The 115,343-nt window shown below is 49.9% G+C and carries 116 protein-coding genes, 1 pseudogene and 1 other annotated feature (2 of these 118 cut by a window edge); of the genes and pseudogenes, 16 read left to right on the top strand and 101 right to left on the bottom strand.

Features of this window, described 5'->3' with window-relative positions; all coding sequences use genetic code 11:
* From plsY to prsW, 14 genes are all read right to left on the bottom strand, one after another.
* On the bottom strand, positions 1-600 hold the 5' portion of the coding sequence (gene plsY / locus EIZ37_RS04130) for a glycerol-3-phosphate 1-O-acyltransferase PlsY (RefSeq protein WP_134683284.1). Its footprint begins 9 nt before the window's first position; 600 of the gene's 609 nt are visible here — the first part of the coding sequence; its start codon is at positions 598-600; its stop codon lies off the left edge, out of view.
* Between the two features lie 16 nt (positions 601-616).
* Entirely contained in the window at positions 617-1,930 is a 1,314-nt protein-coding gene (der, locus tag EIZ37_RS04125; protein ID WP_134683322.1) for a ribosome biogenesis GTPase Der, read from the bottom strand.
* Between the two features lie 54 nt (positions 1,931-1,984).
* Entirely contained in the window at positions 1,985-2,167 is a 183-nt protein-coding gene (locus EIZ37_RS04120) for a capping complex subunit for YIEGIA (protein WP_134683283.1), read from the bottom strand.
* 1 nt (position 2,168) lies between these two features.
* On the bottom strand, positions 2,169-3,077 hold the full coding sequence (locus EIZ37_RS04115) for a YIEGIA family protein (protein ID WP_134683282.1): 909 nt from the start codon (positions 3,075-3,077) through the stop codon (positions 2,169-2,171).
* Between the two features lie 6 nt (positions 3,078-3,083).
* Entirely contained in the window at positions 3,084-3,734 is a 651-nt protein-coding gene (locus EIZ37_RS04110) for a YphA family membrane protein (protein ID WP_134683281.1), read from the bottom strand.
* Positions 3,735-3,789: 55 nt separating this feature from the next.
* Positions 3,790-4,830 (bottom strand): type 2 isopentenyl-diphosphate Delta-isomerase, encoded by a 1,041-nt coding sequence (gene fni / locus EIZ37_RS04105; protein ID WP_134683280.1) that lies wholly within the window; start codon positions 4,828-4,830, stop codon positions 3,790-3,792.
* A 68-nt stretch (positions 4,831-4,898) separates the two neighbouring features.
* A complete protein-coding gene (rpsA, locus tag EIZ37_RS04100) occupies positions 4,899-6,077 on the bottom strand; it encodes a 30S ribosomal protein S1 (protein WP_134683279.1) in 1,179 nt (392 codons plus the stop codon).
* 183 nt (positions 6,078-6,260) lie between these two features.
* Positions 6,261-6,854: a lysophospholipid acyltransferase family protein gene (locus EIZ37_RS04095; RefSeq protein ID WP_134683278.1), complete on the bottom strand. Its 594-nt coding sequence runs from the start codon at positions 6,852-6,854 to the stop codon at positions 6,261-6,263.
* Positions 6,851-7,522, bottom strand: a complete 672-nt coding sequence (cmk, locus tag EIZ37_RS04090; RefSeq protein WP_134683277.1) for a (d)CMP kinase — start codon at positions 7,520-7,522, stop codon at positions 6,851-6,853. Before cmk ends, EIZ37_RS04095 begins: the two co-directional genes overlap by 4 nt.
* 157 nt (positions 7,523-7,679) lie before the next feature.
* Positions 7,680-7,868, bottom strand: a complete 189-nt coding sequence (locus EIZ37_RS04085; protein WP_134683276.1) for a hypothetical protein — start codon at positions 7,866-7,868, stop codon at positions 7,680-7,682.
* Between the two features lie 28 nt (positions 7,869-7,896).
* Positions 7,897-8,583, bottom strand: coding sequence for a flagellar brake protein (locus EIZ37_RS04080; protein ID WP_235827880.1), 687 nt, complete (start codon positions 8,581-8,583; stop codon positions 7,897-7,899).
* 112 nt (positions 8,584-8,695) lie between these two features.
* Positions 8,696-10,039: a germination protein YpeB gene (ypeB, locus tag EIZ37_RS04075; RefSeq protein WP_134683275.1), complete on the bottom strand. Its 1,344-nt coding sequence runs from the start codon at positions 10,037-10,039 to the stop codon at positions 8,696-8,698.
* Positions 10,040-10,080: 41 nt separating this feature from the next.
* Positions 10,081-10,719, bottom strand: coding sequence for a cell wall hydrolase (locus EIZ37_RS04070; RefSeq protein ID WP_407921113.1), 639 nt, complete (start codon positions 10,717-10,719; stop codon positions 10,081-10,083).
* 204 nt (positions 10,720-10,923) lie between these two features.
* Positions 10,924-11,598 carry a glutamic-type intramembrane protease PrsW gene (gene prsW / locus EIZ37_RS04065; protein WP_134683273.1) on the bottom strand — a complete coding sequence of 225 codons (675 nt, stop codon included), beginning with the start codon at positions 11,596-11,598 and terminating at the stop codon, positions 10,924-10,926.
* Between the two features lie 85 nt (positions 11,599-11,683).
* Here prsW and EIZ37_RS04060 point away from each other — a divergent pair, with 85 nt between their 5' ends.
* Entirely contained in the window at positions 11,684-12,664 is a 981-nt protein-coding gene (locus EIZ37_RS04060) for an asparaginase (RefSeq protein ID WP_134683272.1), read from the top strand.
* Between the two features lie 44 nt (positions 12,665-12,708).
* Here EIZ37_RS04060 and EIZ37_RS04055 read toward each other — a convergent pair whose 3' ends face one another.
* Positions 12,709-13,941 (bottom strand): Glu/Leu/Phe/Val family dehydrogenase, encoded by a 1,233-nt coding sequence (locus tag EIZ37_RS04055; RefSeq protein WP_205683777.1) that lies wholly within the window; start codon positions 13,939-13,941, stop codon positions 12,709-12,711.
* Positions 13,942-14,058: 117 nt separating this feature from the next.
* Positions 14,059-15,603, bottom strand: a complete 1,545-nt coding sequence (locus EIZ37_RS04050) for a DnaB-like helicase C-terminal domain-containing protein (protein ID WP_134683270.1) — start codon at positions 15,601-15,603, stop codon at positions 14,059-14,061.
* Positions 15,604-15,684: 81 nt separating this feature from the next.
* Here EIZ37_RS04050 and EIZ37_RS04045 point away from each other — a divergent pair, with 81 nt between their 5' ends.
* On the top strand, positions 15,685-16,425 hold the full coding sequence (locus EIZ37_RS04045) for a PIG-L deacetylase family protein (RefSeq protein WP_134683269.1): 741 nt from the start codon (positions 15,685-15,687) through the stop codon (positions 16,423-16,425).
* Between the two features lie 150 nt (positions 16,426-16,575).
* Here EIZ37_RS04045 and EIZ37_RS04040 read toward each other — a convergent pair whose 3' ends face one another.
* Positions 16,576-17,172: a genetic competence negative regulator gene (locus tag EIZ37_RS04040; RefSeq protein ID WP_134683268.1), complete on the bottom strand. Its 597-nt coding sequence runs from the start codon at positions 17,170-17,172 to the stop codon at positions 16,576-16,578.
* A gap of 397 nt (positions 17,173-17,569) precedes the next feature.
* On the opposite strand from EIZ37_RS04040, the gene EIZ37_RS04035 reads away from it, so the two are divergent.
* Complete coding sequence (locus EIZ37_RS04035; protein WP_134683267.1) at positions 17,570-18,451, top strand: polysaccharide deacetylase family protein; 882 nt, start codon at positions 17,570-17,572, stop codon at positions 18,449-18,451.
* A gap of 7 nt (positions 18,452-18,458) precedes the next feature.
* Here EIZ37_RS04035 and EIZ37_RS04030 read toward each other — a convergent pair whose 3' ends face one another.
* The 6 genes from EIZ37_RS04030 to EIZ37_RS04005 all read right to left on the bottom strand — a co-directional run bounded on the left by EIZ37_RS04030 (position 18,459) and on the right by EIZ37_RS04005 (position 23,933).
* A complete protein-coding gene (locus EIZ37_RS04030; RefSeq protein ID WP_134683266.1) occupies positions 18,459-18,890 on the bottom strand; it encodes a hypothetical protein in 432 nt (143 codons plus the stop codon).
* Positions 18,891-18,979: 89 nt separating this feature from the next.
* Positions 18,980-19,927, bottom strand: a complete 948-nt coding sequence (locus EIZ37_RS04025) for an NAD(P)/FAD-dependent oxidoreductase (RefSeq protein WP_328591341.1) — start codon at positions 19,925-19,927, stop codon at positions 18,980-18,982.
* Between the two features lie 53 nt (positions 19,928-19,980).
* Complete coding sequence (locus EIZ37_RS04020; RefSeq protein WP_134683265.1) at positions 19,981-20,688, bottom strand: LysM peptidoglycan-binding domain-containing protein; 708 nt, start codon at positions 20,686-20,688, stop codon at positions 19,981-19,983.
* A gap of 2 nt (positions 20,689-20,690) precedes the next feature.
* Positions 20,691-21,266 carry a CPBP family intramembrane glutamic endopeptidase gene (locus EIZ37_RS04015; protein WP_134683264.1) on the bottom strand — a complete coding sequence of 192 codons (576 nt, stop codon included), beginning with the start codon at positions 21,264-21,266 and terminating at the stop codon, positions 20,691-20,693.
* Positions 21,259-22,833, bottom strand: coding sequence for a RecQ family ATP-dependent DNA helicase (locus tag EIZ37_RS04010; protein WP_134683263.1), 1,575 nt, complete (start codon positions 22,831-22,833; stop codon positions 21,259-21,261). The genes EIZ37_RS04015 and EIZ37_RS04010 overlap by 8 nt, the downstream gene beginning before the upstream one ends.
* On the bottom strand, positions 22,830-23,933 hold the full coding sequence (locus EIZ37_RS04005) for a helix-turn-helix domain-containing protein (protein ID WP_134683262.1): 1,104 nt from the start codon (positions 23,931-23,933) through the stop codon (positions 22,830-22,832). The genes EIZ37_RS04010 and EIZ37_RS04005 overlap by 4 nt, the downstream gene beginning before the upstream one ends.
* Positions 23,934-24,085: 152 nt before the next feature.
* Between EIZ37_RS04005 and EIZ37_RS04000 the strand changes: the two genes are divergently transcribed.
* Together EIZ37_RS04000 and EIZ37_RS03995 are read left to right on the top strand one after the other, a co-directional pair.
* Positions 24,086-25,012 (top strand): hypothetical protein, encoded by a 927-nt coding sequence (locus EIZ37_RS04000; protein ID WP_134683261.1) that lies wholly within the window; start codon positions 24,086-24,088, stop codon positions 25,010-25,012.
* A 101-nt stretch (positions 25,013-25,113) separates the two neighbouring features.
* Positions 25,114-25,323: a ferredoxin gene (locus EIZ37_RS03995; protein WP_134683260.1), complete on the top strand. Its 210-nt coding sequence runs from the start codon at positions 25,114-25,116 to the stop codon at positions 25,321-25,323.
* A gap of 26 nt (positions 25,324-25,349) precedes the next feature.
* Here the strand turns inward: EIZ37_RS03995 and EIZ37_RS03990 are convergent, their stop codons facing one another.
* Positions 25,350-25,940: a DNA-3-methyladenine glycosylase I gene (locus EIZ37_RS03990; RefSeq protein WP_134683319.1), complete on the bottom strand. Its 591-nt coding sequence runs from the start codon at positions 25,938-25,940 to the stop codon at positions 25,350-25,352.
* Positions 25,941-26,154: 214 nt separating this feature from the next.
* Positions 26,155-26,395: a binding site (T-box leader), on the top strand.
* Between the two features lie 65 nt (positions 26,396-26,460).
* Here EIZ37_RS03990 and EIZ37_RS03985 point away from each other — a divergent pair.
* The 4 genes from EIZ37_RS03985 to EIZ37_RS03970 all read left to right on the top strand — a co-directional run bounded on the left by EIZ37_RS03985 (position 26,461) and on the right by EIZ37_RS03970 (position 30,868).
* Positions 26,461-27,615 (top strand): pyridoxal-phosphate-dependent aminotransferase family protein, encoded by a 1,155-nt coding sequence (locus EIZ37_RS03985; RefSeq protein ID WP_134683259.1) that lies wholly within the window; start codon positions 26,461-26,463, stop codon positions 27,613-27,615.
* Positions 27,608-29,191 (top strand): phosphoglycerate dehydrogenase, encoded by a 1,584-nt coding sequence (serA, locus tag EIZ37_RS03980; protein WP_134683258.1) that lies wholly within the window; start codon positions 27,608-27,610, stop codon positions 29,189-29,191. Before EIZ37_RS03985 ends, serA begins: the two co-directional genes overlap by 8 nt.
* 105 nt (positions 29,192-29,296) lie before the next feature.
* Positions 29,297-30,577 carry an ArsB/NhaD family transporter gene (locus EIZ37_RS03975; protein WP_134683257.1) on the top strand — a complete coding sequence of 427 codons (1,281 nt, stop codon included), beginning with the start codon at positions 29,297-29,299 and terminating at the stop codon, positions 30,575-30,577.
* A 15-nt stretch (positions 30,578-30,592) separates the two neighbouring features.
* Positions 30,593-30,868, top strand: a complete 276-nt coding sequence (locus tag EIZ37_RS03970) for a hypothetical protein (RefSeq protein ID WP_134683256.1) — start codon at positions 30,593-30,595, stop codon at positions 30,866-30,868.
* A gap of 47 nt (positions 30,869-30,915) precedes the next feature.
* Here EIZ37_RS03970 and EIZ37_RS03965 read toward each other — a convergent pair whose 3' ends face one another.
* From EIZ37_RS03965 to ald, 39 genes are all read right to left on the bottom strand, one after another.
* Positions 30,916-32,052, bottom strand: a complete 1,137-nt coding sequence (locus EIZ37_RS03965; RefSeq protein WP_134683255.1) for an HAD family hydrolase — start codon at positions 32,050-32,052, stop codon at positions 30,916-30,918.
* Positions 32,053-32,074: 22 nt separating this feature from the next.
* Positions 32,075-33,814 (bottom strand): ATP-binding protein, encoded by a 1,740-nt coding sequence (locus EIZ37_RS03960; RefSeq protein ID WP_407921112.1) that lies wholly within the window; start codon positions 33,812-33,814, stop codon positions 32,075-32,077.
* 37 nt (positions 33,815-33,851) lie between these two features.
* A complete protein-coding gene (locus EIZ37_RS03955; protein ID WP_134683253.1) occupies positions 33,852-34,568 on the bottom strand; it encodes a response regulator transcription factor in 717 nt (238 codons plus the stop codon).
* A gap of 134 nt (positions 34,569-34,702) precedes the next feature.
* Complete coding sequence (ccsA, locus tag EIZ37_RS03950; protein WP_134683252.1) at positions 34,703-35,929, bottom strand: cytochrome c biogenesis protein CcsA; 1,227 nt, start codon at positions 35,927-35,929, stop codon at positions 34,703-34,705.
* Positions 35,930-35,944: 15 nt separating this feature from the next.
* Entirely contained in the window at positions 35,945-37,576 is a 1,632-nt protein-coding gene (gene resB / locus EIZ37_RS03945) for a cytochrome c biogenesis protein ResB (RefSeq protein ID WP_134683251.1), read from the bottom strand.
* Between the two features lie 13 nt (positions 37,577-37,589).
* Positions 37,590-38,114: a thiol-disulfide oxidoreductase ResA gene (gene resA, locus EIZ37_RS03940; protein ID WP_134683250.1), complete on the bottom strand. Its 525-nt coding sequence runs from the start codon at positions 38,112-38,114 to the stop codon at positions 37,590-37,592.
* A 105-nt stretch (positions 38,115-38,219) separates the two neighbouring features.
* On the bottom strand, positions 38,220-38,945 hold the full coding sequence (locus EIZ37_RS03935; protein ID WP_134683249.1) for a pseudouridine synthase: 726 nt from the start codon (positions 38,943-38,945) through the stop codon (positions 38,220-38,222).
* Positions 38,946-39,030: 85 nt separating this feature from the next.
* Positions 39,031-39,564 (bottom strand): spore maturation protein, encoded by a 534-nt coding sequence (locus tag EIZ37_RS03930; RefSeq protein ID WP_134683248.1) that lies wholly within the window; start codon positions 39,562-39,564, stop codon positions 39,031-39,033.
* An 11-nt stretch (positions 39,565-39,575) separates the two neighbouring features.
* On the bottom strand, positions 39,576-40,166 hold the full coding sequence (locus tag EIZ37_RS03925) for a nucleoside recognition domain-containing protein (RefSeq protein WP_134683247.1): 591 nt from the start codon (positions 40,164-40,166) through the stop codon (positions 39,576-39,578).
* Positions 40,159-41,340 carry a D-alanyl-D-alanine carboxypeptidase family protein gene (locus tag EIZ37_RS03920; RefSeq protein WP_134683246.1) on the bottom strand — a complete coding sequence of 394 codons (1,182 nt, stop codon included), beginning with the start codon at positions 41,338-41,340 and terminating at the stop codon, positions 40,159-40,161. The genes EIZ37_RS03925 and EIZ37_RS03920 overlap by 8 nt, the downstream gene beginning before the upstream one ends.
* Before the next feature lie 87 nt (positions 41,341-41,427).
* A complete protein-coding gene (scpB, locus tag EIZ37_RS03915; protein WP_134683245.1) occupies positions 41,428-42,012 on the bottom strand; it encodes an SMC-Scp complex subunit ScpB in 585 nt (194 codons plus the stop codon).
* Positions 42,013-42,768 carry a segregation/condensation protein A gene (locus EIZ37_RS03910; RefSeq protein WP_134683244.1) on the bottom strand — a complete coding sequence of 252 codons (756 nt, stop codon included), beginning with the start codon at positions 42,766-42,768 and terminating at the stop codon, positions 42,013-42,015.
* 61 nt (positions 42,769-42,829) lie between these two features.
* Positions 42,830-43,495: a site-2 protease family protein gene (locus EIZ37_RS03905; RefSeq protein ID WP_134683243.1), complete on the bottom strand. Its 666-nt coding sequence runs from the start codon at positions 43,493-43,495 to the stop codon at positions 42,830-42,832.
* 150 nt (positions 43,496-43,645) lie between these two features.
* Positions 43,646-44,077, bottom strand: coding sequence for a peptidylprolyl isomerase (locus tag EIZ37_RS03900; RefSeq protein ID WP_134683242.1), 432 nt, complete (start codon positions 44,075-44,077; stop codon positions 43,646-43,648).
* 57 nt (positions 44,078-44,134) lie between these two features.
* Positions 44,135-46,414: a GGDEF domain-containing protein gene (locus EIZ37_RS03895; RefSeq protein WP_134683241.1), complete on the bottom strand. Its 2,280-nt coding sequence runs from the start codon at positions 46,412-46,414 to the stop codon at positions 44,135-44,137.
* 248 nt (positions 46,415-46,662) lie between these two features.
* Positions 46,663-47,985: a diaminopimelate decarboxylase gene (gene lysA, locus EIZ37_RS03890; RefSeq protein ID WP_134683240.1), complete on the bottom strand. Its 1,323-nt coding sequence runs from the start codon at positions 47,983-47,985 to the stop codon at positions 46,663-46,665.
* Positions 47,986-48,138: 153 nt separating this feature from the next.
* Positions 48,139-49,623: a spore germination protein gene (locus EIZ37_RS03885; RefSeq protein WP_328591340.1), complete on the bottom strand. Its 1,485-nt coding sequence runs from the start codon at positions 49,621-49,623 to the stop codon at positions 48,139-48,141.
* Complete coding sequence (locus EIZ37_RS03880) at positions 49,562-50,191, bottom strand: stage V sporulation protein AE (protein ID WP_134683239.1); 630 nt, start codon at positions 50,189-50,191, stop codon at positions 49,562-49,564. Before EIZ37_RS03880 ends, EIZ37_RS03885 begins: the two co-directional genes overlap by 62 nt.
* A gap of 24 nt (positions 50,192-50,215) precedes the next feature.
* Positions 50,216-50,566 carry a stage V sporulation protein AE gene (spoVAE, locus tag EIZ37_RS03875; RefSeq protein WP_134683238.1) on the bottom strand — a complete coding sequence of 117 codons (351 nt, stop codon included), beginning with the start codon at positions 50,564-50,566 and terminating at the stop codon, positions 50,216-50,218.
* Positions 50,567-50,568: 2 nt separating this feature from the next.
* Positions 50,569-51,600 carry a stage V sporulation protein AD gene (gene spoVAD / locus EIZ37_RS03870; RefSeq protein ID WP_134683237.1) on the bottom strand — a complete coding sequence of 344 codons (1,032 nt, stop codon included), beginning with the start codon at positions 51,598-51,600 and terminating at the stop codon, positions 50,569-50,571.
* 17 nt (positions 51,601-51,617) lie between these two features.
* Positions 51,618-52,094, bottom strand: coding sequence for a stage V sporulation protein AC (gene spoVAC, locus EIZ37_RS03865; RefSeq protein ID WP_134683236.1), 477 nt, complete (start codon positions 52,092-52,094; stop codon positions 51,618-51,620).
* 83 nt (positions 52,095-52,177) lie between these two features.
* Positions 52,178-52,588 (bottom strand): stage V sporulation protein AB, encoded by a 411-nt coding sequence (locus EIZ37_RS03860; protein ID WP_134683235.1) that lies wholly within the window; start codon positions 52,586-52,588, stop codon positions 52,178-52,180.
* Between the two features lie 8 nt (positions 52,589-52,596).
* The gene (locus tag EIZ37_RS03855; protein WP_134683234.1) at positions 52,597-53,208 is read right to left on the bottom strand and encodes a stage V sporulation protein AA; all 612 of its coding nucleotides are present in this window, start codon (positions 53,206-53,208) and stop codon (positions 52,597-52,599) included.
* Between the two features lie 85 nt (positions 53,209-53,293).
* A complete protein-coding gene (sigF, locus tag EIZ37_RS03850; protein WP_134683233.1) occupies positions 53,294-54,049 on the bottom strand; it encodes an RNA polymerase sporulation sigma factor SigF in 756 nt (251 codons plus the stop codon).
* Positions 54,050-54,060: 11 nt separating this feature from the next.
* Complete coding sequence (spoIIAB, locus tag EIZ37_RS03845; RefSeq protein WP_134683232.1) at positions 54,061-54,507, bottom strand: anti-sigma F factor; 447 nt, start codon at positions 54,505-54,507, stop codon at positions 54,061-54,063.
* 1 nt (position 54,508) lies between these two features.
* A complete protein-coding gene (gene spoIIAA / locus EIZ37_RS03840; protein ID WP_134683231.1) occupies positions 54,509-54,859 on the bottom strand; it encodes an anti-sigma F factor antagonist in 351 nt (116 codons plus the stop codon).
* A 144-nt stretch (positions 54,860-55,003) separates the two neighbouring features.
* Positions 55,004-56,176, bottom strand: coding sequence for a D-alanyl-D-alanine carboxypeptidase family protein (locus EIZ37_RS03835; RefSeq protein WP_134683230.1), 1,173 nt, complete (start codon positions 56,174-56,176; stop codon positions 55,004-55,006).
* Positions 56,177-56,283: 107 nt separating this feature from the next.
* Positions 56,284-58,377 carry a methyl-accepting chemotaxis protein gene (locus tag EIZ37_RS03830; RefSeq protein WP_134683229.1) on the bottom strand — a complete coding sequence of 698 codons (2,094 nt, stop codon included), beginning with the start codon at positions 58,375-58,377 and terminating at the stop codon, positions 56,284-56,286.
* Positions 58,378-58,661: 284 nt separating this feature from the next.
* Positions 58,662-59,621 carry an ABC transporter ATP-binding protein gene (locus tag EIZ37_RS03825; RefSeq protein ID WP_134683228.1) on the bottom strand — a complete coding sequence of 320 codons (960 nt, stop codon included), beginning with the start codon at positions 59,619-59,621 and terminating at the stop codon, positions 58,662-58,664.
* A gap of 13 nt (positions 59,622-59,634) precedes the next feature.
* The gene (locus tag EIZ37_RS03820; RefSeq protein WP_134683227.1) at positions 59,635-60,630 is read right to left on the bottom strand and encodes an ABC transporter ATP-binding protein; all 996 of its coding nucleotides are present in this window, start codon (positions 60,628-60,630) and stop codon (positions 59,635-59,637) included.
* 18 nt (positions 60,631-60,648) lie between these two features.
* The gene (locus tag EIZ37_RS03815) at positions 60,649-61,575 is read right to left on the bottom strand and encodes an ABC transporter permease (RefSeq protein ID WP_134683226.1); all 927 of its coding nucleotides are present in this window, start codon (positions 61,573-61,575) and stop codon (positions 60,649-60,651) included.
* 6 nt (positions 61,576-61,581) lie between these two features.
* Complete coding sequence (locus EIZ37_RS03810; RefSeq protein ID WP_134683225.1) at positions 61,582-62,514, bottom strand: ABC transporter permease; 933 nt, start codon at positions 62,512-62,514, stop codon at positions 61,582-61,584.
* A gap of 278 nt (positions 62,515-62,792) precedes the next feature.
* Entirely contained in the window at positions 62,793-64,436 is a 1,644-nt protein-coding gene (locus EIZ37_RS03805; RefSeq protein WP_134683224.1) for a peptide ABC transporter substrate-binding protein, read from the bottom strand.
* A gap of 92 nt (positions 64,437-64,528) precedes the next feature.
* Positions 64,529-64,999, bottom strand: coding sequence for an Lrp/AsnC family transcriptional regulator (locus EIZ37_RS03800; protein ID WP_134683223.1), 471 nt, complete (start codon positions 64,997-64,999; stop codon positions 64,529-64,531).
* Between the two features lie 501 nt (positions 65,000-65,500).
* Positions 65,501-66,310 carry a purine-nucleoside phosphorylase gene (locus tag EIZ37_RS03795; RefSeq protein ID WP_134683317.1) on the bottom strand — a complete coding sequence of 270 codons (810 nt, stop codon included), beginning with the start codon at positions 66,308-66,310 and terminating at the stop codon, positions 65,501-65,503.
* Between the two features lie 23 nt (positions 66,311-66,333).
* Positions 66,334-67,509: a phosphopentomutase gene (gene deoB / locus EIZ37_RS03790; RefSeq protein WP_134683222.1), complete on the bottom strand. Its 1,176-nt coding sequence runs from the start codon at positions 67,507-67,509 to the stop codon at positions 66,334-66,336.
* A 45-nt stretch (positions 67,510-67,554) separates the two neighbouring features.
* Positions 67,555-68,442 (bottom strand): site-specific tyrosine recombinase XerD, encoded by an 888-nt coding sequence (gene xerD / locus EIZ37_RS03785; RefSeq protein ID WP_134683221.1) that lies wholly within the window; start codon positions 68,440-68,442, stop codon positions 67,555-67,557.
* A gap of 100 nt (positions 68,443-68,542) precedes the next feature.
* A complete protein-coding gene (locus tag EIZ37_RS03780) occupies positions 68,543-68,782 on the bottom strand; it encodes a DUF4227 family protein (RefSeq protein ID WP_134683220.1) in 240 nt (79 codons plus the stop codon).
* 67 nt (positions 68,783-68,849) lie between these two features.
* Positions 68,850-69,974 carry an alanine dehydrogenase gene (gene ald / locus EIZ37_RS03775; protein WP_134683219.1) on the bottom strand — a complete coding sequence of 375 codons (1,125 nt, stop codon included), beginning with the start codon at positions 69,972-69,974 and terminating at the stop codon, positions 68,850-68,852.
* A gap of 259 nt (positions 69,975-70,233) precedes the next feature.
* Between ald and EIZ37_RS03770 the strand changes: the two genes are divergently transcribed.
* The gene (locus EIZ37_RS03770) at positions 70,234-70,479 is read left to right on the top strand and encodes an aspartyl-phosphate phosphatase Spo0E family protein (protein ID WP_134683218.1); all 246 of its coding nucleotides are present in this window, start codon (positions 70,234-70,236) and stop codon (positions 70,477-70,479) included.
* Between the two features lie 152 nt (positions 70,480-70,631).
* On the opposite strand, the gene fur is transcribed toward EIZ37_RS03770, so the two are convergent.
* The 6 genes from fur to EIZ37_RS03740 form a co-directional block, all read right to left on the bottom strand.
* Positions 70,632-71,093 carry a ferric iron uptake transcriptional regulator gene (gene fur / locus EIZ37_RS03765; protein ID WP_134683217.1) on the bottom strand — a complete coding sequence of 154 codons (462 nt, stop codon included), beginning with the start codon at positions 71,091-71,093 and terminating at the stop codon, positions 70,632-70,634.
* A gap of 118 nt (positions 71,094-71,211) precedes the next feature.
* Complete coding sequence (spoIIM, locus tag EIZ37_RS03760; protein ID WP_134683216.1) at positions 71,212-71,838, bottom strand: stage II sporulation protein M; 627 nt, start codon at positions 71,836-71,838, stop codon at positions 71,212-71,214.
* Between the two features lie 80 nt (positions 71,839-71,918).
* The gene (locus EIZ37_RS03755; RefSeq protein WP_134683215.1) at positions 71,919-72,401 is read right to left on the bottom strand and encodes a dihydrofolate reductase; all 483 of its coding nucleotides are present in this window, start codon (positions 72,399-72,401) and stop codon (positions 71,919-71,921) included.
* Positions 72,398-73,183, bottom strand: coding sequence for a thymidylate synthase (locus EIZ37_RS03750; protein ID WP_134683214.1), 786 nt, complete (start codon positions 73,181-73,183; stop codon positions 72,398-72,400). The genes EIZ37_RS03755 and EIZ37_RS03750 overlap by 4 nt, the downstream gene beginning before the upstream one ends.
* A 42-nt stretch (positions 73,184-73,225) precedes the next feature.
* On the bottom strand, positions 73,226-74,368 hold the full coding sequence (locus EIZ37_RS03745) for an endonuclease Q family protein (protein ID WP_134683316.1): 1,143 nt from the start codon (positions 74,366-74,368) through the stop codon (positions 73,226-73,228).
* 25 nt (positions 74,369-74,393) lie between these two features.
* Positions 74,394-74,951, bottom strand: coding sequence for an NUDIX domain-containing protein (locus tag EIZ37_RS03740; RefSeq protein WP_134683213.1), 558 nt, complete (start codon positions 74,949-74,951; stop codon positions 74,394-74,396).
* A gap of 102 nt (positions 74,952-75,053) precedes the next feature.
* Between EIZ37_RS03740 and mciZ the strand changes: the two are divergent.
* A pseudogene (gene mciZ, locus EIZ37_RS26685) lies at positions 75,054-75,113 on the top strand (Z-ring formation inhibitor MciZ); the annotation flags it as partial.
* Position 75,114: 1 nt separating this feature from the next.
* Here mciZ and EIZ37_RS03730 read toward each other — a convergent pair.
* The 12 genes from EIZ37_RS03730 to EIZ37_RS03675 form a co-directional block, all read right to left on the bottom strand.
* On the bottom strand, positions 75,115-76,305 hold the full coding sequence (locus EIZ37_RS03730) for a DUF3866 family protein (protein ID WP_134683211.1): 1,191 nt from the start codon (positions 76,303-76,305) through the stop codon (positions 75,115-75,117).
* 116 nt (positions 76,306-76,421) lie between these two features.
* Entirely contained in the window at positions 76,422-77,537 is a 1,116-nt protein-coding gene (locus tag EIZ37_RS03725) for a M20/M25/M40 family metallo-hydrolase (RefSeq protein ID WP_134683210.1), read from the bottom strand.
* 158 nt (positions 77,538-77,695) lie between these two features.
* Entirely contained in the window at positions 77,696-79,252 is a 1,557-nt protein-coding gene (locus EIZ37_RS03720) for an acyl-CoA carboxylase subunit beta (RefSeq protein ID WP_134683209.1), read from the bottom strand.
* The gene (gene mce / locus EIZ37_RS03715; RefSeq protein WP_134683208.1) at positions 79,249-80,091 is read right to left on the bottom strand and encodes a methylmalonyl-CoA epimerase; all 843 of its coding nucleotides are present in this window, start codon (positions 80,089-80,091) and stop codon (positions 79,249-79,251) included. The genes EIZ37_RS03720 and mce overlap by 4 nt, the downstream gene beginning before the upstream one ends.
* A gap of 80 nt (positions 80,092-80,171) precedes the next feature.
* Positions 80,172-81,824: an acyl-CoA mutase large subunit family protein gene (locus EIZ37_RS03710; protein WP_134683207.1), complete on the bottom strand. Its 1,653-nt coding sequence runs from the start codon at positions 81,822-81,824 to the stop codon at positions 80,172-80,174.
* 278 nt (positions 81,825-82,102) lie between these two features.
* Positions 82,103-84,274, bottom strand: coding sequence for a copper amine oxidase N-terminal domain-containing protein (locus tag EIZ37_RS03705; protein ID WP_134683206.1), 2,172 nt, complete (start codon positions 84,272-84,274; stop codon positions 82,103-82,105).
* 246 nt (positions 84,275-84,520) lie between these two features.
* Positions 84,521-85,855, bottom strand: a complete 1,335-nt coding sequence (locus EIZ37_RS03700) for a dihydrolipoamide acetyltransferase family protein (RefSeq protein ID WP_134683205.1) — start codon at positions 85,853-85,855, stop codon at positions 84,521-84,523.
* 87 nt (positions 85,856-85,942) lie between these two features.
* Complete coding sequence (locus tag EIZ37_RS03695; RefSeq protein ID WP_134683204.1) at positions 85,943-86,926, bottom strand: alpha-ketoacid dehydrogenase subunit beta; 984 nt, start codon at positions 86,924-86,926, stop codon at positions 85,943-85,945.
* 14 nt (positions 86,927-86,940) lie between these two features.
* A complete protein-coding gene (locus EIZ37_RS03690; RefSeq protein WP_134683203.1) occupies positions 86,941-87,933 on the bottom strand; it encodes a thiamine pyrophosphate-dependent dehydrogenase E1 component subunit alpha in 993 nt (330 codons plus the stop codon).
* A 23-nt stretch (positions 87,934-87,956) separates the two neighbouring features.
* Positions 87,957-89,378 (bottom strand): dihydrolipoyl dehydrogenase, encoded by a 1,422-nt coding sequence (gene lpdA / locus EIZ37_RS03685; RefSeq protein WP_134683202.1) that lies wholly within the window; start codon positions 89,376-89,378, stop codon positions 87,957-87,959.
* 160 nt (positions 89,379-89,538) lie between these two features.
* Complete coding sequence (gene bcd / locus EIZ37_RS03680) at positions 89,539-90,630, bottom strand: branched-chain amino acid dehydrogenase (protein WP_134683201.1); 1,092 nt, start codon at positions 90,628-90,630, stop codon at positions 89,539-89,541.
* Positions 90,631-90,866: 236 nt separating this feature from the next.
* Entirely contained in the window at positions 90,867-92,921 is a 2,055-nt protein-coding gene (locus tag EIZ37_RS03675; protein ID WP_134683200.1) for a sigma-54 interaction domain-containing protein, read from the bottom strand.
* Between the two features lie 126 nt (positions 92,922-93,047).
* Between EIZ37_RS03675 and EIZ37_RS03670 the strand changes: the two genes are divergently transcribed.
* The gene (locus tag EIZ37_RS03670; RefSeq protein ID WP_134683199.1) at positions 93,048-93,326 is read left to right on the top strand and encodes a DUF2627 domain-containing protein; all 279 of its coding nucleotides are present in this window, start codon (positions 93,048-93,050) and stop codon (positions 93,324-93,326) included.
* Between the two features lie 48 nt (positions 93,327-93,374).
* Here the strand turns inward: EIZ37_RS03670 and EIZ37_RS03665 are convergent, their stop codons facing one another.
* The 7 genes from EIZ37_RS03665 to EIZ37_RS03635 form a co-directional block, all read right to left on the bottom strand.
* Positions 93,375-94,238: a UDP-N-acetylmuramyl pentapeptide phosphotransferase gene (locus EIZ37_RS03665; RefSeq protein WP_134683198.1), complete on the bottom strand. Its 864-nt coding sequence runs from the start codon at positions 94,236-94,238 to the stop codon at positions 93,375-93,377.
* A complete protein-coding gene (locus EIZ37_RS03660; RefSeq protein ID WP_134683197.1) occupies positions 94,229-94,918 on the bottom strand; it encodes a glycosyltransferase family 2 protein in 690 nt (229 codons plus the stop codon). Before EIZ37_RS03660 ends, EIZ37_RS03665 begins: the two co-directional genes overlap by 10 nt.
* Entirely contained in the window at positions 94,905-95,462 is a 558-nt protein-coding gene (locus tag EIZ37_RS03655; RefSeq protein ID WP_134683196.1) for a copper transporter, read from the bottom strand. The genes EIZ37_RS03660 and EIZ37_RS03655 overlap by 14 nt, the downstream gene beginning before the upstream one ends.
* A 9-nt stretch (positions 95,463-95,471) precedes the next feature.
* The gene (steA, locus tag EIZ37_RS03650; RefSeq protein WP_407921109.1) at positions 95,472-96,629 is read right to left on the bottom strand and encodes a putative cytokinetic ring protein SteA; all 1,158 of its coding nucleotides are present in this window, start codon (positions 96,627-96,629) and stop codon (positions 95,472-95,474) included.
* Positions 96,630-96,749: 120 nt separating this feature from the next.
* Entirely contained in the window at positions 96,750-96,920 is a 171-nt protein-coding gene (locus EIZ37_RS03645) for a DUF2759 family protein (RefSeq protein WP_134683194.1), read from the bottom strand.
* Positions 96,921-97,092: 172 nt separating this feature from the next.
* Positions 97,093-97,869, bottom strand: a complete 777-nt coding sequence (locus EIZ37_RS03640; RefSeq protein ID WP_134683193.1) for a class I SAM-dependent methyltransferase — start codon at positions 97,867-97,869, stop codon at positions 97,093-97,095.
* Between the two features lie 2 nt (positions 97,870-97,871).
* Positions 97,872-98,243: a VOC family protein gene (locus tag EIZ37_RS03635; RefSeq protein ID WP_134683192.1), complete on the bottom strand. Its 372-nt coding sequence runs from the start codon at positions 98,241-98,243 to the stop codon at positions 97,872-97,874.
* A 113-nt stretch (positions 98,244-98,356) separates the two neighbouring features.
* On the opposite strand from EIZ37_RS03635, the gene EIZ37_RS03630 reads away from it, so the two are divergent.
* Complete coding sequence (locus EIZ37_RS03630; protein ID WP_134683191.1) at positions 98,357-99,241, top strand: LysR family transcriptional regulator; 885 nt, start codon at positions 98,357-98,359, stop codon at positions 99,239-99,241.
* Here the strand turns inward: EIZ37_RS03630 and EIZ37_RS03625 are convergent.
* Both EIZ37_RS03625 and EIZ37_RS03620 read right to left on the bottom strand, forming a co-directional pair.
* Positions 99,207-100,061, bottom strand: a complete 855-nt coding sequence (locus EIZ37_RS03625; RefSeq protein WP_134683190.1) for a metallophosphoesterase — start codon at positions 100,059-100,061, stop codon at positions 99,207-99,209. The genes EIZ37_RS03630 and EIZ37_RS03625 overlap by 35 nt on opposite strands.
* Positions 100,048-100,614 carry a beta-class carbonic anhydrase gene (locus EIZ37_RS03620; protein ID WP_134683189.1) on the bottom strand — a complete coding sequence of 189 codons (567 nt, stop codon included), beginning with the start codon at positions 100,612-100,614 and terminating at the stop codon, positions 100,048-100,050. Before EIZ37_RS03620 ends, EIZ37_RS03625 begins: the two co-directional genes overlap by 14 nt.
* Before the next feature lie 125 nt (positions 100,615-100,739).
* Between EIZ37_RS03620 and EIZ37_RS03615 the strand changes: the two genes are divergently transcribed.
* Positions 100,740-101,507, top strand: coding sequence for a class I SAM-dependent methyltransferase (locus EIZ37_RS03615; protein WP_134683188.1), 768 nt, complete (start codon positions 100,740-100,742; stop codon positions 101,505-101,507).
* Between the two features lie 449 nt (positions 101,508-101,956).
* Entirely contained in the window at positions 101,957-102,685 is a 729-nt protein-coding gene (locus EIZ37_RS03610; RefSeq protein ID WP_205683774.1) for a CBO0543 family protein, read from the top strand.
* A 96-nt stretch (positions 102,686-102,781) separates the two neighbouring features.
* Here EIZ37_RS03610 and spo0A read toward each other — a convergent pair whose 3' ends face one another.
* A complete protein-coding gene (gene spo0A / locus EIZ37_RS03605) occupies positions 102,782-103,570 on the bottom strand; it encodes a sporulation transcription factor Spo0A (RefSeq protein ID WP_134683187.1) in 789 nt (262 codons plus the stop codon).
* Positions 103,571-103,834: 264 nt separating this feature from the next.
* On the bottom strand, positions 103,835-105,169 hold the full coding sequence (gene spoIVB, locus EIZ37_RS03600; RefSeq protein ID WP_134683186.1) for a SpoIVB peptidase: 1,335 nt from the start codon (positions 105,167-105,169) through the stop codon (positions 103,835-103,837).
* 226 nt (positions 105,170-105,395) lie between these two features.
* Between spoIVB and ybaK the strand changes: the two genes are divergently transcribed.
* Complete coding sequence (gene ybaK / locus EIZ37_RS03595) at positions 105,396-105,875, top strand: Cys-tRNA(Pro) deacylase (protein ID WP_134683185.1); 480 nt, start codon at positions 105,396-105,398, stop codon at positions 105,873-105,875.
* Positions 105,876-105,909: 34 nt separating this feature from the next.
* Here the strand turns inward: ybaK and recN are convergent, their stop codons facing one another.
* The 9 genes from recN to folD all read right to left on the bottom strand — a co-directional run.
* The gene (gene recN / locus EIZ37_RS03590; protein WP_134683184.1) at positions 105,910-107,640 is read right to left on the bottom strand and encodes a DNA repair protein RecN; all 1,731 of its coding nucleotides are present in this window, start codon (positions 107,638-107,640) and stop codon (positions 105,910-105,912) included.
* Between the two features lie 15 nt (positions 107,641-107,655).
* Positions 107,656-108,105: a transcriptional regulator AhrC/ArgR gene (gene ahrC / locus EIZ37_RS03585; RefSeq protein ID WP_134683183.1), complete on the bottom strand. Its 450-nt coding sequence runs from the start codon at positions 108,103-108,105 to the stop codon at positions 107,656-107,658.
* A 5-nt stretch (positions 108,106-108,110) separates the two neighbouring features.
* A complete protein-coding gene (locus EIZ37_RS03580) occupies positions 108,111-108,968 on the bottom strand; it encodes an NAD(+)/NADH kinase (RefSeq protein ID WP_134683182.1) in 858 nt (285 codons plus the stop codon).
* A 179-nt stretch (positions 108,969-109,147) separates the two neighbouring features.
* Entirely contained in the window at positions 109,148-109,963 is an 816-nt protein-coding gene (locus tag EIZ37_RS03575) for a TlyA family RNA methyltransferase (protein ID WP_134683181.1), read from the bottom strand.
* A gap of 4 nt (positions 109,964-109,967) precedes the next feature.
* The gene (gene dxs, locus EIZ37_RS03570; RefSeq protein ID WP_134683180.1) at positions 109,968-111,848 is read right to left on the bottom strand and encodes a 1-deoxy-D-xylulose-5-phosphate synthase; all 1,881 of its coding nucleotides are present in this window, start codon (positions 111,846-111,848) and stop codon (positions 109,968-109,970) included.
* Between the two features lie 161 nt (positions 111,849-112,009).
* Positions 112,010-112,906: a polyprenyl synthetase family protein gene (locus tag EIZ37_RS03565; protein WP_134683315.1), complete on the bottom strand. Its 897-nt coding sequence runs from the start codon at positions 112,904-112,906 to the stop codon at positions 112,010-112,012.
* Entirely contained in the window at positions 112,906-113,160 is a 255-nt protein-coding gene (gene xseB / locus EIZ37_RS03560; RefSeq protein WP_134683179.1) for an exodeoxyribonuclease VII small subunit, read from the bottom strand. The genes EIZ37_RS03565 and xseB overlap by 1 nt, the downstream gene beginning before the upstream one ends.
* Positions 113,117-114,508: an exodeoxyribonuclease VII large subunit gene (gene xseA, locus EIZ37_RS03555; protein WP_134683178.1), complete on the bottom strand. Its 1,392-nt coding sequence runs from the start codon at positions 114,506-114,508 to the stop codon at positions 113,117-113,119. Before xseA ends, xseB begins: the two co-directional genes overlap by 44 nt.
* Positions 114,509-114,519: 11 nt before the next feature.
* Positions 114,520-115,343 carry the 3' portion of a bifunctional methylenetetrahydrofolate dehydrogenase/methenyltetrahydrofolate cyclohydrolase FolD gene (gene folD / locus EIZ37_RS03550; protein ID WP_235827878.1) on the bottom strand. It continues 31 nt past the right edge of the window, so 824 of the gene's 855 nt are visible here — the last part of the coding sequence; its start codon lies beyond the right edge, outside the window — the gene reads right to left on this strand; its stop codon occupies positions 114,520-114,522.

Below are 115,343 nucleotides of genomic sequence, written 5' to 3'. Positions count from 1 at the left end.
ATCTTTTGGTGTCTTTTCCCCGATTTTACGCTCTTTGCCTGCCAATAAATTGCGGATATTCGAATAATGTCTGACGAAACCAAATACCGTGATAATCAGAACGACAAGGCAAAGGGGAAGGTTATGCGTTAAAAAGTATAGGAGAATCGGAAATGCCGTTACAAACACGAGTGAGCCCAAAGAGACATAACGGGTAATCGCAATGACAGCAACGCAAAGAAGCACGCTGATGATAAACGCAAGCGGGGAAATCAGGAGAGCTACCCCAATTGTCGTCGCAATGCCCTTGCCTCCACGAAATTGAAAAAAGATGGGCCAATTGTGCCCGATGATCGCGAAAATTCCTGCAAGTGCACCGATGACAGTATTGCTGTCGGATATCCACCAAGCAAAAGCTACCGCCGCCATCCCTTTGATCGCATCCAAGAGCAATACAAGGATGGCCGGCCCTGTCCCTAACACACGCAAGGTATTGGTAGCCCCGGCATTTCCGCTCCCGTGGGAACGAATGTCGATACCGGCTACTTTTTTGCTGATCAGATAACTAAAGCTAATCGAGCCTAACAAATAGCTGACCACCGCGGATAAAACGAACTCCATCGCTCTTTTTCTCTCCCTAAGTTTTTTGTCGTGTCAGGATACGGATGGGCGTTCCCTCGAAAACAAAAGCTTCCCGAATTTTATTCTCTATGTATCGCTCATAGGAAAAATGCATAATCTCCGGATCATTCACGAACAAGATGAACGTAGGAGGCTTCACTGCCGCTTGTGTTGCATAGCTGATCCGCAAACGTTTTCCCTTGTCGGTTGGCGGAGGCGTCATGATTTGCGCTTCGTTGATCAATTCGTTCAAGGTAGAAGTCGAGACGCGCATCGTGTGGGCATCGGCTACCTCGTTCACTTTTGGCAAAATGGTGTGGATGCGCTGCTTCGTCTTGGCTGATACGAACAAGATCGGAGCATAGGAGAGATATTTGAACCCATCGCGGATCTCTTCGATGAATCGGTTCATCGTCTTGTCATCCTTCTCCACCGCATCCCACTTGTTCACAACGATAATGATGGCCCGCCCGGCTTCATGGGCATAACCGGCAATTTTTTTGTCCTGCTCGATAATGCCTTCTTCTCCATTCAGCACTACCAGCACAACATCCGAATCCTCGATGGCTTTCATCGCGCGCATGACGCTGTACTTCTCCGTGGACTCATACACTTTGCCGCGCTTGCGCATCCCTGCCGTATCAACGAGGACATACTTTTGTCCTTCGCGGGTAAAAGGGGTATCAATCGCATCGCGGGTAGTACCGGCCACATCGCTGACGATCACACGCTCTTCTCCCAGCAACGCGTTGGTCAAAGAAGATTTCCCTACATTCGGACGTCCGATAATGGACACGCGGATGACATCATCCTCTTCCTCTTCTTCTTCCTTTTTCGGGAAATGCGATATCACCGCATCCAGCATATCCCCCAATCCCAAACCGTGCGATCCGGAAATCGGGAATGGTTCGCCTAAGCCAAGCTGGTAGAAGTCATAGACTTCCATCCGCATCTCGGGATTGTCCAGCTTATTGATGGCGAGCACAATCGGTTTTCCCGTGCGATTAAGCATCCGTGCCAGCTCCAGGTCAGCATCGGTCGCACCGGTACGGCCATCCGCGATCATCACGATCACGTCCGCTTCATCAATCGCGAGCTCTGCCTGGACGCGCATCTGCGTCAAGATCTCATCCGTCTCGCCAAATTCAATTCCGCCGGTATCAATTACATGGAAGTAGTGGTTTAACCACTCGCCTTTTCCATACAAACGGTCACGTGTAACTCCCGGCATGTCTTCTACAATTGCAATACGTTCACCGACAAGCCGATTAAAGATCGTGGACTTTCCTACATTCGGGCGTCCAACAATCGCGACAACAGGTAATCCCATGGTTTTCAACACTCTCTCTCGTCTAGCATTTTTCGTTAGTAATCATACCATACTCTATGAATGGCGAACAACGATCAGCGTATTCGCGTTTAATTCGTGTACCATTGCATCTAAAATTTTTTCCAACGTAAAGGCAGTCTCTTGCAATTCCTTGGGGGACTGTACGACGAAAATGGGGGCTCCTCCAGCAACGGCTTCCTTCTGGGTTGTTACGACGGCGACAATTTTGGTGCTCATTTTAGCTTCCTCCCTTTGCATTGACCGGCGCTTCCTTTGGCATGCGTATCGCACTCTCCAATATCGGCACATTTTCAATGACGACCCGTGCTTTTTCCGCATCTCGCACGAGCGGCAGAAGGAAGACTCCCAGTCTCCCCGTCTTCAAATCCCTTTTCACCATCGGAGTCAATGAGGGTTCCCCTTCATCGGTATAAACCCCTAGAATAGTGGCAGCGTCGTGAAGAATCGCTTGGCGCTGTCCCGGGTGAGAGATCGTGACATTCGCGTTGAGGTTTTTCGGACGCAAGATAAAACCCATGCCACGTTCTCGAATCGTCTGCTGCCCATCCTGCAAGCCGACGTTCATGATGTAAATATCGCCTACATACAGATCCTTGCCTTCCACTCGCAGTTCGGCAGGCACCACCTCAACGATATGCGACAATGACTTGCCGGATTTTAAAAAACGGGCCAATACCAAGGATAGCAGCCCGACCAGCACACCTCCCCACCACGCAAACAGGACGGTGGCGAACGTGGTCACGAGAGCGCTCAGGATCACCAGATAATTGCGCCCTTCGAACACCATCGCGATCCCTTCGATATACGTCTGTCCCCGAGGCACCAGCTCATGCTGATCAATTTCCGACAGTGTCTTTCGCTCCATGTTCCGAACATCACGGAACTGCTGAGCGGCCAGCGATAAAAACGTAATCGCGGTGTAGTCCTCTTTCAGCAGGGAAGGCACCGCTACAGCACCAAGAGCCGACGCGATTACACCGAGCGATACGTGAATGATTTTCCCGTGCGGATGAGTCGGATATTGCCGATAATCCGTCTGCAGCAGATAGAGTCTGGTCAGGATGCCAAAACCGAAGCCGATGATCAAGGGAATGACAAATTCATTCGCCAGCAATTTCGTAATCAGGATGCATCACCTTCTCACATAGGTCTTCGCCTTCCATTTCTCTACGAGATGGACCCGCAAGAGACTGAAGCCTTTTGTCATCACGCTCCACGCAAAAGCCACCAGGATCCAGAGCGAAAGCACACTCCAGAGCAAATCCTGCGCATACTCCCCTCCGACGATGCCGTTCTCCCATTGCGCTTCATTGCTGATCACATACAATCCATCCGCGAGCGGCAGGGATAGAAGCAAAATCACCAGCTGCTGCTGCCATTCTCTTACCAGCAGAAAGGTGGTGCATACCAAGACGAGCGGCAATAAAATATGCTCATCCATGATCAGTAAAACAGGATCCCAGAAAAAGAGCTTTCGCGCAGCAAACTGGAGAAAGACCGAAAACAGCACGGAAAGCACACAATAATGCTTCCCCTCGGCAGGGAGCACAGACCAGACCCAAGCAGCCGCCATTATCGGCAAAAGCGTCCCACTTACATTGATAGACACAGGCAAAAAGTAAAGCTGCCAATTCGCATAGGCACAGACCAAGCTGAGCATCAAACCGGCAAGAGCGACGGCTCGGCTTACTCGTATCCGTTGCAGCGCTCGATCAAACAGTCCCATCCAAAGCAAACAGAGCAGACACCATTGCGTAATGAGCGAAATGACCCCGTCGTTCATGTTCCTCTCCTCAGCCTCGAGAATCTCTCCAAAAGTATGCCCAAAGCTGAGAGTTTCATAACGCGCCCTGTCTGATCCCGCGTTGGACGGCCCATGACCATAATTCACTGCTCAGTGTGTACGGTCGTGCCCTGAGTTGCGATAATTGCTCACAGCCTAGTGCGGTAAGCGTCATGCGGATCTGATGGTGAAGATGGTCGACCGCCTCCAGACATTGCTCCATCGCTTTCGTCTGGACCAGCTCGAGAAAGGTACCTGCCATGCCGGCTGCAGAAGCTCCCAATGCGATGGCCTTGCATACATCAAGACCGTGCCGAATACCCCCGCTGGCAACAAAGTCTACATCCGGCCGTTTCCAGGCACCGGCTTCCAAAAGGCTCTGCACTGTGGACAATCCCCACGTTTCAAACATGTGCAGCGGGTCATCTCGCCGCTTATTTTCGATTTCCGCAAAATTGGTGCCGCCATGCCCCCCAACGTCGATGATGCGTACACCGACGTCGACGAGACGCTGGTAGGTTTCCCGTGACATCCCAAACCCGACCTCTTTGACGATGATCGGAACCCCCGCTTCCTTGACCATCCGCTCCACATTCTGCAGGTATCCGGTAAAATCACGATCCCCCTCCGGCATGATCAATTCTTGCATGACATTGAGATGGATTTGCAGCCCATTGGCTTCGATCATAGCAACTGCCCTTTTTGCCTGCTCGACACTGGCCTCCGCGCCTAAATTCGCAAAGATAATTCCTGCTGGATTCTCCCTGCGCACGATGGAATAGGTTGCTTCCACCTCCTTGTCCCTCATCGCTGCCATTTGCGAGCCAACCGCCATCGCCAGTCCCTTTTCTTTTGCGACGATCGCCAGCTTCTGGTTAATCTCCTGTGTTTCAACAGAGCCGCCTGTCATTGCGTTGATCATAATCGGTGACGAAAGCTCCCAACACGCTAACCGGGTAGCAAGCGAGGAGTTACCATAATATATATTCGGTAAACTATTTGGCAAGAAAATCATCTCATCAAAATGACTCGATTTCTCTCTTTTTGTCGCTAGCGCGTGTTGGACATGCTCCCATTTCCTTGATGATCTGCTCATCGTATCACCCACCCTTTTTACGCAAAAAGGGGATACGCCCATGTGCGCATCCCCTCATTTCGCCATTCTTATTTGAACTTGTCTTTCAGGTCTCCAAACAAATCTCCCAACGTTACTCCCAAGGGTTGATTGTTTTCTTGCTGGAAGCTTTGCTGTTCGCGGCGATTTGCACGCTCCACTTCGACGGTGCGATCTTCCTCAAGCGCACGAATGCTCAGGCTGATGCGCTGCTCGGAAGGGATCACGTCGAGAATCTTCACTTGCACCTCTTGCCCTTCTTTGACGACTTCAGAAGGAGCATTCACATGGCGGTTGGCCATTTGCGAGATATGGACCAAGCCTTCGATGCCAGGAGCCAATTCAACGAAAGCCCCAAAGGAAACCAAACGCTTCACAGTTCCTGTGACCACGTCGCCCTTTTTGAATTGCTGGCCAGCGACATCCCATGGACCTGGCTGGGTTTCCTTCATGCTCAAGCTGATGCGCTCGTTATCCTTGTCGACTTTCAAGATTTTCACCTTGACCTTGTCGCCTTCTTTCACTACATCCGACGGTTTATCGACACGTGTCCATGCCAACTCGGACACATGAACCAATCCATCCACACCGCCGATATCGACGAACACGCCAAAGTCTGTCAGGCGCTGCACGGTACCATCCAACACTTGGCCAGGCTGGAGATTCTCGAGGACGCCTTGCTTTTGTTGTTGTGCCTCTTGCTCCAACACCGCTTTGTGGGAGAGGATCACTTTGTTTTTCTCTTTGTCCATTTCTACTACTTTCAGCGTCAGGGTATTGCCTACATAAGAGGAGAAATCCTCAACAAAATGACGCTCGACCATGGATGCCGGCACAAAACCGCGCAGTCCCACGTCTACCACGAGGCCGCCTTTGACGACCTCTTTCACAGGAGCCTCAATGATCTCTCCCGACTCCATTTTTTGCGAAAGCTCATCCCATGCTTTTTCCACAACCAAAGCTTTTTTGGAGACGACCAGCTCTTCTTTGTCATCATTTATTTTCGTCACTTTTACTTCGAATTCGTCTCCTACTGAAACGACATCAGACACTTTTTCAACATGAAGGCCTGACAGCTCACTGATGGGGATTAGGCCGTCATATTTGTAGCCCACATCTACCAAAGCCTGCTTTTCTTCCACTTTGGTCACTTTTGCTTTGACAACATCCCCAACAGAGAGAGTTTTCACATCTGTAAGGCTCGTTGCGTTGCTCGTTTCTTCCATCATGAACAAAACCTCCTTGAATACCACCCAACTCCTGCGCTACGGGATATGAAGCGGCGATAAAAGTATATATTGCAACCACTGCCGGTGAGCAAGTGATTAGCTGATGACGTCAGTGTTACAGGTAAAATTAGTATTCTTCCACATCTGGTTTTCCATACTTTGCACTGCGTTTTTTATGTCTATCTATAATTTATATGGACGAATGAGTTCTTTAATGCTTTGCATGATGAGTTCTGTTGTTTCTTTCATGAGTTCCGAATCCGCTTTTACTGCTCGCTGCGCAGACAGATCTATCGGTTTCCCATAAATAATCGTGATTGGCCGAAATGGTTTGTAAGGACCCACAATACCTACGGGAATCACGCTCGCATCCGATTTAAGAGCAAACATGGAAGCCCCTGATAACCCCTCACCTACTTCGCCGGTCGTACTTCTTGTGCCTTCCGGAAAAATGCCGAAGATCTTGCCTTCCTCCAGCAGCTTTAACGTATTGCGGATCGCGCTTCGATCACCTGCACCACGCTTTACCGGAAATGCCCCGAATTGGGTGATCAAGTAACCAATAACCGGGATTCGGAACAGCTCTTCCTTGGCCATAAAGTGGACTTGACGTTCGATCCCGCTGCCAACCAGCGGCGGATCGAGCAAGCTGATATGATTGGAACAAAGAATCACTGCCCCTTCCGTCGGGATATTCTCCGCTCCGATCACACGCCAGCGATAGATCGTTGAAAATAACAATCGAAAACAACCGCGAAAAAATCGATACAGCTTCACTTTGCTTTTTCACCCATTCGCTTGCAGATTTCCAAGATTTGCTCGACAACCTCATCTATCGTTTTTCCTGATGTGTCTACAAGCACGGCATCCTCAGCCTGCTTGAGCGGCGCTACTTCACGTTCGCTGTCTCGTTTATCCCGCTCGGCAATTTCGGCTTCCAGCTCCTCCAGTGAAGTTTCATGCCCTTTTGCCTGCAGCTCAGCTAAGCGCCTTTCCGCACGCTCCCTGATTGAAGCCGTCAGAAAAATTTTCACTTCGGCATTCGGCAATACGTGTGTACCGATATCGCGTCCATCCATCACGACGTTTCCTTCTTTTGCCAGTTCCCGCTGCAAAGCGAGCATCTGCATGCGCACTTCACCATGGCTGGCGACGATCGAAGCATACTGGCTGACTTCCGGCGTGCGAATTTCGGAGGTTATGTCAATCTCGTTCCAAAACACAAGTTGTTCCTGTTGATTGCGAGCCAAACGGATACGGTTTTTTTCCAATAATCGGGAAACCGCTTGTTCATCCGTTACTTCGATTCCTTCACGCTGCACTGCCCATGCCAAAGCCCGGTACATGGCTCCGGTGTCGATATAAACGTATTGAAGTCGAGCAGCAACGATCTTGGCTACTGTACTTTTTCCTGCTCCTGCTGGTCCGTCAATTGCAATATTCATCCTTGTACCCACCTGCTGCCAAATTTGTCGAATTTTCACAACGATCACACCCAAAAAGAAAGAAAGCTTCGATCGAAGCCTTCTCGACGAAGCTGTTGCTGACCTTTAGGCCCATTGCTTGGTATATCATACCATATTTCCGGCGAGTGAGCAAACCTCATGGCTGCGGGGAAATGCCCTCCAGCCGTTCCGTTTCCACCAAAACATTCCGCACGGGAGCGATGTCTTTGACAAGCTCACCTGCCAAAAGCAATGCAGCACTGAGGGAAAGCAGCAAGATAATGCCCCTCTCAATCCTTCGTGAAAAACGTTTGAAGCGTTCGTTGTAGTCGTTGGTTCTGTTCATACGACAGCACCCCTATTAACCGCTTTGTTTATTCACCCATGCCTTTTTTGCGAAGCTCCAGCTGGCGTTCATAACAGGCTCTGATCACTTTTGCCTGGTCCGCCTGCGATATTGTTACGAATTTCAGGGAGACCCATTGATGCTCTCCTTTTTCCTCAGGCAGCTTGCAGCGTGTCACTTCCGCTTCCGCATACGAATGGGAAATCACCCCGGCCTTATGAGGGAGCGCCATCCATACTTCCAGCTTATCCCCTACCTTTAACCGATAATGATCCGGACAGGTAAAAGCCATCCCCCCGCCACTGAGGTCGGTTGTCCGAGCAAGAAAATGGTAGTTGCGGACATTATCCATCGTTTTCACAGCGATCTCGACATGAGTTTCCACCCGCAAATAATTGCGGCGCTGCATCCGTGTCAAAGCTTCTTTCTCCGGAAGCCTCATCAGAAGCAAGCGGACGTTTTCTTTTTGCTCTCCTTCGACTTCCGTCTGAAACTGATAGGTAGAGCCATCCTCTGCAAAATAGGAAACCTCGATGTGGGTGCCAATGGGAAACTGCGACATCTTGCCGGTTTCTTCCTGAATCGGCATTTCGATGGCTACCTGTTCGCCCTGAATATCTGCCACGCGTGATTTGTAGGTTGGTTTGCTTATATTTTCATCCATGCTGACTTTTTTAATGCGTAACAATTGGCCAATTCGTGGTAGCACACTCACAAGAGCTCCTCCTCCATACACTGCTAGCCCATATTATACACGCTGATGGAGAAGTACGGCAAATAGGGAAAGCTTCGCCAGGGCTTTCCCTCTCCGATCAAACTCGCTTGTCTCACGAACTCAATTTCACGATTTCCTCTTCGTCCCCTGTTTTGGCATTGATATAGACGCGATATACCTCATCCTGCAGGTGTCCGGTAAATTCGTAGCAAAGAACCTCCTTGCCGTCCTTTTTCCCTTCGATGATCGCGAGGCGGGAATTGCTCACCCGTACATTCGGATTGACCATCGTACGCGCCTGCTGCTGACTGATTTTCGGCTTTTCCATTCTGCGCGGTTTATGGTTGAACAGGTACTCCACGGCATGGAAGCCGGTAACATCCCCTGTATCCAGCGCGACTTTCAGCGTAATCGCATCGGGATAAATGCGGACCCCATTTTTCTCGGGAACAAACACAAATACTCCCAGTCCGTCGTACGTATCGCTTTCAGCGGCCACCATATCGGCGTAGCCATGCGCCTGAAGGAATTTTGCCCCGCTCACTGCGGCCTCATCCAGCGTCAGATTCTCTTCCTTGATATCGCGTTCATTTAACAGCCAGCTCACTTTTCCGCCACGTTTGGTCACTTCCAGGTTAACCGGACTGACCAATGGCCCTCCTGTCAAGCGTATGCTGTAGGCTTGGTATTCGTTCGATCGACCATTTTCCTCGACATCTGCTTTCACAGCATTCCGGTTAAGCCCGACGAACTGCAGCGCCGTAGCCACGGCCTCTTCCTTGCTCACTGATCTTCCGCTGATGCCCTTGATCCGTTGTTGTTTCTTGTGATCAAGGCTCTGTACAGTGACGCCCCAATCGACCTCGGGAAACTCCTGCACCCGTTTTTCAACCGTGCGGAAGCCATCGATGATCGTGTTGTCCGACTTTTTGTCATCAGACGCGAGGGCCGTCTCTACGTCCATCCAGCGCAGCTTTTTGTCCAGCACGTCTGTTTGCACATGATCCAGCTGCTTCATGATTTCCGTCGAATTTTTGTACAAGCTTTGCAGCGTCTTGTACTCTTGCTGCGAAAGGGGCTCTGCATTCAAGTCTCGAACGGCAACCGCATAAGAGAAATCAGCTACTTTTGCTAAAAATTCTTCGGTATTGTTAAACGGCATTAGAGTGAGCGGCAGTTGGCCCACATCGGACTGAGCGGCATACGCCAGTCTCCAAACATTCGTCAAGCAAGGCGTAATTTGCTTGCGGCTGTTGATAACGAGTGACTTGCCCAGCTCATCATGCAATTTATCAATGTGGTAATTCAAATCATGAAACGCTCGCTGATATTGATTTTCCGCCTTGATCAGAATCGAGTTTTTTTCAGTATTCTCCTGGTACCCCCACATTCCCGCTCCGGCAAGTGCCAATACCGCTACCGGGAAAAGGACGCGTGAGACAGCTCCATACACCACAATGTTTCCTCCCTTCTAGAGTCGCCAGTCCACCATCTTGCTTACCGGCAAAAGATATGTTTGCCGATGCGTTTCACCTGCGGCCTGCTCCATATCCACTTGGAGGTGGCCGTCGCCGGATTGAAATAATATGTACATCCTCCCGTTGGATCCCAGCCCTTCAAGGCATCCTGCACGGCTTTTCTCGCCCGCTCGTTGGGTTGCAGCCAGATTTGTCCATCCGCCACAGCCGTAAATGCCCGCGGTTCAAAAATCACACCAGCAGGAGTCTCAGGGAAATTTGGGCTTTTCGTCCGATTCAGGATGACTGCCGCAATGGCCACTTGACCGATATAAGGTTCGCCCCTGGCCTCGCCGTACACCGCATTGGCCATCAGCTTCAGATCATTCGCGGACAGCTGGGAAGGATGGAAGGTTTTCGTTTTCTTCGCTTTCTTTGCGGGAGCTGCCCAATCCTGAGTACTGACCGCTACCGCATCCTGCCCTTTCCACTCCTGGCTCGATAAGACATACACCACCCCGACTGTCGTCAGTGCCACCATGACCAGCAGGATATAAAACAAGCTCCCGCGCGTCCTCTGCATGCCATTTGCCTCCTTCGCCTTCACATGTTGCTCTTTCTTAAAGTAGTGTGAGTGGGAGCTTGGGGCTTTATGCAAAAAAAAGAAGAACTGGCAAATACCAGTTCTTTCCGCTTAGGAATGCCCTTCTTCAAGAATATCAAAGTGCCGATCATTGTCACACAGACACTGTTTGAAACCAGTATCCACTACTCCCTCTGGACCTCTTCGCCCCCGAAGAGTAAATCGCTCACCACATACATTGCAACGAATGGTCACTTTTGCTCGTTCGTTCTTTGCCACGATTCGTCTCCTCCTCAAGAGCTAGTGTGGACGATTTCGACTGGTTTTAGAACCGAACTGATGCGCACGTTCAATATTTTTTAACCCGAACCACCACAGGAGCAGCATGAACGGCAGAATCATCCAGAACCAATGCTCCGTACTTAAAAAGATCAGATTGTAAACGGCATGTAAACTGACCGGTACGAGCAAGGAAAGCAACAAACGGCGGTTTTTCAAACCTGTCTCCTCCGTGAATTTCCCCTTGCCCAAATAATAGCCCATCCATATCCCGAACAATGCATGACCGGACACCGGCAGCAATGCCCGCCAAAACGCAATATTCATCCCGTTAATCCATAGGTAAAAAAAGTTTTCAAGTGTAGCAAAACCTAGTGAAATCGCTACAGCGTACACAATCCCGTCGTAAGGTTCATCAAATTCCACATGTTTGTAGGCGGTCTGGTAGACGACCAGCCACTTGAAGAGCTCTTCAACCAGCGCAGAGGAAACAACCGATTGAAACCAGACTGCAGTCCAGTTCCATTCCGTCTGCATAATATATTGAAGCATCATGATCGGAAACACGAGCAAAATCCCAAATAAAAAAGATCGGATGACCATCGAAATGGGCTCCGGCTGTAAATTGTCACGCAGATAAAAATAGCACAATAGTGCAATACCGGGAGCAATCGCTGCACCCACCAAGGCAATCATTATGTATTGCTCCTTTACATGGACTACCATTCATCGTACCATGAAAGATAGTTTATTGAAAACCCGCAACAGGAGAGGGTATGTCATGAAAAACGTGTTAGTGATCAATACCGGGGGAACCATCGCCATGTCCGTGGATGAACAGGAAGGCGTAAAACCGGTTGATGACCAAGCAGTCCATAAGATTTTGCCATATGTCCAACAGTACGCGGACGTTACCATGATGAATTATGTGAACTTGCCGAGTCCGCACATTACACCACCCATCATGAATCAATTGCGTTTGAAGATAAATGAAGAGTGGTCCAAAAAACCATACGACGGCATCGTAGTCACTCATGGCACCGATACGCTGGAAGAGACCGCATTTTTCCTTGACCTCACTCTGCCAATCACGGTTCCGATCGTGGTCACAGGCGCTATGCGCAGCAGTAATGAATTGGGAGCAGATGGCCCCGTTAATTTGATTTCGTCTGTACGCACCGCCATCGACCCTTCCAGTCATAACAAGGGCGTGCTGGTCGTATTCAATGACGAAATCCATGCAGCCCGCCACGTCACCAAGACGCATACCAGCAATGTCGCAACTTTTCAATCGCCGCAATACGGGCCGATCGGTACCATTACGAAAAAACATGTGGTCTATCACCATGCCCCGCTCGAGCGTGAATATTACCCCGTGGTTCACGCGAACGCCAATGTGCCCTTGTTAAAAGCGGTGGCCGGGATGGAGCCCGCGTGGATACAGTTCCTGTTGGAGCAGCCGATCGATGGACTGGTCATCGAAGCCTTCGGTCTGGGGAATCTGCCTCCTGCCATTCTCCCCACCTTGCAGAAGCTGTTGGATAAATCCGTTCCGATCGTGCTCGTCTCCCGCTGCTTCAATGGCCAGGTGCAGGATGTGTATGACTATGAAGGCGGCGGCAAAAAATTAAAGCAAATGGGAATGATTTTCTCCAATGGTCTGAATGGCCAAAAGGCACGATTGAAGCTCATGGTCGCCCTTGAACAAACGAAAGATTTTACGGTGCTGCAGCAATACTTCGAAGGTGATATCCTCGGATAAAAAGAAAAAGACCCGATTCCATTTCGGGTCTTTTTTTGTTATGTTTACACCCATCCACGGAAACGGGATGCTTCCGCCATTTTGCGGGCGCCCACCATGTAAGCGGCAAGGCGCATGTCCACACGACGAGTTTGGGACAGCGAGTAGACGTTGTCGAAGGATTTCACCATGACCTTCTCCAGCTTTTCTTCCACTTCTTCCTCGGTCCAGTAATACCCTTGGTTGTTCTGTACCCATTCGAAGTAAGAAACCGTTACCCCGCCAGCGCTTGCCAATACGTCTGGTACCAGCAAAATGCCGCGTTCGGTAAGAATTTTGGTAGCTTCCAGCGTCGTTGGTCCATTCGCTGCTTCCACGACGATCGAGGCTTTGATATTGTGCGCATTCGCAGCTGTGATCTGATTCTCGATCGCTGCTGGAACCAAGATATCGCATTCCAATTCAAGAAGCTCTTTATTGGAGATTGTGTTTGTAAACAATTTGGTAACCGTTCCGAAAGAATCACGGCGATCCAACAGATAATCAATATCCAGACCTTCTGGATCATACAATGCGCCGTAAGCGTCGGAAATCCCTACCACTTTGGCTCCGGCATCATGCATGAATTTGGACAGGTAGCTGCCCGCATTTCCGAAGCCTTGTACAACTACGCGAGCGCCTTCGAGTTGAATGCCGCGGCGTTTCAGTGCTTCACGGATGCAGATGGTTACCCCTTTGGCTGTCGCAGTCTCACGGCCGTGGGATCCACCCAATGCGATTGGTTTTCCTGTAATAAAGCCAGGAGAGTCAAATTCGCGGATACGGCTGTATTCATCCATCATCCACGCCATAATTTGCGAGTTCGTAAATACGTCCGGAGCCGGAATATCTTTGGTCGGACCTACGATTTGGCTGATCGCGCGTACATATCCGCGGCTCAACCGTTCCAATTCACGGAAAGACATTTCACGCGGATCGCAAATGATACCACCTTTACCGCCTCCGTATGGAAGGTCAACGATACCCGCTTTCAAGCTCATCCAGATTGAGAGCGCTTTAACTTCATCCTCAGTCACATCTGGATGGAACCGGATTCCGCCTTTTGTAGGACCTACAGAATCGTTGTGCTGCGCACGGTATCCCGTGAACACTTTTACTTCTCCATTATCCATGCGAACTGGGATGCGAACTTGCAGGACGCGCAGTGGCTCCTTCAACAGTTCATACATCGATTCCGGGTAACCAAGCTTTTCCAAAGCTTCTCTGATCACCGTTTGAGTAGATAAAAGCAGATTCATACTTTCTGTTTGCTTATCCGACCCTTGGGTGCTGCCGGCTACCGCTTCGTGTTTACCCATTATTTACCACCTCAAAATTGTTGTCGGTAAATCCATCGTTAAGTATACACGCTTGTATCAGGGATGAGAAGCTAAAAATTGCGCTTTTTCCTTTTCAAATAAGAGTCGCACTGTCCCAAGCGTGCCATTTCGGTTTTTTATCAAGGAAAGCGTGATGTCTGCCGTCTGTCGATCCGGGGAGCTTTTCAGCGGCATCGCCTCATATTGCAGGATTGTGTCTACCGCTCCTTCTACCACTGGTTGGAGCTCAGTCTCTCCCTGCTTCTGAATAGAGGCAGAGGTTATAATGGCTGTGTCCCATTGTCTTGACCAATGATGCAAAAAGTATGCGGCAAGCGCTTGGTTATTGTGGATAAGATTGCCGTTTCCATCCCGCATGGTGATCCGGAAGAAATCATCAATGAAAATGACCGGAACCGAACCGATTGATTGGATAATGCGGTTAATCGTCTCTTCAATCTCTTGCAAGGTCACGTCAAATGTTCCCTCAATCGTCCACATTTGCTTGGCAATCTCCGCATATTGCTGCGCGGCCGCATTAATCCGTTCTACTTCGATTTTGCCTGCCAGCACATCACGTGGAGGCACTTTCAGGATCCTTGCCATACTACGGCACCAAAGTTTATAGGCTGTCATTTCCCACGATACATAGACAACAGGCGTGCCGTTCTCCGCGATCTGATCGGCCATTTGCCGCAGAAACATCGATTTTCCGCTGGACACCCCACCCGTGATCAAATATAGTCCTGTCGTTAACCCACCTACCAACTTGTTATCAAGATCGGCAAAACCGGTTTTAATGCCGGATACCAATCCTTTCTGCCGTTTTGCATATTCCTCCGTAAAAACGGTCACATTGCGTGCGTCAGGAAAAACAGGCATTTTTAGATTTTCCGAAACTGCCTCATTTAATAAGTTCATATACAGATCCAGTGGTTCTTGAACGCGAGTGAACAGATCGTTAACATCATGCAGCCCTTCAGGCAACTGAACGACAAAGATCTCGGTAGCGATACCTTCCAGCATTGCTGCGATCTTGACGCTCTCTCTACGGCCGGCATCATCATTCGAATAGCTGATAAACACCCGTTTCCCACTCAACGCTTGCGCATGCTGCTCCCGAAATACCGAGAACTCAGGAAGAGCAACTGCCGGCAATTTTGCCTGGGATAAGGAGAGTACATCAAACACGTTGCGGGTCACAATAATATCATCGGCAAGGTCGATGATCGGATGATTGAAAAAGACATCAGACTGCCCAATCAAGCTGCGATATTTGGGCTGCCGGTTATCAATCGCTCTGCCAACGAGATCTACGACTTTTTCTTCCGCATCCATAATCGGAAAGACGATGCAATTCTGAAAATATCCGCCGAGCATCCCTTTTTCCGCTTGAAAGCCTATTTTCACATTTTCAAAACCTAAGCGAAACAGTTGGACCGTATTCGCTTCGATGCCCCTTCCCTTCAAATACTCGAGGGCTTCCGGGTTCATCTGATTTGCAAAGTATTCAGCCATTTCGTTCAAGTCTTCCCAAGAAAATCGTTTGGTTACTTTTTGCCGATCTTCCATCATTTCACCCCCCAGTTCTGTCACAGTCATTCCGCTCCCTTCTCAACTTGACGTTTTCTTCCAAACGCGTTATGATCGCGATGATTTCAGACCAGTCACAAGGAGGCCACTATGAGTCTGAAAAAAATCCTATTTGTCTTCGCACATCCTGATGACGAAAGCTTTACGGCAGGTGCTACGATCGCCAAATATGCAGCGGCTGGAGATACGGAGATTTCCCTCTTGTGTGCAACTCGCGGGCAAGCTGGAAAATGTGGTGAACCGCCCATATGCAGCCGTGAAGAATTGCCCGGGGTCCGCGAGCAAGAGCTGCGAGAGGCAGCCGCGATATTAGGAATCCACAACGTCGACGTGCTCGATTATGAGGATAAACACTTGGCGGATGTCCCGCTGCCCGAGCTCGCAGGTAGAATCGAAGCGGCAATCCGGCAATATCAGCCACAGGTCGTCGTAACTTTTGCGCCTCATGGCATTTCGGGTCATCCCGATCACCACGCCATTTCTGTTGCAACCGATCACGCTGTCACCCACATGAAGCCAGATAATCCGGTATGGAAGCTGTACCATGTGACGTTGCCATCAAATGCACCATTTGTGAATCGAAATGTGCATACAGATCCGCCGGAAAGCATTACAACCGAGATCAATGAGCCCGCATACGTTCCTGTTGTTGCAAAAGCACTGCTTGCCCATCGTACGCAGAACATGTCTGTCGGTCGCGTATTCTCTGGCATCTTCGAGGGCGATTACAGCCATGTCCGACAAGTGAATTATTTTATACTGGTATGGCATCGCATCTTCGACTACCACCTGTCCGAAAAGGAAACGGATTTATTTGCTGGTATTCGTTGATACTTCCCTATACCCGCAAACCCGTACAACTGAAACTAAGAAACCTTGCTTCACCAAACATTTCGTTGCAGCATCATAAATTGGCAAGTTTATCCTTTCCGATTTTCCAAGCAAAAGCGCCCGGCTATGTAGGAGACCAGGCGCTTGTTTTTATGCAAAGTGCTTGCATATCTCTTTTACGGCATCATCCGCGAATACCACTTTCCCGTATTCCTCCAAGACATGAATCGTCGTTGGTGTCGCTTCCCCGTATTCGGAGAGGATCGCAATCATTTTCTGATATCGTTCAGGCTCCAGATCAACCTCTTCCAGAACCAAGTAATATTTCCCTTGATAAAAGTAAGCGGATCCTCCATACGTCAAAAATGGATTTACCCGATGAGCTGCTTCCACCATATGTTCAAAGTCTCGGAAGGAATAGATAACCATATCGGTTTCTTCCAAAGTGACTTCTAATTCGTAGACATCTTCTTCGAATTCTTCTTCGCGTTCTGTCGATGAGCCGGTTTTCCCGCGTGTAACGATTACGACCATTCCTTGTGCTGGCAAGGCGAACACTTCAACGGCCACAGGACCTGACACTTCAAATCCTAATTCATGATAGGCCTGTTCCATCATGTCGTTGAACAGTTCATGTACTTTAGGAATGTCACGCCACATGTCTTCTTTTTCAATTCCTCGCTCCGAAAGATCGTCAAACGTTAAGAAAATCCGTATCTTATCCGTACCAAGGCGTTCAACACGCATGACTGTCCCTCCTCGCCATCCGTCGTATTACAGGTTATGAATTACAGCCTGTAAGGGTTCTCCGCAAATTCTCACAACTGTCCCTGGTGAATAGTCCTATTTTGAGCTGCATTCATAAAACCAGTGTAAGTCTATCTGATTCCATCATTTTATCATATCCGTGGACAAGATCATAGCACGAGACCCGCTGGATGTAAATGGACGTAAGCACTTTCGACAAAGCATGGTGAAATCTACCCGTTCTCATGGAATTATGTCAGATCCTGCGCTTTCCCGGGAAAGCAATCGTCTGGAAAGATCGCGCATGCATGAATGATCCGATGTTAACGGATAACCTTTATGTAGGAGTTTCTCCTGATTAAACGTATACTCGTATGTAAGGAGAGGTGAACAAAAGATGAAAAAACGGTACCTTGCCCTTTCTGCATGCCTCTTGCTTGGTGCTTGTACTTCGCTTCCAGTCCATACACAGCAGTCCGCCAAGCCGCCAATCGATAACACTTCCCCGCAAAAGCATGCTGCGGACATGAAGCCTTCCCTCAAGCAGCATCCGCCTGTCCGACCACTGAAGGCGACGGACGTTCCCGAAAACCCTGCATCTGCTGCAGCATCCCTTTCCTCCAGCCGCTATGTGATCAATACTACCAATTATCTCATTGCCAACGAAGAGCATCCGGAAGAAAAAGTACTGCTGCTCACCTTTGATGATGGGCCAACCGGAGAAGCGACGCTTTCGCTATTGGACACATTGGATCGCCATCACGCCAAATCGATCTGGTTTGTCAATGGTCGTCAGCTTGCGACCAAAAACAAGGATGGCCACGTGGAAATCATTCCTGAAAAGGCGAAACTGCTGCAGGAAATACATAAACGCGGCCATCTCATCGGCAACCATGCGTGGTCGCATGAAAACCTGCGCAAGCTTTCACCGGAAAGACAACAGGAAGAAGTCCTGAGCACCAATCAGGTCATTGAACAGATCATCGGGGAAAAGCCGAGATTTTTCCGCCCTCCTTTTGGTGCCTACACCGATACCATTCTGCAATTGTGCCAGGCGGAAGGCATGAGTTCCATCAATTGGTCGGTTGGTTCGCTTGACTGGGAAGCCAGTGTCTACCGCAAAGAAAATGGCATCGCCAAGCAAGTATTGTCAACCGTACACAAGGGTGGAAACATCCTGTTTCATGATCGGGTCTGGACTGCCCGGGAACTGGATCATATTTTGACCGAGCTCTCGGCAGAAGGTTATCAATACGTCTTGCCTACCGAAGCAAAATGAGCTTCGGTTATTTTTTTCGATGCTGATATTTGCGTAGTTCTTCTTGCAGGAGAAACGCGCGGATCATCGTTCGGATTTTGAAGAGAACCACGATACTTATTAGTACGATCATCGGCAGCGTAAGTTTCATGATATGTACAACCAAAAGGAAGAGGGATAAGCCAAAGAAAACGAAATGCATACTCTTTTCCCAGGTTGGCAGCCCTTGACGAAAAAAGCTTGCGCGCCCGTGTGTAACCATCAAAAAGTACAGGATTCCGCAAGATAAAAGAAAATAAAGAATCGAAAAAACGACGTGGAAAGGCTTGAACATCATGACGGCAATCAAGTCGGAAATCTCGTGTTTGAAAATCAGTTGACTCGGGAACTTTTTCAATGCAAGTTCACCCGTCAGCCATGCCACATACCCCAGGAAAAGATTTCGCACAAACACATACATGGCGTTTTGCCTCCTGCACGTTGCTACCAAAATCAGCAAAAAAAGAACGCCACTCCTTTTTTCATTTCGGAACGACGCTGCTACCATGTTTATGCATGTGTATGGGGATTGATGTAGGATTTCTTGCCTGCAAGCTCGAACAGACGTTTATGGATCCAGATGGCTGCTTGAGCCCCATCTCCCATCGCAATGGTGGACATTTGCGAATGGGCTGCTACGTCTCCCACAGCCCAGATATTTGGATAGCTCGTTTCCTTCGTCCGCCCATCCACCACGATATGTCCATTGGACAGCATATGGAGCGGAAAAGATCGCAGCAGACCTGTGTTCACCACAGCTCCCCGAAAAGCCACAAAGCCTTTTTCTACAGGAAGCTTATCCCCATTCTCCAGGTGAACGGCTTGAAGCCGCCCCTTTTCCTGTTCGATGCGGATCACTTTTTCCGCAATGAACTTTATGTTCTCCTCTTGCAGATGATTGCTCACTTCTGGGTCGATTTCTTCATTCGTATGATTGATCACCAAAAGATCATCGGTAAAATATTTGAGAATTCGTGCAAGATGGGCCGCTTGCGGACCGGAGCCTATGACAACTGTTTTTTGGGAAAGCACTTCGTAACCGTCGCAGTCCGGGCATATGTATACGCTCTCCCCCAGACAATCACCCAAACCGGGAATATACGGTATGGCATCTGTAATCCCTGTTGCCAGGAGCAATGTCCGTCCTGTATAAGCGGTCGTACCTTTTTGGGTCTTGATGCGAAAAATCCCATCGTCATCCTGGTGAATCTCTATTGCACGATCCGGTAGAAATTCGACACCCACTTGTTTCGCTTGCCTTGTCCCCATCATTCGCAGGTATTGGCCGCTGACACCTTCCGGAAACCCAAGGATATTGCGATAATTTTTTGCAAGCGTCGATCTGCCTTTACCGTCGTCCACGACGAGTACCTGCCGTCTGCTTCGTCCAAGCTGGATCGCCGCCTGCAGTCCGGCGATTCCTCCTCCGACGATCACGGTATCATAGATCACGGGCACCCCTCACCCTCTTCCGTTTTTATCAGGATGCCCGAATCACGAATCCCTCATGATTACTTTTTTGGCAGCGGAATCGATAAAACCGTACCAGTCAGCAACTGACCGTCCTTCGCGATCCCGTTATACTTGGCGATCGTATCCACTCCACGTGAATTTCCGTAATACTGCCGGGAAAGCTTGAACAGGGTGTCGCCTTGCTTAACGACATGACGAACCACTTGAACTTGCGTGTTTGCCGCCGGTTGCGCCGCTTGACTGGAAGCCGGCTGCGATGGCTGTGGCGACGCCGCTTTTGTTTCTGACGCCGGTTGCTCCGGCTTCTTCTCAGTAGGTTGGGCAGCCGTTTGCGGGGTTGGTTGGGTGCTTTCGGGGTTTGCCTTCGTCGTTGCTTGGCCTGTGGCCGGTTGATTTGCCCCCACTGGCGACGCGTTTGTTTCCGGCCCCTTCGTTTCAGTCGCAGTGCTTGGTTGCGATCCTACACTCTCTTTCGCAACCACCGGCTTCACCTGTACCGTTGTGGTTGCGGAAATTTCTTTCTCGATGAAATTCGCTTCAGGCACATTTCGGCTCTTGACCATTTCCAACACAAACAGACCGATAAACAGCGCCCCAAAGACCACAAGGCCCAGCTTCACCAAAGAATTGTAAGAGATTCTTTTCTGCTTCGAATGACGGAGCTTTCGCGAAAGCATCGGGCTTTGTCCTTGAAGTTCTTCGGAAACATGGTGTTCCGTTTTTCGTTCTGTGCGAGATGACCGCATCGTTATTCGCTCCTTTCAGATTGACCCTCTCTTCGTATATAGAGAGCCAGAAAAAAATCTAACAGGCTATGGGCGATAATCGGCGCCAGCAACCCCTGACTATATTGAAATAACCACCCGAGAAGCAGGCTTGTGCCAAATACGCTGCCCAAGAGGATCGGTTTCCGCAAATACCGGACATGTATCGCTGCAAACAGCAGGCTCGTCCACCCATTCCCCAGAAGCGGCTGAATGGCGCCGCGAAAAAGCCACTCCTCGCTTAATCCTACGTACACGCAGACCAAAAAAGTCGAAGGGATGGACATGCCTGTAAACAATTTTCGACTCAACTCCCCATCATCCTGCCAATGGGGTGGGAGAAAATGCTCTAAGCCAATGCTAAGAAGCGCGATCATGACGGCAATTCCGATGGCAGCGAGAGCCGCGATGCCATTGAACACTAGGAAATAGTCTCCCGTACCTTTCCAGCCTACCTGCCAAAGCGTTCCGATGATTCCCAATAAGAGCAAAAAGGATTGTGTAACCAAAAGATTCAGCCGTAACGAACGCGCATCCATTTGGGAGAGACGATCACTCAATCGTTATCGCCTCCTTTTCTTTTCTTACAGGCAACAAACGGCGCAACGCCCCATGCAAATCCCAATGATCTGGTTTCTTTTGTATCTGCGTAAAAGGTTGTTGCTCGTAAAAGGAACGGTCCAACCCGCAGCATGAGCAGCATTGTGCGGTGTACTCCGTAGCGCGCTGCCCTTCAAAATAAAAAGAGAGCGCTTGTCGCAAGCAGTCTTTTTCATGAAGCCAAGATTTCATTTGCATGAGCTTATTTTTCCGCGTGCGCTTCAGCTCTTCCAGCGTGCGGCTGATCTGCATGGCTGCCCCTGAAACATCAACTTTTTCGAGCCTGTAACGATACTGATCCTTCGTTTTCGTAAGCTGCGAGACGAGTCCATGTTGTTCCGCATAGAAGAAAAGCATGTCCAGACTTTCATCTGGCAACCCTGCCATCGCTGCAAGCTCCAATGCGGAAATGTGCCCGGAACTGGTGGCAAGCAATTGCACAAAACGGAAAACTTCCTCGTATACCGGGTACTCGTTGGCCAGCATGTATTGATGGATAGCCGCATCCTCGGGGTTCAGGTATAGACCGGCATAGCCCGGCTTGCCATCTCGTCCGATTCTGCCGACCTCCTGCGCGTATTCTTCCAGTGATCCCGGGAAGTGATAATGCAGGACATAGCGGATGTCCGGCTTGTCAATCCCCATGCCGAATGCATTCGTCGCAAAAATGACATCCAGCTCTCCCGATAAAAACTGTTCTTGTATCAGCACTCTCTCCATCGCGGACATTCCGGCATGGTAGGCTTGCGCCCGAAGCACACCTTCTTCCATGCAGGCAAATGCCAGCTGGTCCACCGTTTGCCGTGTGCGTCCATACACAATTCCCGGCCCTTGCAGCGATTTTACCGCTTCAAGCACGTGCTCCCGCTTTTGCGCCTCACTAGACACCTCAATCAAATCGAACGCAATATTGGGGCGGTTCACCGATTGTGCGATCACATCTGCCTCATCGATGTGAAATAGACGGCAAATTTCCGTTCGCACATGCTGGGTGGCGGTAGCGGTGACCGCCAGCACAGGGGGATTCCCCAGCTGCTGGACAGCGTCAGGCAAACGCAAGTAATCCACCCGGAAATCATGGCCCCATTGGGAAATACAGTGCGCCTCATCGATGGCCAGCAATGACACACCGCGTCGTTTTAAACGCTGCAAGATAGTTGCTTGCTGCAATTTTTCGGGCGAAATGTAGATCAGCCGATAGCGGCCTTGATCAATCTCGGTGAGCAGCTTTCTCGTTTCTGTCGGATCCAAGGCACTGTTGATATAGGCCGCTGAAATGGTTCGTCGCTGGCGGATGCGTTGGACCTGATCGACCATCAAGGAAATCAGTGGGGAAACAACGACGGTTACACCGGGTAACAGCAAAGCCGGAAGCTGATACGTGATCGACTTCCCCCCGCCGGTAGCCAATATGCCCAATACATTTTTCCCCTGCATGATCTTTTGCACGATTTCCTTTTGTCCCCCGCGAAATCCAGAATAGCCAAAATGGCTGGAAAGCATTTGCTCCAACTTATCCATGCTCATCGTCTTGCCTCCCCGATCGCCAAAGCTAATCTGATTTGCAGATAAGAGTACCGATCGTCCAAGGCCTCTCTAATCAGCCGAAGTCTGCGTGTATGAAGTCTTGCACTTGTTTCCAGAATCTGCCGTCTCGCTTCATCGGTAAGGTATGGGGATGCATCCCACGCTGGCTCATGGAATGCGATATCTACGAGATGATCTTCCACCGTATTTCGGGTAATCCCGCGGATTTGCGCAATTTTTTCAATCGGAATCTGCTTTTGCAGCAAACGATACGTTTCCTGCGCGCTGCTGCTCATCTGCGATCCTCCGCTTTGCTCTTCAGGCAAAAGGGCGGCAAGCAACGGATAAAGGTCAGGCGTTTCTTTCACCTGAATCATCACGCTTGCGACCCCGAATCTCCATTTGACCCGAATCAGAGATGGAGGCAGTTTTTCTTGATAAGCCAATTGCTGCATCGTCAAAGCAGTTTGATGGGCACCCGAAAACTGCTTGACCAAAAGCGGTTGAATATCGCTCGGAAGGACTTCCAAAGCCTTGTAAAGCTCCGCAAACACTCCATCCATCCAACGCTTGCGATGAGTGGGGTCATGCAGCTGCGACTTGACGAACGATTGAATTTGACGGTCTTGCACGACCGGGTAAAAGGAAGGGTTTCCCTCTAAAAGGCAGGATAGGGTTTGCACCATCAGATGCAGTCGCAGCCAAAACGTTTGTAGATGTCCATTCACCCACGGATGCTGATGAAACAGTCCCAACCATTGATCGACCCCATAGGTTGTCCAGCCCTGGCTAACCCATTTTTCTCCCTCATCCGTGAGAACAAAGGTTGTTTTATTTCGATCCAAATCCTTTTCGCGGATATAGCCTTGTCCAATCAGCTGCTGCAGAATCTCTTCCCATTGCTCTCTCAAAAGATGAGGAAACAACCGATAATACGGGTAGAGGCGAAAAAGGTGAACATCCTGTAAGGTCTGGTTGGCCCGCCGACCGCGCAATATGTGATAAAAGGCCTGCAGTGTTCGTTCATTGGCTAACGATTTCATACCGTTTAAGGCGATCATTTGTACAAAAAGGTTTTCCTGTTCACTCAGTCTTTCCATAGCCACTCCTTTTTTGTTCACGACAAGAAAACTTTACGCTATACTTTTTTAATGAATCGGAAAGTCTTACTTTACGGTTCACATGATTGCAAACAAGGCTTTGCCAAGTTTTTCTCATTCATTTCGATTCTATGATAATTTTGGAGGCTCACATGGCAACACGACTAAAAAAATCGGAATTTATCGTAACTTACAGTATCATCATATCACTTGCCTGCTTCATTGGCGGATTTTTTTTAGGGGCAGGCTATATGAAAAACAGTTATGAACAAGCAAAAATTGCTGCCGCCGAAGCAGAAAAAGAAGCCGCAAAAAAGGAACAATTGCTAAAAGAACAGAAACTATACAAAGAGCAAGATTTCGTTCAATTTTACTATAGCGTATTGGTCCCCGTGAACACACTGAAAGAAAAGCATTTCCAAGCAATCGTCGAGATGCAAAGCATGAATCCGGATGACCGTGATGATCAGTTCGAGGAGCTGGAAAAACTAGCAAAACAAAGCCTCCAGGAGATTCAAAACGCCAATGCACCCGCTTCTTCTCCGCTGCTTGGACAAGCCAAGTCATCCTATGAACAGAGTTTGCGGGCTTATTTGGATGGTATTGAAGCATTGCGATCCGCTCAGAATAGTAATGTACTCACCCTTGATCAGGTGCATGGTTCGCAGCAAATGCAGCCGTTTGTCAGCAGCTGGTTACACGCGCAAACGGTCCTGTACAAAGCCATCGCGACATGGGAATCCGCTTATGTGACGAAGCGTGCCCTTCCTTCTGCACAACCGGAACAAGTCAATCTTGAGACGTGGAAGGCATATGCATTTCATTACCGGAACTATCTGGCTGCAGAATATTTGACGAAAAAGAATCTCTTTACCGATTTCGCCCCGCAGGATCTGACGACAAGAATTGATGCCCTGCTGCAGTCCGAACAGGCGAAAACGCTTGGCATCAAAGATATTCCAACAGCCGTTGAAGTGCTTCAAGCTACGGATGCAGTACATGAGGGCGATTTCCACAAGCTTCACTCCAAACTCTATGAGGGTGTAAAAATGCCAGAAATGCCGCTCTTCGAAGAATAGTTCATTTTTAGATGTGATTCATTCTTGAAATCTGTGCGCACAAGGAATAAAATGAGAGTGAACACTGGACGTACCGTCTGACGTGGGAGGTGAAACCAAAAATGACTACTTGGGTAGATAAAGATACCTGTATCGCGTGCGGGGCTTGTGGTGCAACTGCTCCTGACGTGTTCGATTATGATGATGAGGGTTTGGCATTCAACAAAATCGATGACAACACGAATACAGCTGAAATCCCTGATATTCTTTTCGATGATGTTCGTGATGCAGCTGATGGTTGCCCTACTGATTCCATCAAAGTTGAAGAGTAATAGAATGCAAAAACCTCTCATGAGATTCATGAGGGGTTTTTGATTGTCTGTGTTTCGCTAAGCTCTCGATAGCGGAAGCAATCCGTCGTATGATCCATGACCATGCCCGTAGCTTGCATAAATGCATAGCAGATCGTGCTGCCAACAAACTTGAACCCGCGTTTTTTCAAGTCTTTGCTCATCGCATCGGAAACCTCCGTGCTCGCTGGTACTTCCCGCATGCTCTCCCAGTGGTTGATGATCGGCTTTCCCTGGACAAATGACCAAATATAGCGATGAAAGGAGCCAAACTCTTTTTGCACCGCCAGAAACGCTTTGGCATTTGCGATGGCAGCCTGTATTTTCAAGCGATTCCTCACAATCCCTTCATTGGCTAGAAGCTCCTCTACCTTCTCCTGTGTGTACATAGCCACTTTCTCAGGATCAAATTGATCAAAAGCCAACCGGTATGCCTCTCTTTTTTTCAAAATCGTAAACCAGCTGAGACCCGCTTGCGCCCCTTCCAGAATCAAATATTCAAACAACGTATGATCATCATAGACTGGTACGCCCCACTCGTGGTCGTGGTAATCGATATACAAAGGATCCTGTGTCGTCCAGCCGCAGCGTTGCTTCATGTTCATCCCTTATCTCCTTCTTTTTCCGTCTTGACTAAAAGGCTATCATTTGAAAGAATAGCCTGCAAGAAAAACAATCCCGAGATGAAAGCGTTTCATTTCACGAACATTACCAATCGATTCCGAAAAAATGTTCATGTTTTTTCTTTTTGATACTTGACGGTGTTTCTGTGCCGTGATAAAGTGATATTCAAATCTGATTCACCAGAATAGTAAAACAACTTGGATGAAGAGATGCTGTACAGTTGGAAACCCTCAGAGAGCCGATGGTTGCTGCGAATCGGTGGTTCCCTTGCAGATGAGCACTTCGGAGTTGGCCGGCCAAACGACGCATGTCCAGTAGGCTCGCCCGGTTGATCCGTTACCTCTCAGGTCTTGTACCTGGAAAGGTTCTCTTTTGCGAAAAAGAGAACAAATGAGGGTGGTACCACGAAAGAATGCCTCTCGTCCCTCACTACGGTCTCGTAGTGAGCGGATGGGAGGCTTTTTTATTTTTAACAAATAGGAGGCTAGAGAAACCATGTTTGCAGACAATTTGATTCTCCGGATTCCCGGACCGACACCGATTCCCCCACGTGTACAGCAAGCCATGAACAGACCGATGATTGGACACCGCAGCGGGCAATTTTCCGAATTGTTTATGCGCACGGCGGAACGTTTAAAGCCGGCCTTTGGCACAAGCCAGGATGTGTATATCGTGGCAGGCAGCGGTACCAGCGCCTTGGAAATGGGCGTAGTCAACACCTTGCAGGCTGGCGATGAAGCTGCCGTGCTGGTGAGCGGCGCATTTGGCGAACGCTTTGCGAAAATCTGCGAGCGTTACGGAATTACCGCCCATCGCCTGCAGGTAGAATGGGGCGATGCCGTCACCCCTGAGCTCTTGACTCCATTTTTGCAGGAGCATCCCAATGTGAAAGCTGTGTTTGCGACCCACTGTGAAACTTCCACCGGGATCTTGAATCCGATCAAAGAGCTGGCCCGAGTGGTACGTGAGCAAACAGACGCCCTCTTCATCGTCGATGCCGTCAGCTGCCTTGGCGCCGTACCTGTGGAAATGGATGCTTGGGGCATCGACATCCTGGTGACTGGTTCGCAAAAAGCATTCATGCTGCCAACAGGCTTGGCCTTTATCGCTGCCAGCGAGCGTGCCTGGAAGGTCATTGACGAGCAAACCCCTCAAGCCTTCTATCTGGATTTAAAAGCGTATCGCAAAAGCTTTGCCGACCAAACCACTCCGTATACGCCTGCCGTCTCCCTGGTGTTTGGTCTGGAAGAGGTATGCGCCATGATCGAAGAGGAAGGGCTGCCAGCGATCTTCAAGCGTCACGAGCTGATGCGCGACATGACGCGCGCTGCGATGAGAGCCCTGCAGCTGCCGCTGATGGCTGCAGATGAGTATGCCTCCCCTACCGTTACGTCGATTCATCCGGGCAATGCCTTTGATCCGGAAGCACTGCGCAAAACGCTGCGCAACAAACATAATGTCGTCATTGCGGGCGGGCAAGCCCATCTGAAGGGCAAAATTTTCCGCATCGGGCACATGGGCTATTGCGAGCCGCTCGATGTCATTCAAGTCATTTCCGCCGTGGAAATGTCGCTTCGCCAGATCGGTGTGGAAGTTCCATTGGGAGAAGGAGTAAAAGCTGCTCAGGAGGTGCTGATCAAGCATGTATAAAGTACTCATTACAGATCCGCTCAGTGAATTCGGTATCCAGAAGTTGTTGGAGGCACCCGACGTCGAGGTCGTACAGAAGCCAGGCCTCTCCCCCAGTGACCTGCTCGCTGAAATCGGTGACTATGATGCGCTCCTCGTGCGCAGCCAGACACAGGTAACCGCAGAAGTGCTGGCAGCAGGGACGAAGCTGAAGGCTGTAGGGCGCGCTGGTGTTGGTGTGGATAACATCGATACCAACGCTGCTACCCAGTCCGGTGTAGTCGTCATCAATGCACCGGACGGCAATACCATCTCGACAGCCGAGCACTCCTTTGCCATGCTGATGGCGGTCGCTCGCAACATTCCACAAGCTTACCGAAAGCTGGCTGATGGTACCTGGGACCGCAAAAGCTTCCAAGGTGTGGAATTGAATGGCAAAGTGCTCGGTGTGATTGGCTTCGGTCGGATCGGTACAGAAGTGGCGAAACGTGCAAAAGCTTTCCACATGAAAGTGCTCGCCTACGATCCATTTCTGACCGAAGAACGCGCAGTCAAAGAAGGCGTCCAATCTGCTACGGTTGACGAGATCGTGAAGCAGGCTGACTTTATCACGGTGCACACTCCTTTAACAAAAGAAACCCGCCACCTCATCAGCTCCAGAGAGTTTGCCATGATGAAGGATGGCGTACGGCTCATCAACTGCGCACGCGGCGGTATCATCGATGAAAAAGCCCTGTATGAAGCGATCCTCACCGGCAAGGTCGCGGGTGCTGCGCTCGACGTGTTTGAAGTGGAGCCGCCAGTCGATAACCCGTTGATCGGGCTTCCGCAAGTCGTCGTCACTCCTCACCTAGGCGCCTCCACCATTGAGGCACAGGAAAATGTGGCGGTTGACGTGTCGGAAGAAATCTTGAAGGTGCTTCGTGGGGAAGCGTTTAAAAATGCCGTGAACCTGCCCGCTGTTCCTGCGCATGTGATGAAGAAGCTCCAGCCTTACTATACTTTAGGGGAACGCCTCGGCAATTTCCTGGCTCAAATTTCGGTCGGATCGGTTCAAGAGATTACCATTACGTACAGCGGAGAATTGACTGAAGTAGATACCGCTCCATTGACCCGTACGATTTTAAAAGGTGTTCTCTCCTACCGCTTGGGGGAAGGCGTCAACTATGTGAACGCTCCCCTTTTGGCCAAGGCACGCGATATTGCCGTGGTTGAGCAAAAATCTTCACTGAACAAAGGGTTTATGAATCTGCTGACCCTGACCATCAAAACGAGCCTGGAGATGAAAAACGTTTCCGGTACGCTGTTGAATGGCTACGGTCCACGCATCGTGAAAATTGACGGCTATGCGATCGACGTATCGCCTGAAGGCTACCTCCTTTATGTGCATCACAACGACCGTCCAGGGGTCATCGGTCATGTCGGAACGATTCTTGGCTCCAATGACGTGAACATTGCGACGATGCAAGTAGGTCGCCGTGATGTCGGCGGTGACGCGATCATGATGCTGACGGTGGATAAACCATTGGCGCCAGATCTACTCGATCAACTGGGAGAATTGTCAGAAATCAAGAGTGTCACCCAGGTCGAATTATAGAAGGACGATGTCGAAAAAAGGCCCGGATCTTTATGTCCGAGCCTTTTCTTTCCTTTTAACTAGGCTATAATAGAACGAGAATCCAAACTATGAGAGGAGATTACTATGACTAATCAGGCGTTACTCGCTATTGGCATCTTTCTCGTTACATACGCGCTGATTATTAGCGAAAAAGTGAACCGAACCATTGTAGCGATGTTAGGCGGCATTCTGATGGTGCTGTTTGGTGTCATCACACAGGAGCAAGGTATTGATCATATTGACTTCAATACGCTGGGTCTCTTGATCGGTATGATGATCATCGTCACCATTACGGCCCAAACCGGCGTTTTCAAATTTATGGCGATACTTGCTGCGAAGAAGGCGCATGGAAATCCGTTAAAGGTATTGATTTTCCTCAGCTTGATCACTGCCGGTGCGTCTGCGCTACTAGATAACGTGACAACCGTCTTATTGATGGTCCCTGTCACCTTCAGCATCGCCAGACAGCTGCAGGTCAATCCGATCCCTTACTTGTTGAGCGAAGTGATTGCTTCCAATGTCGGGGGTACCGCGACACTCATTGGTGACCCACCCAATATCATGATTGGCAGCCGTGTCCCAGAGCTTGATTTTATGGCATTTCTGTCCAATCTTGCACCGATCGCCTTTATTGTTCTCATCGCAACCATTTTCTGTCTGGTCGTTATTTATCGTCGCGATCTGAAATCGTCTCCCGCCTTACAGGCAAAAATCATGGCGTTGAATGAAAAGGATGAAATCACAGATACCAGGCTGCTCAAAAAATCGCTGACCATTCTGGCCCTCACGATATTGGGTTTTGTCCTACATGGCTGGCTGCATGTGGAATCCGCTACCATCGCACTGACCGGCGCCTTTCTGCTGCTATTGATTACTGGCGAAGCATATTTGGAAGAAGCCATTAGCAAAGTAGAATGGAACACGATCTTTTTCTTCGTCGGTCTGTTTGTTCTTGTATCTGGCTTGGTACATACCGGCGTCATTGCGCTCCTCGCGGAAAAAGCGATGGCATTGACAGGGGGAGACAGCCAAACCACTGCCTTTTTGATCCTTTGGATGAGCGCAATTGCGTCTGCCTTCATTGACAATATTCCGTTTGTCGCAACCATGATTCCCATGATTCAAGAAATGGGCAATCTCGGCATTCACAATCTGGAGCCTCTCTGGTGGAGCTTGTCCCTGGGAGCTTGCCTTGGCGGGAACGGTACAATCATCGGTGCCAGCGCAAACGTGATTGTCGCGGGCATGGCGGCAAAAGAAGGCCATCATATCAGTTTCCTGTATTTCATGAAGGTTGCTTTTCCGCTGATGATCATGTCGATCATTCTTTCGCACCTATATATTTATTTGCGATATTTTATGTAAATAGGGGGAATGCAAATGGTTACCTACACGTATGATCAGCAGCTTGTGGAAATTACGGAAGTCAAGGGAGAGGCCGACATCACCTTTCGTGTGACAATCAAATCTGACGAGATGCGTACCCGCTTGAAAGCGCTACGGGCCCATCTGGATCACGACAAGGATTTTACGGATGCATTGTTTTACACGCATCTTGACGGAACGTACGAGGTCATTGTGAGAAACGATTTCTATTTACCCTTTTTACTGCAAGCCTTTCGCTTACGCTGCATTGAATCTTTAAGCTGGAAGTGAAAAAAGCTCGACTGTCGGACAAGTTTCCCACAGTCGAGCTTCTTTTTTTACGGAAGGATGGTTACAATCTCACTTACATCATTCAGGATATAATCCGCTTTTTCACTCTCAAATTTTGCTCGTGCTTCCTGCCCGCTCAAGCCAGTCAAGGTAGCGGCAAAGCGGCAGCCAATGGCTTTTGCAGCCAGAAAATCAGCCAAGGAGTCCCCTACGATCAACACTTCGTCCCCGTTCTGGATCGGCAATGGGTAGGCCAGCGTATCCGCATCCGATGTGGAGAGGCCCAGCAATCCTTTTACATAGCAGAAAGGATGAGGCTTGGCCAATGGGGCTTGGTTTGGAAAGAGCGTCTCTGCATCCAGCACGTGAGAAGCGGTTACGACCCGATCGGCTTCAAACAGATCCAACAGCTTCATTTCCGCTAATGGCACATGGGTTTCAATCGTCGGTCTGCCCGTTCCGATTCCCAGGATGTACCCTTTTGCTTTTAATTGAAGCAAGATCTCGCGAATTTTTTCCGGAGCTACGATCGGAATTTCATCGGTGAGGAAGCCTTTTTTCCCTGGTTGAACCGTTTCACGTCCGATGGAAGCAGCGACACGCTCGTCACCCAAATACCATTCCTGGAACGTTTCCTGACACAGCTGCCACAGATCGCTTGTGCGCGAGAAAAGCGCTGTCTCTATGCCAACATGTTCTTTCACCAGATCATTCAAATACAGCAGCAGTTCCGATTTTTGGTGGGATGATTTCGCAAAGTCCGGAGTAAATGCTGGATAATCGATAACAAATTCGGCAGCATAGGTTTTGGCCAATTGCCCCAGACGCTCTACGGCTGACCGGTCGATTTGCTTCGAAAGGATTTCCTGAATCTCATCCTGCGCATGTGGATAAAGAGCATCACACAGACGGATCAGTTGGTAGGAGAATGTCAAAAACACCATATCCCAGTTCGAGTTGATCCCCCGGGATTTAATGAAATTCAACACGTCATCGTCAGCGAATACGGTCTTTCGCACACGTCGAATCGTAGTCTCTTCTGGCGATGGCGTAAACGTATCACCAGGCAAACCAAGATAACGATCGCTGTGCAGCATTTCCCATACCGTCAAAGCAGATGCATCAAAATAACGTTCTTCACTCAAAAACACACCGTCAACGTCAAACAAGATTGTTTTGATCATTCTCTCCCGCCCCTTTTCTTCTCTATCTTGGATTCGGCAAGCTGATCGTAAAGGTTGTCCCTTCTCCCAGCTTGCTCTGTACATTGATCCTGCCGCCATGTGCCTCTACAATGTTACGGGCGATTGCCAGTCCCAGACCGGTACCGGCCCTGCCCCGGGTGCGTGCCTTGTCGGCTTTGTAAAAACGCTCAAACACGAAAGGCAGGTCTTCTTGCGGGATTCCGCTGCCCGTATCACTGACCTGGATGATCAGCGGTTCTTCCCCGGACACACGCAGGGTGACACTCCCCCCTTTTGGCGTATGCCGCATCGCATTGTCTATCAAATTGGTCAGTACCTGTTCCATGCGGTCTGGATCCAGATGCAAGGTTTCCAATGTACTTTCCATGGACAATTGCAAGCTGATTTCACGTTCCCGTGCCAAATTGCTGAACTTGCGTTGAATCCGTTCCAGATAAGATCTGACCGTGACGGTTTCCAGATGCAGCTCCAGGTGCCCGGCTTCCATGCGGGCAAGATTCAGCAGCTCGTTCACCAATTTGGTCATGCGCACGGATTCATCATAAATGATTTTCGCCAGTTCCTTATGCTCCTCTGGAGATGCGGCGATGTCATCGACAATCGCTTCACTGTAGCCTTGCAGCATCGATAAGGGGGTGCGCAGCTCGTGAGAGACATTCGCTACGAAATCATTGCGCAGCTTATCCAGCTTCCGCTCCCTTGTCATATCACGCAATACAGCCACTGCTCCGCGAATGACATCGCCATCGTACAGCGGCACCATGAGTACCGACCAGATCCGTCCTTGCAAGGCGATATCCTCATCATAGACTTCCTGCCCGCTTTCCAGCACGCGTCGGTAAATGGAGAAGATCGGTGCCGATTCATCCTTTTGCTCGTAAGACCAGTCACGCAAGAAATGCTCAGCTGGAGGGTTGGTCACGACAATTTCCCCATCGGCATCGATCATGATGACGCCGTCGACCATGCTTCGCAAAACGCTCGCCAGCTGCTCCTTTTCCTTGGACAATGCATCGACCAAAGAATTCAGCTTGCCAGCCATCGTATTCAGCGTTTCGGCCAGATCACCGATCTCATCCGTCGAGCGAAACGGAATTTCCGCATGGAAGTTTCCCTCTGCAATCCGCTGGGCGCTCTGAATCATGACCCGCAGCGGATGCGTGATGCGGGAGGAAAGGAAAAACGCAAACACCGTAGTCGAAATGAAACCAATGACACCAACGACAAATACAAGTTTGCGTATTTCACCGACCGTGCTTTCAAAATCCTCAACGGGTTGGTACATGATGACCGCCCCGCGTTTTCCTGCTTCCAGCTCAAGCGGTACAGCCACGGCCAGGATCTGCAGCCTGCCGTTCCGGTCGCTTTGATCCCCGGGGAATATGATCCGTTCCGCACTTGGATGCTCCCCACTCAATGCGCGCTGCAGCGCCAGTTCCTTTTTTTCGATCAACTGATCAAAAGGGATATAAGGAAGGGAAGCGGTAGGCTTATACTCCCCGATGGGCTGAATCTTTTCATCAACCGCTATGATGATCGTCCGATTCGCTTCCCCCATGTTTTTGGCAATCTCAAGCACTTCGTCTTGGCTGGTATGCGGCTTGCTCAGACTCTCGGATAAGTTCTCGGCAACCATCTGCAAATCCTTTGCTTGTTCGCGAAAAAAATACGTATCAAACGATTGCACCAGCAGCAGGCTGAATAATGTCAATACCAAAGCAAAAAGCGCGATAATGGTCATCCATAGCTTGCCAACTACACTGCGAAAAATGTCCACGTTACTTCGGCACCTCTAATTTATAGCCGACTCCCCATACCGTCGCGATCATTTGCGCGGCATCCGGCGAGACGCGATTCAGCTTTTCACGCAAACGTTTGATATGGGTATCCACTGTGCGCAGATCACCGAAAAAGTCATAATGCCAGACATCCTTCAGCAGTTCTTCCCGAGTAAACACTTTGTCTGGTGACAAGGCCAAGTAATGCAGCAATTCGTATTCTTTCGGGGTCAAATTCACTTCTTGACCGCTTGCCAGCACCTTGTGCGCATCGTGATCAATGGTCAAATTGGCAAACACCAGCACGGAATGGCTGGGTGCCACCTCCGTTTTTAAATAAGCCGTAGCGGATGAGCGGCGTAAAATCGCTTTTACTCGGAAGACGACTTCACGCGGACTGAATGGCTTCACGACATAATCGTCCGCTCCTGCTTCAAATCCATTGACCCGATTGGTTTCTTCGCCTTTTGCGGTCAGCATGATGATCGGGGTTGCTTTTTGCTCGCGAATGCGCTGGCAGACTTCAATGCCATCCATGCCAGGCAGCATCAGATCAAGCAAAATGATGCTGTAATCTTCCCTCAAAGCCAGCTCCAGCGCCTGCTCCCCATCCTCAGCCTCATCGATCTCGAAATTTTCCCGCTCCAGATACATTTTCAACAGTCTTCTGATACGTTCCTCATCATCCACAACCAAAATGCGTGCCATTTGTTCCATAGCTAGACACCTCTTTTACGATCATTGTACAAATAAGAGCTGTTACACAAAAAGCTGGTTACAACAACCAGCTTTTCTGTTAGTAAATCAAGAAGAATGCATTCTCCACGTTGTTCTATGCCGTTAGCAACCCTTTACACGCCAGCATAGGAGTGAAGTCCCGCGATCACCAGATTGACGACCACGAGTGTAATCAAGATGATGACAAAACCGATAACCGACATCCAGGCTGACTTGGTCCCAATCCAGCCGCGTGACAGGCGCAAATGCAAGTAGGCACTGTAAAAGAGCCAGACGATGAGCGCCCATGTTTCTTTCGGATCCCAGCCCCAGAAGCGGCCCCATGCCTCTTCTGCCCAAATCATGGCAAAAATCAAGGCTCCCAAGGTAAAGATGGGATATCCGATCGCCACAGCCCGATAGCTGATCTCATCCAGCAGCTCTGGATCAATCCCCGATACGGACGGCTGCAGGGCTGCAGCGATCCGCTTCCGCAGGATCAGACGCAGGATTCCGTAAAGGACCAGACCGGAAAGTACCGACCAAATCATCGTATTCAATTTGCGCGCAGCATCTTTCCCTTCCATCCAGGCAGGCGCTTCGCCGATCGGCGTCAGTGGACCTTCCTTGATGATCGTGGACCCGTTTGGCGCTACGATAGCCGGAAGCGTATACTCCACCTGCACATTTTTCATTTGTCCAGCGCCATCCATTTGCTGCTGCTGCATCTCAAATACCGTATTTTGATCCAACCGGGCATAGGTCGAATCCATGAGGATAAAACCGATCAGCATCAGTACCACCGCAATGACTGTTTCCAGCCAGCGCGTGCTTTTCGTCGCACGCTCCTGGGAAACCGTACGGATCAAATACATGAGTCCCGAGGCAAACCCAACGGAGAGCACGCCTTCACCCAGCGCAGCTGTCGTCACGTGTATGTGCAGCCAATAGCTTTGCAGCGCAGGGATCAACGGGGTTACTTCTTTCGGGAATACATAGGCATATGCCAGCATAATGATCCCCAACGGAATGACGAAAGCACCCAATGCCGTGATCCGGTAGATCCGGTACAAGATCAGATAGGCCAAAATAATGCAGAAATCGAAGAAGGCCATGAATTCAAACATGTTGCTGGTCGGACTATGGCCGGAAGCGATCCAGCGGCATACGATGTATCCAGCCTGGGCTAAAAACCCCAGCACAGCAATGGTGTAGGCAATCCCGCCAAAGCGGCGCTCATGCTCTTTCGGATCTCGTCCCGACCACCGTTTTCCTGTAACTGCGACCACAAAGAAAATCGTGGAGATAACATAAAGGATAAAGGCTGCATTGAGCAACCAGTTACTGACCGTGATTAACAAAAGTTTCCCTCCTAGCTAGGACTTGCCTTTTTCCTGGATGAGTATCGGGATTTCCAAAGCTTTGATCACGTGTTCCATTTCACGGCGGATTCCAAACCAGTTTTTGTTGGTATGGCCAGCCATCAGAATGCGCTGATCTTCGCGATGGACCCAGATGCGTCGATGCTGCCAGTAGGAGCCCATCACTACCCCAACCATGAAGATAAACGCCCCGAAGTAAATGAACGGCACCGCCTTGTCCTTACGCACCATCAGACCGGTAATGTCAATCAAATCCGGCATCTTGATATCCAATGCATATCGAGGGTTTTCGGTATCGGAGATAAAGCCGCCCTGCAGGTATACAAGCTTTTCCTTGGTTCCGTTATCCGCGGAGATTTCGAGTGCAAACATCGGGTTTTGCGGCTGATTGCTTTTCGTAGCAGGTTTTCCGTCAGTCCCCATGATGAAATCCGGGAAATACTCGATCACCCGCACTTTCACATTTCCGATCTGCTGCTCGGTTTGGGGTGAATACAGATCCAGCTTCAGATTCCCCAATGCTTTGTTCCCCGCTTTGCTGTCAATCAGGACAAAATTCAAAGCTCCGAGCTCCATTTCCCTTACCCCTGATTGATACAGGGCAAGATCCTCGTAAACCATCGGGTGGTTCACAACGATCGGCCCTTTTTGAATTTCTACCAGATCCGGTTCTGCACCAGGTAGATCCGCATTTTTATTCAAGTACAAAATGGCGTCCGTCCGATACGTTTTCGGGATAACCTTCCCTTGCAGATCTAGGTTCTGGGCCATTTCATTTTCATCCCAATAAACGGTCTGATAGTTTTCATTTTTCACGTAGTACGGCGTTTCCGGTACGGCGACAGTTTGTCCCTCACGCACCCAGACGAATTGATCCAGATGGAATCCGGGAATATTACGCGCCAGCACACCTAACAGAAAGAGAATGAGTCCGATATGGTTGATATAAGGGCCCCATCTGCTGAAGCGAGCCTTCTCTGCCATTAGGGAGTCGCCCTCGCGATAAATGCGATAGCCTTTTTTGCCCAGCTGCTCTGCCGCTTTTGTCATGAACGCTTCAGTGTCAACAGCTGCTTCCGAGCTGGTCTCCCCGAAAAGTCTTTGCCCTGTTAAAAACGACCTGTGCTGATTCACACGCGGTTTGCTTAACGCTTTATACAGCGGAATGATCCGGTCCAGACTGCAGATGACCAGCGAGGTGCCGATCATCACGAGCAGAAGCACGAACCACCAGGAGGAATACAAATTATGGAATCCTAGCAAGTAGTAGACTTCACCAAGCTTTCCATATGTATCCGCATAGAAATTGGCCACGTCTGCTTCTGTCGGGACGGGCACCGGTATGTAGATTTGTTGCGGAAATATCGTCCCCACCGCGGCAGCGATGAGTGTGATGACAATCAAGTAGATTGCTACTTTTACGGAGGAGAAAAAATTCCAGATCCGGTCGATGATCGTCCGCGAGTAGGTCTGCGAGCGTCGGGCCATCCCCTCATAACGCATGTCAGGAAATGCTTGCTGCTGCGCGTCATGCGTGTCCCGAAAATCGACCGGCTTTCCACAGGACTCGCAAAGCATTGTCCCGATTGGATTGGTATGTCCACATTCACATTTACGTGTATCCATGCTGTTTCCTCACTTATTCCAGGATGTTCGCCACCTTTTGTGAAATGATCGCGTCGTTCATCTGTCCGATGAAAATTTCTTCAATCTCTCCATCCCGATCAATGAAAAAGGTGGTGGGAATCGGGCCAATTCGATACATCTTCGTAATTTGCAGATCCCGGTCAAGGAGAATCGGAAACGACACGTTGTATTGCTTCACAAACGATTGGATCGCAACCGGCGTTTCTCCAATGTTCACCCCAACCACGACCAGCCCTTTATCCTTTAGGGCATCATACTGTTTTTGCAAAGCGGGCATTTCTGCCTTGCAAGGTTCGCACCAGGTTCCCCAAAAGTTGAGGACTACGGCTTTCCCCTTCAAATCTGACAGCTTCATGGCCGGACCGTCCAATTGCGGCAAGCTGAAGTTTGGGGCATCGTTCCCTGCTTTTACGACATTGGGATCTTTTACAATGCTTGAGTATAAAGCGAATACGAGGGCGAGTAACAACACACCCAGGATCGCGATACGGACGTAGGTTCGATTGCTTTTGTTCATCTGTCGGGTCACCCTATTTCCTGTAGTTCTACCTTTTTATTATAGCGTTCCGCAAATGGCAGCAAAGGCAGATTTATGAACGAATTTTGAACGATGTGCGAACAATCACAGCGTTTTTTGTACAACCTCGCGTTTTAACCGTTCTACTTCTTCCTTGGTCAAATGGCGATATTCTCCCCTTTTAACCCCGGCCAAAGTCAAAAATCCCAGCCTGATCCGCTCCAGTGTCAAGACCGGGTGACCGATCGCTTCACACATCCGGCGCACTTGCCGGTTTCGCCCTTCATGGATGGTGATCTCCAGGAGGGTCCGCTGTGCTTCCTGCTCAATCACTCTTGCTTCCCCGGGAGAGGTCATGCCGTCTTCCAGACGTATGCCCGTCGCCAGCTTTTTCACCGCCTCTTTGGAAGGGGTGCCTTTTACCCATGCCCGGTACACTTTGTCGATCTCAAAGGACGGATGGGCGATCCGGTTGGCCAATTCGCCGTCATTGGTCAATAGCAGTAGTCCCGATGTATCATAATCCAGTCTTCCTACTGGATACACGCGCTCTGGGATATCCGTCAACAAGTCAGTCACGACTCGACGCCCTTGTGGATCATGCAAGCTTGTAATCACACCTGTAGGTTTATGCAGCATTAGATAAATCAGCTTTTCCAAATGGATCGGCTTGTCATCCACCAAAATGGCATCGTTTTGCGGATCCACCTTTGTTCCTAATTCTGTCGTTACCGTTCCGTTCACTTTTACCCTGCCTTGTGTGATTAATTCTTCACACTTGCGACGAGAGGCAACACCTGCTTGCGCCAAGATTTTTTGCAGTCTTTCCATCTATGGTTCACCTCTTCCCCATCATACCCATTTCTATCAGTGTGGACAACAAAAAGGAAAAAACTTCCCCTATCCGGAGAAGTTCTCAGAGAAAGATCATATAGACGACAATGATCGAGGCAATTACGCCAGCCAAATCTGACCACAGTCCTACCTTCAGCGCATAGGCGCCATTGCGGATTCCTACCGCCCCAAAGTAGACGGTCAGTACATACAACGTCGTGTCTGTACTTCCCTGCATCGTCGCCGCCAGCTTGCCCAGAAGCGAGTCGGGGCCATACTGCGCAATGATATCCGTGGCGATCGCCAATGACCCAGTGCCCGATAGGGGGCGCAGCAAGGCAAGCGGAACGATTTCGGCCGGGATATGCAGCCACTCGATGAACGGCTCCAAGACTTTCAGGAGCAAATCGAGAGCCCCAGAGATGCGAAACATGGTAATGGCGACCATCATCGCGATCAAATGGGGCAAAATTTTGATGACGGTGACCAGACCTCCGCGTGCCCCTTCCACAAAGCTTTCATATACGGGCACACGCTTGTGCAAGCCATAGACAAGAATAAATGCGATCAGGAACGGAATCGCCCACAGGGAAAGCAGCGAGACCCATTGAACCATACTCTCTCCTCCTATCGCGAGCGACGTTTCGTTCGATGTCGGTACCAGCGATCCAGCAAGATTGCGAAAATTGTCGCTGCAAAAGAGGCAAGCAGGGTGGAGCCCACGATCTCAACCGGGTTGGCTGAACCATATTGCATCCGAATCGCAATCATGGTGGTCGGAATCAGAGTGATGCTGGCGGTATTGATCGCGAGTAAGGTACACATGGCTGGGGAGGCAGTCTGTTTATCCGGATTCAGCTTTTGCAGCTCCTCCATTGCTTTCAATCCCATTGGAGTAGCAGCATTCCCGAGTCCCAGCAGATTGGCACTCATGTTGGACAAAATGTACCCAAGCGCTGGATGTCCATCGGGGATATCCGGGAACAACCGGCGGACGATCGGTGCCAATGCTTTTGCGAACAGCTCCATCAATCCGGCCTTCTCTGCGATCCGCATCATGCCCATCCAGAAAGCAATGACACTCAAGAGGCCGAATGCAACGGTGACACCGGTTTTCGCCCCTTCAAAGGCTGCCTGGTTGATCACTTCAATCCTGCCATTCCATGCTGCTACGATGATGCTGATCAGGATGAGTCCAAGCCAGATGACGTTAAGCATCGAGGAGGCCTCCCGCCGCTATCCGCCATAGCTTGCTCCAAAATGACTCCTTCGCATGGAAGCCAAGCTGCGATTTCAGCGTAGGCACTGCTTCTTTTACCGTCAACGGAATCTGTCCAATCGGCTGATTCCCCAGATAGATTTGCAAAAACCCAACATGCTTGCCGACCATTTGCTTGCCCAGCCGAGGCTGCAGCAGATTGACTCTGGACGTGACTTGTGTAGTCTCGGATCTCGTCAGTGGATAGACAAAATCATTTTCGGTGATCAATTGGAGCTGATCTTCACTTGCGAAAACAGGAGCATCCGGATCGATCGCTTCCCCCTTCCCCACCAACTTAGTCGGTTTGAACGTCTGGAACCCCCAGTCCATCATTTTCATGGAGTCGTTCCAATCGTCGGGTGCATTTAGCGTTATGGCGGCTAGTTGGCGTCCATCCCGGGTCGCAGATGAAGCCAGGCATCGTTTGGCGAGTTTGGTGTAACCCGTCTTTACACCATCAGCCCCCTCGTAAAGATGCAGCAGCTTGTTTTTGTTCTGCAGACGTCTGTCCCAGCTTTCTCCCTCCCAGGAGATGCTCTTCACCTTGGTCGAGACGATTTGCCGAAAGGTAGGGTTTTTCAAGGCATACGCCGATAGCTTCACCATATCATTGGCAGTGGAATAATGCATATTGCTGTCGTCAAGTCCGTGTGGGTTCATAAAATTGGTATGCGTCATTCCGATCAGGGCTGCCTTTTCGTTCATCTTGTAGGCAAAGCCTTGAACCGAACCGCCGATATGGATGGCGATGGCCGTGGCGGCATCATTTCCGGAACGAAGCATGAGACCATACAGCAGCTCCTCCAGCGTCAAGCGCTCCCCCTTTCTCAGGTAAATGGAGGAGCCTTCCACCCCTACCGCTTCGTCTGGAATCTGGATGACGTCTTTCAAATTTCCTTCTTCTATCGCGACAATCGCCGTCATGGTCTTGGTCAGACTGGCAATCCGCATTTTTTTGTCGCCATTTTTCTGATACAAAATGCGCCCGGAAGCGACATCGATCAGGGCAGCAGCTTCAGCGGAAATGCCTAGCGCTCCCTCGGCTGCTTTTGTCTCTCCCAAGGGCAACAAAAAGGCTTGCAACAGAAGAAAAACGACGAGTACGCCGGATAATCGCTTCAGGTACTTCATAACGTCCTCCCCATCGTTTGGTAAACTTCCCGATTGGTACAAGTATATGGGGACGAGTGTTTAGATAGTACCGGAACAAATCCGTGACTAGTCGTTTTCTTTGTCTATTCGGCTGGAGAAAAGCGCGGTCGCTTCCTTGCGCGCCTCTTCGACATTCAAATTGACGGGAGGCTCAGGCAAATCGTCGAGGGAACGCAAACCGAAATGCTCCAAAAAATCTTTGGTGGTGGCATACAAGATCGGCCGGCCAATCCCTTCCGCCCTTCCCGCTTCTCGAATCAACTGCTTGGACAGAAGCGTCTGCAGCGCTTTTTCACATTTCACCCCGCGAATTTCCTCGATATCCGATCGGGTCAATGGTTGCTTGTACGCGATTATGGCGAGGGTCTCCAGGGCGGCCTGCGACAATGTCGACTGACTCGGCGAGGTGGCGAGTTTCTCGAAGTAAGGCACATGCTCCGGCAAGGTCGTCAATTGGTACGCCTTCGCTACCTCCACGATTTGAATCCCTCTTCCATTGCGGCGAAAATCGGCTTTCATATCCTCCAAGAGATCGATCACCGAATCCTCGGAAAGCTCGACGATTTCGGCAATTTGCTTGGCGTCAATTCCTTCATCGCCAGAGATGAAAAGAAGGCCTTCGATGATTCCCTTGATTTTATCGAAATCCACTCATGATCTCTCCTTAGATGATGTATCGCAAATCAGAATGTCTTGAAACAGCTGGTTTTGAATGCAGGTAATATGCTTCGCTTTCATCAGCTCGAGCAACGCCAAAAAAGTGGTGACAATCTCAGTCCTCGTCACACTTCCCGAGAACAGCTGATAAAAACGGATCATCCCGCCCCCGACCTGCAGCAGCTGGCGGATCTCTTTCATCCGGTCTTTGATGGAAATCTCCTCACGCGAAATCTTGGCCACGGGCTCCTTGTCCACCACGCGCTTGATCATTTTTTCCAGCGCGCCAAGGAGATCGTAGAGCGTCACGTTTTTCACCGGATTCTCTTCTTCCCGCACGTATGGGGTCAAATCCTCCGCCGGTCGCGTGAACACGTGGCTGCGCCCAATCTCCCGCTCCCGCAGCTCCTCTGCCAGCAGCTTGTACCGTTTATATTCCAGCAATCGCTGCACCAACTCCTCGCGCGGATCGACTTCCTCCACATCCATGTCGAAGAGAGGCTGGAAGACTTGCTCTTCCTTTTTGGGAAGCAGCATTTTGCTTTTGATCGACAAAAGGGTCGCCGCCATCACCACAAATTCACTGGCGATGTCCAGCTGCATTTCCTGCGCGCTTCTCAAAATCGACATATACTGCTCTGTGATTTCTGCGACGGGGATGTCATAGATGTCTACTTCCGCTTTATCAATCAAGTGCAAAAGCAGATCCAGCGGACCCTCGAAAGAATCTAGTTTGATACTGTATGCCAATACAATCCCGCCCTTATGCTTGTAACACGTTCTTGGTTGATACTACCCTGGTGTTTTCCGATTAAAACATGGATACGATTTGTCTAGCGGCTGATTCGATCCCGTCGATCATCAACCCCAGGGGAATCCCTAGGATCGTTGAACTTACCCCCGGCAAGAAAATCATCAGAAGCAGCACCCAAGGACCATACACATCCAGTTTGTGGAAAAACGGATCCCAGCGCCGCGGCGCCAAAAAGCGCAAAATGTTGGAACCGTCCAAAGGATGAATGGGCAGCAAATTGAAGACAAACAGACCACAGTTGATCACTAATGAAAACATCAGTGTATAACCAATCGCGTCAAAAACCTTTTCATTTACACCGACCAGTAAACCGTAGCGATTGACTACCTGAATGATGATCGCAAACAGTAAAGCCAAAACCACGTTCACCAGCGGACCAGCTGCAGCAACCATCACCATGCCAAGCCGCTTGTTCCCGCGAAAATTGAACGGATTCACCGGCACAGGCCGTGCCCAGCCAAACGGCCCGAACAAAATGAGAATCATCCCAAACGGATCAATATGCGGAATCGGATTTATCGTCAGACGGCCTTCTCTCTCAGCAGTGGGATCCCCCAGCTTCCAAGCTGCATAGGCATGTGCCCATTCGTGGAGGGAAAACGCAATGACAAACGCAATCAAGCGAAATGGGACTGTCTCCCATTCGAAATGAAAAAGATTCATGTCTTCCTCCTGATTTGGCAAAATCTCTCCATTAGGATACCAAGAGAGTGGGTGGGATACAAGCAGGATTCCAGAAACAACCTGCATGATTCTAAGAAGAAAGACACCAGCTTGTCATCACTGGTGCCTACCCGATCATTCGTTAATGGATTACTCTTCCCACACTTTTACTTCTTTCATCTTGTCGCCTTGCTTGATTGCGTCGACATGCTCCATGCCCTCGGTTACTTTACCGAATACTGTATGTACGCCGTCCAAATGAGGGAAGGAATCGTAGCAAATAAAGAATTGGCTGCCACCGGTGTCTTTCCCCGCATGCGCCATAGAAAGTGCTCCACGAACGTGTTTGTTTGGATTGCCGGAAGTTTCGCACTTGATGGTGTAGCCAGGACCGCCTGTACCTGTACCATGTGGGCATCCGCCTTGCGCCACGAAACCAGGAATCACACGGTGGAATGTCAAGTCATTATAGAAATTTTCATTTGCCAGCTTTTCAAAGTTTGCAACCGTATTTGGCGCTTCATCAAAGAAATCAATTTTGATCTCTTTGCCATTTTCAAGCGTAATCAGACCTTTTTTCATTCGTCTTGCCTCCATCCATCTGTTTGGTAACCCATTCATTGTAACATGGAGGACAGGTCACGTCCAATGACTGACTGTCGATGATGTCGTGACAGGAATATCGCAGACAAATACGGTACCCTCTTGTTCTTTTGCCAGCTTCTTGATTTTCGCAGCCTGTATGGATATTTCTTCAACCGAAGTAAAGCGAGTCGGAAAAGCATACACACCAGCCATGGACATCGATAAAACGGGTGTTTGCTGCTTCTCCTCTTCCCCTTTTTGGTTCAAATCTGCAAAGCATGCTGTAAATGACTCCGTAATGTATGAAATCATGGCGCTCGCATGAGTCATGGTGGTAATAATGATAAAATCATCGCCACCAATATGGCCGACAAAATCAGCGGTATCACCGGCAAGCTGGACACTCGCTTTGAGCAGTGCGGCCGTCCGTTCGATAATTTGATCGCCTGCCTCGAAACCGTAGCGATCATTGAACCACTTGAATCGGTCTAAGTCGCAGTACACAATCAAAAACTCTTCTTCCCGCTGCAAGCGCTGCAATATCTCTCGTTCGATCATCAGATTTCCCGGCAAACCCGTCAACGGATTGGCAAAAGTGGCCAATTCCAGCTTGATGCTTGCCATCTTGTCCAAAAGACTTTGGACGGAAAGGATCCCTGAATACTCCCCATTCTCGTCAACCACAATTAGCACATCGTACAGATGGAAGGCATCGCGAGCCATGGCGCGTTTGGCGACATCATCAATCAGATCGTCCTTTTGGATAATGAGCGGACTATGGTTCATGATTTGCGCAATCGGCCGCTCATAATACAATGCGATCCCATATTGCCCGCCAAGAATCTGGTATAGCTGAAAGCGCATGATCAAGCCAACCGGTTTCGCTCCCCTCAATACAACGATGCTTTCAATCCGACGATTCTGCTCAAACATTTGATGTACCGCTTTGACTTTGGTATGTTCCTCGACATATACCGTCTTGGTGACGATTTCGGAGACATCGCGGGAATAAACGATTTGATCCCGCGCATGATTCTTCCGCTTTGCGTCCATCATGCGAATATGGTTCATGGCTTGGCCGGAGATGTTGGTCATCCCTTTTGCAGGCTTCCCCAAATAATAGCCTTGGCCATACCCGACCCCCAGCTCAATCAAGGTTTGCAGCTCACGCTCGGTCTCAATCCCCTCTGCGATGATTTTGCATTTGACCTTTTCAGCAAACTGCACAAACGTCTCCAGCAGCGCTTGCTTGATGGAATCCGTATTGATATTTCGGATCAAAGACATATCCAGCTTGATGAAATCCGGATATATTTCCGTAATCGACTCTAAGCTCGAATATCCCGCTCCTGCATCGTCTACCGCGATCAAGTACCCTTTTTTCCGATACTCCTCGATGTTTTTCCGAAACACGGCGTAGTTGGTGATCGCATGCCGTTCCGTGATCTCCAGCACGATGTTATGCGGATTCAATTGCATGTCATCGAGCTGCTTGGTGACGTGGCCCCGCAATAAAAACGGGTCGTCAATTGCACGCGGGTCCAGATTCATGAACATCTTTTCGGATGGCTTCAGATACCGCAAATGTTCCAACGCCCGTTTGCGGCAGATATGTTCGAGCTGAAACACGGTATCTGTCTCCTCGGCAAATGAAAACAAGGACAGTGGAGAATGGAAGGGAGTCTGTTCCGGCCCCCGTGCCAATGCCTCCCAGCCAAGGGGCACCCCATCGCGCAAAGAAACGATGGGCATAAAATGCATCGTGATCTCTTCTCCATGCAGCAGTCTGTAGTATTGCGTGATCTGGCCATACTTTTCCGAGGTAAGACCATATTTGGCCATATGGCCCGCATGTTTCACCGAAGTATACATTTCCTTGACAATGTCGTGTCCCGGCATTTCCGCAAACCCGATATGCACCCGCAAATCCTCATGATTCACAAAGCTCGCTTGCTCATTCAATGCAAATTCAACCCGGTCCTGAATGCTGATCGATAACATCCGGCACTCCTCTTCGTTCACCCCGCGAGGAAATGCCACATAAATGGAGAAATCATCCCCCCATAATCGTTGAATTCCCAGTACCTTCCCTTTAATTTCCAACAATTTGAGCGCTTCATTGAAAAGTGTCCGTTCAAAAATGCGCAATACGCGCTTCGCAGCGTGATCGCCGTATCGGGTTTCGATTTCGGTCAGTTTCACAATATCGATATAAAACATAATGACGCTTGCCCCTCTGGACTTTTCCTGAGCAATTGTCTTTTTCAGCTTGTATCGTTTTTCGGAAGAGTAAATCCGCTCCCGCCGGAACCAATTCATCAGGGATGGCACCATGTTGTTACGTTCCTCCTTCACCATTCACCCACATTATGGCAATGAAACGTGAAGCCAGTGTAAAGGCAAAGTGAAGGAATCAATAAGAAAAACTTCAATGGAAGTGCTCTCGAAGAAGTTGTCAAGTTCTTCTTTAGCGGAAGTTATTCATGCTCTATCATGTTGAATGGTCGTGATGTTTATACTTACTGATTCAATAAAAAAAGACAGCACTTCATCGAATGTGAAGAGCTGTCTTGGCTTTTACTTTAACGATGGACGTGCTGCCGATTCAATGGGCGGTCGTGACGAATAATATCGTTCAGGCTTTCCCGCTCCACGACAACATCCGCCTCGCCGTCTTTGACAAACACCACCGCTGGTTTGGCAATACGGTTATAATTGTTTGCCATCGCGTAGCCGTATGCTCCTGTGCAAGGCACAGCCAAAATATCGCCAGCGGTTCCTTTTGGCAGCTTGACATCCCAGATCAGCATGTCGCCCGATTCGCAGCATTTGCCGGCAATTGAGACGAGATCATCCGCCTCTTCTTTCATCCGGTTCGCAATGAATGCTTCATAGCGAGCTTCATACAAAGCTGGTCGAAGGTTGTCCGTCATCCCTCCGTCAACCGCTACATATTTGCGGACACCAGGGATTTCCTTGATCGACCCAATCCGGTAGAGCGTCGTTCCCGCATCGCCGACAATGCTGCGTCCCGGCTCAATCCAGATTTCGGGCAATGGCAATGATGCTTTGTCGAGTTCTTCTCGCACGGCTTTGGTAATCGCCTTTACATATTCCTCAGGAGAAAGCGGAGTATCTCCTTCCACATAGCGGATGCCAAAACCGCCGCCGACATTCAGCACCTCGCTGATAAAGCCGAAAGATTCCCGTGCCTGCTTCAAGAGATCAACGAGACGAGCGATGGCAATCAAAAAACCGTCTGTTTCGAAGATCTGGGAACCGATATGACTGTGTACACCAAGCAGTTTCAGGCTCGCACTGCGATACGCCGTTTCCATCGCCTGCAAAGCTTGCCCGCTCAGGACATCAAACCCGAATTTCGAATCCTGCTGCCCGGTAGAGATGTATTCATGCGTATGCGCTTCTACACCCGGTGTCACGCGAAGCAACACTTGCACAATCTTGTTGCTTGCTTCAGCCAACTCTTCCAGCATGGCAAGCTCATAGAAATTGTCTACGACGAAGCAGCCAATATTGGCATCCAGGGCCATTTGAATTTCTTCCAATGATTTATTGTTGCCGTGAAAATGGATGCGGTCGGCTGGAAAGCCCGCCTGTAAAGCTGTATATAATTCACCGCCTGAAACAACGTCAAGAGAAAGGCCTTCTTCCTCCGCCAGCTTGCACATCGCCAGCGTGGAAAACGCTTTGCTCGCATAAGCGACCTGAAACTTGAAGCCTGACTCTTCGAACGCTTTCACAAAGGCGCGGCATTTGTTACGGATAAAAGCTTCATCATACACATACAGCGGCGTCCCAAATTGCTGCGCCAGCTCGGTCGTGTCACAACCGCCAATCTCCAAATGACCACGTTCATTGATCCGACTCGTTCCATGCATATACATTTCTGCTTCCCCCATCTCTCCACGATATGAAAAAACAACTGACATCAAACACGTCAGTTGCTGTTCATACTAGGTTCAACCGATGTGTAATTTTATGAATAACTATACCACATCCGTTTATTTCTTGACAATGGTTGGTCTTCCCTCTCAGACTTACTGCCGCGTAGGATTTTGCCCACGGACAATGCTTGGCCGCTTCCCTTTAAGGGGGACGGGCATACGGATCAATGTATCTTTAAACGCCTGATAGTTAAATGGAATCAGCGGCCAGAGATATGGTGTATTCAACGAGCGGGTCAAAGCCAGCACAATGAGGACAAAGGAAACACCCGCCATGAACCCCGTCAATGAGAATATTCCGGTCATGAACACAAGAAAGATCCTGGTGATGCGGTTTGCGAGACCAAGCTCGTAGCTGGGCGTAGCAAAATTGCCAATCGCCGCTACCGCGATGTACAGGATGACCTCTGGTGAAAACAGGCCTACTTTTATTGCGACCTCCCCGATCAGAATCGCCGCGATCAATCCCATCGCCGTCGCCAGTGGCGAAGGCGTGTGGATCGCTGCCATGCGCATCAGATCAAGACCCAGTTCAGCCAATAAAAACTGGGCAAGGAGGGGGATGCTGCCTTGCTCTTTTACGCCAATGAAGTCAAGCTCTTTCGGCACATATTCCGGATGCATGACCATGAGAATCCAAAGTGGCAGCAGAAAAATAGAGGCCAGGATGCCCAAAAAACGAACCCAGCGCAGATACGCTCCTACAACCGGTGTTTGCCGGTACTCTTCGGCGTGCTGTACATGGTGGAAATAGGTCGTTGGCGTAATCATCACGCTTGGCGAAGTGTCGACAAAGACCAGGACATGACCTTCCAGCAGGTGAATGGCCGCAACATCCGGTCTTTCTGTATAACGAACCATCGGAAAAGGATTCCACGTCTTTCCAATGATAAATTCCTCGACTGTCTTTTCCGCCATCGGAATCCCATCTACATTTATTTTTTGCAACCGATCCTTCAATTCTTCGATCAGTTTTGAATTCGCGATATCCTTGATATATGCGATCGCTACATCCGTTTTGGAGCGTTGACCGATCTGGATCACTTCAAACCGCAGACGTTCGTCGCGAATACGCCGTCTGGTCAACGCGGTATTGATCACCAAAGTCTCGGTGAAACCGTCGTGCGCACCACGGACCACCCGCTCTGTATCCGGCTCCTCGGGCTGCCGCCCCGGAAACTTTTTGGCATCCATAATAATGCCTCGGGTCTCCCCGTCAATGATGATTCCTACCTGACCCACCAATAGCTTATCAATAAATTCATCTCTCGTTTTGACCGTTGCCAACTGGAAAAAGGGGATGTACTTATGATACAGCTCTTCAAACACGTCCGTATGCCATTCCTTGTCCTTCAGGTCATTCAAGTCACGCATGACCATGGTGACGATCGCGCTGTCAGCAAATCCATTTATGTAGTAAATCAGCAGTTTCTTTTCTGCGACGGTGAATTCATGCACAGCCACATCAAACGTTTCCCCCACACCGAGCATGCGGTCCAGTTCTGCCTTGTTTTCTTCAATGTGCTTGTGAAGGGGCTTTTTCTCCGTTTTCTTCTCTTCGGGCGGTGCTTGCATCATGCAATTCACTCCTTTCGAGTATCCATTTCACTGCCTTCAAGGTAATCGGACATCCGTATCGCAAGTGGTCTTTTCCGTGCATTTTGCCGATGTCACCAATTCCAATGACCAAGGGGATGTTAACCCTCCCCAGGATGTCAACGGTATCCCCGTAAATTTGATTTTCCAGAGCTTTGTCCCGATACCCATCCTTGTCAACGGCATCATCCACGATATTTCCTTCGTTATCAATGGAATATCTGACTTTTGTTCCCTTGACCCATCTGGTATTGGATGCGACCGCGATCGCCCCGAGCACTTGAATGTCCGGATGCTTGACGACATACTCGATGGCTTGTTCTCCTCTTCCGCTCCCGTAGTCGCCATTGTCATCAAACATGACCAGCACGGGGTCGCTTGCCGCCATTTTGATGAGCTGTACCATCTGCTGACCTGTGAGCGGCGTAGGATTGCCCGCCGACAGTGAAATGCAGCGACCCCCTACTTCTTTTGCCACTTTTTCAACGGCTCGCTGCGCAATGGGATCGCCATCCGTAATCAGGATCACTTTTCTTCTACGACCCTCCATTGAACTCCCCCTCTCTGTGTGAGATTAGCCTTTTGGCCGGAAAACGAGGGATGCCAGAAAACCGAAAACGATGGCAGCCGAAATGCCGGCGCTTGTCACTTCAAAAATGCCCGTAATGACTCCAATAACGCCTTGGGTTTCCGCTTCCGATATCGCACCATGGTAGAGCGAATGGCCGAAGCTTGTGATCGGCACCGTTGCGCCAGCACCTGCAAAGTCTATAAATTTGTCGTAGAGCCCAAAGAAGTCAAGGGCCACACCAGCAACAACCAAGGTGCTCATCACGTGTGCAGGAGTGAGCTTGCCCACATCCAACAGCAATTGCCCCACTACGCATATAAGGCCTCCTACGATAAACGCAATCACGTATTCCAAAGCTATTGCCCTCCTTCAAAAACCACTGCATGGGCGACACATGGTATCGAATTGCCCTGTTGATAACTGACCGGACTCAAAAGGGCTCCTGTCGCACAGACCAGCACCTTTTTCAGCTTGCCCTTTTGCAGCTGATCCATGATGTAGCTGTAGGTAACTGTCGCACTGCTGGCACATCCGCTGGCCCCAGCAAACACATTCTGACTGGGGTCGTAGATCATCAATCCGCAATCATTGTACACCTTGTCCATGTCATAGCCGCGTGAAAGCATCATCTCTTTGGCGATCGCGTAGCCGACTGTCGCCAAGTCTCCCGTGACGATCAAGTCATAATCCTGCGGTTTGCGATCCAAATCCTCAAAATGCTTGGTTATCGTATCAACCGCTGCCGGGGCCATGGCTGAACCAAGATCAAACGGATCCTTGATCCCCATATCGATGACCTTGCCAATCGTGGCATGGGTAAGTCGAGGGCCATCGCCTCCCTTCCCTACGATAGCTGCCCCAGCCCCTGTCACGGTCCACTGTGCGGAAGGGGGCTTTTGTCCGCCATATTCGGTCGGATACCGATATTGCCGTTCGGCCGTCGCGTTGTGACTGCTGCAAGCAGCGATGGCATACTGGACATAGCCTGCATTGACCAGGGCAGCCGCATTCGCCAGCGTAAGCATCGACGTCGAGCATGCGCCGTACATGCCCATCGTCGGAATGGACAATAACTCCGCTGTAAAGGTTGCGGTGATATTTTGATTGAGCAGATCCCCAGCCAAAATGACGTCTATCTCTTGTTCACTTAACGACGCCTTTTGCAAAGCAATGCGGATGGCATCCTCCATCAGCTGTCGTTCTGCCAGCTCCCAAGTCTCCTTGCCCGCGTATAAATCATCGTAGATTTTATCAAACAGTGCTCCCAATGGCCCCTCTCCTTCCTTGGGGCCAACAGCTGTGGCTGAAGCCTGGATGCGCACATCTTCCGTGAATTGCCATGTTTGACGACTAATCCTCGTAGTAGGAGCAATTGCGGTCGTACTCATGTGTCATCCTCCTTCCTCTATACCAAACCGAATATACTCTTGATCAATCCTGCGATAAATGCGGCCACTACCCCGAAAACGATGACCGAACCTGCCAGCTTGAACATATTCCCGCCCACCCCGAGGACATAGCCTTCACTGCGATGCTCAATCGCAGCAGAGGCGATCGAGTTGGCAAAGCCCGTCACCGGCACGGCGGAACCAGCTCCAGCATACTGGCCGATATTGTCGTAGATCCCCAAACCCGTCAACAGGACAGAGATGAAGATGAGTGTGGCCACAGTCGGATTTCCTGCTGTTTTCTCCGTAAAATCGAAAAAAGTGATATAGATATTTTGGATGATTTGCCCTAACAAACAGATCGTCCCGCCCACCCAAAACGCACGAAAAGCATTCTGCAAAACGTTGCGTTTCGGTTGGAACTTGGATGCTTGCTTCTTATATAGCTCTTTGCTCATCGGCATGGAGGTGCCGCTCTTCGCTTTTGCAGCCATTGACTCACTTCCTTTTCCCGATTCTTTTCTCAACCCTATTTTTCCATGAAGGGAAACGCAGTATGACTAGCGATATTTCCCAATTACAGATGCAAGAGCCATTGCAGCATCGAACCAATCGTCTTCCCCATCACCATCGCCATCAAAAATAGCAGGATCTGCTGCTCGACCTGCAGGCGTTTCGCCAAGATCGGGAAAACATTCAACACTTCTGTCAATCCTGCTGCCAAGGTCCCGACAAAGATACCTGCAAGAATGCCAGAGATCGAAGTAAACAGTACAGGCAAATGGATGGTCATGCCGTAAAAATCGGTGAGGGTGTACAGCATCACGCCACTGATTAAGGCCCACTCATAGGCATGGACATAGCGATGGGAATGAGTCAATTGCGTCAGTCTGGGAATGATGTCAAGCACGCTGATGAAGGCAACAAAGCCACTCCCTACGGCAACTCCTCCCCCCAGTCCGATGATCAGGAGAATTGCATGGAGCATGATAGTTCTCACTTGCTTCGTTCATTCTCCTTGTTTTCGTGATGGATATAGTATTGATCGAGGCTTTGCTGGTACGTAAACAACTCGACTTCCAAGGGACTGGGTTCCTCATGGATCCGTTTGCGAAAAATGTGGTTAAAAAAAAGCACCATGCCAAGACCGATGCCGATGGAATATGGAATTTGCAGCCAGAGCGGATGCTCTACATGCTCACCCGTCAGCAAAAAATAAATGCGCTGGTGAACCTGCTGCATGCTGACATCGGTGTGAAAGTTCATGATCGCCATGCCAGAGCCCGCAAAAAGAATGAGCCAAACTGCAATGACGAGTAGCGGATTCGGCTTTTTCCGCAGGTTGCGCACTTCCACAATGATTTGAGGGGCTCCTTGTACTTCCAAGGGGACATCGGGAAGCCTGGACCGAAGTGCTTGAATGACTTGCATGATGTCGATAATGATCAGTTCGCCATCCTCTGGCTTCACCTGATAGATTGGCAGGGAGCGCAGCTTTTCCTCACGAGTGCCATCCCAATACAGCTGGCACACATCCCCCAGCGTAATGACATCCCGGGGTTTCAAGGTTAACCGTTTTCGCAGCAGAATATATAATGGGCTTTCCACGATTCACTCCTCCCTGCAGCAGATGGTATTGATTAGTATGTACGGCTGAAACCTCGCGAATGCAGAAAAAAACGACCGAACCGAGCTATTGCTCGATTTGGTCGCGTATGGTCTGCAAGATCCTTTTTTCCAGGCGGGAAACCTGCACCTGAGATATGCCCAAGCGCTCGGCTACCTCCGATTGCGTCTGATCCTTGTAATAGCGCAAATAGACAATCAATCGCTCGCGATCGGTTAATTTGCCGATCGCATCCTTCAAGGCAATTTGATCGAACCATTTATTGACGCTCTCATCTGCGATTTGATCAATCAGTGTGATCGGGTCACCATCATTCTCAAAGACCGTTTCGTGAATGGACGACGGTGCGCGGCTTGCCTCTTGGGCAAACACGACCTCTTCCGGTGTTAGCCCCAAAGCTTCCGCTACCTCCCCGACTGTTGGAGAGCGCCCGAATGTCTTATACAATTCGTCCTTTGTCCTGCGAACCTTGTTGGCGGTTTCTTTTAATGATCGGCTCACCTTGACCGTGCCATCATCACGCAGAAAGCGCTGGATCTCTCCAATGATCATCGGCACTGCGTAGGTCGAAAATTTCACATCATAGACCAGATCAAACTTATCCACCGCTTTTAATAGACCGATGCAGCCGATTTGAAACAAGTCGTCTGCTTCGTAGCCACGATTAATAAAACGTTGGACGACCGACCAAACCAGGCGAATGTTGCTATTCACAAGAAGCTCGCGAGCTTCCGTATCACCGCTTTGGCTTCTTGCTATCAGTTCCTTGACTTGCTCATTGGTTAGGAATGGCTGACTCGCATTTTTGATATCGGCTCCCATTGGCACTACCCCTAATTCTGCATCGCTGCTGATCGTAACAGACGTTTCGTTAAACGGATTTTCGTACCCTTACCCAAGCTCGTGGCCACTTCAATCGAGTCCATAAAGTTTTCCATGATGGTAAAGCCCATACCCGAACGTTCCAGCTCGGGTTTGGTCGTGTAGAGCGGCTGCATGGCCTGCTCCACATCCTCAATGCCTTTGCCTTCATCTTCAATGACCAATTCGATTAGATCCTCTTCCAATGCGACGCGTATGCGGACAATCCCCTCTGGATTTTCGTCATAGCCATGAATGATGGAATTTGTGACAGCCTCCGAGACCACGGTCTTGATCTCTTCCATTTCTTCCATGGTAATATCCATTTGCGAGATAAAGGAGGCAACCGCCACCCTGGCAAATGCTTCATTTTGACTAAGGGCAGCGAACTCGATCCCCATATGATTGCGTTTTGTCATCTTAGGCCACCCCCAAGACGAGCAATGCTTCCGCTTCATTCTCTCGGAATTTGATTACTTTAAACAGACCTGACATTTCGAAAATACGGTAGATCGTGGGATTAATCGAGCAAACATACATATCCCCTTCGCGAGCGGATATCTGTTTATAGCGACCCAGGATAACGCCAATGCCTGAGCTGTCCATGAAGGTTAGATCAGCAAGACTCAGGACGATATGGCGAACATGAGGCTCCTTTAATACGTTGTCTACCTTTGTGCGCAATTCTTCAGCCGTGTGATGATCCAATTCACCTTGCAGACGTACGACCAATACATCCTGTTTGGTCTCCATCATGATTGAGAGACTCATAGCTGACACACTCCTTCTTCCCGTAATACCCTCTCTTTTCTACCCTCTCAAAACCAATTCCTGCCAGTCGACAAAAGAACAAAAAAATCGAGCAGCCTTTTCTTATTCGAGGCAACTCGATTCTTTTCGCGTTTTTCTGGTTGCTTACTGATAACTAATCAGAATGTTCCTCGAGGTTCGCTTCAGAATCTCCCACACGCCTGCTTGTTCAATCGTCTTTTCGGGCATAAGGTTAATGCGGGCAACCTCTTTGCCTTCTTTTGTACGGATAAAAATATGTCCGATGACCTGATCCTTGGTCACGGGCGCCTTCAAATCAGGGTTCACCACTACTTCCTTCACGTACATATCGGGTGATTCCCCTTTTTTGGTTAACAGGGTTACCGCCTGAGAAGTGAGTACCTTCACCGTCGTTTCTTTGCCCTTGTCCACCTTGACCGTTTGAATGGAATCGCCCTTCTTGTATACCGGGAAAACTTGAAAATGATTAAAGGCATAGTTGAACATCGCAGAGACTTCACTATTGCGCGTCTTTGGATCAGGCTCACCCAACACCACTGCAAGCACGCGCATGTTATTACGCTTGGCTGTGGCCGTCAAACAAAACTTTGCTTCCGTGGTGTAACCCGTTTTAAGACCGTCGACCCCTTCGTAAAAACGGACCAAGCGGTTGGTATTGACTAACCAGAATGGGTTTCCGCTGTCCTTACGCAGATAGTCTTGATACGTGCCTGTATATTTGGTTATTAAATCATGCTTTAACAGTTCACGAGACATGATCGCGATATCCATCGCGCTTGAATAATGATCCGGAGCTGGCAGTCCGTTGGCATTGACGAAATGCGTATTTTTCATGCCCAGCTGCTTCGCCCGCTCATTCATTTTGGCGACAAATGCTTCTTCCGTCCCTCCGATATGTTCGGCCATCGCTACGGAGGCGTCATTGCCCGAGGCGATCGCGATCCCCTTCATCATATCGTCAACGGTCATTTCTTCACCTGGCTGCAGGAAAATCTGAGAGCCGCCCATGGACGCCGCCCGTTCGCTGGCTTTTACTTTGTCCGTAAGCTTTAGCTCGCCACGCTCGATCGCTTCCATCACCAACAGCATCGTCATGACTTTGGTGATGCTCGCAGGCGGGAGTTTTTCATTACTGTTCTTCTCATAGAGGACAGTCCCCGTATCGGCTTCCAGCAAAATCGCTGATGTCGCATGCGGCGCAATATTTACTTGCTGTTCGGCTGCAGCTGCAAACGACGAGGAAAAGAAGACAAGACAGATAGTTACAGGTAATACACTACGCAGCAAACGCTTCATGACTTTCCCTTCCCTCCATTTCATGTTTTTATTCTCGCCACCCGCAAAGGAAAATATTCACAGAAAATAGAAAAACCCTTTCCCGGAAAGGGGAAAGGGCAAAGAACTTAAATATGGAATCGTGTTACGCTGTCAGCAAGCTCTTCGGAAAGTCGTTTCAATTGCTCCACATGCTCCGTCATTTGGGCAATGGAAGCAAGCTGAACCTCCACGCTTTCCACGACACCGCCAATGGTTATGTTGATTTCGTCCGACATGCCGGAGAGACGTTCCATCGCGGAGGATACCACCTGGTTGCCAGCAGCCATCTCTTCGGAGGTAGCGGTCATTGCTTCGCTTTGCTCCGCTGCCGACTGAATATCCGAGACGATATGGCCAAAGGCTTCTCCTACCGCTTCCACAGAAGTCAGTCCATGTGTCACCTTGGAAACGATACCGTCCATATGATTGCTCATTTCCATCGCTTCGTCATTAATCGAGTGTGCAATGCCTGCAATCTTTTCGGAGAATGTGCTGCTTTCCTCCGCCAGTTTGCGTACTTCGCTCGCAACAACAGAGAAACCTCTGCCTGCTTCTCCGGCACGTGCTGCCTCAATCGCGGCATTGAGCGCCAATAGATTGGTCTGGGATGCGATGGAACGAATCATCTCGACAATGCTCGTAATTTCTTTCGCACGGTCACGCAAGCTGTGCATCCGCTGTGCCGTCCGCTGTACATCATCTGTTGCTCCACGCACACTGGCGATAACCTGTTCTACCATGCCCAAACCGCCCTGCGCACGATCAAAGGTTCTAGATGTAGCCAACGATGTCGACTCAGCCGCGATTGCCACCTGCTCGACTCCTTGCGAAATCTCGCTGACAGTCGTAGTCGTCGCTTGGACTTCACTGGCTTGAATGCCAATTTTCTCCGATATCGTGAACACATTTTCAGAGATGACATTGACAGCTTCCTTGCTGCCATTGGAGATCTTGTTTAATTCCTCAGCTGCGGTATTCAAATGGGTAGCTTGTCCCTGCACCAAGGATATCAGGTTGCGCAATTCACCCACCATTTGGTTGAGGGTACGCCCAACTAATGCAATTTCATCATTTCCCTTGACTTGTACTTCTACTTGCAAATCACCGCTTCCAACCCGTTCCATGTCTTTCGCAATGGAATACAGAGAAGTCCGAATTTTTTTGGCAAACCACCAGATCGCAAATGCCGCTATAGCCGCAATCGGAAGGCTGATCAAAACCATGACCAATCCCATGCCGTTTACTTCCCCGTATATCTCCGACACGCTTGTAGTCAGTACGATGTACCACCCAAGAGACGGGATAGGCGCAAATGCTGCAAAGGAATCTTTGCCGTTGTCTTCGTACATGACACTATTGCTTTCATCCTTCGCCATCAAAGACAGCATTTCTTCATAATCAGCATTTTCAGACAGCGACACTTGGTTGTTGTTCTTGATGTCTCTGTGGGCAACGACCAAGCTGTCTTTTTTAACTACAAACGCATACCCTTCCTGCATGAACGGGATGGTTTCCGTCCTTTTCACCAAGTAATCTGTCGAGAAGCCTACAACCAAAATTCGGCTGGTGTCATCATTTTTCGTTCCGATCGGTGCAGCAATATACAGGACGCTTTTCTCTGCGCCACGTACGATTTCTTCATCGGAGAAGACAGGCTTTTTCTCTTCCTTAGCCTTTTTGAAATACCCTTTTTCATTAAAATTGAGGGAATTTTTCCCGGTCATCGAGTAAAGCTCGTCCCCTGTAGAACCATCGACCAGATAGACTTTCATGATTTCACGGTGGGACTGCTTCAGCAAGCGGAACTGTTCCATGATCAGCGTATCAATATCTGCGGCCATAACACGTTTCGAGGCGCTGGTTTTGACGGAATCCATGATTCCCTGCAGCCATTCTTCCGTGCTGGCACTATGCTGTTCAGCCAGCATTTTGGCTTGCGTAGACGTAATCTTGATAAGCGTATCTTTCGAATAAGAAAGGGCAATTGTCTGAAGGGAAATAACAACAATAAGGACTAGAATCACACCAAAGCCAATCATCTTTTGCGCAATTGACCCCTGGAAGAAGTTCAACGACTGCCATGGTATTCTTCCTTTCGGTACGGGGACACGTTTGGCTGCTTTCCTCCATTGAGAAAGCTTACTCCCTAAATTCGGTATTCTTAGCGGCAATTTCTTCATGATCACTCCTCCTTCTTTACCCCACCCCAAAATATGGAATTTGGTCCATCCAAAAAAACTACCAGCTTCACAACAGCTGGGTAGGCTTATCGCCCTTATAAGCTCATGGACCTATCTCTTTACACCTATGTAAATCTTCTTAATAATCATACACTATGTATTGGTAACTTAAAAGTATTGACAATCGCTAGGTATAACGTCCTGTTTCATATAAAAACCACCTTGGTTACACCGCGCTTGCAGTGTCCAAGGTGGTCCTGATTATATCAAACTTATTTCAATTGTTAATTATAGAGATGGCATGCCGCAAAATGACCTGGCTCTACTTCTTTCCATACTGGTTCCATGGTCGCGCATTCAGGCATCGCTTTCGGACAACGGGTACGGAAATGACAGCCGCTTGGCGGGTTCATCGGGCTTGGTACGTCACCCTCCAAGACAATCCGCTCACGGTTGCGCTCAATTTCGGGATCCGGAATCGGAATCGCCGACAAGAGTGCTTGGGTATACGGATGAAGCGGTTTTTCATACAGCGCATCACTTCCCGCCAGCTCCACCATTTTCCCCAGGTACATAACGCCTACACGGTCGGAAATATATTTCACCATGGACAGGTCATGGGCAATGAACATGTAGGTGAGGCCCATCTTTTCTTGCAGCTGCTCCAACAGGTTTACAACCTGCGCTTGTACGGAAACGTCGAGCGCCGAGATCGGCTCGTCACACACGATGAATTTCGGCTCTACGGCCAGCGCGCGGGCAATCCCGATACGTTGACGCTGTCCGCCGGAAAATTCATGCGGGAATCGGTTCATATGCTCTGGGTTCAAGCTTACCAGCGAGAGCAATTCTTGAATGCGCTCTTTGCGTTTTTCCCCGCTAGCAAGACCATGGATGTCCAATGCTTCCCCGATAATATCCCCAACGGTCATACGTGGGTTCAACGAAGCGTATGGATCCTGGAAAATCATTTGCATGCTTCTACGCAAAGCTTTGAGCTCTTGGTTATTCATCTTGTTGACGGTTTTTCCTTCGAAAACAACATCTCCGCCAGTTGGTTCATACAAACGCAGAATCGTACGTCCCATCGTCGATTTTCCGCAGCCGGACTCCCCTACGATCCCGAGTGTTTCTCCGCGCTTAATGTCAAAACTGACATCATTTACAGCTTTCAGCGTGTTATCGCCAATGTTAAAGAATTTCTTCAGATTGCGTACTTCTAGCAATGTATCTTTGTGATCCACAAGTTTCTCCCCCTTACGATCCCACGCGTTCTTGTGCGAGCGGATGTTGCAGCCAACAAGCAGAGCGTTGAGTAGAGCTTACGTCGGTTAATTCAGGATCGTACTGCTGGCATACGCGCATTGCCGAATCACAACGTGCCGTGAAACCGCAGCCTACAGGTGGTTTCAACAAATCCGGCGGCGTACCAAAGATCGGTGTTAGCGGCTCGTCACGGTTCAGATCCAGACGAGGAACAGAACGGAGCAGACCCTTTGTATATGGATGCTGCGGATTATAGAAAATATCATCAACCGTACCGGTTTCGATTACTTTCCCTGCATACATTACGATGACGCGATCGCACATTTCCGCTACAACGCCAAGGTCATGCGTAATCAGGATAATGGATGTACCCGTTTTCTTTTGCAAATCCTTCATCAGATCGAGAATTTGCGCTTGAATGGTCACGTCCAATGCGGTTGTCGGCTCATCGGCAATCAGCAGTTTTGGCGAGCAAGCGAGAGAGATCGCGATCATCGCACGCTGTCTCATACCACCAGAGAATTCATGCGGATACTGAGTCACGCGGCGCTCCGGTTGCGGAATACCTACCATTGTCAACAGCTCAATGGCACGCTCGCGAGCAGCAGCCTTGCTCATGCCTTGGTGCTTGATCAAACCTTCCATGATCTGATTCCCGATTGTCATGGTTGGGTTCAAGGAAGTCATTGGATCCTGGAAGATCATCCCGATATCTTTCCCGCGGATCGCTTCCATTTCCTTGTTAGACTTTTTGATCAGGTCTTCCCCGTTAAAGAGAATTTGCCCTTTTTTAAATTCACCTGGAGGCGTTGGAATCAGCTTCATCAAGGATTGGGCGGTTACGGATTTCCCACAGCCGGATTCCCCTACGATCGCTACTGCCTCACCACGGTTTACGTGAAAGTTTACACCACGAACTGCTTTCACTTCCCCTGCATAGGTATGGAAGGAAACATGCAGGTCTTTGACTTCTAAGATACGTTCCATCGTGCGTTCCCCCTCTTCCTATTTGCGCAGACGTGGGTCTACCGCGTCGCGGATACCATCGCCAAGCAGGTTAAATGCGAGCATCGTAATACTGATAAAGATAGCCGGGAACATCAAGCGCCACGGATAATATTTCATCGCTGGCAAACCTTCGTTCGACATCGTCCCCCATGACGCAATCGGAGCAGCTACCCCCAGACCGATAAAGGAAAGGAAGGACTCAGCAAAGATGGCAGATGGGATTGTCAAAGACAACGTAACAATAATCGGTCCCAATGTATTTGGAATCAAGTGTTTGAAAATCAAACGTTTGCTGTCAGCACCAAGAGAACGAGCTGCCAATACAAACTCCTGTGATTTTAATTGCAGAATCTGACCGCGGACAATCCGAGCCATCCCGATCCAGCCGGTTATCGTCAAGGCTATGATGATCGTACCTACACCTGGCGGCATAACCACCATCAACAGAATAACAACGAGCAGGTATGGAACCGCAAACAAAATGTCAGCAATACGCATCATGACTTCATCAACTTTACCACCATAGAAACCAGCGATGCCACCCCAAATGATGCCAATGATCAAGTCGACAATCGCGGCGGCAATCCCTACTTCAAGAGAGATGCGCGCTCCGTACCAGACGCGGACAAACATGTCACGACCTAGGTCATCTGTACCAAACCAGTGCTCAGCAGAAGGTTTTTTGTTCTTTCCTGCCAAATCTGTCGTAAAATAGTCGTTGGAGCTAAGTATTGGAATGAAGATCGCGCAAAGCAAAAGCACAATGATAAAGATCAGAGAGGCCATCGCCACTTTGTTCATTTTCAGACGGCGCCATGCATCCGCCCAGAAGGAAAGGCTCGGACGCTTGATTTCTTCTGCCTGACGCAGGTCAACGGAAATCGGCTCAAACAATTCTTTGGTCAGCTGAATATTATTTTGCATTGTTGATTACTCCTTTCCTGCGTCCGACAGTTTAATCCGTGGATCTACGATGGTATATGCGATATCTACAAGCAAGACCATGACAATCAGGATAATCGAATAGAAGACGGTCGTACCCATGATGACGGTATAGTCACGGTTTGTAATGGAAAGGACGAATTCGCGTCCAAGACCAGGAACACCAAAGATTCGCTCAATTACAAATGTACCGGTCAAAATACCAGCAGTCAGCGGTCCCAGATAAGTGATTACCGGCAGCAGCGCATTACGAACCGCATGTTTCACGGTAATGACAATGGTGTTCAACCCTTTTGCTTTTGCTGTCTTAATGTAATCTTGTGCCAATACCTCGATCATGTTCGAACGAGTCAATCGTGCGATAAATGCCATCGGCAAAGCGGAAAGAGCAAAAGATGGAAGTACTGTATGTTCAAACGTTTCCCATTTCGCAATTGGAAACAGGCCCCACTTGATTGCAAAGAAATATTGATAGAAAGCTGCCAGAATAAAGGATGGAACGGAAAGTCCCAGCACCGCGATGACCATGGCTGAATAGTCTTGCCATTTATTATGTCGGAGAGCGGCGATGACCCCTAATGTAATTCCACCTGTGATCGCAATCGCGATTGCCTGCAAACCCAAGTGAGCGGATACAGGGAAACCACGGTTAATTACATCGTTAACAGTTGAAGACTTCTCGGAGAAAGAAGGTCCTAAATCCCAAGTAATAACACGTTTTAAATAGTCCACATATTGTTCGCCAATTGGCTTGTCAATGCCATAGTACGCTTCCAGAGACTTCTTGATTTCATCTGGTACATTCTTCTCACTCGTGAATGGCCCACCAGGAATGGAGTGCATCAGGAAAAAAGTCACGGTAATAATTAAAAACAGCGAGATGATCATGAACAGAATACGCTTACCAAGATATCGGATCAACGCTCATACCTCCTTGTAGATTTGAAAGTTTCCACTTCCCATTTTCACACTGTGACTACCGCTTATCCAATCATCAGTGCAAAAATCGATTGTGTAAGCACTCGCGGCGGTCATTCAGATCTCTCTCTATGTTTCTCTCTCTGTGCGTCTTCAATAAACCAATTGGTTATTTGAATCGCTTAATTCTTTGCAAAAGTTAAGGTATATGGATGCCCATATACCCTAACCTTGCAGAGCATGTCTTTTGGGTTTTTATGATGCTGTGAAAGAGTAGTCGATTACTCTACGTAAGCCCATTTGTAATCTACGTGGCCCAGACCGTCAACTTTCACGCCTTTTACTTCATCTTTCTTCACCCAAGAGTTGGTGTAGAAATAGATTGGAGCGATTGGCATGTCTTCCATGAGGATCGCTTCTGCATCAGCCAAGATTTTTTTGCGTTTCTCTGGATCTTTTTCAAGTGCGGATTGGTTCAGGAGCTCTTTGAATTTCGGATTCTCCCAGTTTGTATCGTTGTTTCCGCCCTCTTTGTCTTTATACAGCTCCAGGAAGTTGATTGGATCGTTGAAGTCACCCAGCCAGCCCATACGTCCGATTTGGAAGTTACCTTCATGCAAGTCTTCCAAGTATACTTTCCACTCTTTGTTCTCGAGCTTCACTTCTATGCCGAGGTTCTTTTTCCATTGGTCTTGGATCGCTTCTGCAATCTTCTTGTGACCTTCGGATGTGTTGTAGGAAAGAGTGATTGGAGGCAGCTTGGTCAGACCTTCTTCCTTCATACCTTCTTCGAGCAGTTTTTTCGCAGTTTCCAGATCGTTATCTTTGAAGTAGCCACCGGATTTCAATTCCATGGACGGTGGCACTGCACCTGTCGCAGGAAGCTGACCTGTTTGCAGAATGTTGTCGATCAAGGATTGACGGTCGATCGAGTAAGTAAAGGCTTTACGGATTTTTACGTTGTTGAATGGTGCTTTTTCAACGTTAAATTTGTACCAATACGTACCCGCGATCGGTTGAGTTGTCATTTTACCGGAATCTTTCAATGCAGGGATCGCGTCTGTAGGCAATGCGCTCAGTGGTGCACCTGCCCAGTCGATTTCACCGTTTTCATACATGGAAAGCTCGGTATTCTCGTCTTCAACCATCGAGAATTCGATTTTTTCCAATTTCACAACATCTTTATCCCAGTAGTTTTCGTTCTTCACAAGAACCAGTTTGTTCTTGTGCTCCCAGCTTTCCATTTTGAACGGACCGTTACCTACGTGGGTTTTCGCTTCCGCAGCCCATTTCGGATCAGCAGTCACTACTTTTTGGTTCACTGGATAGTACGTGTAGAAAGATGTCAGCTCCAGGAAGAATGGAGTCGGATTTTCCAGCGTTACCTGGAGAGTTTTGTCGTCGAGTGCCTTCACACCAACATCGTCCAATTTCGCTTCGCCTTTATTCGCTTTTTCAGCATTTTTAATGTAGTACAATTGATAAGCGTAGTTGGCTGCAGTTTTTGGATCAAGAACGCGCTTCCAAGCAAATTCGAAGTCTTTCGCGGTTACCGGATCACCATTACTCCATTTCGCATCGCGAAGTTTGAAGGTATAAGTCATCAAATCATCAGATACTTCAACAGATTCCGCAGCGGAGTTCGCTGGATGTCCGGATTCATCAGTACGAGTCAAACCATCGAAAGTCGCACGAACAATTGCTCCGGAAGTGGTATCCTCAGCCAGGCCCGGGTCTGCAGTAGGTGGCTCGGAGTGCAGGTTCAGTTTAAGAACTTGCGGTTTCGCCTCTGCTGCTGGAGTTGCAGCTGGTTGTTCTCCACCTGCAGCTGGTTTTTCGGCTGCTTGTTGGCCGCCGCCGCAACCAGCAAGTGCTGTGCCGAGTACTACGAGAGAGCTCATCAAAACGAATACATTCTTTTTCAACGTAATAACCCCCAATAATGATGTTTGTTTTTTCTGAAAAAAGCGATCATGAAGCGAAGATGACGACTCGAATGCGGAGGCATCAACCCCTTTCAGGATATAGCAACTTCGTCATCGCGAACGAATGAGAAGGAGTCTTTATACTGCTTTAATTCCAGAGAAACATCAGCAGCGACGATCCCTTCAATTTGTGAGAGTCGTTCGTTGACGAAGGTGATTAACTCATCATTGTCATAAAACCAAGCCCGGATGATTAAATCGTGCTTTCCACTGAATGCGCCGATAAAACGGACTTCATCCAGCTTGCACAGCTGCTCAGCCACTTGCTTTTGCATACCCAGCTTCGTTGTCAAGCCAATGATCGCTTGTACATGCACGCCAAGTTTCTCCGGATTGGTCTGAATCACGAACTCGAAGACCCCATCTTGCAGTAAACGAGCGATCCGGGAGCGGATCGTCCCCTCGCTCACCCCGAGTTGGTGTGCAATCTCGGTGTAGGGGGTTCGGCCGTCTGATTGAAGAATTTGCAGGATGTGCCTGTCTATTTGATCGATTTTCTTCAAACCCACCACCCCAAATATTCGGTGCGCATACAAGCTGCCACATGTGAGAGAATGTGTACGATTTTTTCGCTTTGATTATAGCTTTTTTACGAAAATCGCAAAAAAGTTTAACATTTGTCTGACACATTAAACATAAACGGAAATGATAGTGGTGTCAACGAAATTTGATTAGTAGAAAAATAAAAAATTATAAAGCTGATCCGAACAATAAATATTATTTTACCAATTTTGTTCGGTAATAAATTCCGGTGATTTCCACTTGCTTTTCCCCTGCCTACCCAACATTCATATTCTCCACGTTCACCATTCGTTCACATTCTCTTTTTATCGATTTGCGTACTTGTCATTTTCCCCCAGCAGGCAATTGGAAACCGAACAATCTTCTCATGACGCCTGCACACACCGTGTACATTTATAAGACCCGAGTCCTTCGGATATAAAGAACCGGAGCGTTTCTCAACGCCCCGATCACCCATATACCCTATATTCACTTCCGAAAATTTACAGCTTAGCTACGATTCCATGTACCAATGAAAGGAATGTAGATTTGACTTTTTCTGTCGTCTCCATGACTTCATCGTGGGATAACGGCTGCTCCAATATGCCAGCAGCCATATTGCTTATGCAGGATATCCCCAGCACCTGCATATTCATGTGCCGCGCGACAATGACCTCAGGAACTGTCGACATTCCTACGGCATCCCCGCCGAGCACACGAAGCATGCGGATCTCGGCTGGCGTCTCATAGCTCGGCCCCAAAAGTCCTGCATAGACACCTTCTTGTAGTGTGATCCCTTGCTCTTGGGCCACACTTTTGGCCAGATCCCGAAGCGCTTTGGAATATGCTTCGGACATATCCGGAAAACGCGGCCCCAGCTTATCGTCATTCGGACCGATCAATGGATTGCGGAACGTAAGATTCAAGTGGTCTTTGATCAGCATCAGATCGCCAGCACGGTAGGATTCATTGATCCCGCCTGCCGCATTGGTTACTACCATAGTCTCGACACCGATCATTTTCATGACGCGGATCGGGAACGTCACTGCATCCAGGCCATGTCCCTCGTAATAGTGGAAACGACCTTGCATCGCGACAACCTGCTTGCCTTCCAGCTTCCCAATGACCAATTGCCCCTTGTGGCCAACGACAGTGGATTGCGTGAAGCCAGGAATTTCGCTGTAAGGAATGACGACTGGCTGTTCGATTTCGTCCGCCAATACGCCCAACCCCGAACCCAGCACGAGTCCGATCGTCGGTTTTTCAGTCAGCTTTGCCTCTATATATGCTTTTGCCTCTGCTAAAAGCTTCATATCCATTTGTTATTCCTCTTCCCTTACAATTTTTCTAAAAAGCTTTTGCCAATCGCAGGCAATTCCACGCCAAAGTTCTCCGCAATGGTCGCCCCGATGTCTGCAAATGTATCGCGAATGCCAAGCGGTTGCCCTGCTTCCATGCCTTTATGGAGAACCAGCAGCGGTACATATTCACGTGTATGATCGGTTCCGTGATGAGTCGGATCGTTACCATGATCCGCCGTGATGATCAGCAGATCCTGATCTCGCAGCCCTGCCACAATCTCTGGTATGCGTGCGTCAAACTCCATCAACGCTTTTCCATAGCCCTCCGGATCGCGTCTATGGCCGTACTTGGCATCGAAGTCAACCAGGTTAACGAAGCTTAGACCCGTAAAGTCCTCGCCCATCGTTTTGATCAGTTGATCGACGCCATCCATATTGTCTTTGGTGCGAATCGAGCGAGTAACGCCCTCATCCGCATAAATATCCGAGATTTTCCCTAAGGCAATCGATGCGAACCCCGCATCCTGCAAGCGATTCATGACGGTTGGCGCGAATGGTTTTACCGAATAGTCGTGACGATTTGACGTACGTGCGAATGAGCCCGGTTTCCCCACAAATGGCCGAGCTATGACTCTCGTTACGGCGTACTCATCACGCAGCGTCAATTCACGAGCCACTTCACAAATGCGATACAGCTCTTCAAGCGGCACAACTTCTTCATGCGCTGCCACCTGGAAGACACTATCGGCAGATGTGTACACGATGACGGAGCCCGTGCGCATGTGCTCTTCGCCCAGCTCATCCAGAATTTCTGTGCCCGATGCTACTTTGTTCCCCAGCACTTTGCGGCCGATGCGCTGTTCAAATTCTTCGATTAGTGCTGCCGGGAATCCATTCGGATATGTATTAAACGGCGTAGCCACCTGCAGGCCCATGATTTCCCAATGTCCTGTGGTGGTGTCTTTTCCGATGGATACTTCTTTCATTTTCGCCCAATGCGCTTTCGGTTGGTCTACAGCCGGAACATGCGCGATTGGTGCGATATTGCCCAAGCCAAAGGAAGCCAGCTGCGGCAAAGCAAACCCGGATACGCGCTCTGCGATATGGCCCAGCGTATGTGCGCCTTTGTCACCGAAATCAGCTGCATCCGGCAATTCACCGATTCCTACGCTGTCCATGACAATCAAAAATACTCGTTGAAAACGTGGCATAACTACTCCTCCAAGTTGCGTTCATCAGGTTTTAAAAGGGGAAGCCTACGCTCTCGGGTGCGTCTTGGCATACACATCTTTGATCCGCGTACGAGTCACATGCGTATAAATCTGCGTCGTGGAAATGTCTGCATGACCCAGCATCTCCTGAACCGAGCGCAGATCTGCTCCATTTTCCAAGAGGTGAGTGGCAAACGAATGTCGTAACGTATGCGGCGTGATTTCCGTACGAATATTCACTTGCTCGGCGTAGCGCTTGATGATCTTCCAAAAACCTTGACGAGTGATTTGTTTCCCCAAATGATTGAGGAAAAGTGCGGTTTCATGGCTTTGCTTCAATAGCTTTGGTCGACCTGCTTCTATATATTGGCGCACGATCTGATTGGCCATCGATCCAAGCGGAATGATCCGTTCCTTGGATCCTTTCCCTAAACATTTGACAAATCCCATCTCGAGATTGACATCCCCGATGGACAGGGACACAAGCTCGGATACACGGATGCCCGTTGCATACAGCAATTCCAGCATGGCTTTATCCCGGATGCCTGCCGGATTATGTAAGGCTGGCCCTTCCAACAGCCGTTCCACTTCTTCAATCGACAATACTTTTGGCAATCGTTTTTCGATTTTCGGAGTTTCCAGGTGAATCGATGGATCTTTGTCCAAATGCTTGTCCCTTACCAGAAACTGATAAAAGGCGCGGATGGAAGCCATATTGCGGGACAAGGTTGCAGTTGCCCGACCTTTTTCCTGAAGCGAAAGCAAATACCCGATGATGTGAGTACGGGACGAATCATGAATCTCGTTGACTCCATGGTTGCGCAAATACGTCGTATACGCCACCATGTCCCTCTGGTAGGACTCCAGCGTATTTGCCGCCAATCCTTTTTCTACCGCGAGAAAGTGGATGAATTGATCGATCAGCATATCCATGAAGCGTTTCTCCTTCAGTGTTATTCGAAGTTCATGTTTCCTCTACCCTTTTCCACACTGAACACGAAAATCCTCTTTTTTCACGATTGAAAAAAGAGGGCTATTCTCCTACCAGGTAAAAGAGCTGCAGTCTTTCTACATAACCGGTAAGGTCCTGTGGAACAGGTGCGCTGATCACTTTTATCACTTTCACCGCATTTCCGTTTGGTTCACGATAAGGATTGGCCGGGAGAAGATGATCGGTCAAAAACATGATGACGCCATATGAGATCAATGCACAGGTCAAAAATAGTACAAGAAAACGAATCGCTTCCATCATGCGCCGGTACGGAAAGCCCATGAATCCTCGCCCCTCCCCGATCCTTTTCTTACATTATATGTCTCGTCCGCACCTTCATTCACTCGTGTTACACCTGACCCAATACTTCGGACAATGGCTTGTAGGGCAAAGAAAGCGAACGGGCAACCGCCTCATAGGTGACATGTCCAGCTACTACATTCACCCCTTTGGCAAGGGCTTTGTTCTCTTCAATTGCTTTGCGGAAGCCTTTGTTCGCCAATTGAAGGCCAAAAGGAATCGTTACGTTGGACAAGGCAATGGTGGATGTACGCGGAACCGCACCGGGCATATTCGCCACCGCATAATGCACAACGCCATGCTTGACATAGGTAGGATCGCTATGTGTCGTAATTCGGTCAATCGTCTCAATCGAACCGCCTTGGTCAATTGCCACGTCCACGATGACGGAGCCTGGCGCCATCTGCTTCACCATCTCTTCTGTCACCAGTCTAGGGGCACGCGCTCCCGGGATCAAGACCGCACCAATCAGCAAATCGGCATCTTTGACAGCATGAGCGATATTGTAGCTGTTGGACATCAACGTATGTAGCCGACCATGGAATTGATCATCCAACTCCCGCAGGCGATTGGCATTGATATCGATGATCGTCACATCTGCCCCCATCCCAAGCGCCATCTTCGCCGCGTTTGTCCCGACAATCCCTCCTCCGATGATCACCACATTCCCCGGCAGCACGCCAGGAACGCCACCGAGCAGGATGCCTTTTCCGCCATGTGGTTTTTCCAGGAATTGCGCCCCGATTTGCACAGACATCCGCCCTGCCACTTCGCTCATCGGCATGAGCAGGGGCAGCGAGCGGTCTTCATTTTGGATGGTCTCATAGGCAATGCCGGTGACCCGCTTTTCCAGCAACTGCTCCGTCAGCTCTTTTTCGGGTGCCAGATGGAGATACGTAAAAAGGATCAGACCCTCCCGAAAATACGGATACTCCGCAGGCAACGGCTCTTTGACTTTACAGATCATCTCCGCCTTTGCCCATACGTCTTTTGCTTCAGATACGATTTCTGCACCTGCTGCTGCGTAGTCTTCGTCCATAAACCCGCTCCCGGCTCCTGCCTGGGTCTCTACATAGACGGTATTGCCAGCTTGCACATAGGCCGCAGCTCCAGCCGGTGTTAAACCGACCCGATTTTCATTATTTTTTATTTCTTTGGGTACACCAATAATCAACCTGCCGCACCTCCAGAACATTGATATCATTAACCTGCCCTGTTTTACTAAGCTTACTCATTTTCCCATTGATTCCAGTTTCTTTGGCGAATGACGTCGAACTTTGTAAAACGTTTCGAGGCTTTCAATATATTAAAATTCCTGATACGGCTTTTATACTGTTCATGATTCAGACCATGCCTATCAGCAAGGGGGTCTCGCTTCCGTTATCGAAAGCAGCTTCTCTACCGAAAATTAAAAGAGTTTGGTGTTGGCGCATATGACAAATCTTAAAAAAGAAGATCGTATCCCGAACAATAAAATAGAGAAAGTGTGCATACATCATATGGATGAAATCGTATTGAGACAGACCATTGAAAATCTGCGGAGTATCCTGTACCAAAGCGTCAGTAACAATAGCTTTACGAATCCGTCCGTCATCGCGATCAGCCAGGAGCTCGACGAGTATATCGTCCGTTTCCAACAGTTGACCAGTCCGGCAAAAGCAAAGGAAACCATCCAATAAGTCGAGTCCACTCGAACACCCGGCTTCGCCATCGAACTGGCGGGGCCTTTGTAGCGTTTATGTGGATAAGAGTTTTTGTTCAACAAAAAAAGCACGTTGACCGCAAATGGCCAAGGTGCTTATTTAGTATGCTTCGCTTTACTCGCATTTCTTTAGCGGAAATCTTCCAGCTTTACGTGATCGATACAACGATGACAGATCCCGTAAAAGGTCAAGCGGTGATCCAGGATCGAGAAATTGTACACGTTCTTCACTTTTTCCTCGGCGGATACCAGTAAATCCTCGAAGATTTCATCCACTGTACCACAATTCAAGCACACCAGATGGTGGTGATGATATTCGGAATTATCATCACGCAGATCATACCGTGCTACTCCATCACCGAAGTTCATTTTGTGAATAATCTTCAGCTCGCTTAACAAGTCAAGCGTGCGATATACAGTAGCAAGACCGATTTCCGGGGCTTTATCTTTAACGAGCAGGTACACATCCTCTGCGCTCAGATGATCCTCTTCGTTTTCCAACAGCACGCGTACCGTTGCCTCTCGCTGTGGTGTCAATTTATAGTTTTGCGAATGCAATTGCTGTTTAATTTTTTCTAATTTTTCTTCCATCGCTGCCCCTCCCCGCTCGCTTAACTGGCGAGATCCAGAAAGCATGAAAACCTGTTCCTATTATAGTAGAGGGCAATCGATTTAGTCAAATACATCCGTTCTAAAGTGATAATAATTCTTAATTAATCACATATTGCATCAAAGTCGGCGAAACGTATGCCTCGAACAGGGATGCAACGGTTAAAACGATAAGCATGACTACCATGATTGCCGTATAGCTCCAAAAATGAGGTAAGATGACATCGTGCTTATTTAACAGCCGGCTGCGGATCAACCGCAGGGAGAATGAAATCCCGCCAACGCCCACGATCAACAAAGCCGGGACAATCAACATATTCTGCGGCAATACGCCGGAAAGGGCAAAAGTAACACCTTGCCACTGCATTTGATCCACCAAAAAGCCGACCGTAAACCCGACTACCACCCCTTTCAGAAAGAGCAGCAGCAGGATCAGCGGCAAGCCGATGATGGACAAGCCCAACATCCAGATGATCCCTACCGTTTTTAAGTGAAAAGCAAATGTTTGCGTAAAATGGGCCGCTGGATCAGCAACCCCATGCTCATCTACATTCGCAAAAAAATAACGGAGAAACCCCATTAGTTCTTGTTTTTGGGTAAGTCCCAGCGAGTTTACAATGACTGCTCCGAAGATTACACCCATCGCAAACAAAATCACCGCAAATAAATAAAGGGATTGGTGCTCGCGCATATAAGCTTGGAATGTTTGTCCCATTCTGCTGCGCATGGTGGCTTCCTCCTCCCGCTCCCACGAATTTCTACCATGGTATGCGGGCCAAGCCAGCTATATGACACCGTGCCTGGTTCCTACACTCTTTCCCAGACCGTGAAACGGTGTTCGTACGGATTCCGCTCGTCCTGAATTCCCTGTTCGCTTTGAATAAGTTTCCATTGGTCTTCCTCATAGGACGGAAAATACGCGTCACCCTCAAAGCTCTCGTCGATAAACGTGATGTACATGCGATCCGCTACGGGAAGAAATTGCTTGTACACTTCTGCCCCGCCGATAACGAAAGCTTCCTCCTCTTTCCCGACAGTCTCTAGCACCTCTGATACAGAGGTACAGATCGTACAGCCCTCCAGCTTAAGCGTATGATCCCTGGTGATCACCAAATTCTTGCGGTTCGGCAGCGGCTTTCCGATCGATTCATACGTCTTGCGCCCCATGATGACGGTATGACCCGAGGTGATACGCTTGAAGTACTGCAAATCCGCGGGAAGATGCCAGGGAAGCTCGTTGTTTTTTCCGATCAGTCGATTACGATCCATGGCAAAAATCAACGAAATCATACGGCCACTTCCATTTCCAGCTTCGGATGATGCTGATAATCGAGCAGCTTGATATCATCCACCGTGAAATCGTAGAAGTTGGTGATTTCCGGATTGAGCCAAAGCTTCGGCGCTGCGTACGGTTCGCGCTTCATCTGCTCCCGCAAGGCCGCTTCGTGATTTTCGTAGATATGGGCATTATTCAAAAAATGGATAAACATCCCCGGCTTTAACCCGGTTACCTGCGCGATCATATGGACAAGCACCGCGTACTGAGTGAAATTGAACGGTACGCCCAAGCCAAGATCGGCACTGCGCTGCACCAATGTACAGTTCAAGTATCCATCACTGACATCCCACATTGTCATGAATGCGCAGGGCTGCAGGGCCATATCCTCGAGATCGTTCATATCCCACAGACTCATGATATGCCTTCTGCCTTGCGGGTCTTTCTGCAAGCCTTCAATCAGCTTATCGATCTGGCGATGCTTGCGGATCTGATAGCCGTACGCTTTGCCTATCGTACCATCCTCTCTCGCCCATTCATCCCAGACGGTTACGCCCATTTCCCGCAACTTGCCCACGTCATTGCTTTGCAGCTGGTAAATCCAGAGCAGCTCTTTGACCGCCGTTTTGAAAAACACTTGCTTCGTGGTTAAAATGGGAAATTCGTTGCGCAGATCAAACGTAAATGATCGGCCGAACAGCTTTTTCGTAGGGATTCCTGTACGATTTTGATCCGAGTACCCGTTTTCCAGCACGTCGCTGATCAAGGAAAGATATTGCCTATCTGCTGCATTCATAGTCCTACGTTTCCCCTTTTTCGATAATTGCTTGATGATTCATTATAGCACCTTCCCGTAGGTACCGGCACCCCCCGCTTCGATGGATAATCCACCATCCCTGGCTAACCGGATCATCCTGGCCAGCTTCTCCCCTACGATCATGGCGAGCTGTTCCTCATCCGTACGATGCAGGATATTCATTTCCGTTCCGAAAGCTTGATACAGTTTGTCCTTCGTCTTGGCTCCAATGCCGGGAATGAACTCCAACGGGATCTGCTCGATGTACGGTGGTCGATGCGCAGGATGCTGGCCGATCTCCTTGTCCGCCAGCTCGTCGATACGCTGCGCCACTCCTCGGACAACCGCTTTATAGCCACAATGCGGACAACGCCCATCACCGGTTTCCGGCAGTGGCGTCTGGCAGGCTTGACAGGTCGTCTGATGGTATTTACCCAACCGCGGATGCAGTCCATAGTTGACCGCGATATGCCGATCTTCTTGGCGGTGCAACGCTTTTCTCCATTCCGCGAAGCAAGGCTCCGCCATCCGGATGGCCTGGTATTCGCGTCCTATTTTGGCCAGCGAATGCGCATCCGAATTGGTCAGGAACGTTTTTTCGTGAAGCTCTCCAATCCGATCCGCCATATCGGTATTCGCAGACAACCCGAGCTCAACCGCATCGACCAGTGTCGGGTCCAGCACGTCAGTCAATCGATCCGCGCAACTGCCGTAAAACCCTTTATGCGGCGTAAAAATATGGGCCGGGATAAAAATCCCTTGCAGCGATGCTACTTTTTCCTGAAGTTCGACCAGCGTGGTATGGATGCGCTGGGAGCTGAGGTGCACATTTTTGCAGCGGGCAGCGAGCCATTGTGTAAATTGCCTCATTTCGGCAAGACTGGGGAAATAGCAGAGAAAATGTGCCTCGCCGCGGCCGGGCTCCTTGACTTCTACTTCACAGCCCAAAATGAGCATGGTCTGTTTATAGGTGATCCCACCTTCCGGGTGTGGCATCGCTTCGTGGCGATCGAGCAAATCTTGCAGCTCCTCCTGCACCTCGGGAGAATGAGCGTCGATGATGCCGATCATCTCCATCCCTTTACGCTCCGACGACTCCTCCAGGATACGGGTGAGTGTCATTTGGCGGGAAGCCGTTATCTTGACCGGTTTCTTGCTGCGCGTACCGCCGATGTGGATGTGCATATCGCAAAAATACGAGGGTAATGGATTAGTCACGAGCTTTCAGCACCCGATTCTCCCAAGCAAACAGCGCCACAACCGTTTTGGCGTCCCGGATTTCTCCCAAGCGATGCTTCTCATGTGCCTCTTCCAACGTCAGCTCCAGCACTTCCACGAATTCGTCTTCATCGGGCTGCATCGCTCCCGCCTTCAAGCCTGTGGCGACATACACATGCAGCAGCTCGTCCGCAAATCCCGGCGACGTATAAAACGAACTGAGATGTTCATAATGCGCGGCTGTATAACCGGTCTCTTCCTCCAGCTCACGCTTGGCACAGGCAAGCGGCTCTTCGCCCTTTTCCAACTTGCCTGCCGGAATTTCCAAGATGGTGCGCTCCAATGCTTTGCGAAACTGGCGAACGACCACCATCTTACCGTCATCCGTCAGCGGTAGGACGGCAACGGCTCCCTGGTGTTTGACGATCTCACGCTTTGCCGTTTTTCCATTTGGCAGACGCACGTCATCGACTTTCACGGTGATGACTTTTCCTTCATAGATGGTCTCACTGGCTATCGTTGGTTCTGCCAATCGTTCTTGATCGTTCATTTTTTCCACTCCTTTTTTCTCGGTGGTTCTAGTTCTTTCTTTTCATCCATATGTATACATCAAGTAGCTTGTCCACACCCATCATACTAGGAGGTAGGCAATATGAAAACATATACTTCACCAGGACAACTTCGTTTGGTCGGGAAGGCTTGGGAGATCCGGGCTACCCTTCGCCATTGGTCAAATAAGAACATAACCTTGTCAGAGTGGCTGGATCGGATAGATCGGGCATCTCGCCGATAAACTCTTGCTGAGTGTTGCGGATCGCCATCGCGACTTGCACAGATAAATACGCGGCTTGAAAGGGCGATGGATCCTCTGCGAGCTTTCTGCCCATCGTGCTGATACGTTCTTCGTATCGATCCTGCAGGATTTCCAGCTCGTGAAGCTCGGGCGCCGGCAATACGATGCGACCATGCTTTTCCCTGAGCCTGTCTTCCGCTTCTTGCAGTTCCAAGAGCTCATCCCGCTCATCACCAAATCGCGGAATCGGCAGGATGGCTGGACGCAAGGAAAATCGCTTCAGTAAGGTACGAGAATGATGGCTCATGCCGCGGTGCCGGTCACGTCGATCGGCAAAGCTGATGCGCGGCGTAAAAACGGGGATGCCAGCAAGCAAGGATACCGCATGAATAACTTCCGCAAGCTGCATCCCGGAAAAACCGAGCGTCGTACCTGTCCCAACTACACCTGGCCCAAGAGTGCAGATGATGAGATCCGCTTTCGCTGCCCATTTTGCAGCCAAAAGTCCGGTATACACATTGACAGCCTCGAAATCGCCGCCCCATGCATGTCCTGTCGTAATGGTCGAATTGAGGACCTTCATTTCCCGCAGCTTGCGCACATGCTGGCTGATCGCGATTGGCAGCGCTGCCCCGTCTGGCATCAAGTAAACGATGTTCCACTCGGGCTTTCGCTGACGTGCAGCAAGGGCAAAAATCGGCAGCAGACTGTGCAGCTCCGCAATCAACACCGGAGTGCCCTGCAAGGTGTTTTGTTCACCGATAAACAAGTCATGATATGGACTCGATTGTTCCTCTACGGCATCTACGGCCATCTGCACGGATGTGTAGCGCATTTTCATAATATGTCCCCATGCATTGGGATAATAATCGTCACGCGGGGTCTCAGACAGCTTGCCGATGACAAAATGACAGCCTCCCGTGCCTAATCCAAGCTCTACCGCAGTCGTATTGATCGTCACCTTATCACCGATACCGCATTTCCCTGACCCTTTCCAATAGCAGATGGCGAGTCCCCGCTCGCCATTTTGCATTTGTTCGATCTCCAGCAGCTGCCATCCGTCCTGCTCCTGCTGTATCTCCACGACTTTTGCTGCGGCCACTCTCAACATCGGCCCGGCCCCCCTTCCCCTTCTTCCAGCTTATGCGGGAAAGGAAAGGACCATACGATATGAAAAAAAGAGGAGGGGAGAATCCCTGTCCTCTTTTTCGTTCCATTTTACTTGCACTACTCGAGTACTTCTGCGATGATGGCAGTCACCAATTCCGCTGATTTGTTCAGCTCCTCGATTGGCATCCGTTCATTTGTCGTATGGATTTCTTCGTAGCCAATCGCCAAGTTCACGCTTGGTACGCCATAGCCGTTGAAGATGTTACCGTCGCTTCCCCCGCCGCTTTTCACCATTTCCGGGTTGCGCCCCACGCGTTTCACCGCATTGATCGCTTTTGCGACGACTGGCGTATTTTCATCGTACTTGTAGCCATGGTACATGAAGATGACTTCATTTTCGCATCGAGCGCCCATCTCGCTCGCCGCTTCCTCAAAAGCAGTGGTCATTTTCTTCACTTGCTCTTCCAGCTTTTCCATCACCAAGCTGCGCGCTTCCGACCATACCTCTACATAGTCAGCCACGATATTGTAGGCTTTTCCGCCTTCAAAGCGGCCGATATTCGCTGTTGTATCTTCGTCGATGCGGCCCAATGGCATGCGGGAAACTGCCTTGCTAGCAACAGTTATAGCGCTCACGCCATCTTCCGGATTGACGCCAGCATGCGCTGCTTTGCCATGAATTTTCGTGATGATGCGGTATTGTCCTGCACCTGCTACCGTGATTTGGCCAACCGGTCCTTCCGAATCGAGGATAAAGCCCATTTCCGCTTTCAGCAGACTGCTGTCCATATGGCGGGAGCCGACCAGCCCGGACTCTTCCCCAACCGTGATCACCACTTGGATCGTTGGATATGGCAGATTGTTTTCCTTTACGGTACGGATTCCTTCGAAAATCGCAGCGATGCCCGCTTTGTCGTCCGCACCCAAAATGGTGGTTCCATCTGTCACGATGTATCCATCTTTAATGGAAGGTTTCACGCCATTCCCCGGAACAACCGTATCCATGTGGCTGCTAAACAGAATGACCGGTCCTTTGCCAGTACCTTCCAGTGTCGCGATCAGATTGTTCGCGCCGTGTCCGGTTTTGGCGGCAGCGTCATCCTCTTCTACGGTAAAGCCGAGTGCGACCAGCTTTTCCTTCAGCACCTTCGCGATCGCCGCTTCGTTTTTCGTCTCACTATCGATCTGGACGAGTTCGAGAAATTCGTTTAACAAACGTTCCTGGTTAATCAAGGCTAATTCCCCCTACACATATGTATTCAACCCACGGTCAGGCGCTGGCCTGTCTCATGGGCAAGTATAGGCTCTCACGTCAGAGAAGCAAGACGGAAAGTCGTAGTTCTCTAAGTATAATCCAATTGGGTAATTTTCTCCATCCAGTAAAAAGATATTTACAGGGGTATGTTGCCGTGTTTTTTGTCCGGACGCTTTTCCTGCTTGGTCGCAAGCATCTCCAGCGAGCGTTTAAGATATTTGCGAGTCTCCCGAGGATCGATTACATCATCGACCATGCCATGCTCAGCCGCCACGTACGGATTGGCAAATTTTTCACGATACTCCGTGATTTTCGCCTGCCTCATCGCCTGCGGATTGTCGCTCTGCTCGATTTCCCTCGCAAATATGATGTTTGCCGCCCCTTCTGGTCCCATGACGGCAATCTCCGCATTCGGCCATGCATACACCACATCCGCGCCAATCGCTTTGGAGTTTAGCGCCACATAAGCGCCGCCATAAGCTTTGCGGGTAATGACGGAGATTTTCGGCACGGTTGCTTCCGAATACGCATACAGAATTTTTGCCCCGTGGCGGATGATGCCCCCATGCTCTTGGTTGATGCCTGGGAAAAATCCGGTTACGTCTACAAACGTAATGAGCGGAATATTGTAGCAGTCACATGTTCGGATGAAGCGAGCCAATTTGTCCGAAGAATCAATGTCGAGCCCGCCTGCCATCACTTTTGGCTGATTGGCGATCAACCCGACTGCCTGCCCGTCGATTCGTCCAAAGCCAACGACGATATTGCGGGCAAAATCAGGCTGCACCTCTAAAAACTCGCCATTGTCCAAAATCAGCTTCAGCACTTTTTTCACATCGTACACCTTGGTGCCTGCCACCGGAACCGCATCGATGATCTCCTCGATCCAATCCCCTCTGTCCCCTTCATACGCGAGGCGCTGCGGCTCTTCCCGATAGTTTTGCGGCAGGTAACCCATCAGCTCGCGCACTTGCATCAGCACCTCTTCTTCGGTGGCTGCAGTAAAATGCGCGTTGCCGCTCTTGGCGGAATGGACCGATGCCCCGCCCAAATCTTCGCTGCTGATCTTTTCGCCGGTCACTGTTTCAATCACTTTCGGCCCGGTAATAAACATCTGTGACGTCTGTTCTACCATGAAAACAAAGTCGGTAATCGCCGGGGAATACACGGCGCCGCCTGCACACGGACCGAGAATGACCGAGATTTGCGGAATCACACCGGAGTAGATCGAGTTGCGGTAAAAAATATGACCATAGCCATCCAGAGAAACGACGCCTTCTTGAATACGCGCTCCTCCCGAGTCGTTCAACCCGATCACGGGCGCACCATTTTTCGCTGCAAGATCCATGATGTTCGCAATCTTTTTGGCATGCATTTCGCCGAGCGCACCGCCGAATACGGTAAAATCCTGCGCGAAAACGTAGGTAAGGCGGCCATGAATCTTTCCATATCCGGTCACGACACCTTCCCCAGGCGCGTCCAGCTTGTCCAGACCGAAATTGGTGGCGCGATGCTTCACAAACGGCTGCAGCTCCACAAAGCTGTCCGGGTCGAGCAAAATATCGAGACGTTCTCGCGCTGTCAGTTTGCCCCTTTTGTGCTGGGCTGCGATCCGCTCATCACCGCCGCCCAATTCGACTTTTCGTTTGCGTTCATAGAGTTCATCGATTTTTTCATACATGCTGTCGCTCATTCGTTCTCATTCTCTCCCTTCGTCTCGGGATATTGGCACAGTTCATACAATACACCATGTGCTGCCTTTGGATGCAAAAAGGCGATTTGCGCTTGATGCGCCCCGATTTTCGGTGTGTCATTCAAAACAGCCACACCATTTGCCTTGAGCTGCACAAGTCGCTCTTCGATATCGTCCACATCCAGCGCGATATGATGAATGCCTTCCCCGCGTTTTTCCATAAATTTTGCAATCGGACTGGTTGGCCCAAGCGGCTCCAATAATTCGATACGCGTTTCTCCGATCGCCAAAAAAGCGATCTGTACCTGCTCGCTCTCTACCGTCTCCCTGCCGAGCAAGGTAAGCCCCAGCTGCTCGGTGTAAAAGGGCAAAGCCGCGTCGATGCTGGATACCGCTATGCCAATATGGGCGATCTTGTTAGGAGGTTGGACAAAGCTCGTTTTCTTCCGCTTCACATGTGCGCGGATATATTCTGCTGTGACAGTGGTCGGTGTGCCGGGAGTAAAGACTTCCGCGATACCCTGTGTTTTCAGGTAAGGGATGTCTTCTTGGGGAATTACCCCTCCGCCAATGACCAGGATGTCATCCGCGCCCTGCTCCCGCAACAAGCGAACCACTTCCGGAAAGAGCTCATTATGGGCCCCCGACAAACAGGAAAGCCCAATGCAATCGACATCCTCCTGAATCGCCGCATTTGCGATCTGGGCTGGCGTCTGGCGCAGCCCCGTATATACCACTTCCATTCCTTCATCGCGCAGCGCTTGCGCAACCACCAATGCTCCGCGATCATGGCCGTCCAAGCCCGGCTTTGCTACCAAGACCCGTATCTTTTGACTCATCTACTGCTCCTCCTCGCCATTCGATGGATAACGATCGTATTCATCATATTCAGTTCAAATGAATCGCTTCGGGAATCGGGCTAGATCGCACGGTATTCGCCAAATACGCTGCGCAGTACTCCGCAAATCTCCCCAATGGTCGCGTACTGGCGCACACAATCCAGAATCAGCGGCATCAAATTGTCCGATCCTTCCGCGCCTGCTTTCAAACGACTGAGCGTTTGTTCAACTGCAGCGTTATCCCGACGCGCACGCAGCTCTTGCAGCTTCTCTTTTTGTTTACGGCCCAATGCCGGATCAACCCGCAATAATTCCGGTTGCGGCTCATTCTCCAGCTTAAAGCTGTTCATGCCGACTACAACCTCTTCTCCGCTTTCGATCTTGCGCTGTGTCTCGTATGCCTGCTTGTGGATCTCGCGCTGCATGTAGCCAGCTTCTACGGCCGCTACCGCGCCGCCCATCTTTTCGATTTTCTCCATATATTCGAGTGCCTTCAGCTCAATTTGATCCGTCAAATATTCCACATAATAGGAACCTGCCAGCGGATCAACCGTATCGGTCACACCGCTTTCATAGGCGATGATTTGTTGGGTCCGCAATGCGATACGGGCCGACTCCTCGGTTGGCAGCGCAAGCGCTTCATCCCGCGAATTCGTATGCAAGCTCTGTGTGCCTCCCAAAACAGCGGCCAAGGCTTGAAGCGTGACCCGAACGATGTTGTTGTCAGGCTGCTGTGCCGTTAACGTAGACCCACCCGTCTGGGTATGCACACGGAATTGCCATGATTTCGGATTTTTTGCGCCATAACGTTCACGCATCATACGTGCCCAGATCCTTCTAGCTGCCCGGAACTTGGCGATTTCCTCAAAGAAATGGTTATGGCCATTAAAAAAGAACGAAAGCTGCGGAGCGAAACGATCGATATCCAGACCGGCCTGAATCGCCGCTTCTACATACGCGATCCCGTCCGCTAACGTAAAGGCAACCTCTTGAACCGCCGTGGAACCCGCTTCCCGGATGTGATAGCCGCTGATGCTGATCGTATTCCATTTCGGAACATGCTCTGCACAATACGCGAAAATATCCGTGATCAGCCGCATCGAAGGCTTGGGCGGATAAATATAAGTGCCTCTGGCAATATATTCCTTTAAAATATCGTTTTGTACCGTTCCCGACAATTTATGCGAAGGGACCCCTTGCTTTTCTCCAACCGCTATATACATCGCCAGCAAAACCGAAGCCGGGGCATTGATCGTCATCGACGTGCTGACTTTGTCCAGCGGAATGCCCGCTAGGAGTGTCTCCATATCCTCCAACGAATCAATCGCCACTCCCACCTTGCCCACTTCACCAGTCGCCATCGGATCATCAGAGTCATATCCAATCTGCGTAGGCAGGTCGAAGGCGACGCTGAGTCCTGTTTGCCCTTGATCCAAAAGATAACGAAAACGCTGATTCGTCTCCTCTGCAGAACCAAAACCCGCATACTGCCTCATCGTCCATAGGCGGCCTCGATACATGTTGGGCTGCACGCCGCGGGTATATGGGTACTCACCCGGAAATCCAACCTTTTCCATGTAAGCGCCATCAATTGTTTCGGGGACATAGACCGTATCCACTTCGATTTCAGATGAAGTGGCAAAGTGACTTTTGCGTTCAGGTGATTTTTCCAATCTATCCTTCAACTGTTGTTGCCACTTCTGATAGTGTTCGGTAAAATTTTGAGTAGACAAGGGTGACACGCTCCTTCTCCATTACACGTGGGTTGTTAAAGCTCCCTCTTTTCATATTAGCACAGCCACTCAACTTTTCCACGCATTATTCGCTCTGATTGAAGCTGGATTGTATAAGGAGGTAGTGGAATGAAAATGCAATCAGTCGTTGCGAAAGTCTTGATTGGACTGCTTGTCCTGTCTTTGGTCATTCCAACCATTACGTATTTCCAACCATGATTTTCAACTGAATAAAAAGGAAAAGCCCCTGCTTATGCAAGGGGCCTTTCTTTTGCTGATTATTTGAATACACCCACACTGGATGTTTTTGCATCCCACAAGACTTTGTAGCCAACCTGATCAGCCACAAATTTCAGCGGAATCATTGGCATTCCGTTTTGCAGCGTTACGGCCGCTGGCATAACCACGCTTTGTGTACCAACGCGAGCGATGTTGGAACCGACTGTGAAGCGCATTGCTGTTGTGCCGCTCACGATGGACACTGTATTGTTGTTCCAGATCGTGCTCATGGCCAATGCTTCTTTAAAGAACTGAGCCGGCACCGCTGTAGTCGTGCCATTCGCCAGGAATGGAGCAGCTTTCAGCGGATACGTGTTGCCGCGAAGCGTAAAGTTCGCTACACCTACCTTGATGCGCGCCGCATTGACTGGGAATGTCACGGCTGGCGTTGGAGCTGGTGTCACAGCTGGCACTACCGCACCACCAATGCCGACCAAGCGGGAGAACAACGGGCCTTTGTGAGCGGAAGTCGATACGCCTACCGAGTACACGTTTTTCACCGCTGGGTTAGTGATTTTCGCCGCTTCCGTAATAATGATGGTCGCCGGCGCGTTTTGCGCGATGTTTTGTTTTGGATAGATCAAGATGTTTTGACCGCTTACAACCACTTTGCTTGGATATACACCATTTACCGATGTGTTTGTGATTGGGATCGCGGTAGGTACTTTAAAGCCGACTGGCAGGGTCACTTGCAGATAATCTTTGCCTGCAACCAATTGCTCGCCCACTTGTTTCACCTGGATGTTGAAGCCCGTTACTTGGTTGAGACCGGCTTTCGTCTTTGTTACAAGCGCTTGGCTGTTATCCGCTGCGACCACAGGAGTTACAGGAACGACCGGCGGAGTTACCACTGGCTGTTGGACAATTGGCGTACCGGTAATCGAGAATTTTTTGGACGTGATGGTTTTTCCGCTCACGCTCATCGCGATATCGTAGCTGCCTGCTGTTTTCGGGTTGGTGATCCAGGAATAGTAGCCAAAGGATACTTTCACTTTACCTGATTTGGACACGCTGTCAGGGGCTGTAACGTATACTTTGTTGCCGTTAATGTAGATCCCTTTTGATTCTTTTCCGTTTACAAATACGCTGCTCTTATCGATGCTTGGAGGAAGCATTTCAGAGGTAGGGAATGTCACGATCACATCCTTACCTGGTTCAAGCTTGTATTTGCTGCCAAAGTCCGCTTCAATGGTATAGCTGCTGCGGGAACCCGCGTTGGAGTCAGACAGCGTGACACCGAAATTGGAGTCGGATTTGGAATTGGATGTGCTGTTTCCGTTTTTATCTACGATTTCAAACTCTTCGGATTCATACTCTTCACCGTCGTATTCTACTGTAATGGTATAGTCATCGTCCGCCATTGGGTTGCGGATGCCGAAGTCTTCGTCGAATTCGATTTCGAGCTCGTCTTCCCCTTCCAAGCCATCTGGAATCGTCAAAGTGATTTCGTTTCCATCGATCTCGATATCGCCTTCTTCCACATCTTCCCCGTTGATAGTAATATCGCCTTCTTCATAATCATCTTCATCAGGCAACATATCTTCATCCGGGAAGGATACGACGACCTCTGCTCCATCTTCGAGTTCTTGATCTTCATCACTCAGGTCGATCGTACCAAGATCGTAGCCGGATTTTTTATCTTCTTCATCTTCACTCAAATCTACTTCGAAGTCGCCGTCATCATCGTCGTCATCGTCATCGTCATCATTATCCGCGTCATCGCCGATTTCGATGGTTTCGCTTTCTTCATCTTCATTGTCTGTTTCCACAGAAATTTCATAATCATCGTCATCTTCCGGATTAATAACGTTAGGAATGGTAATTTCAACGTCATCGCCTTCGGAGTAATCTTCCGAAACAGTAATAGTAACCGTGTTACCACTTACGTCGATGTCATCCTCAGTAGAACCATCTACTTCTGCTTCGACATCATCTTCCTCTACTTCGTCAAGATCGAAGTCACTGTCGAATTCAACAGTGATCTCGTCACCATCCTCAAGCTCTTCTTCAAGAGTAAAGGTGATGGTATACTCGGCTTCGGCTTCGGTATCGTAATCGTCTGCTTCAATATCCAAATCGTCAATCGCATAAGCCTTTGGCGCATTTGTGAACGGAGTTGCCGCCAAGGCAGTCACTGCCAATACCACTGGAAGTAGTTTTTTCTTCTCCATAAGAACCTCCCACAGCTATCTTTTTGACCCGTATTCAACTGAATCAACGCTCACAGTTTACCATAAAATAGAGATACTAGGGAATCTTTTCACAATATTTTATGATCCCATTATGATAGACCGAAAGCCCTACATATTCTTTAACGGATGAAACCGAAATTCGTTACACAATTTTACAAAGTTTTTGCCGAAATACGGCAAATGGCCCAGGAACTTGTCATTCCCGGGCCCTAGTACTTTTCTGGTTTAATAGATTTTTGTCTCCGGTCCGATCGCTTCAAGCTTTTGCTTCACACTTTGCAGGAAACGTCCGCATACCAAACCATCCAAGATGCGGTGATCCAGCGACAAGCAGAGATTCACCATGGAGCGGATGGCGATCATGTCATTGACGACCACTGGCCGTTTCACGATGGATTCTACACTGAGAATCGCTGCTTGCGGCGCATTGATGATCGGCGTTGACAGAACCGAGCCAAAGGAACCGGTGTTGTTCACCGTGAAGGTACCTCCGCTCATATCGTCCATGGTCAATTTGCCCGCTCGTGTGCGGTTTGCCAGATCCTCGATGGACTTTGCGATTCCATAGACGGATTTCTGATCGGCCGCCTTGATCACCGGCACATAGAGGGCATCCTCTGTCGCCACCGCGATGGAGATATTGATGTCTTTTTTCACGATGATCTTGTCGCCGCCCCAAGTCGAGTTCAGGATCGGATATTCCTTCAGCGCTTCCACCACAGCCTTGATGAAAAACGGCAGGAAGGTCAAGTTCACGCCTTCTTTTCGTTTGAATTCATCTTTCACCTGATTGCGGAAATTGACGAGATTGGTGACATCGACTTCCACCATGGTCCAGGCATGCGGAGCTTCATGCTTGCTCTGTACCATCCGGCTGGCAATCGTTTTGCGCACAGGCGTAAGCGGAATGATCTGATCACCTGTCGCGACTGGTATATCAACATTTCCCGCAGTTTCTTTCACTGGGGCTTGAACGACCGGTGCTGCTACCGGAGCTGGTGCTGCTTCCGTCATTTGCTGCGCTGCCGGTGCAGCAGTCGCCTGCATTCCACCTTGCTCGATGAACAGCTGTACATCTTTCCGAGTAATGCGACCCTCCGCGCCTGTTCCTTTCACATGCGCCAGATCAATGCCATTATCTTGGGCCAGACGCATGACTGCCGGAGAGTAGCGCTGCTTTTGCCCCTCATTCACGGCCCCCGCTGCCAATGGTTTTGGTGCGGATACTGCTGGTGCAGTTGCTGGTGCAGTTGGCTGCTGGGATGCTGCGGCGGCTGCAGGCTGGCTAGGAGCGGATGCTTCCGTAGCTGCACCCGTTTCTCCGCTTTCTTCAATCGAGAGGATGTGCGTACCTACCGATACCGTATCGCCCTCTGCTACCACGATTTCCGCAATTCGTCCGGATACGGTGGACGGAACCTCTGCATTCACTTTATCTGTTGACACTTCTGCCAACGGATCGTATTTGCTTACCACATCGCCGGGTTTAACCAGCCATCTGGTGATCGTTCCTTCGGTAACACTTTCCCCCAGCTGCGGCATGAGTACTTTGGTTGCCATGGGTCTCCTCCTTGGTAAACCTGAGTGAATATCATTTCCGATTTAGGCTCCGCCAAAGGCGAGGCGTAGCCGATTTTTATGAACACATTAGAAGTATGCGAGTTCGCGCATCGCTTCATAGACTTTGTCGGGATTGAGCATAAACGCCTTTTCGAGCGGCGGGCTATATGGCATGGCTGGCACGTCCGGTCCGCAAAGCCGTTTGATCGGCGCATCGAGATCAAACAGGCAGTGTTCAGCGATAATCGCAGCCACCTCGCCGCCAATACCGCCTTCCTTGTTATCCTCATGAACAATCAGCACTTTTCCCGTCTTGGAGGCTGCTTCGATGATCGCTTCCTTGTCCAACGGATACAGTGTGCGCAGATCCAGAATGTGTGCGCTGATGCCTTCTTGGGCCAGCTTTTCTGCAGCCTGCAGCGCGAAATGGAGCGTCAATCCGTATGAGATCACGGTAATGTCGGTACCTTCCCGCTTCACATCCGCTTTGCCGATTGGCAGCACGTAGTCCGTATCTGGCACTTCACCTTTGATCAGACGATAGCAGCGCTTATGTTCAAAGAAAAGCACGGGATCATTATCACGAATGGCTGCTTTCAGCAAGCCTTTTGCATCATAGGGTGTAGACGGCGCCACAATTTTCAGGCCCGGTGTGCTGTTAAACATCGCTTCCACAGATTGGGAGTGATACAGCGCTCCGTGTACGCCGCCGCCAAAAGGAGCACGAATGGTGATCGGGCAGTTCCAGTCGTTGTTGGAGCGGTAACGCATTTTCGCCGCCTCACTGACGATCTGATTGACTGCCGGCATGATGAAGTCGGCGAATTGCATCTCTGCGATCGGGCGCATGCCATACGCTGCGGCACCGATCGCCACACCTGCGATCGCAGATTCCGCGAGCGGCGTATCGATCACGCGCTCCTCTCCGAATTCCTCGATCAAACCTGATGTTGCCCGGAACACGCCTCCGCGCACCCCAACATCCTCTCCCAACACAAACACATTGGGATCGCGACGCATCTCTTCACGCATCGCCATGGTTACTGCATCGATGAAGGAAATGACTGCCATGCTCGTGTTCCCCCTTATTCGCCGTATACATGCAGCTTGTAGGATTCAGCATCTGGATATGGAGCATTTTCTGCATATTCCGTCGCTTCGTCCACTTCTTTGCTGACACGGTCTGAAATCTCTTTTTCTGTTGCTTCATCCATCACGCCTGCCTCTTTCAAGTAGGCAGCAAACGTGAGAATCGGATCTTTTTTCTTCGCTTCTTCCACTTCTTCGCGGGAACGATACACGCGGTCGTCGTCGTCGCTGGAATGCGGCACGAGACGGTACATCACCGCTTCGATCAGCGTCGGGCCTTCCCCGCGCAGTCCGCGTTCACGCGCTTCCTTCACTGCGAGATAGGTCTCGATCGGATCATTTCCGTCAATGCTGACTCCTTTAAAGCCGTAGCCAATCGCACGGTCAGCCACGCTTTCGCAGGCCAATTGCTTTTTCAAAGGAACGGAGATCGCATATTTGTTGTTTTCGCAGAAGAAGATGACTGGCAGCTTATGCACGCCTGCAAAGTTGGCTCCCTCGTGGAAGTCGCCCTGGTTGCTGGAGCCTTCGCCAAACGAAGTGTAGACAGCCAGTTCTTTTTTCTGCATTTTCGCCGCCAATGCGATCCCGACCGCATGCGGCACTTGTGTCGTTACTGGGCTGGAGCCAGTCAGGATGTTCCATTTTTTTCCGCCGAAGTGACCGGGCATTTGTCTGCCGCCGCTGTTCGGGTCGTCTTTTTTCGCAAATGCAGACAGCATCGCATCTTTTGCCGTTTGACCAAAGACGAGCACTACGCCCAGATCCCGGTAGTACGGGCAAAGATAATCGGTATCCTTTTGCATGGCAAACGCTGCTCCGATTTGTGCCGCTTCTTGCCCTTGGCAGGAAATGACAAACGGCACCTTCCCTGCTCGATTTAACAACCACTGCCGCTCGTCAATCTTCCGTGCGAGCAGCATGTAATAGTACATATCCAGTACCTGCTGATCCGTCAGCCCTGCTTCCTCATGACGCATTTTACTCATCGTCAACCCTCCCTGCACATTCCTTACGAATGGATTGCCAAGCCATCTACTGCTAGCGCCGCTTCCGCAATCGCCTCAGACAAAGTCGGATGCGGATGAATCGTATGGCCGATTTCCCACGGAGTCGCATCCAGCACGCGGGCGAGACCCGCTTCGGAAATCATATCCGTCACATGTGGTCCGATCATATGTACACCTAATAGATCGTTTGTTTTCGCGTCTACGACCAGCTTCACAAAGCCATCGTTTTCTCCGTGAACCAGCGCCTTGCCCAGTGGCTTAAAGCTGAATTTGCCGGTTTTCACCTCGAAGCCTTGCTCCTTGGCTTCCGCCTCCGTAAGACCCACGCTGGCTACCTCCGGACGGCTGTACGTACACTTCGGCACCTTTGTATAATCCATCGCATGCGGATTCAGACCCGCCATATGTTCGACCGCCAAAATACCTTCATGGGAAGCCACATGAGCCAGCTGCATACCGCCGATCACATCCCCAATCGCATAGATGTGGGATTCTGCTGTTTGGAAATGCTCGTTGACTGCAATGACTCCTCGCTCCACTTTGATCTCGGTCGCCTCCAGGCCAAGGTTTTCCACATTGGCCATTCGTCCAACAGATACAAGCAATTTGTCAGCGGTAAAGCTTTGTTGAGCTCCGGACACTTCCGCCGATACCGTCACTTTTCCGTCAGCCTTCGTGACAGTGTCAGGCAAGACTTTCGCCCCCGTCACGATGGTGATGTTTCGTTTTTTCAGCAAACGCGTCAGCTCCCTGCTGACCTCGGCATCCTCAAATGGCAGGATGCGGTCCGCATATTCGACTACGGTCACCTTCACACCGAAATCATTCAGCATCGATGCCCATTCGATCCCGATCACGCCTCCGCCGACGATCACGATGGATTCCGGCAGAGATTCCAGCTGCAGAGCTTCATCGCTGGTCAACACGTATTCTCCGTCAATCTCGAGACCCGGAAGCGTACGCGGTCGTGATCCTGTCGCAACCAACAGGAAACGGGGAACGATGATTTCCTGATCACCGTTGGCAGACTCAATCCGTACAGCACCTGCCTGCGGTGAAAAAATGGAAGGCCCCATGACTCGGCCGAACCCTTGATACACCTTGATTTTCCCTTTGTTCATCAAATACTCCACACCTTTGTGGAGCTGATCGACAATGGACTGCTTACGCGCTTGGACTTTGGCAAAATCATAACCGATATTCTCAGCCAGCACGCCGTATTTTTCGCCTTCCTTGAGGGTAGCAAAGACTTCCGCACTGCGCAAAAGCGCTTTGGAAGGGATACAGCCACGGTGCAGACAAGTGCCGCCGAGCTTCTCCTTTTCTACGACAGCCACGGTCATGCCAAGCTGTGCCGCACGGATCGCGGCGACATAGCCTCCCGTTCCCCCGCCAAGGACGACCAGATCGAATTCTTGGGACATCGGTTCATTCTCCTTTGGTGAAATCTACGTAAAAACTGCTGGCTTGCCTGTCTAGCACCGGCTGAGCCTTTGACCAAAAATTCTGTTCACACACCACGATGCCTGGGCAGTTCATACCCAGGCGCTCGCATGTCCAAACCTGATACTATCATACCATTTTTTACTTGCTTAAAACGGATTTTCCGTCCTTTAAAAACATGCTGCGTGATCTTGCCATTTGCGCAATGCGTTCCTCCGCCATCCGATCGGCTGCTTTGTAGGATGGGATTCCGTCACGCTCAGAAATTTCGAAGACACGCATGATATTGTCATAGATGGTCTCTACCTTTTTCAGCGCACGCTCACGGTTATAGCCTTGCAGCTCATCCGCTACGTTGATGACACCACCCGCATTGATCACATAGTCAGGCGCATAGATGAGGCCTTTTTCATGGATGATATCGCCATGACGATCTTCTTTCAGCTGGTTATTGGCAGCTCCTGCGATGACTTTTGCTTTCAACAGCGGAATAGTGTCGTCATTGATCACCGCACCCAAGGCACATGGAGCAAAAATATCGCATTCAACATTGAAAATTTCATTCACGCCGACAGCCTTGGCACCAAAATCCTGAACCGCGCGATTCATGTTTTCTTCGTTGATATCCGTCACGATCAGGTGCGCGCCCTCTTCATGCAGATGCTTGCACAGATTGTAAGCCACGTTGCCCACACCTTGCACGGCAACCACTTTGCCAGACAAATTATCGCTGCCAAACGCACGCTTGGCTGCAGCTTTCATCCCCCGATAGACACCATAAGCGGTTACAGGAGAAGGATTTCCGCTTGAACCAAAGGCAGGGGAAACACCTGTCACATAATTGGTCTCCAAGTGAATCGTATCCATATCCGCTACGGTTGTCCCTACGTCTTCAGCCGTGATGTAGCGGCCATTCAAGCCTTGAATGTAACGGCCAAACGCGCGGAACAATGCTTCGCTCTTGTCTTTTCTCGGATCTCCGATGATAACGGCTTTTCCGCCGCCAATGTTCAAGCCAGCTGCCGCATTTTTGTAAGTCATGCCGCGAGCCAGACGAAGCGCGTCCACAATGGCATCTTCTTCGGAATTGTAGGTCCACATCCGGGTTCCGCCCAAAGCCGGGCCCAAGGTCGTATCATGTATCGCAATAATTGCTTTCAATCCTGATGCTTCATCCTGGCAAAAAACCAATTGCTCATAATCGTATCGTTGTAAGTAGTCAAAAATCTTCATGTAGAATGGACCCTCCCGAAATAATCTGCTTTCCTGTCTCATACACGTCTAGTTAGGGTGTACTGGAAAATGATTCACTATGTAACCTTGCAAAAGATGTGCCAATGTGTCTTTTTTGTGAAAAATGCTTTATCGATCACAAAAAAGCCGGCTATGCAAAATGATGAGTGTGCAAGTTTTTGCAGTTTCGTGACATTTGTTGCATGCAATATTTTGCGCAATGATTTTTATCACTGTTATTCATCTATGCCCAATTTTTCGAGCTTGTAGTATAAATTGCGAATCGAAATGCCCAATTGCTTTGCCGCCTGCGTTCGATTCCCTTGTGTTTCCCGCATTACCTGCTGAATATAGCTGCGTTCTGTATCTTCCAATGCTTCTTTTAGCGTTTTTCCCACAGCGATTGACACCGTTTGGCGCCCATCGCTTTTTCCTGACTTTATGTCTAGCGGCGGGAGGTGTTCCGGCATGATCACCGTCTCGCTAAATTTCATATGGATAATCGCCCGTCCGAGTACGTTTTCCAGCTCCCGGACATTGCCCGGCCAATGGTAAGCCCGCAATTTTTCCAAGGTGCCCGCAGCGATCTCCTCTACATTCCGTCCATATTCCAGATTGTATTTTCTCAGCAGGTGCTCTGAGAGGGGTTCAATATCCTCGACGCGCTGGCGCAGGGGCGGAATATGGATCGGAAAGACATGGAGCCGGTAGTACAGATCCTCGCGGAAGCTGCCTGTCTGGATGGCAGATTCCAGATTGACATGAGTGGCTGCAATGACGCGGACATTGACCGGAATGGCTTTTGTTGCCCCGACTCGGACGATTTCGCGTTCTTGCAGCACACGCAGCAGCTTGGCCTGCATGCTCATCGACAATTCGCCGATTTCATCCAGAAAAATGGTACCGCCGCTCGCTTCTTCAAAAAGACCACGCTTTCCGCCGCGCCGGGCACCCGTGAAGGCCCCTTCCTCATAGCCGAACAGTTCGCTTTCCAGCAGCGTTTCGGAGATGGCCGCGCAATTCACCCGAATGAATTGATTGTATTTGCGTTCGCTCGCATTATGGATCGCATGAGCGAACAGCTCCTTCCCCGTACCCGATTCCCCGCGCAGCAGCACGGTCGCCGGAGTAAGGGCGGCTTTTTGCGCCTGCTCGATCGCCGACTTCATATGCTCGCTGTTGCCGATAATGTGATCAAAGGAGTATTTCGCTTCCAGCGTCCGGATGATGCGTCTTGCGTTTTCCAGCTCTTCGTTGAGCATTTTGAACTCGGAAATATCGTGGACGACCCCGACACTCCCCTTCAGCACCCCGTCTACCATCACCGGGGCCACATTGACAATGACATCCTTCCGTTTCGGACCCAGCTTCATGTGGACACCGCGAACCGGCTTTTTGGTTTTCAGCACCTGCATATGCATGCTTTCCCCTTCCGAAATGTCCACCGTGGCTGGCTTCCCTATTACGTCCTCCTCGGCGAGTCCTGTCAGCCGGGTGTAGGCAGGATTGATGAGCAGTCCGATCCCATCCGCATCGACGACGGAGATCGCTTCATCCGAAGAGTGAATGATCGCCTGCAGCATGCTTTTCAGTTCTTTCAAATCGGTTACCTCGGAAGCAAGAGCCATGATCTCGGTGATGTCGCGGAAGGTTGCGACGGCTCCCACTACTTCGCCCCGCTCATTTCGCACCGGAACACGATTGGTGATAATCCGCGTCCGGTTCGGCAGCACTTGCTCCTGATTCAGCTCGGGTTGCCCCGTTTGCAGCACGATATGTAAACGCGTATTGGGAATACAGGCGTCCGCAGGCGTCCCCATCACGTCTCTTGCATCGATGCCCATGAGCCGTTCTGCCGCTTTATTGAACAGGGTGATCACCCCTGTCTGGTTGACAGCGATGATGGCATCATGCGTGGAATTGAGCATCGTCTCAAATTCTCGTTTATGCTGGGAAAGAATCGAGATGAGCTGCTCTCGTTCTTGCAGCAGACGTATGATCATCCCGGTAAACGATGCCGGGATCAGCACGGTTTTGGCCTGTTTCAGGCGAAGGACTTCTTCATACACCTCTTCGTTCCCGGTCATTTCCAATACGATATCGATATCTACATCGAGATAAGGCTGATATGTACGGGCGACTTCGATCCCAAGCGATTTGGCCACCTTGATGCCTGGCGCATCCAATCTCTCATCGACGACCGCCACGATCTGAATCTGGTCCATCTGGTTGATTTTCTGCAATAGCGCTGTCCCTACATTCCCCGCTCCGATGATCAACAGTTTGTGCACCGGCATCCCTCTTTTCGCAAAGCTCACTTCGACCTTCTTATTTTATCTCAATTTCTTCGTTGGACAAGTGCGAACAGTTCCTTTAATATGTTGATGTTGAATTCATACGAAAAGGATGTGCCCGCCATGCTTGGACAAAAACTGGTCGCTCTTCTTATCATGGCTGTTCCCGCGATCATCGCGGTTTATGGGATAAAGGTAATGCGTGACGTCATTTATTTGAGCTTTAATCCGGAAATCGGTTTTCGCTGGGGCACCTTTCTGCTTGGCGCAGCCCTTTTTCTGATTCCTTTGCTCTTCATCGGCGGCTTTATTTTGCACCATGAACGCAAGCGCAATCGCGTACAGCCGCGGTTTATGGTGCCTGAGGAAGATGATGAGGATGACGAAGCTGAAAACAAATAAATAATCAAAAACGGCGTGGCCGAAACAGGCAGCACGCCGTTTTTTCGTTCAACCGTCATTTTGCGGGAAGCTTTGCCGGCCCCATTGATCAATCCGCCGCAGCCAGCCCACTGATTGGATGACACGTGAAAAGGAGATAAACTCGGCCAATCCATGAAGAATGACCAGCAGGATCAGCAAGCAAATTTTGGCAGTCAAGGATTGTGTCAGAACGAGAAGAAAGCCGGTGAGAAACCCCAGGCTGTTCGCCCCCGTGTCTCCCAGCATGATCTGCTGGCGCCCCTCCGGCCGAAACAGCAGCAAGGTCGCCATTAGTCCCGGCACCATCCAGAGATAGACGGTCGCCACATGCCAAGCAGATGTTGCAGACAGAATCAGAAAGATCCAAAACACCTTCATGGCACGGCCGGGACGTAGATCAAACAGATTGAGCAAATTCATGGAAAGGGACAGAATGCCTGTATGGATCAACCATTCGCTCAGATTCCCCGATAACGGAAGAGCCACCAGCATCGACACGGCTCCTCCGCCCCACGCTTTCCACAACCCGCTGGTCATCCTCCCCTCCTGCCACAAGACGGCCAGATGGCCACGGAAGCCTTTTGCTTCCTTGTCCGCAGAACGATCGTCCAGCCAGCCAAGCAGCGACGCTGTCAGCATGCCGCTGAACAAGAGGGTTGCCTGCATCAGCGGCAGCTCAGCAAAATGCCCCTGATAGGCAACGCTGGCTGCCACCCCTACCGCCGTGATGTAATACAGGGAAAAAAATACACCGCCTGCTGTAGGAATCACTCGGCCCGCGTAATTGCTTCTCACGACTCCTTTGCGAATGAGCAGCTCGCGCCCGCGGCGAAACACGAGAGCATGCAGCAAAATCGGGGTGATTGCCGCTGCAAACAGGATTACCCCCATCGATTGGTCACACTCTCTTTCCATTTTTGTCCAAGCGTGCGGCCGATCGCAAAAAACTCTCTTCCCCGATGGACAACGCCATGCCAGTCATTCCCCGTTTCCCGATGCGTAAACGCCACAGGCACCTCCTGGATTCGATAGCCTGCCCGCAGCGCATCGATGGTCAGTCCCACCTCAATCCCGAACCCACGGTCGAGATGCCCGACAGCCTGCAAGACTTCGCGCTTGATCGCCCGTTGTCCGGAAAGCGGTGCATTGGGAATATAACCGGTCATCCATTGAATCCCTCTGCGTGCCAAGCCTTTTGCCAGCCCGAAGCCTGCTTTTCTAACCGGACCGGGTAGAATGGCGATGGTCATGTCACATGAGTCGTCGAAGATCGGGACGAGGAGATGGGCGGCATGAGCCGCACTTTCCCGCAAATCAGCATCCAAAAACAGCAGGATATCCCCAGTCGCTTGTTCCCAACCGGTCTTCAATGCGAAGCCCTTTCCATGATTGCTCCCCAGCCGTATCAGCCGGTCAGCCCAGACTGCAGCCAGCTCTGCCGTTCCATCCGTACTGCCATCATCGACAACGATCAGCTCATCGCATTCCACATGCCGCCTGACTGCACGCAGGGTCGTGGCGATATGCGCGGATTCGTTATAGGCCGGAATGACTACACTAACTTTTCTCAAGCTTCATCCTCTTTTCTTTCAACAGCATTTGTACTCGTTCCAAAAGCTTCCACTGCTTTGCCGGTGAATCCGGCAGTGTATCCACATGAATATAACCGGCCTCCACCGGGATCCGCTGAGCCCATGCCGGCAATTCCCTGCCTACGATGAGCAGCGGTATATCTGGAAGCGCCGCATTCGGATTGTACGCAATCATTTCTACGCCTACCGTTTGCAGGATCCGTTTGACCAGGTCGATCTGCGTTTCCGGCGTATGCCAGACCAGCACTTTTTCTCCTTGCAAATCTTCTGCGTATCGGACAGCCATCAGATGGATGACTTCCTCATTGCTGCGTTCCACCTGTACGATCAGCTGGTTGAGCTGCTGCTTTAGCTCATTATTGCTCTTGAGCGCCTTGTCGTACTTGGCCTCCATGCTGCTCAAGAATTCTTTTTCCGTATCCGCAAACCATGCCTGTCCTGCTGTGCCCCCAAGGATGATTCCAGCCCCCAAGGCAAAGAAAATGGCTGCGATTGTCATGAGATGATAGCGGATATGAATCATGTTTCACCCCTAAAAAGAAAGCATGCGCCATTGCATCCAAAGCATTTGGGCGACATGGCGGGTAACCGGATTGATGGCCAGGATGGCGCCGATCGGCACAAGGGATGCGACCACAAATAATGCCCACGCATTCCAGGAAAGTCGCGGCTGATATAATTGACTGACTCCTTTGGCGTCGATTAGCTTGGGCCCGATTTTGGTCCGGACAAGGAGGGTGCTCGCCATGCCCTTCCTCCCTTTTTCCAGAAAGTCGATCATATTGGTATGCGTGCCGATTGTCACAATCAGCTCGGCCTCTTCCTCAAAAGCGATCAGCATCGCGACGTCTTCGCTCGTACCAGGAGCCGGAAGCAGATGGAAAGGGGCATTTAGCTGTTCGACTCGGGCACGGCCGGGTGCTCGTCCATCCGGAAAAGCATGCACGACAATCTCTGCACCGCATAACAGCGCGCGGTCTGAAATGCTATCCATATCCCCTACGATCAAATCCGGTCGGTAACCGTTCTCCAAGAGCGCGTCGGCTCCCCCATCAACGGCAATGAGCACCGGACGGCATTCTTTAATGTAGGAGGAAAGAATGCGCAAATCCTCTTTATAATGCTTTCCGCGGACAACGACGACCACATGCTTGTTCATCATGTTGGTTTTGAGCGGAAGTTTTCGTAACGGCTTCAAAAATAAATCTTTTTCCCATCCGGCAAACGTCAGCGTATTGTCAATAAAAGCGGAGAGGGTCCGATCAAGCTGACGATGCGCTTCCTGCCATTTTTCATGCAAATCTTCCCGTTTGATACGCCGAAGAGGAGCTACGTATTCCCAGTCATTTTCATGCAGATAAAGTCTTTCATCCGAGATCGTCACCATGGCCCCGTCCACACGGCGTAAAATCGCTTCCGGCTCATCCCCGATGACTTCGAACAAGGGGATGCCTGCTGCGAATAGCTTCATCGCCCCCATCGCGGGGTAGGCTCCTGTCAAAAATGGAGCGGTATTGATAACGGCTCCTATTTTTGCTTCCAGCAAAGATTCTGCCGCCACCTCATCGACATCCACATGATGTAAAACAGCGATCTGCTGCGGTCCAATCCGTTTGCTGAGACGCTTTGTCTTCGAGTCGGCGACAGCCTTGCCCACGAGCAGATCGGAATGGGATCGTTTGCGCTTCAACAAGAATGCCCACCTCCAGCAATTAGTATGACAAATATTACCGGAAAACATGCAAAAAAAGAGAAAGAGACTGCACCATTCGGCACAGTCTCTTTTGTCTTTGAAAACGCTTGAATATGGTTAGATGGTTTGCGTCGCGTAATAAATGATCAAGATATCGGCGAACACGAACACAGCCAAGGAAACCAAGCCAAAACCTACGGCAAATTTATTTCCCGCTTTGATCGAACGTACCACACCCGCCGCAATAAAGAACGTTAAGATAATCACGATGTAATTAAACAAATTCATACATTGCCACTCCTTTGAGCAAATATCAGCGAACCGGAATAAGATACCACTTTTGATTATAATGTGTTCACTATCATGACACAAGTCGTTTCATCAAATGTGACAAACCATTCACAATTCCAACCATGTGCTATTCCTATCGTACCCGATTTTCAGTCCCTTCATCACAGCTTTACGTGCGCTCACCGCACCAGATTGTCCAGCGATCCTTTTCCGTGATCGCCCCTTGTTCCGGCAGCTTGCTTTGTACATCACGAGCCAATTGGTCTACCTCATGGTCATCGAGCTCATGTAAGATGGAACGACCCTTTCTGCTTCTGAGCTCATCGGCCAGCTCAGACGACGATGCATAGATCTTGCGCGTTTCCCAGAGGGTCAATTGTCGAAGAGATGAAAAACCAGCTTCCCGCGCTTGGGCTATGATGAGTTCACCCTGGGGACGCCGCTTCATCTCCACGTCCAGCAAACGGGGAAACGATTCAAAGAAGAAGCCGCGGATGTGCTCCGCCGAGCCCGGAATATCTACATCAGCATGTGTCCGGTCTTGTACAATGATGACTCCCCCGGGCTTCAACACACGATAAGCCTCTGCAACAAACGGACGTGTATCCGCCAGATGATGGACCAATGCACGCGCAAACACGATGTCCACACTTTGCTCCGGCCAGGGTATAGCGGTTGCATCTCCCTGATAAAATTGAAGCTGATCGATCCCGCGGCAATATTCCGCAGCCGCGTCCAGCATGACCGGTGAAAAGTCCATCCCGATCACCTGCTTGGCTCCGAGCGTCACCCACGCCCTACTGTAGACTCCACCGCCACAGCCCAGATCCAGCACGGTTTTTCCGGTCGGATCCACCAGTTCCCGAATGGTTGCCAGCCAGCTCGGATCCACTTCCCTGCCCATATAGCTCGATTTATTTTTTTCATCGCGAAAATCAATCCCCATGCTTACGACCTTCTTTCCATCAATTCGATCCGATTGCCGAATGGATCCTCAACAAAGCAGCGATTGATTTCCGGAATCGCTTCATCGCGACGTACCCGCACCTGATACTGTTCCAATCGTTCAATGAGTTGCTCCAAGCCGTTCACCCAAAAGGCCGGATGTGCTTTTTTCGCGGGTGAAAACAGCTCCTCTATCCCGATATGCAAGGATTGCTGCCCGCATTGAAACCAGACGCCCCCTCTTTTTCGCAGAAGCTCAGGTTTTGGCAATTCGGGCATGCCCAGGATCTCTCCGAAAAAATGCCGGGCAGCATCCTCCGAGCCAGGGGGTGCTGCTATTTGAATATGGTCCAAACCTTGAATGAATTGCCTCACAGTTCATCACCTCTTCCTCTACTTTAGTAGATTTTTCCTGAATGCTGTTATAGTATATCGATAACGAGTTAACGATAAATTCGATAACATATTTGCGTGCAAAGGAGCCTCCTATGGATCTCGGAAACCTGGAAGTATTTCTTGCCATCCATCAGCACGGTTCGATCAATCAAGCGGCCCAGTCTCTCTACCTCGCTCAATCCACGGTCACACACCGGCTGCAGCAGTTGGAAAAACATGTGGGCGGCCCCTTGTTCATCCGCTCCAAATCGGGGGTAAGCCTCTCTTCGCTCGGCCGCAGGTTTTACCCGGTGGCGAGCGCCATGCTGGAGCAGTGGCAGATGTTCCACAAGCAAAACCAGCTGGAAGAGACGCTTTCGATCGTGGCCGGAAAAGCATTTGCTTCCTATGAGCTGCCGCGTTTATTGGGGGCCTATAGCCGCTCCCATCCCGCGTTCACCTGTTATGTAAGATCCACGCTTTATGAGGAATCGGTTCATGCGCTTTTGACCGGATCTGCGGACATCGCCTTTCTCGGACATGAAGTCTATCATCCGCAGCTGGCGCAAATCTTTCTCCCTGCCGATCGGATTCTGCTCGCGGTCTCACCGAAGCATCCCTGGGCTGCGGAATTCCCGGGATTTCAAGCATGGGGGAATCAACCGACGATCGCTTTCAGCAATAAAACAGCCCCATACCGCCAACGGGTTGACCGCTTTTTGGCTGAGCATGGGGTGTATCCGCGAGTCATGATGGAATTGGACAGTTTTCGTGCTGTCAAACAAATGGTGATGCAAAACCTCGGGGTTACTTTGCTGCCAGAGCGGACCTTTTTGCAGGAGAGAGAAACGGGCAGCCTTGTGGCCCATGATATCGCCGAGGGCACATTAACGCGACCGACCCTGATCTCCTATCCCCATCATAAAACCAATGACCCTCGCTTTATGCAATTTGTCGATTGGATCATTGCCCATTATCCGCAACCCGCTGCAACGTGATCATCGCGATTTGTGGCGGACATAGGAATCGGACGGGCATCAAGGTCGTTCCCACTCCCCTGCTTGTAAATACCTGCAAACCGCTGCCCCCAGCGTCATAGTACCCATCAGGATAGAGCGAACCAAGCTGCGGGACTAGCAGATGGCCTACGACAGGAAGCCGTACTCGTCCGCCATGGCTATGACCAGACAGCTGGAGGTCAATCGGATAGGCGGCGGCGGTGCTGGCGTAATCAGGCTCATGCGCCAGCAAGATTTTGCAAGCAGCCTCCGGAATTCCTTCCAGAGCCTCTTCCAGCTGCGGATCGCCATACAGCACGTCATCTACTCCCAGAATGTACAGCCTTTCTTTCGCTCTGCTGACAGCCGCATGCTGATTGCGCAGCACACAGAATCCCGCCTGCTTCCACGCCTGGATGACCGCCATTGCATCAGTCCGGTAATCGTGGTTTCCAAGGACCGCAAATTTTCCGGCAGGGGCTTTCAGATTCTGCAAAAACGGCATCGCTTCCTCGAGTGAGTTTACATCCTTGTCGACAAGATCCCCTGTAAAACAGATCAGATCGGGTTCACAAGAAGTAATGGTTTCCACCAGACGTGTCAATCCGACTTCATCCAGATAGTGACCCACATGCAAATCTGTGAAATGACAGATCCGAAAACCTTCAAAAGAATGCGGCAAACGCGGCAGCGAAAGCTTCATCTCATGGACTTCCAATCTGTCTCTTTCCGGGAAAAACGCGAAAATGCCAATGCGATCCAGCCATTTCCCGATGAGTTCCAATACCAATTTGCCTAGCTTTGGGTCATCTTGCTTCATACCCGTTTGCTACCAGGTCGAGCTTTCCTGTCACCGGATCAATAATCAGACCATGCACCGGTATATCCTTGGTAATCAGCGGGTGGTTGCGTATCATGTCTACGCTGTTTTTCACGCTATCGGTCACATCATTAAAGCCACGCAGCCATTTGTCCAAATGAATGCCTGAGTTTTTCAGCACATCGATCGTTTCCTGCTGAACCCCCCGCGCAATGACTTTATTTAAAAATGCTTCCGGATTAATGGCGCTCATCCCACAGTCGTAATGTCCCACGACCAGTACCTCATCTGCATTCAGCTCATAGATTGCCACCAAAATACTGCGCATCACACTGCCAAACGGATGTGATACGATTGCACCCGCGCTTTTCACATGTTTGAAATCTCCATTCCGCAAATCCATCGCTTTTGGCAGAAGCTCCACCAAGCGCGTATCCATGCAGGACAAAACGACAATGCGCTTACCTGGAAACTTGTCTGTCTGATATTTTTCATATTCTCGATCCGCTACAAAATGTTCGTTAAACGTCAAAATGGATTGCAGCATGCTCATGTACTCCACCGTCCTTTTGTCTTTATGTATAGGCAAAACCAATCGAGATCATAACCTTTATAGATTGGACTTATCACATCACCTCTGTTACAACAAGATCAACAAGTTGAAAAGGATGATGACAAATGAGCCAATCAGACAAGATGTGGGATGCCACTACCTATGATAACAAATTGTCGTTTGTTTCCGAACTAGGAAAAAACATTTTTGAGCTTTTGGAAGTGCAAAAAGGGGAAAAAGTACTAGATCTCGGGTGCGGGACAGGTGACTTGGCGGCTATTATTCAAGATCGCGGGGCATTCGTGCACGGGATTGATATGTCTGAATCCATGATCCAGCAAGCTCGCCAAAAATATCCTTCTCATACCTTCAGCGTGGCCGATGCGCAGACCTTTTCCACGCCTGAGCAATATGATGCGGTCTTTTCAAACGCAGCACTCCATTGGATGAAACAACCGGAACAGACCATCGCATCGATCTGGATGACGCTGCGTTCAGGCGGGCGGTTCGTCGCCGAATTTGGCGGCAAAGGGAACATCCATGCCGTGTACCAAGCGGTTGTCCATTTTTTTGAAAGACACGGTATGGATGCTGTCGAGCGTAATCCGTGGTATTTTCCGACAATTGGAGAGTATAGTGGTTTGCTTGAAGGGCAGGGGTTCCGGGTTACTTATGCGCGCCACTTTGACCGACCTACCCCGCTGGCTGGCGGTGAGCAAGCCATCATTCATTGGCTGAATGTCTTTGCCGCTCCTTTTTTTACGGACTGTACCGCTCAAGAAAAGAGCCAAGCGTTCGAGGAAATTGCTTCAGCATTAGAAGCGTCTTTATATCGGGAAGGACAATGGATCGTGGATTATAGCCGCGTACAGTTTATCGCGTATAAGCCGTAGGCAGCATCTACCTACTGCATGAGCAGCAAATATGCTGACCACATTAGAACCCACCCCACAACCGGTACCACAAATGATAGCACCCTTAGCTGGAGTTTGTTTTCATATAAAAACAAAATGGGTAAATAGGGGATCGAGCAAACAATCAAGAAAAAAATAATAGGGCTAACAAGCGACCGTCCTGTATTTTCTGAAGAGTAAGCCGCCAGCATGATCGCAATGGGTGACAATAGCAATGCAAGGATACTGGATAAGGCTAGTTTATTTTTCAGTTGTTTGGTAAGCATTTCCATCGCCTCACTGACCTTTGAACCAAACTCTCTTCATTGGTAAATCGGATATGTGGTTATATTGTAACATTTACTTTTACAGAATTGCTACAAATTTCCTAATCAATTACCAATTATGCAAGGGCTTTTCTTCCTTTCCAGTGGAATAGAAGCCCTTTTTTGGCATCAGTCAACACTCTTCATAAGCTCCTGCCATCATGGGCAAATTATTGTAAACAGGCTTGCGGCTGTGCGGTCGCAATAAAGGAGTTGTTTGTTTTGAGTGACCGACAAATGGATGCCTTAATGAAGCTTAATTACATGCAGGATAAGCTTACCAATGCCTGGCTTGATTATTGGCAACGTTATTCAGTTGGAACCTGGCAGTTTTGGCTCAACATGCTTATCCTGCTTCTCCCTTTGGTGATCCTCTACTTTGCCTTAGACAGAAGACGCGCTTTGCTCTTGGGCTTTTATGGATATAGCGTACATGTCATTTTTACCTACATTGATGGCTATGGAACCAGTCATTCTTTGTGGAGCTACCCTTTTAAGACGCTTCCCGGACCAATGAGCTTTGCCCTAGATGTTTCTTTTATCCCCATCGCTTACATGCTCGTCTATCAATGGACAATCCGGCATGGCAAAAATTATTATTTGTTTGCGACCGTCCTGAGCGGGTTTCTGGCCTTTGTGTTTAAACCTGCTTTGGATAGTATGGGAATGTTTCTTTTACATAAAGGTACCACTTTCCTCCATTTATTTTTAGGCTATATCGTCCTTACGCTAACATCAAAATGGGTGACGAATCTGTATCTGTACCTAATGAAAGACCATGACCCGTTTTGGTTCCGGGGTTTGAAGACTTCTCTGCGCCGAACATTTCAAGGGAAAATCAAGGCGAGATGACATATTCGATAAAAAATACCACTTGCTTATGGTTCACGAAGAACTCATAACCAAGTGGTATTTGTGTCATTTGACAATTCTGGTGGCTATGGACCGTCAGCTCACCTTATGCTCAATCCGCAGCTTATCCGCCACCATTGCGATGAATTCGCTGTTGGTCGGCTTCGCTTTTGTATTGGAGATGGTGTAGCCGAACAGATTGGAGATCGAATCGAGATTACCGCGTGACCAGGCCACTTCGATCGCATGGCGGATCGCCCGCTCTACGCGGCTTGCCGTGGTGTTGAATTTCTTCGCGATGTCCGGGTAGAGGACCTTCGTGATCGAACCCAGCAGCTCCACGTCATTGTATACCATCGTAATGGCTTCACGCAGATACAGGTAGCCCTTGATATGAGCAGGTACGCCGATCTCATGAATGATGTTGGTGATGGAAGCATCGAGGTTGCGTCCTTTGACCGCCAAGTTGGAAACCGGCTTCATGGTGGACACAAAAGGAACCGATGCTTTGCTGCTCATGATCTGGCGAATACGTTGGGCAAGAATCTCCATGTCAAATGGTTTCAGAATATAATAGGCGGCCCCCAGCTCCACTGCTTTCTTAGTGATTTCCTCTTGGCCGAAAGCAGTCAGCATGATGATTTTCGGTTGTGGAGAGAGGCGCATCGCTTGAATTTGCTCCAAGACTGCCAAGCCATCCAGATGAGGCATGATTATATCCAAGATCAGGATATCAGGAACTCGATCCTGCAGATACTTTATGACATCGTTGCCATTATAAGCGACACCCACAACTTCCATATCACTTTGATTGCTCAAATACTCTTCCAATAAACTTACAAAGTCACGATTGTCATCCGCCAAAACAATTTTAATCCGGCTCAAAATAACTTCCTCCTTACAATCCTGGTCGTCTGCGTTACACCGAAAAACGGTTCACTCGTTTTCTGCTCCATTTCAGATGAAAAGACTTTTGAGGTTGGACCTAAGATGTTATGGAAAATGATTGCCTGATAGCCTTCTCAACTTTCCTCGTAAAAGGATTCGACAAGCCAAAAGCAGTTCCTGCCAATGACGAAAGATTGCATGATTTTTCTCACATTTCGACAAAAAAAGCGGCCGTCCAACAAAAGGGACGGCGTAATCCAGCTATGCTGCTTCTTCATTGGCCTTTTGTGTCGAGGGCGACTGGCGGACGGGGATGCCGGCGTCTTGGAGCATCCATTCGATGAAACAGCCGTAGCCCGAGGTAGGATCATTGACGAATACATGGGTCACCGCCCCTACCAGCTTGCCATTTTGGATGATCGGGCTGCCGCTCATTCCTTGTACGATGCCGCCTGTTCGCTCCAGCAATCGTTTATCGGTGATCTTGATGATCATCCCTTTGGTTGCTGGGAAATGCTGCTTCACCACATTGACGATTTGGATATCGAATTCCTCTACCTTTTGGCCATCGACGACCGTCAAGATTTTTGCCGGCCCTTCTTTGACTTGTTCGGCCAAGGCTACGGGGATCGCGTCCTGATATACGCTGCGCTTTGGTTTTGTTTTCATCCGGCCGAATATCCCAAATGGCGTGTTTTTGGTAATGTTGCCGAGCACTTCACTTTCATTGTAAAAACGGGCAAGCTTTTCACCAGGATTGCCGCTCTCGCCTTTTTCAATGGAAGTGACACTCGCCTGGACAATCTGTCCGTCTCCCACTACGATGGCTTGTCCCGTATCCATATCCGAGATGACATGACCCAGTGCTCCATACGTCCCCGTTTTTGGCTCATAAAAGGTCAGAGTACCCACGCCAGCCGCTGAATCGCGGATATACAGACCCATGCGGTATTCCTGATCCTTTTTGTCCTTGGCCGGCATCAAGGTTAAGCTCAGCTTTTCCTTTCCACGCACAACCAGCAACTGCATTGGTTCATTTTTTTGTCCGGCTTCATTGACCATTTTTTTGACATCGTTCATATCATTGATGTACATATCGTTCATGCGAATGATCATATCCCCTACATGTATGCCAGAACGCTCTCCAGGGGAATATTTCTCTGTTCCCGAATCCACCAAATGATGTCCAACCACTAACACACCCGCTGTTTGCATTTTCACCCCGATTGATTGACCACCTGGTACTACCCGTAAGTCAGGCAACACGTTCACTTTCATCGCTTTGAGTGGGATATGGTGCCACTTTAGCTGTAGCTTTGCTTCTCCAGCCCTTTTGGGTTCGACGGAAAGCGGTTTGCTGAGGTCGACGGAAACTTCGCGAGCTTTGTTTCCGTTCACCGAAACGATTTCCGGATTACTATTCACCAGCGTTCCCATGACCGGCATCGAAACTTGCAACTGCTGCAAAGACCCCTCAAACAGACGCAATTCTCTCGGTACGGAAGAGAGGGTTTGAAACGGTGCTGACGTCACAGTCAGCGCTGTGATGAGCAAAAGCAGACATCCCATCCATTGTCTTCTGTATTGACGGATCACCAGCAATCACTCCTACGTTGCCTACCTACACCTGTCGTATGCCCTCCATATGGGTATCTATAATGTTGCCTGCAGGAAGCTGTATTATGTCAGTAAAATACGTTCAGGAACGTTTTTCCCAGATTAGAAAAATGGACGAGGCTTTTGTTCGCGCTGTAAGAGAAAGCCATTTACCGCGAAATCCATTATAATGGGATGTACTTGAAGCGAATCGAGGAGAAATACGATGAAACAAGGAAAAACGAACGCCATGCGGATCTTGGACAAAGAAAAAATCGCCTATACCATGCTGAACTATCGTACGGATGACGGAAAAATTGACGGGATCTCAGTCGCCCAAAAAATCGGGCGGGATCCTGGGATCGTATATAAAACGCTCATTGCGCAAGGAACCTCCAAAGCTTATTATGTCTTTGTGATCCCTGTGGAAGCGGAGCTTGACTTGAAAAAGGCCGCAAAAATCGTGGACGAAAAGAAAGTGGAAATGATTCCTGTGAAGGACCTCCTGCAGGTATCCGGCTATATTCGCGGCGGATGTTCCCCGATTGGCATGAAAAAAATGTACCCGACGATTATCGATGAACAGGCGAAAAACCTGGAAACCATCATCGTCAGTGGCGGAAGCATCGGCGTGCAAATCGAAACGCAGATTGAAAATCTTGTGAAGGCTGCAAAAGCCCGTTTTGCTGATGTCATCAAGGAGTAAAGCGGATGGGTGATGGGCAAAACAAAAAAAGCTGTCAACCTACGTTGACAGCTTTTCGTTGTTTCCCGAGAAGGATCATTTCCCGCGCGTGTTCAGCCGTTTTTTCGGTGACAGCCGCGCCTCCCAGCATTCTCGCAAGCTCCACCACTCGCTCTTCCTCGGAGAGGTAGAGCACGGATGTCGCTGTTTCCTGATCATTCATTTCTTTCTTGATATAAAAATGCGCATCTGCCAAGGAGGCGACCTGCGGCAGATGGGTAATGCACAGCACCTGCCGATTGACCCCGACCCGAGCCAACTTTTCGGCGATCGCTTGCGCAGCGCGGCCGCTCACTCCGGTATCCACCTCATCAAAGATCAAGGTGCCTACCTGCTCGGTATCAGCGAGGATCGTTTTAATCGCCAGCATCACCCGGGAAAGCTCCCCGCCGGATGCAATCTTGGCCAAGGGCCGGAGCGGTTCGCCCGGATTGGGGGAGATCATGAATTCCACCACATCCATCCCGTTTTCATCAACGTGGCAGCGGCTTCCTTCCACCTCAATCCCGTTTTCATCGGGGACCTGTCGCACTTCTATGGCAAATCGTGCACGCTCCATGTGCAGCTCTTTCAACTGCTGCTCGATCGCAGCGGCTAATTGCTTGGCGCACTCGCGGCGGATCATGCTCAACTCCATAGCTTCGACCGCGAGATCCGCTTCCAGCTCGCGGACCTTTGCTTGCAGCTGCTGCAAACGGTCATCGTAATGCTCGATCTCCTCCAGCTCGTCCTGGATGGCTGCCGCGTATTCCAGGATTTCGTCCACACTTTTCCCGTATTTTCGTTTTAACGTCTGGATGACATCCAAGCGGCGCTCCACTTCGGAAAGCTGCTCCGGATCGAAATCATAGCGGTTTTGGAATTGACGCAATTGATGGACCACATCTTCCACCTGGTAGTAAGCCGTCTGTACAGCCTCGATGATCGGAGCGAGATTTTCATCATACTGCTGTACTCGCTCCAGCTCACTCATCGCATGATTCAACCACTCTAATCCGCGCTGATCGCCGTTCAATGCTCGATAGGCCGCTTGCATACCCGCATATACTTTTTCGTGATGTGCCCATTTTTTGCGCTGACTCAGTAATTTTTCGTCTTCACCCGGCTGCAGCGAGGCTGCTTCAATCTCCCTCAGCTGATAGCTGAGCAAATCAACGCGATGCATCATTTCCCGCTCGTTTTTGGACATGCGCTCCAGATCTGCGCGCGCTTTGCGATAGGCTTGGTAAAGCACCGCATACTCTTGTTTGGCGGTGTGCAGCTGCTTTTCGCCAAAGGCATCCAGCCAGGTGATATGCTTGTCCGCTTGCAGCAACGCATGGGCATCGTGCTGGCCATGTACCGTCACCAGCCACGGACCGAGCTCCCGCAGCATCGCCAAGGTCACCAGTTGACCATTGAGACGGATAATGCTTTTTCCTTGTGCCGAAATATCCCGGCGAACCACCAGCATCCCATCCTGATCCACCTGGACGCCAAAACCCTCGCAGATTTGGATCGCGGGATGACCCGCCTTAAGCTCAAACAGCCCTTCTACCTCTGCCCGCTTTTCCCCGTAGCGGACAAAGTCCGTAGAGCTGCGTTCGCCCAAGAGCAAGCCCAAGGCATCGATGATGATGGATTTTCCCGCTCCTGTTTCCCCGGTCAGGATGTTTAACCCTTTGCGAAACGAGATGGTCACCTGCTTGATGATTGCAAAATTGCGTATGGTAAGCTCAAGGAGCATAACCTCACCCCACCCCTACAGCATTTCCGTGAAACGCTGTGTGACTTCTTGCGCGTACGCTTTGGAGCGGCAAATGATCAGGATCGTATCATCTCCGCTAATCGTGCCCAGCACTTCTGGCCACTGGGAGTTGTCAATCAACGCGGCAATCGCATTGGCGTTTCCGGGTAAAGTTTTCATGACGACCTGATTTTCCACATAATCGATGCTGACGAAGGTGTCCAGCAGCATCCGCTTCAGTTTGTTAACGGGATTTATTTTTTGCTCCGCCGGCATGGAGTATTTGTAGCGCCCATCCGGAAGCGGCACTTTCACCAGATGCATCTCTTTGATATCCCGGGAAACGGTCGCTTGCGTCACATTAAACCCGGCCTGCCGCAAACGGTCTACGAGATCATCTTGTGTTTCTACTTCGTGATTCGTAATGATATCACGAATGCGTATATGTCTTTGCCCCTTGTTCATTCCATCTACTCCCATTCACCGCGTAATTTTGTTCGGATTGCCGCAAAGAAGTGATCCTTTTCCCATTTGACCAATGGAGTCACATAAGGGGATGTAGAGACATAGATCTCATCTCCGCCCTCCAGACGGTATCCGAATTGTCCGTCAATCGACAAGCCCATTTCATTATGAATCGCGTCTACCTGTATCCGTATCACTTGGCTCGCCGAAAAAACGATTGGTCTGGCTGTCAACGAATGGGGCGCGACTGGCGTCAGAAGGATCATTTTCACATCCGGCGCGACGATCGGGCCTCCGGCTGACAGTGAATACGCAGTCGAACCTGTCGGACTCGATACGATCACACCGTCTCCGCTAAAGGTTGCTACATATTGGTCATCGATGGAAACGACACATTCGATAATCCGGCAGAAGGAACCTTTGGCGATGCCGATATCATTCATGGCGGTAAACGTGCCTAATGTTTCTCCATGGCGGATCAATGTGGCTTGAAGCATGCTTCTTTCTTCAATCCAATAGTCCCCGCTGAGCAGCTTATCAACAGCGTGAGGCAGATGCTCCGGCTCCGCCTGCGATAAAAAGCCAAGCGTCCCCAAATTGATGCCCAGTATCGGCAACGAGCATCCTGCCAATCTTCTTGCGATATCCAGCAAGGTGCCATCCCCGCCCAGGACGCACACCAAATCCATGTTTCCCCCAAAATCGGAGAGCGGCAACGCTAATTCGGGCCTGCCTACTCCGCTGGCGATGGTTTCCTCCAATACCACCCTGGCTCCCTTCTCCTCCAAAAGATACAGGAGATCACGGGCGACAATTCTGGCTTCCGGCTTTCCTCTATTCGCAACAATTCCAATTGTTTTCACATGGCCACCCCAAATAAGTAGGTTGCTTACTTTATACAATTATACAATTTCTCTTGCATAAAAAAAAAGCTTCTTGATCAATATTCTCTTTCTTTTTGTCCCAATCAGATATTGGAAAAAAACACTTCCGCCCCAAAATGACGGAAGTGTTCATGTACACTATGCGTGCTGTGCTTTTGTTACTTCAAGGATTGATGGGCATCTGCCACAATCTTTTCCATCTGGGAAAGCCAGTAGGCGGTTTCCGCTTCGGTGGGGACCGCTTTTTGCAAATGGAGGAGAAATTCAATGTTCCCTTCTCCGCCCGTAATCGGGGAAAAGCTGACACCACGTACAGCGAGTCCGATCGAAGCCGCGTAACCCGCGATCCCCTGCAGGACCTCCACATGTATATCCGGATCACGGACAATGCCGTTCTTTCCAACCTTTTCTTTTCCCGCCTCAAATTGCGGTTTAACGAGGGCGACAACTTGTCCACCATCCTGTAAAAACCGCTGCAGAACAGGCAGGATCAGCTTTAAGGAAATGAAGGAAACATCGATCGAAGCCATATCTGGTTTTTCATAGGGAAACGCATCCGGATCCAGATGGCGGAAATTGGTGCGTTCCATGACGACGACTCGCTCGTCCTGCCGCAATGTCCAAGCAAGCTGACCATAGCCCACATCGATGGCATATACCTTCTTTGCCCCATGCTGGAGCGCGCAATCGGTAAATCCACCCGTCGACGCCCCAATGTCCATCATGATTTTGTCTGTCAGATCAATGTCAAACTCGCGTATCGCTTTTTCCAGTTTCAGTCCGCCGCGACTAACATACGGATGAATGTCCCCTTTGACCGTGATCGCGACATCCTCGGAAAATTTGGTACCCGGCTTGTCACAGCGATCACCGGCAACGATCACCAGTCCGGCCATGACCGCCGCTTTGGCCTTTTCACGTGTCTCATACAGTCCACGTTCAACCAATAAAACATCTAACCGCTCTTTTTTCATCTTATCAAGCCCTTCGTCTGCGCAGCGGCATCAACGCCCGTACTGTTGCCGCGATTTGTTCTGCAGTCAAGCCAACTTCCTGGCGCTGTTCCTTCACTGAGCCATGCTCGACAAAATAGTCAGGAATTCCGAACGGCCGCACCACGATGTCACGATAGCCGGACTGGGTCAAAAATTCGAGCACAGCGCTTCCAAATCCTCCCATGATCGAACCTTCTTCCACCGTGATCAGATCATAGCCGTCTTTCGCCAGCTGCAGCAGCAGTTCTTCGTCCAACGGTTTGCAGAAACGCGCGTTCACGAGCATCGGATTGTTCCCCTCGGCGCGCAGGATATCCGCCGCCTGCTCTGCGATCTCAAACACATGTCCAAAGGAAAGAATCGCGACATCTTTTCCGTCCCGTACCACTTCGGCTTTTCCGATCGGCAATACTTTCATCTCTTCGTCCATTTTGACACCGCGTACATTTAACCGTGGGTAGCGGTAGGAAATCGGCCCGCCTTCATAGGCAACCGCAGTCTTCATCATGTGCCGCAGCTCATTTTCGTCCTTCGGTGCCATGATGACCATATTCGGGATCGCTCTCATAAAGGCGATGTCGTACACCCCTTGATGGGTTTCCCCGTCTGCCCCGACAAGTCCGGCACGGTCAACCGCAAAGATTACCGGGAGCTTTTGTCGTGCCACGTCGTGGATCAGTTGATCGTATGCCCGCTGCAAAAATGTCGAATACACCGCATAGACCGGCTTTAGCCCTTGTGTGGCCAGTCCGGCACAAAACGTACAGGCGTGCTGCTCGGCGATCCCCACGTCAAACATCCGCTCCGGAAAGACATCGGCGAATTTCAGCAAGCCTGAACCTGCAGGCATGGCAGGTGTGACAGCCACGATCCGCTCATCTTCTTTGGCCAACTCGATCATCGTGTCAGCAAATACGGACGTATAGGTAGGCGCTGATTTTGCTGATTCTCCGGATTCGATTTTGTAGGTTCCAATACCGTGCCATTTGACAGAATCCGCTTCCGCTGGCGCATAGCCTTTTCCTTTTTTGGTAATCGCGTGAATCAATACAGGTCCTTTGGTATTTGAAGCTGTGCGCAAGGAGTCTAAAAGCAGATCTACATTATGGCCGTCAATCGGTCCGATATAGGTAAAGCCAAGCTCTTCAAACAGGACGCCTGATACGAGCAGATATTTCATGCTGTCCTTCAGACGCTCCGCGAAATGGGCAAGCTTGCCGCCTACTGCCGGAATCGCTTTTAACAGGCTTTCAAGCTCGTCCTTCGTGCGCTGGTAATTGTTGGTAGCACGTAATTTGCCCAAATAATTATGAAGCGCTCCCACGTTCGGTGCGATCGACATTTCATTATCGTTCAAAATCACGATCACATTTTTTTGTTCATGGCCAATGTGATTCAAGGCTTCCAGCGCCATGCCTCCGGTCAGTGCTCCATCACCGATGACCGCCACGACATGATTTTTTTCCTTTTTCAGGTCACGGGCTGCCGCCATCCCCATCGCTGCGGATAGGGAGGTGCTGCTGTGTCCGGTCTCCCAAACATCATGCGGGCTTTCATTCATTTTCGGAAAGCCGCACAATCCTTTGTATTGACGCAGGGTGGAGAAAAGATCCTTGCGTCCTGTCAGCATTTTATGTACATATGCTTGGTGTCCCACATCCCAGATCAATTTATCCTTGGGGCTGTTGAACACATAATGCAAAGCTAACGTTAATTCTACGACGCCAAGGTTTGGCGCAAGGTGGCCACCCGTCTTGGAGAGGTTTTCCACCAAAAAGGTGCGTATTTCCTGTGCCAGCTGTGGAAGCTGCTGGACTTTACATTTTTTCAAATCTTCTGGGCTGTTGATCTTCTCAAGCAACATGAGGGTCCCCCACTTTCACAAAACTGCATGAGGTTCACGCTTGATTCATTATAAACGACTCTGGTGCAAAACTCCACTTGTTCATGAAAATCTGCCCAAGCCGAGTCAGCACAACGAAAAAGATGGCCTCACCAACCAGAGGCCATCTCCAAAAACTTCCATTATTTGGTACGTTCTTTCACGTAATCAGCCAATTGCATCAGTCCTGGGTGAGCAAGCTTCGCTGCGATCAAGACATCCTTCGCTTCCGTAATCAGGCGGTCCAGATGTGTTTTCGAATATTCCAGTCCTTGTAACGAAGGGTAGGTCGCTTTCTGGCGATCCGCATCACTGCCTACCGCTTTGCCGAGAAGCTGGGCATCTCCCTCAACATTCAAGATATCGTCCTGGATCTGAAACCCCAATCCAATGCAATGGCCGTATCGGTTGAGAGCGTCCAGCTGTTCCTCGGTTGCTTCCCCCAACAGACCCCCGCCGCGCAAAGCCGCCACCAGCAGATCACCCGTTTTATGCTCATGGATGTATTCCAGCTCCGCTAAGGAAAGCTGGCGTCCTTCCCCTTCGATATCCGCCATTTGGCCGCCAACCATACCGCGAGCCCCAGCTCTCTTGCCTAACTCCGCAATCAAGGAAACGGTCGTCGCAGGACTCACCTCAGGATGCTGTCCATAGCTTTCAGCAATGTACCCGAAAGCACGCGTCAAAAGCGCATCACCAGCCAGAATGGCAGTAGCTTCCCCGAACACGATGTGATTCGTAGGTTTGCCGCGTCGCAGTGCATCATCATCCATCGCTGGCAGATCATCATGTACGAGCGAATACGTATGAATCATTTCCAAAGCCACAGCATAGGGGATTCCACGTTCGAGCGGCTTGTCCAGCGCTTCCAATACAGCCAGCACCAGCACGGGGCGAAGACGCTTCCCGCCAGCCATCAATGAGTATGACATGGACTCATATAAACGAGCTGGCACTCCCTCTTTTTCCAGCGCCGGCACGAGGTGTCCCTCAATGATGTCAATTTTCTCTTGTAAATACTGATCGAAGGACTGCTGCATCAAGATTCGCCCTCCAAGTGAAACGCCTTCTGCTTCACCTGGCCGTCCTCTTCCAAGATCTGCGAAATCTTAGTCTCGATGTTTTCCAGTTTTTGAGCGCAGACACGGGACAATTGTACGCCTTCCTGATAAAGCTCCAACGCTTCTTCCAGCGGAATATCTCCTTCTTCGAGACGGCGTACGACTTCCTCCATGCGCTTCATCGCTTCTTCAAACTGCATCGGGTTTTCCGCTTCTGTTTTTTTGCGTGCCATCGGCCTTCACCTCTCCTGCTAGTTCCGTTACCTCTGCAGCAATGCTGCCATCTTTTAATCGTACCACGAGCGTATCGCCGATCGCAAATTGCTCCTTCGATTTCATCAGCTGCCCGTCCTTGTATACCAAGGAATAGCCGCGGTCCATGACTCGCAATGGACTGAGCGCATCGAGATGCGCCATCTGTGCCACCCATTTCGCTTTTGCCTCAGAAAGCCTGCGGTCGAGCTTCTGTGTCATTTGCGTGCGGAGACGTGTCAATGTTTCCCGCTTTCCATCTACGCGCTCTTTCAGGCGAATTCGCTGGAGGGACCCGCTCGCATGGGTAAACCGCTCTTTTTTGCGAGCATGGAGCTGCTTGATTCCTTGGCGCAAGCGGATTTGCAACGAATCCATGCGCTGCTGGGCTTCCTCCAGTCGGCGCTGCGGTTGTCTCATGGCATACGAATCCCGCAAGCTCGTCAGCCGTTTCCTTTCACCGTCGAGCCTGGTGCGCATCGAGCGGTGCAATCGCAAGTCTACCTGTTTGAGCCGCTCCAACCATTCCAGGTAGTGAGGAACAGCCAATTCTGCCGCTGCCGTCGGCGTAGCCGCTCGGATGTCCGCTACAAAATCGGCAATCGTAAAGTCCGTTTCATGACCAACCGCCGATATGACCGGGATCCGGGAGGCTGCGATCGCCCGGGCAACGATTTCCTCGTTGAACGCCCATAATTCCTCGATGGAACCCCCGCCGCGCCCCACGATCAGGACATCGACTTCTTGATGCTGATTGATCAAGCGAAGTGCAGAGACAATCGAAGCCGGGGCATCCACCCCCTGTACAATTGCAGGAGCGATCACGATCTCTGTCTGCGGAAAACGGCGGCGAATCGTCGTGCAAATATCACGAATAGCTGCGCCTGTCGGGGACGTAATCACGCCTACCTTTTTCGGAAACAAGGGCAGCGGCCGCTTCCGTTCCTGAGCAAACAGACCTTCACCCTCCAGCTTTGCCTTCAATTGCTCAAAGGCCAAATAGAGGGATCCCAGACCGTCTGGCTGCATCTCCCTCGCGTACAGCTGATAAGTACCGTCACGTTCAAAGGCAGAAATGGAACCACGCACGAGTGCCTTGGTTCCATCCTTCGGGATAAATTTCAGAAAACGATTGTGACTGGCAAACATCACAACCTTGATCTTTGCGTCACGGTCTTTGAGCGTAAAGTACATATGCCCGCTCGTATGATGGACAAAGTTGGAGATTTCGCCGCGGATCCATATATCTGACAATCGTTCATCTTTTTCCAGGACGTGCTTGATCCAGCGGTTGCATTCCGCGACGGACCATATCTGGTTCGGCTTCATCGTTCATCCCTTCAATCTACGTTTTCGATCTGTTTCGCCGCTTTGACTGTGTTTTTCAACAGCATCGTAATCGTAAGCGGTCCCACGCCTCCCGGTACCGGGGTGATCCAGCTGGCTTGATCCAACACCTCATCGAAGCGTACATCGCCGACCAGCTTGCCAGCCTCATTGCGATTTACGCCAACGTCGATCACTACCGTGCCTGGAGATACGTGCTCTTTGCCGATGAGGCCTGCTCTTCCAACCGCGACGATCAAGACATCCGCCTGCTTCGTGATGGCGGTCAGATCCTGCGTATGGGAATGGCAAATGGTCACGGTCGCGTGTTCCTGCAGCAGAAGCAGCGAGACGGGCTTACCCACGATGTTGCTCCGGCCAACGACTACGACACGCTTCCCTTTCAGGCTTGTACCGGTCCGTTTGATCAACTCGATGATCCCTGCTGGTGTGCAGGAAACAAACGTATCATCACCAATCATCAGTTTCCCGATATTGATCGGATGAAAGCCATCTACATCCTTGCGTGGATCGATCGTTTCGATCACCGCTTTTTCTTCGATTTGCGGAGGCAAAGGCAATTGCACCAAAATACCATGAACGTTCGGATTTTGATTCAAACGCTCGACTGTGTCCAAAAGCTCCTGCTGCGAGATCGTGTCGGGCATCCGAATCACTTCCGAACGCATCCCCACTTCTTCACAGGCACGCATTTTTCCCGTTACATAGGATTGTGACGCGGGATCTTCGCCTACCAAAACTACGGTCAATGCTGGCGTGACGCCTTTCTCCTTCAGCCTGTCAACTTCCTTGGCAATGTCGGCCCGAATATCTTGTG

This window comes from Brevibacillus migulae, assembly GCF_004521915.1.
In the GTDB taxonomy this organism is placed as follows: domain Bacteria; phylum Bacillota; class Bacilli; order Brevibacillales; family Brevibacillaceae; genus Brevibacillus_F; species Brevibacillus_F migulae.
The sequence above is the reverse complement of the archived record's forward strand: the minus strand, read 5'-3'. Positions and strand labels throughout refer to the sequence as shown.

Excerpts from the sequence above, each read along its gene's own strand:
- der (WP_134683322.1), bottom strand. The coding sequence starts at position 1,930 with ATGGGATTACCTGTTGTCGCGATTGTTGGACGCCCGAATGTAGGAAAG.
- EIZ37_RS04120 (WP_134683283.1), bottom strand. The coding sequence starts at position 2,167 with ATGAGCACCAAAATTGTCGCCGTCGTAACAACCCAGAAGGAAGCCGTT.
- EIZ37_RS04110 (WP_134683281.1), bottom strand. The coding sequence starts at position 3,734 with ATGAACGACGGGGTCATTTCGCTCATTACGCAATGGTGTCTGCTCTGT.
- fni (WP_134683280.1), bottom strand. The coding sequence starts at position 4,830 with ATGAGCAGATCATCAAGGAAATGGGAGCATGTCCAACACGCGCTAGCG.
- rpsA (WP_134683279.1), bottom strand. The coding sequence starts at position 6,077 with ATGATGGAAGAAACGAGCAACGCAACGAGCCTTACAGATGTGAAAACT.
- cmk (WP_134683277.1), bottom strand. The coding sequence starts at position 7,522 with ATGAATATTGCAATTGACGGACCAGCAGGAGCAGGAAAAAGTACAGTA.
- EIZ37_RS04085 (WP_134683276.1), bottom strand. The coding sequence starts at position 7,868 with ATGAACAGAACCAACGACTACAACGAACGCTTCAAACGTTTTTCACGA.
- prsW (WP_134683273.1), bottom strand. The coding sequence starts at position 11,598 with ATGATTGCCTTGGTGGGTGCAGCGATTGCTCCCGGTATTGCACTATTG.
- EIZ37_RS04060 (WP_134683272.1), top strand. The coding sequence starts at position 11,684 with ATGAAAAACGTGTTAGTGATCAATACCGGGGGAACCATCGCCATGTCC.
- EIZ37_RS04055 (WP_205683777.1), bottom strand. The coding sequence starts at position 13,941 with ATGAATCTGCTTTTATCTACTCAAACGGTGATCAGAGAAGCTTTGGAA.
- EIZ37_RS04050 (WP_134683270.1), bottom strand. The coding sequence starts at position 15,603 with ATGACTGTGACAGAACTGGGGGGTGAAATGATGGAAGATCGGCAAAAA.
- EIZ37_RS04045 (WP_134683269.1), top strand. The coding sequence starts at position 15,685 with ATGAGTCTGAAAAAAATCCTATTTGTCTTCGCACATCCTGATGACGAA.
- EIZ37_RS04040 (WP_134683268.1), bottom strand. The coding sequence starts at position 17,172 with ATGCGTGTTGAACGCCTTGGTACGGATAAGATACGGATTTTCTTAACG.
- EIZ37_RS04035 (WP_134683267.1), top strand. The coding sequence starts at position 17,570 with ATGAAAAAACGGTACCTTGCCCTTTCTGCATGCCTCTTGCTTGGTGCT.
- EIZ37_RS04030 (WP_134683266.1), bottom strand. The coding sequence starts at position 18,890 with ATGTATGTGTTTGTGCGAAATCTTTTCCTGGGGTATGTGGCATGGCTG.
- EIZ37_RS04020 (WP_134683265.1), bottom strand. The coding sequence starts at position 20,688 with ATGCGGTCATCTCGCACAGAACGAAAAACGGAACACCATGTTTCCGAA.
- EIZ37_RS04010 (WP_134683263.1), bottom strand. The coding sequence starts at position 22,833 with ATGAGCATGGATAAGTTGGAGCAAATGCTTTCCAGCCATTTTGGCTAT.
- EIZ37_RS04005 (WP_134683262.1), bottom strand. The coding sequence starts at position 23,933 with ATGGAAAGACTGAGTGAACAGGAAAACCTTTTTGTACAAATGATCGCC.
- EIZ37_RS04000 (WP_134683261.1), top strand. The coding sequence starts at position 24,086 with ATGGCAACACGACTAAAAAAATCGGAATTTATCGTAACTTACAGTATC.
- EIZ37_RS03995 (WP_134683260.1), top strand. The coding sequence starts at position 25,114 with ATGACTACTTGGGTAGATAAAGATACCTGTATCGCGTGCGGGGCTTGT.
- EIZ37_RS03990 (WP_134683319.1), bottom strand. The coding sequence starts at position 25,940 with ATGAAGCAACGCTGCGGCTGGACGACACAGGATCCTTTGTATATCGAT.
- EIZ37_RS03985 (WP_134683259.1), top strand. The coding sequence starts at position 26,461 with ATGTTTGCAGACAATTTGATTCTCCGGATTCCCGGACCGACACCGATT.
- serA (WP_134683258.1), top strand. The coding sequence starts at position 27,608 with ATGTATAAAGTACTCATTACAGATCCGCTCAGTGAATTCGGTATCCAG.
- EIZ37_RS03975 (WP_134683257.1), top strand. The coding sequence starts at position 29,297 with ATGACTAATCAGGCGTTACTCGCTATTGGCATCTTTCTCGTTACATAC.
- EIZ37_RS03970 (WP_134683256.1), top strand. The coding sequence starts at position 30,593 with ATGGTTACCTACACGTATGATCAGCAGCTTGTGGAAATTACGGAAGTC.
- EIZ37_RS03965 (WP_134683255.1), bottom strand. The coding sequence starts at position 32,052 with ATGATCAAAACAATCTTGTTTGACGTTGACGGTGTGTTTTTGAGTGAA.
- EIZ37_RS03960 (WP_407921112.1), bottom strand. The coding sequence starts at position 33,814 with ATGACCATTATCGCGCTTTTTGCTTTGGTATTGACATTATTCAGCCTG.
- EIZ37_RS03955 (WP_134683253.1), bottom strand. The coding sequence starts at position 34,568 with ATGGAACAAATGGCACGCATTTTGGTTGTGGATGATGAGGAACGTATC.
- resB (WP_134683251.1), bottom strand. The coding sequence starts at position 37,576 with ATGGATACACGTAAATGTGAATGTGGACATACCAATCCAATCGGGACA.
- resA (WP_134683250.1), bottom strand. The coding sequence starts at position 38,114 with ATGAACAAAAGCAATCGAACCTACGTCCGTATCGCGATCCTGGGTGTG.
- EIZ37_RS03935 (WP_134683249.1), bottom strand. The coding sequence starts at position 38,945 with ATGGAAAGACTGCAAAAAATCTTGGCGCAAGCAGGTGTTGCCTCTCGT.
- EIZ37_RS03930 (WP_134683248.1), bottom strand. The coding sequence starts at position 39,564 with ATGGTTCAATGGGTCTCGCTGCTTTCCCTGTGGGCGATTCCGTTCCTG.
- EIZ37_RS03925 (WP_134683247.1), bottom strand. The coding sequence starts at position 40,166 with ATGCTTAACGTCATCTGGCTTGGACTCATCCTGATCAGCATCATCGTA.
- EIZ37_RS03920 (WP_134683246.1), bottom strand. The coding sequence starts at position 41,340 with ATGAAGTACCTGAAGCGATTATCCGGCGTACTCGTCGTTTTTCTTCTG.
- EIZ37_RS03905 (WP_134683243.1), bottom strand. The coding sequence starts at position 43,495 with ATGAATCTTTTTCATTTCGAATGGGAGACAGTCCCATTTCGCTTGATT.
- EIZ37_RS03900 (WP_134683242.1), bottom strand. The coding sequence starts at position 44,077 with ATGAAAAAAGGTCTGATTACGCTTGAAAATGGCAAAGAGATCAAAATT.
- EIZ37_RS03895 (WP_134683241.1), bottom strand. The coding sequence starts at position 46,414 with ATGGTGCCATCCCTGATGAATTGGTTCCGGCGGGAGCGGATTTACTCT.
- lysA (WP_134683240.1), bottom strand. The coding sequence starts at position 47,985 with ATGTATATGCATGGAACGAGTCGGATCAATGAACGTGGTCATTTGGAG.
- EIZ37_RS03885 (WP_328591340.1), bottom strand. The coding sequence starts at position 49,623 with ATGATGCAAGCACCGCCCGAAGAGAAGAAAACGGAGAAAAAGCCCCTT.
- EIZ37_RS03880 (WP_134683239.1), bottom strand. The coding sequence starts at position 50,191 with ATGGAGGGTCGTAGAAGAAAAGTGATCCTGATTACGGATGGCGATCCC.
- spoVAD (WP_134683237.1), bottom strand. The coding sequence starts at position 51,600 with ATGAGTACGACCGCAATTGCTCCTACTACGAGGATTAGTCGTCAAACA.
- spoVAC (WP_134683236.1), bottom strand. The coding sequence starts at position 52,094 with ATGGCTGCAAAAGCGAAGAGCGGCACCTCCATGCCGATGAGCAAAGAG.
- EIZ37_RS03860 (WP_134683235.1), bottom strand. The coding sequence starts at position 52,588 with ATGCTCCATGCAATTCTCCTGATCATCGGACTGGGGGGAGGAGTTGCC.
- sigF (WP_134683233.1), bottom strand. The coding sequence starts at position 54,049 with ATGGGAGCCGATATCAAAAATGCGAGTCAGCCATTCCTAACCAATGAG.
- spoIIAB (WP_134683232.1), bottom strand. The coding sequence starts at position 54,507 with ATGACAAAACGCAATCATATGGGGATCGAGTTCGCTGCCCTTAGTCAA.
- spoIIAA (WP_134683231.1), bottom strand. The coding sequence starts at position 54,859 with ATGAGTCTCTCAATCATGATGGAGACCAAACAGGATGTATTGGTCGTA.
- EIZ37_RS03835 (WP_134683230.1), bottom strand. The coding sequence starts at position 56,176 with ATGAAGCGTTTGCTGCGTAGTGTATTACCTGTAACTATCTGTCTTGTC.
- EIZ37_RS03830 (WP_134683229.1), bottom strand. The coding sequence starts at position 58,377 with ATGAAGAAATTGCCGCTAAGAATACCGAATTTAGGGAGTAAGCTTTCT.
- EIZ37_RS03820 (WP_134683227.1), bottom strand. The coding sequence starts at position 60,630 with ATGGAACGTATCTTAGAAGTCAAAGACCTGCATGTTTCCTTCCATACC.
- EIZ37_RS03815 (WP_134683226.1), bottom strand. The coding sequence starts at position 61,575 with ATGCAAAATAATATTCAGCTGACCAAAGAATTGTTTGAGCCGATTTCC.
- EIZ37_RS03795 (WP_134683317.1), bottom strand. The coding sequence starts at position 66,310 with ATGAAGCTTTTAGCAGAGGCAAAAGCATATATAGAGGCAAAGCTGACT.
- deoB (WP_134683222.1), bottom strand. The coding sequence starts at position 67,509 with ATGCCACGTTTTCAACGAGTATTTTTGATTGTCATGGACAGCGTAGGA.
- xerD (WP_134683221.1), bottom strand. The coding sequence starts at position 68,442 with ATGGATATGCTGATCGATCAATTCATCCACTTTCTCGCGGTAGAAAAA.
- EIZ37_RS03780 (WP_134683220.1), bottom strand. The coding sequence starts at position 68,782 with ATGGGCTTTCCGTACCGGCGCATGATGGAAGCGATTCGTTTTCTTGTA.
- EIZ37_RS03770 (WP_134683218.1), top strand. The coding sequence starts at position 70,234 with ATGACAAATCTTAAAAAAGAAGATCGTATCCCGAACAATAAAATAGAG.
- fur (WP_134683217.1), bottom strand. The coding sequence starts at position 71,093 with ATGGAAGAAAAATTAGAAAAAATTAAACAGCAATTGCATTCGCAAAAC.
- spoIIM (WP_134683216.1), bottom strand. The coding sequence starts at position 71,838 with ATGCGCAGCAGAATGGGACAAACATTCCAAGCTTATATGCGCGAGCAC.
- EIZ37_RS03755 (WP_134683215.1), bottom strand. The coding sequence starts at position 72,401 with ATGATTTCGTTGATTTTTGCCATGGATCGTAATCGACTGATCGGAAAA.
- EIZ37_RS03750 (WP_134683214.1), bottom strand. The coding sequence starts at position 73,183 with ATGAATGCAGCAGATAGGCAATATCTTTCCTTGATCAGCGACGTGCTG.
- EIZ37_RS03745 (WP_134683316.1), bottom strand. The coding sequence starts at position 74,368 with ATGCACATCCACATCGGCGGTACGCGCAGCAAGAAACCGGTCAAGATA.
- EIZ37_RS03740 (WP_134683213.1), bottom strand. The coding sequence starts at position 74,951 with ATGAACGATCAAGAACGATTGGCAGAACCAACGATAGCCAGTGAGACC.
- EIZ37_RS03730 (WP_134683211.1), bottom strand. The coding sequence starts at position 76,305 with ATGTTGAGAGTGGCCGCAGCAAAAGTCGTGGAGATACAGCAGGAGCAG.
- EIZ37_RS03720 (WP_134683209.1), bottom strand. The coding sequence starts at position 79,252 with ATGAGCGACAGCATGTATGAAAAAATCGATGAACTCTATGAACGCAAA.
- mce (WP_134683208.1), bottom strand. The coding sequence starts at position 80,091 with ATGAGTCAAAAGATACGGGTCTTGGTAGCAAAGCCGGGCTTGGACGGC.
- EIZ37_RS03705 (WP_134683206.1), bottom strand. The coding sequence starts at position 84,274 with ATGGAGAAGAAAAAACTACTTCCAGTGGTATTGGCAGTGACTGCCTTG.
- EIZ37_RS03700 (WP_134683205.1), bottom strand. The coding sequence starts at position 85,855 with ATGGCAACCAAAGTACTCATGCCGCAGCTGGGGGAAAGTGTTACCGAA.
- EIZ37_RS03695 (WP_134683204.1), bottom strand. The coding sequence starts at position 86,926 with ATGGCAGTCATTTCCTTCATCGATGCAGTAACCATGGCGATGCGTGAA.
- EIZ37_RS03690 (WP_134683203.1), bottom strand. The coding sequence starts at position 87,933 with ATGAGTAAAATGCGTCATGAGGAAGCAGGGCTGACGGATCAGCAGGTA.
- lpdA (WP_134683202.1), bottom strand. The coding sequence starts at position 89,378 with ATGTCCCAAGAATTCGATCTGGTCGTCCTTGGCGGGGGAACGGGAGGC.
- bcd (WP_134683201.1), bottom strand. The coding sequence starts at position 90,630 with ATGAAGATTTTTGACTACTTACAACGATACGATTATGAGCAATTGGTT.
- EIZ37_RS03670 (WP_134683199.1), top strand. The coding sequence starts at position 93,048 with ATGCTTGGACAAAAACTGGTCGCTCTTCTTATCATGGCTGTTCCCGCG.
- EIZ37_RS03665 (WP_134683198.1), bottom strand. The coding sequence starts at position 94,238 with ATGGGGGTAATCCTGTTTGCAGCGGCAATCACCCCGATTTTGCTGCAT.
- EIZ37_RS03655 (WP_134683196.1), bottom strand. The coding sequence starts at position 95,462 with ATGATTCATATCCGCTATCATCTCATGACAATCGCAGCCATTTTCTTT.
- EIZ37_RS03645 (WP_134683194.1), bottom strand. The coding sequence starts at position 96,920 with ATGAATTTGTTTAATTACATCGTGATTATCTTAACGTTCTTTATTGCG.
- EIZ37_RS03640 (WP_134683193.1), bottom strand. The coding sequence starts at position 97,869 with ATGGGGATTGATTTTCGCGATGAAAAAAATAAATCGAGCTATATGGGC.
- EIZ37_RS03630 (WP_134683191.1), top strand. The coding sequence starts at position 98,357 with ATGGATCTCGGAAACCTGGAAGTATTTCTTGCCATCCATCAGCACGGT.
- EIZ37_RS03625 (WP_134683190.1), bottom strand. The coding sequence starts at position 100,061 with ATGAAGCAAGATGACCCAAAGCTAGGCAAATTGGTATTGGAACTCATC.
- EIZ37_RS03620 (WP_134683189.1), bottom strand. The coding sequence starts at position 100,614 with ATGAGCATGCTGCAATCCATTTTGACGTTTAACGAACATTTTGTAGCG.
- EIZ37_RS03615 (WP_134683188.1), top strand. The coding sequence starts at position 100,740 with ATGAGCCAATCAGACAAGATGTGGGATGCCACTACCTATGATAACAAA.
- ybaK (WP_134683185.1), top strand. The coding sequence starts at position 105,396 with ATGAAACAAGGAAAAACGAACGCCATGCGGATCTTGGACAAAGAAAAA.
- recN (WP_134683184.1), bottom strand. The coding sequence starts at position 107,640 with ATGCTCCTTGAGCTTACCATACGCAATTTTGCAATCATCAAGCAGGTG.
- ahrC (WP_134683183.1), bottom strand. The coding sequence starts at position 108,105 with ATGAACAAGGGGCAAAGACATATACGCATTCGTGATATCATTACGAAT.
- EIZ37_RS03575 (WP_134683181.1), bottom strand. The coding sequence starts at position 109,963 with ATGAAAAAAGAGCGGTTAGATGTTTTATTGGTTGAACGTGGACTGTAT.
- dxs (WP_134683180.1), bottom strand. The coding sequence starts at position 111,848 with ATGTTGCTTGAGAAGATCAACAGCCCAGAAGATTTGAAAAAATGTAAA.
- EIZ37_RS03565 (WP_134683315.1), bottom strand. The coding sequence starts at position 112,906 with ATGCAGCAGTCCTTCGATCAGTATTTACAAGAGAAAATTGACATCATT.
- xseB (WP_134683179.1), bottom strand. The coding sequence starts at position 113,160 with ATGGCACGCAAAAAAACAGAAGCGGAAAACCCGATGCAGTTTGAAGAA.
- xseA (WP_134683178.1), bottom strand. The coding sequence starts at position 114,508 with ATGAAGCCGAACCAGATATGGTCCGTCGCGGAATGCAACCGCTGGATC.